This window comes from Variovorax humicola (assembly GCF_037889915.1).
GTDB lineage: Bacteria > Pseudomonadota > Gammaproteobacteria > Burkholderiales > Burkholderiaceae_C > Variovorax > Variovorax humicola.
This window is the reverse complement of record NZ_JBBKZV010000011.1, coordinates 1-113,448: the sequence shown is the minus strand read 5'-3', so window position 1 is coordinate 113,448 and position 113,448 is coordinate 1. Positions and strand designations below refer to the sequence as shown.

102 protein-coding genes and 1 riboswitch (1 of these 103 only partly in view) are annotated in these 113,448 nt (G+C 63.8%); of the genes, 57 read left to right on the top strand and 45 right to left on the bottom strand.

What is annotated here, in order from left to right:
- The 3 genes from WKW80_RS18805 to WKW80_RS18795 form a co-directional block, all read right to left on the bottom strand.
- On the bottom strand, positions 1-153 hold the beginning of the coding sequence (locus WKW80_RS18805; RefSeq protein WP_340365088.1) for a toll/interleukin-1 receptor domain-containing protein. Its footprint begins 675 nt before the window's first position; only the first 153 of its 828 coding nucleotides appear in the window; the start codon lies at positions 151-153; the stop codon falls past the left edge of the window.
- 181 nt (positions 154-334) lie between these two features.
- On the bottom strand, positions 335-1,495 hold the full coding sequence (locus tag WKW80_RS18800) for an acyl-CoA dehydrogenase family protein (protein WP_340365087.1): 1,161 nt from the start codon (positions 1,493-1,495) through the stop codon (positions 335-337).
- 102 nt (positions 1,496-1,597) lie between these two features.
- The gene (locus tag WKW80_RS18795; RefSeq protein ID WP_340365086.1) at positions 1,598-2,404 is read right to left on the bottom strand and encodes a CPBP family intramembrane glutamic endopeptidase; all 807 of its coding nucleotides are present in this window, start codon (positions 2,402-2,404) and stop codon (positions 1,598-1,600) included.
- A gap of 94 nt (positions 2,405-2,498) precedes the next feature.
- On the opposite strand from WKW80_RS18795, the gene WKW80_RS18790 reads away from it, so the two are divergent.
- Positions 2,499-4,016, top strand: a complete 1,518-nt coding sequence (locus WKW80_RS18790) for a CYTH and CHAD domain-containing protein (protein WP_340365085.1) — start codon at positions 2,499-2,501, stop codon at positions 4,014-4,016.
- Positions 4,017-4,018: 2 nt separating this feature from the next.
- Here WKW80_RS18790 and gntK read toward each other — a convergent pair whose 3' ends face one another.
- Positions 4,019-5,584 (bottom strand): gluconokinase, encoded by a 1,566-nt coding sequence (gene gntK, locus WKW80_RS18785; RefSeq protein ID WP_340365084.1) that lies wholly within the window; start codon positions 5,582-5,584, stop codon positions 4,019-4,021.
- 41 nt (positions 5,585-5,625) lie between these two features.
- Positions 5,626-6,978 (bottom strand): GntP family permease, encoded by a 1,353-nt coding sequence (locus WKW80_RS18780; RefSeq protein WP_340365083.1) that lies wholly within the window; start codon positions 6,976-6,978, stop codon positions 5,626-5,628.
- Positions 6,979-7,147: 169 nt separating this feature from the next.
- Here WKW80_RS18780 and gntR point away from each other — a divergent pair, with 169 nt between their 5' ends.
- Both gntR and WKW80_RS18770 read left to right on the top strand, forming a co-directional pair.
- Positions 7,148-8,179, top strand: a complete 1,032-nt coding sequence (gene gntR, locus WKW80_RS18775) for an HTH-type transcriptional regulator GntR (RefSeq protein ID WP_340365082.1) — start codon at positions 7,148-7,150, stop codon at positions 8,177-8,179.
- Positions 8,180-8,633: 454 nt separating this feature from the next.
- Complete coding sequence (locus WKW80_RS18770; protein ID WP_340365081.1) at positions 8,634-8,849, top strand: hypothetical protein; 216 nt, start codon at positions 8,634-8,636, stop codon at positions 8,847-8,849.
- Here the strand turns inward: WKW80_RS18770 and WKW80_RS18765 are convergent.
- Positions 8,818-9,522: a glutathione S-transferase N-terminal domain-containing protein gene (locus WKW80_RS18765; RefSeq protein ID WP_340365080.1), complete on the bottom strand. Its 705-nt coding sequence runs from the start codon at positions 9,520-9,522 to the stop codon at positions 8,818-8,820. The two genes, WKW80_RS18770 and WKW80_RS18765, sit on opposite strands and share 32 nt — an antisense overlap.
- A gap of 126 nt (positions 9,523-9,648) precedes the next feature.
- Between WKW80_RS18765 and WKW80_RS18760 the strand changes: the two genes are divergently transcribed.
- Positions 9,649-10,023, top strand: a complete 375-nt coding sequence (locus WKW80_RS18760) for a COG4315 family predicted lipoprotein (RefSeq protein WP_340365079.1) — start codon at positions 9,649-9,651, stop codon at positions 10,021-10,023.
- 24 nt (positions 10,024-10,047) lie between these two features.
- Entirely contained in the window at positions 10,048-10,707 is a 660-nt protein-coding gene (locus WKW80_RS18755; protein WP_340365078.1) for a cupredoxin domain-containing protein, read from the top strand.
- 96 nt (positions 10,708-10,803) lie between these two features.
- On the opposite strand, the gene WKW80_RS18750 is transcribed toward WKW80_RS18755, so the two are convergent.
- From WKW80_RS18750 to WKW80_RS18735, 4 genes are all read right to left on the bottom strand, one after another.
- Positions 10,804-11,508: an aspartate/glutamate racemase family protein gene (locus WKW80_RS18750; protein WP_340365077.1), complete on the bottom strand. Its 705-nt coding sequence runs from the start codon at positions 11,506-11,508 to the stop codon at positions 10,804-10,806.
- Between the two features lie 2 nt (positions 11,509-11,510).
- The gene (locus WKW80_RS18745) at positions 11,511-12,335 is read right to left on the bottom strand and encodes an ABC transporter permease (protein ID WP_340365076.1); all 825 of its coding nucleotides are present in this window, start codon (positions 12,333-12,335) and stop codon (positions 11,511-11,513) included.
- A gap of 276 nt (positions 12,336-12,611) precedes the next feature.
- On the bottom strand, positions 12,612-13,589 hold the full coding sequence (locus WKW80_RS18740; protein WP_340365075.1) for an ATP-binding cassette domain-containing protein: 978 nt from the start codon (positions 13,587-13,589) through the stop codon (positions 12,612-12,614).
- Complete coding sequence (locus WKW80_RS18735; RefSeq protein WP_340365074.1) at positions 13,589-14,479, bottom strand: LysR family transcriptional regulator; 891 nt, start codon at positions 14,477-14,479, stop codon at positions 13,589-13,591. The genes WKW80_RS18740 and WKW80_RS18735 overlap by 1 nt, the downstream gene beginning before the upstream one ends.
- A 110-nt stretch (positions 14,480-14,589) precedes the next feature.
- On the opposite strand from WKW80_RS18735, the gene WKW80_RS18730 reads away from it, so the two are divergent.
- The 4 genes from WKW80_RS18730 (at position 14,590) to WKW80_RS18715 (ending at position 17,835) form a co-directional block, all read left to right on the top strand.
- Complete coding sequence (locus WKW80_RS18730; protein ID WP_340365073.1) at positions 14,590-15,549, top strand: pyridoxamine 5'-phosphate oxidase family protein; 960 nt, start codon at positions 14,590-14,592, stop codon at positions 15,547-15,549.
- 97 nt (positions 15,550-15,646) lie between these two features.
- A complete protein-coding gene (locus tag WKW80_RS18725; RefSeq protein ID WP_340365072.1) occupies positions 15,647-16,018 on the top strand; it encodes a hypothetical protein in 372 nt (123 codons plus the stop codon).
- A 57-nt stretch (positions 16,019-16,075) separates the two neighbouring features.
- Entirely contained in the window at positions 16,076-17,341 is a 1,266-nt protein-coding gene (locus tag WKW80_RS18720; protein WP_340365071.1) for a D-amino acid dehydrogenase, read from the top strand.
- Positions 17,338-17,835 carry a hypothetical protein gene (locus tag WKW80_RS18715; RefSeq protein WP_340365070.1) on the top strand — a complete coding sequence of 166 codons (498 nt, stop codon included), beginning with the start codon at positions 17,338-17,340 and terminating at the stop codon, positions 17,833-17,835. Before WKW80_RS18720 ends, WKW80_RS18715 begins: the two co-directional genes overlap by 4 nt.
- Here WKW80_RS18715 and WKW80_RS18710 read toward each other — a convergent pair.
- Together WKW80_RS18710 and WKW80_RS18705 are read right to left on the bottom strand one after the other, a co-directional pair.
- Complete coding sequence (locus tag WKW80_RS18710) at positions 17,768-18,772, bottom strand: J domain-containing protein (protein ID WP_340365069.1); 1,005 nt, start codon at positions 18,770-18,772, stop codon at positions 17,768-17,770. The genes WKW80_RS18715 and WKW80_RS18710 overlap by 68 nt on opposite strands.
- A gap of 2 nt (positions 18,773-18,774) precedes the next feature.
- A complete protein-coding gene (locus tag WKW80_RS18705) occupies positions 18,775-20,487 on the bottom strand; it encodes an Hsp70 family protein (protein WP_340365068.1) in 1,713 nt (570 codons plus the stop codon).
- 233 nt (positions 20,488-20,720) lie between these two features.
- On the opposite strand from WKW80_RS18705, the gene WKW80_RS18700 reads away from it, so the two are divergent.
- Positions 20,721-21,443 (top strand): SIR2 family NAD-dependent protein deacylase, encoded by a 723-nt coding sequence (locus tag WKW80_RS18700; RefSeq protein ID WP_340365067.1) that lies wholly within the window; start codon positions 20,721-20,723, stop codon positions 21,441-21,443.
- Positions 21,440-23,419, top strand: coding sequence for a site-specific recombinase (locus WKW80_RS18695; protein WP_340365066.1), 1,980 nt, complete (start codon positions 21,440-21,442; stop codon positions 23,417-23,419). Before WKW80_RS18700 ends, WKW80_RS18695 begins: the two co-directional genes overlap by 4 nt.
- Before the next feature lie 13 nt (positions 23,420-23,432).
- Here WKW80_RS18695 and WKW80_RS18690 read toward each other — a convergent pair whose 3' ends face one another.
- Both WKW80_RS18690 and WKW80_RS18685 read right to left on the bottom strand, forming a co-directional pair.
- Positions 23,433-23,645: a DUF3820 family protein gene (locus tag WKW80_RS18690; RefSeq protein WP_340365065.1), complete on the bottom strand. Its 213-nt coding sequence runs from the start codon at positions 23,643-23,645 to the stop codon at positions 23,433-23,435.
- Between the two features lie 196 nt (positions 23,646-23,841).
- Positions 23,842-24,210, bottom strand: coding sequence for a translation initiation factor Sui1 (locus tag WKW80_RS18685; RefSeq protein WP_340365064.1), 369 nt, complete (start codon positions 24,208-24,210; stop codon positions 23,842-23,844).
- Between the two features lie 12 nt (positions 24,211-24,222).
- Here WKW80_RS18685 and WKW80_RS18680 point away from each other — a divergent pair, with 12 nt between their 5' ends.
- Both WKW80_RS18680 and WKW80_RS18675 read left to right on the top strand, forming a co-directional pair.
- Positions 24,223-25,497: a DEAD/DEAH box helicase gene (locus WKW80_RS18680; protein WP_340365063.1), complete on the top strand. Its 1,275-nt coding sequence runs from the start codon at positions 24,223-24,225 to the stop codon at positions 25,495-25,497.
- Positions 25,494-25,802 (top strand): hypothetical protein, encoded by a 309-nt coding sequence (locus WKW80_RS18675; protein WP_340365062.1) that lies wholly within the window; start codon positions 25,494-25,496, stop codon positions 25,800-25,802. Before WKW80_RS18680 ends, WKW80_RS18675 begins: the two co-directional genes overlap by 4 nt.
- Before the next feature lie 45 nt (positions 25,803-25,847).
- On the opposite strand, the gene WKW80_RS18670 is transcribed toward WKW80_RS18675, so the two are convergent.
- The 6 genes from WKW80_RS18670 to WKW80_RS18645 all read right to left on the bottom strand — a co-directional run bounded on the left by WKW80_RS18670 (position 25,848) and on the right by WKW80_RS18645 (position 33,148).
- Entirely contained in the window at positions 25,848-27,365 is a 1,518-nt protein-coding gene (locus tag WKW80_RS18670; protein ID WP_340365061.1) for an AMP nucleosidase, read from the bottom strand.
- 24 nt (positions 27,366-27,389) lie between these two features.
- Positions 27,390-27,803 (bottom strand): hypothetical protein, encoded by a 414-nt coding sequence (locus WKW80_RS18665; protein WP_340365060.1) that lies wholly within the window; start codon positions 27,801-27,803, stop codon positions 27,390-27,392.
- A 29-nt stretch (positions 27,804-27,832) separates the two neighbouring features.
- The gene (gorA, locus tag WKW80_RS18660; protein ID WP_340365059.1) at positions 27,833-29,203 is read right to left on the bottom strand and encodes a glutathione-disulfide reductase; all 1,371 of its coding nucleotides are present in this window, start codon (positions 29,201-29,203) and stop codon (positions 27,833-27,835) included.
- A gap of 54 nt (positions 29,204-29,257) precedes the next feature.
- Positions 29,258-31,354: a DUF6600 domain-containing protein gene (locus WKW80_RS18655; protein ID WP_340365058.1), complete on the bottom strand. Its 2,097-nt coding sequence runs from the start codon at positions 31,352-31,354 to the stop codon at positions 29,258-29,260.
- 213 nt (positions 31,355-31,567) lie between these two features.
- Positions 31,568-32,707, bottom strand: coding sequence for an extracellular catalytic domain type 1 short-chain-length polyhydroxyalkanoate depolymerase (locus WKW80_RS18650; RefSeq protein WP_340365057.1), 1,140 nt, complete (start codon positions 32,705-32,707; stop codon positions 31,568-31,570).
- Positions 32,708-32,719: 12 nt separating this feature from the next.
- The gene (locus WKW80_RS18645; protein ID WP_340365056.1) at positions 32,720-33,148 is read right to left on the bottom strand and encodes a CopG family transcriptional regulator; all 429 of its coding nucleotides are present in this window, start codon (positions 33,146-33,148) and stop codon (positions 32,720-32,722) included.
- Positions 33,149-33,246: 98 nt separating this feature from the next.
- Here WKW80_RS18645 and WKW80_RS18640 point away from each other — a divergent pair, with 98 nt between their 5' ends.
- Positions 33,247-33,699 carry a rhodanese-like domain-containing protein gene (locus tag WKW80_RS18640; protein ID WP_340365055.1) on the top strand — a complete coding sequence of 151 codons (453 nt, stop codon included), beginning with the start codon at positions 33,247-33,249 and terminating at the stop codon, positions 33,697-33,699.
- 111 nt (positions 33,700-33,810) lie between these two features.
- On the opposite strand, the gene WKW80_RS18635 is transcribed toward WKW80_RS18640, so the two are convergent.
- Entirely contained in the window at positions 33,811-34,788 is a 978-nt protein-coding gene (locus tag WKW80_RS18635; protein ID WP_340365054.1) for a zinc-binding dehydrogenase, read from the bottom strand.
- Between the two features lie 48 nt (positions 34,789-34,836).
- Here WKW80_RS18635 and WKW80_RS18630 point away from each other — a divergent pair, with 48 nt between their 5' ends.
- Positions 34,837-35,610 carry a type III pantothenate kinase gene (locus WKW80_RS18630; protein ID WP_340365053.1) on the top strand — a complete coding sequence of 258 codons (774 nt, stop codon included), beginning with the start codon at positions 34,837-34,839 and terminating at the stop codon, positions 35,608-35,610.
- Between the two features lie 195 nt (positions 35,611-35,805).
- On the opposite strand, the gene WKW80_RS18625 is transcribed toward WKW80_RS18630, so the two are convergent.
- The 3 genes from WKW80_RS18625 to argE form a co-directional block, all read right to left on the bottom strand.
- On the bottom strand, positions 35,806-36,153 hold the full coding sequence (locus WKW80_RS18625) for a hypothetical protein (protein ID WP_340365052.1): 348 nt from the start codon (positions 36,151-36,153) through the stop codon (positions 35,806-35,808).
- Positions 36,154-36,249: 96 nt separating this feature from the next.
- Positions 36,250-37,488, bottom strand: coding sequence for a DUF445 domain-containing protein (locus tag WKW80_RS18620; RefSeq protein WP_340365051.1), 1,239 nt, complete (start codon positions 37,486-37,488; stop codon positions 36,250-36,252).
- Entirely contained in the window at positions 37,489-38,700 is a 1,212-nt protein-coding gene (gene argE, locus WKW80_RS18615) for an acetylornithine deacetylase (RefSeq protein ID WP_340365050.1), read from the bottom strand. It lies immediately after the preceding gene.
- A 241-nt stretch (positions 38,701-38,941) separates the two neighbouring features.
- On the opposite strand from argE, the gene WKW80_RS18610 reads away from it, so the two are divergent.
- The 3 genes from WKW80_RS18610 to WKW80_RS18600 all read left to right on the top strand — a co-directional run bounded on the left by WKW80_RS18610 (position 38,942) and on the right by WKW80_RS18600 (position 42,491).
- Complete coding sequence (locus tag WKW80_RS18610) at positions 38,942-40,117, top strand: glycerophosphodiester phosphodiesterase (RefSeq protein WP_340365153.1); 1,176 nt, start codon at positions 38,942-38,944, stop codon at positions 40,115-40,117.
- 77 nt (positions 40,118-40,194) lie between these two features.
- On the top strand, positions 40,195-41,397 hold the full coding sequence (locus tag WKW80_RS18605; protein ID WP_340365049.1) for a M20 aminoacylase family protein: 1,203 nt from the start codon (positions 40,195-40,197) through the stop codon (positions 41,395-41,397).
- Entirely contained in the window at positions 41,394-42,491 is a 1,098-nt protein-coding gene (locus tag WKW80_RS18600; RefSeq protein WP_340365048.1) for a M14 family metallopeptidase, read from the top strand. The genes WKW80_RS18605 and WKW80_RS18600 overlap by 4 nt, the downstream gene beginning before the upstream one ends.
- A gap of 339 nt (positions 42,492-42,830) precedes the next feature.
- Here the strand turns inward: WKW80_RS18600 and WKW80_RS18595 are convergent, their stop codons facing one another.
- Positions 42,831-43,955 carry an ABC transporter substrate-binding protein gene (locus WKW80_RS18595; RefSeq protein WP_340365047.1) on the bottom strand — a complete coding sequence of 375 codons (1,125 nt, stop codon included), beginning with the start codon at positions 43,953-43,955 and terminating at the stop codon, positions 42,831-42,833.
- 52 nt (positions 43,956-44,007) lie between these two features.
- Here WKW80_RS18595 and WKW80_RS18590 point away from each other — a divergent pair, with 52 nt between their 5' ends.
- From WKW80_RS18590 to WKW80_RS18575, 4 genes are all read left to right on the top strand, one after another.
- Positions 44,008-46,083, top strand: a complete 2,076-nt coding sequence (locus WKW80_RS18590; RefSeq protein WP_340365046.1) for a molybdopterin-containing oxidoreductase family protein — start codon at positions 44,008-44,010, stop codon at positions 46,081-46,083.
- Entirely contained in the window at positions 46,080-47,192 is a 1,113-nt protein-coding gene (locus tag WKW80_RS18585; RefSeq protein WP_340365045.1) for an aminopeptidase, read from the top strand. The genes WKW80_RS18590 and WKW80_RS18585 overlap by 4 nt, the downstream gene beginning before the upstream one ends.
- Complete coding sequence (locus WKW80_RS18580; RefSeq protein ID WP_340365044.1) at positions 47,185-47,490, top strand: polyhydroxyalkanoic acid system family protein; 306 nt, start codon at positions 47,185-47,187, stop codon at positions 47,488-47,490. The genes WKW80_RS18585 and WKW80_RS18580 overlap by 8 nt, the downstream gene beginning before the upstream one ends.
- A 149-nt stretch (positions 47,491-47,639) precedes the next feature.
- The gene (locus WKW80_RS18575) at positions 47,640-48,884 is read left to right on the top strand and encodes a CaiB/BaiF CoA transferase family protein (RefSeq protein WP_340365043.1); all 1,245 of its coding nucleotides are present in this window, start codon (positions 47,640-47,642) and stop codon (positions 48,882-48,884) included.
- 19 nt (positions 48,885-48,903) lie between these two features.
- Here the strand turns inward: WKW80_RS18575 and WKW80_RS18570 are convergent, their stop codons facing one another.
- From WKW80_RS18570 to WKW80_RS18545, 6 genes are all read right to left on the bottom strand, one after another.
- Positions 48,904-49,158: an acyl-CoA-binding protein gene (locus WKW80_RS18570; protein WP_340365042.1), complete on the bottom strand. Its 255-nt coding sequence runs from the start codon at positions 49,156-49,158 to the stop codon at positions 48,904-48,906.
- Between the two features lie 47 nt (positions 49,159-49,205).
- Positions 49,206-49,982 carry a tetratricopeptide repeat protein gene (locus WKW80_RS18565; RefSeq protein WP_340365152.1) on the bottom strand — a complete coding sequence of 259 codons (777 nt, stop codon included), beginning with the start codon at positions 49,980-49,982 and terminating at the stop codon, positions 49,206-49,208.
- A gap of 53 nt (positions 49,983-50,035) precedes the next feature.
- Positions 50,036-50,713 (bottom strand): TetR/AcrR family transcriptional regulator, encoded by a 678-nt coding sequence (locus WKW80_RS18560; RefSeq protein ID WP_340365041.1) that lies wholly within the window; start codon positions 50,711-50,713, stop codon positions 50,036-50,038.
- Positions 50,714-50,822: 109 nt separating this feature from the next.
- Positions 50,823-51,290 carry a phasin family protein gene (locus WKW80_RS18555; protein ID WP_340365040.1) on the bottom strand — a complete coding sequence of 156 codons (468 nt, stop codon included), beginning with the start codon at positions 51,288-51,290 and terminating at the stop codon, positions 50,823-50,825.
- Positions 51,291-51,324: 34 nt separating this feature from the next.
- Positions 51,325-52,449 carry a GDP-mannose 4,6-dehydratase gene (gene gmd, locus WKW80_RS18550; protein WP_340365039.1) on the bottom strand — a complete coding sequence of 375 codons (1,125 nt, stop codon included), beginning with the start codon at positions 52,447-52,449 and terminating at the stop codon, positions 51,325-51,327.
- On the bottom strand, positions 52,446-53,888 hold the full coding sequence (locus tag WKW80_RS18545) for a mannose-1-phosphate guanylyltransferase/mannose-6-phosphate isomerase (protein WP_340365038.1): 1,443 nt from the start codon (positions 53,886-53,888) through the stop codon (positions 52,446-52,448). Before WKW80_RS18545 ends, gmd begins: the two co-directional genes overlap by 4 nt.
- Positions 53,889-54,194: 306 nt before the next feature.
- On the opposite strand from WKW80_RS18545, the gene rfbB reads away from it, so the two are divergent.
- The 8 genes from rfbB (at position 54,195) to WKW80_RS18505 (ending at position 65,350) form a co-directional block, all read left to right on the top strand.
- On the top strand, positions 54,195-55,274 hold the full coding sequence (rfbB, locus tag WKW80_RS18540) for a dTDP-glucose 4,6-dehydratase (RefSeq protein ID WP_340365037.1): 1,080 nt from the start codon (positions 54,195-54,197) through the stop codon (positions 55,272-55,274).
- Entirely contained in the window at positions 55,271-56,161 is an 891-nt protein-coding gene (rfbD, locus tag WKW80_RS18535) for a dTDP-4-dehydrorhamnose reductase (RefSeq protein ID WP_340365036.1), read from the top strand. The genes rfbB and rfbD overlap by 4 nt, the downstream gene beginning before the upstream one ends.
- An 18-nt stretch (positions 56,162-56,179) precedes the next feature.
- The gene (gene rfbA / locus WKW80_RS18530) at positions 56,180-57,067 is read left to right on the top strand and encodes a glucose-1-phosphate thymidylyltransferase RfbA (RefSeq protein ID WP_340365035.1); all 888 of its coding nucleotides are present in this window, start codon (positions 56,180-56,182) and stop codon (positions 57,065-57,067) included.
- Positions 57,064-57,612 (top strand): dTDP-4-dehydrorhamnose 3,5-epimerase, encoded by a 549-nt coding sequence (gene rfbC / locus WKW80_RS18525; RefSeq protein WP_340365034.1) that lies wholly within the window; start codon positions 57,064-57,066, stop codon positions 57,610-57,612. The genes rfbA and rfbC overlap by 4 nt, the downstream gene beginning before the upstream one ends.
- Before the next feature lie 363 nt (positions 57,613-57,975).
- Positions 57,976-61,671: a rhamnan synthesis F family protein gene (locus WKW80_RS18520; RefSeq protein WP_340365033.1), complete on the top strand. Its 3,696-nt coding sequence runs from the start codon at positions 57,976-57,978 to the stop codon at positions 61,669-61,671.
- Positions 61,668-62,600, top strand: a complete 933-nt coding sequence (locus WKW80_RS18515; protein WP_340365032.1) for an NAD-dependent epimerase/dehydratase family protein — start codon at positions 61,668-61,670, stop codon at positions 62,598-62,600. Before WKW80_RS18520 ends, WKW80_RS18515 begins: the two co-directional genes overlap by 4 nt.
- Positions 62,601-63,301: 701 nt before the next feature.
- Positions 63,302-63,940, top strand: a complete 639-nt coding sequence (locus tag WKW80_RS18510) for a hypothetical protein (RefSeq protein ID WP_340365031.1) — start codon at positions 63,302-63,304, stop codon at positions 63,938-63,940.
- A gap of 525 nt (positions 63,941-64,465) precedes the next feature.
- Positions 64,466-65,350, top strand: coding sequence for a class I SAM-dependent methyltransferase (locus WKW80_RS18505; RefSeq protein WP_340365030.1), 885 nt, complete (start codon positions 64,466-64,468; stop codon positions 65,348-65,350).
- A gap of 469 nt (positions 65,351-65,819) precedes the next feature.
- Here WKW80_RS18505 and WKW80_RS18500 read toward each other — a convergent pair whose 3' ends face one another.
- The 4 genes from WKW80_RS18500 to WKW80_RS18485 all read right to left on the bottom strand — a co-directional run bounded on the left by WKW80_RS18500 (position 65,820) and on the right by WKW80_RS18485 (position 72,948).
- Entirely contained in the window at positions 65,820-67,154 is a 1,335-nt protein-coding gene (locus WKW80_RS18500; protein WP_340365029.1) for a glycosyltransferase family 4 protein, read from the bottom strand.
- Positions 67,151-70,363 (bottom strand): methyltransferase domain-containing protein, encoded by a 3,213-nt coding sequence (locus tag WKW80_RS18495; RefSeq protein ID WP_340365028.1) that lies wholly within the window; start codon positions 70,361-70,363, stop codon positions 67,151-67,153. Before WKW80_RS18495 ends, WKW80_RS18500 begins: the two co-directional genes overlap by 4 nt.
- A 1,169-nt stretch (positions 70,364-71,532) precedes the next feature.
- Complete coding sequence (locus WKW80_RS18490) at positions 71,533-72,249, bottom strand: class I SAM-dependent methyltransferase (RefSeq protein WP_340365027.1); 717 nt, start codon at positions 72,247-72,249, stop codon at positions 71,533-71,535.
- 3 nt (positions 72,250-72,252) lie between these two features.
- On the bottom strand, positions 72,253-72,948 hold the full coding sequence (locus tag WKW80_RS18485; protein ID WP_340365026.1) for a TylF/MycF/NovP-related O-methyltransferase: 696 nt from the start codon (positions 72,946-72,948) through the stop codon (positions 72,253-72,255).
- A gap of 336 nt (positions 72,949-73,284) precedes the next feature.
- On the opposite strand from WKW80_RS18485, the gene WKW80_RS18480 reads away from it, so the two are divergent.
- From WKW80_RS18480 to WKW80_RS18470, 3 genes are read left to right on the top strand one after another with little or no spacing between them, the layout of a single operon-like run.
- On the top strand, positions 73,285-73,698 hold the full coding sequence (locus WKW80_RS18480; RefSeq protein ID WP_340365025.1) for an FAD-dependent monooxygenase family protein: 414 nt from the start codon (positions 73,285-73,287) through the stop codon (positions 73,696-73,698).
- 36 nt (positions 73,699-73,734) lie between these two features.
- Positions 73,735-74,718: a lysylphosphatidylglycerol synthase transmembrane domain-containing protein gene (locus tag WKW80_RS18475; protein WP_340365024.1), complete on the top strand. Its 984-nt coding sequence runs from the start codon at positions 73,735-73,737 to the stop codon at positions 74,716-74,718.
- A gap of 46 nt (positions 74,719-74,764) precedes the next feature.
- Positions 74,765-75,334: a hypothetical protein gene (locus WKW80_RS18470; protein ID WP_340365023.1), complete on the top strand. Its 570-nt coding sequence runs from the start codon at positions 74,765-74,767 to the stop codon at positions 75,332-75,334.
- Positions 75,335-75,582: 248 nt separating this feature from the next.
- Here the strand turns inward: WKW80_RS18470 and WKW80_RS18465 are convergent, their stop codons facing one another.
- Together WKW80_RS18465 and WKW80_RS18460 are read right to left on the bottom strand one after the other, a co-directional pair.
- Entirely contained in the window at positions 75,583-76,341 is a 759-nt protein-coding gene (locus tag WKW80_RS18465) for an ABC transporter ATP-binding protein (RefSeq protein ID WP_340365022.1), read from the bottom strand.
- A 6-nt stretch (positions 76,342-76,347) separates the two neighbouring features.
- Positions 76,348-77,151 carry an ABC transporter permease gene (locus WKW80_RS18460; RefSeq protein ID WP_340365021.1) on the bottom strand — a complete coding sequence of 268 codons (804 nt, stop codon included), beginning with the start codon at positions 77,149-77,151 and terminating at the stop codon, positions 76,348-76,350.
- Positions 77,152-77,367: 216 nt separating this feature from the next.
- Here WKW80_RS18460 and WKW80_RS18455 point away from each other — a divergent pair, with 216 nt between their 5' ends.
- From WKW80_RS18455 to WKW80_RS18445, 3 genes are read left to right on the top strand one after another with little or no spacing between them, the layout of a single operon-like run.
- Positions 77,368-79,377, top strand: coding sequence for an acyltransferase family protein (locus tag WKW80_RS18455; protein WP_340365020.1), 2,010 nt, complete (start codon positions 77,368-77,370; stop codon positions 79,375-79,377).
- 27 nt (positions 79,378-79,404) lie between these two features.
- Complete coding sequence (locus tag WKW80_RS18450; protein WP_340365019.1) at positions 79,405-81,270, top strand: glycosyltransferase family 2 protein; 1,866 nt, start codon at positions 79,405-79,407, stop codon at positions 81,268-81,270.
- Entirely contained in the window at positions 81,267-82,253 is a 987-nt protein-coding gene (locus WKW80_RS18445) for a glycosyltransferase family 2 protein (protein WP_340365018.1), read from the top strand. Before WKW80_RS18450 ends, WKW80_RS18445 begins: the two co-directional genes overlap by 4 nt.
- A 62-nt stretch (positions 82,254-82,315) precedes the next feature.
- Here the strand turns inward: WKW80_RS18445 and WKW80_RS18440 are convergent, their stop codons facing one another.
- Positions 82,316-83,068 (bottom strand): glycosyltransferase family 2 protein, encoded by a 753-nt coding sequence (locus WKW80_RS18440; RefSeq protein WP_340365017.1) that lies wholly within the window; start codon positions 83,066-83,068, stop codon positions 82,316-82,318.
- 44 nt (positions 83,069-83,112) lie between these two features.
- On the opposite strand from WKW80_RS18440, the gene WKW80_RS18435 reads away from it, so the two are divergent.
- The 5 genes from WKW80_RS18435 to WKW80_RS18415 all read left to right on the top strand — a co-directional run bounded on the left by WKW80_RS18435 (position 83,113) and on the right by WKW80_RS18415 (position 88,742).
- A complete protein-coding gene (locus tag WKW80_RS18435) occupies positions 83,113-84,207 on the top strand; it encodes a glycosyltransferase family 4 protein (RefSeq protein ID WP_340365016.1) in 1,095 nt (364 codons plus the stop codon).
- Between the two features lie 50 nt (positions 84,208-84,257).
- Positions 84,258-85,151: an acetylglutamate kinase gene (gene argB, locus WKW80_RS18430; RefSeq protein WP_340365015.1), complete on the top strand. Its 894-nt coding sequence runs from the start codon at positions 84,258-84,260 to the stop codon at positions 85,149-85,151.
- A gap of 166 nt (positions 85,152-85,317) precedes the next feature.
- Positions 85,318-85,962: a nucleoid occlusion factor SlmA gene (gene slmA / locus WKW80_RS18425; RefSeq protein WP_340365014.1), complete on the top strand. Its 645-nt coding sequence runs from the start codon at positions 85,318-85,320 to the stop codon at positions 85,960-85,962.
- A 197-nt stretch (positions 85,963-86,159) separates the two neighbouring features.
- Positions 86,160-87,230 carry a bifunctional nicotinamide-nucleotide adenylyltransferase/Nudix hydroxylase gene (locus tag WKW80_RS18420; protein ID WP_340365013.1) on the top strand — a complete coding sequence of 357 codons (1,071 nt, stop codon included), beginning with the start codon at positions 86,160-86,162 and terminating at the stop codon, positions 87,228-87,230.
- A gap of 63 nt (positions 87,231-87,293) precedes the next feature.
- Positions 87,294-88,742 (top strand): nicotinate phosphoribosyltransferase, encoded by a 1,449-nt coding sequence (locus tag WKW80_RS18415; protein ID WP_340365012.1) that lies wholly within the window; start codon positions 87,294-87,296, stop codon positions 88,740-88,742.
- Between the two features lie 91 nt (positions 88,743-88,833).
- Here the strand turns inward: WKW80_RS18415 and WKW80_RS18410 are convergent, their stop codons facing one another.
- The 4 genes from WKW80_RS18410 to WKW80_RS18395 all read right to left on the bottom strand — a co-directional run bounded on the left by WKW80_RS18410 (position 88,834) and on the right by WKW80_RS18395 (position 93,226).
- The gene (locus tag WKW80_RS18410; RefSeq protein ID WP_340365011.1) at positions 88,834-89,898 is read right to left on the bottom strand and encodes a malate/lactate/ureidoglycolate dehydrogenase; all 1,065 of its coding nucleotides are present in this window, start codon (positions 89,896-89,898) and stop codon (positions 88,834-88,836) included.
- A 6-nt stretch (positions 89,899-89,904) separates the two neighbouring features.
- Positions 89,905-90,834, bottom strand: a complete 930-nt coding sequence (locus tag WKW80_RS18405; protein WP_340365010.1) for an SMP-30/gluconolactonase/LRE family protein — start codon at positions 90,832-90,834, stop codon at positions 89,905-89,907.
- A gap of 68 nt (positions 90,835-90,902) precedes the next feature.
- On the bottom strand, positions 90,903-92,429 hold the full coding sequence (locus tag WKW80_RS18400) for a UxaA family hydrolase (protein WP_340365009.1): 1,527 nt from the start codon (positions 92,427-92,429) through the stop codon (positions 90,903-90,905).
- 86 nt (positions 92,430-92,515) lie between these two features.
- A complete protein-coding gene (locus tag WKW80_RS18395; protein ID WP_340365008.1) occupies positions 92,516-93,226 on the bottom strand; it encodes a FadR/GntR family transcriptional regulator in 711 nt (236 codons plus the stop codon).
- A gap of 151 nt (positions 93,227-93,377) precedes the next feature.
- Here WKW80_RS18395 and WKW80_RS18390 point away from each other — a divergent pair, with 151 nt between their 5' ends.
- Genes WKW80_RS18390 through WKW80_RS18380 form a run of 3 tightly spaced genes read left to right on the top strand, consistent with a single transcriptional unit; the run spans position 93,378 to position 95,744 of the window.
- Positions 93,378-94,112 carry an SDR family oxidoreductase gene (locus tag WKW80_RS18390; protein WP_340365007.1) on the top strand — a complete coding sequence of 245 codons (735 nt, stop codon included), beginning with the start codon at positions 93,378-93,380 and terminating at the stop codon, positions 94,110-94,112.
- A complete protein-coding gene (locus WKW80_RS18385; protein ID WP_340365006.1) occupies positions 94,109-94,864 on the top strand; it encodes an SDR family NAD(P)-dependent oxidoreductase in 756 nt (251 codons plus the stop codon). Before WKW80_RS18390 ends, WKW80_RS18385 begins: the two co-directional genes overlap by 4 nt.
- A 28-nt stretch (positions 94,865-94,892) precedes the next feature.
- Entirely contained in the window at positions 94,893-95,744 is an 852-nt protein-coding gene (locus tag WKW80_RS18380) for a fumarylacetoacetate hydrolase family protein (RefSeq protein WP_340365005.1), read from the top strand.
- 361 nt (positions 95,745-96,105) lie between these two features.
- Here the strand turns inward: WKW80_RS18380 and WKW80_RS18375 are convergent, their stop codons facing one another.
- Entirely contained in the window at positions 96,106-97,377 is a 1,272-nt protein-coding gene (locus tag WKW80_RS18375) for a D-amino acid dehydrogenase (RefSeq protein ID WP_340365004.1), read from the bottom strand.
- Positions 97,378-97,405: 28 nt separating this feature from the next.
- Positions 97,406-97,514, bottom strand: a riboswitch (glycine riboswitch).
- Positions 97,515-97,575: 61 nt separating this feature from the next.
- Between WKW80_RS18375 and WKW80_RS18370 the strand changes: the two genes are divergently transcribed.
- The 11 genes from WKW80_RS18370 to WKW80_RS18320 all read left to right on the top strand — a co-directional run bounded on the left by WKW80_RS18370 (position 97,576) and on the right by WKW80_RS18320 (position 108,781).
- Entirely contained in the window at positions 97,576-98,001 is a 426-nt protein-coding gene (locus WKW80_RS18370; protein WP_340365003.1) for a hypothetical protein, read from the top strand.
- 57 nt (positions 98,002-98,058) lie between these two features.
- A complete protein-coding gene (locus WKW80_RS18365) occupies positions 98,059-98,667 on the top strand; it encodes a M20/M25/M40 family metallo-hydrolase (RefSeq protein WP_422822922.1) in 609 nt (202 codons plus the stop codon).
- Positions 98,668-98,923: 256 nt separating this feature from the next.
- The gene (locus WKW80_RS18360; protein WP_340365002.1) at positions 98,924-99,619 is read left to right on the top strand and encodes a TetR/AcrR family transcriptional regulator; all 696 of its coding nucleotides are present in this window, start codon (positions 98,924-98,926) and stop codon (positions 99,617-99,619) included.
- Positions 99,620-99,670: 51 nt separating this feature from the next.
- Entirely contained in the window at positions 99,671-101,467 is a 1,797-nt protein-coding gene (locus WKW80_RS18355) for an acyl-CoA dehydrogenase C-terminal domain-containing protein (RefSeq protein ID WP_340365001.1), read from the top strand.
- Between the two features lie 24 nt (positions 101,468-101,491).
- Positions 101,492-101,926, top strand: coding sequence for a DUF2147 domain-containing protein (locus WKW80_RS18350; protein WP_340365000.1), 435 nt, complete (start codon positions 101,492-101,494; stop codon positions 101,924-101,926).
- A gap of 21 nt (positions 101,927-101,947) precedes the next feature.
- Entirely contained in the window at positions 101,948-104,371 is a 2,424-nt protein-coding gene (locus WKW80_RS18345) for a 3-hydroxyacyl-CoA dehydrogenase/enoyl-CoA hydratase family protein (RefSeq protein ID WP_340364999.1), read from the top strand.
- 85 nt (positions 104,372-104,456) lie between these two features.
- A complete protein-coding gene (locus tag WKW80_RS18340) occupies positions 104,457-105,653 on the top strand; it encodes an acetyl-CoA C-acyltransferase (RefSeq protein ID WP_340364998.1) in 1,197 nt (398 codons plus the stop codon).
- 119 nt (positions 105,654-105,772) lie between these two features.
- Positions 105,773-106,606 carry an acyl-CoA thioesterase gene (locus WKW80_RS18335; protein WP_340364997.1) on the top strand — a complete coding sequence of 278 codons (834 nt, stop codon included), beginning with the start codon at positions 105,773-105,775 and terminating at the stop codon, positions 106,604-106,606.
- A 2-nt stretch (positions 106,607-106,608) separates the two neighbouring features.
- Positions 106,609-107,349, top strand: coding sequence for an SDR family oxidoreductase (locus WKW80_RS18330; RefSeq protein WP_340364996.1), 741 nt, complete (start codon positions 106,609-106,611; stop codon positions 107,347-107,349).
- A 28-nt stretch (positions 107,350-107,377) separates the two neighbouring features.
- A complete protein-coding gene (locus WKW80_RS18325; RefSeq protein ID WP_340364995.1) occupies positions 107,378-107,971 on the top strand; it encodes a 2-hydroxychromene-2-carboxylate isomerase in 594 nt (197 codons plus the stop codon).
- 30 nt (positions 107,972-108,001) lie between these two features.
- Complete coding sequence (locus WKW80_RS18320) at positions 108,002-108,781, top strand: enoyl-CoA hydratase (protein ID WP_340364994.1); 780 nt, start codon at positions 108,002-108,004, stop codon at positions 108,779-108,781.
- A 241-nt stretch (positions 108,782-109,022) separates the two neighbouring features.
- Here WKW80_RS18320 and WKW80_RS18315 read toward each other — a convergent pair whose 3' ends face one another.
- Positions 109,023-109,448 (bottom strand): acyl-CoA thioesterase, encoded by a 426-nt coding sequence (locus WKW80_RS18315; protein WP_340364993.1) that lies wholly within the window; start codon positions 109,446-109,448, stop codon positions 109,023-109,025.
- Positions 109,449-109,488: 40 nt separating this feature from the next.
- Here WKW80_RS18315 and WKW80_RS18310 point away from each other — a divergent pair, with 40 nt between their 5' ends.
- On the top strand, positions 109,489-111,339 hold the full coding sequence (locus tag WKW80_RS18310; RefSeq protein WP_340364992.1) for an ABCB family ABC transporter ATP-binding protein/permease: 1,851 nt from the start codon (positions 109,489-109,491) through the stop codon (positions 111,337-111,339).
- A gap of 13 nt (positions 111,340-111,352) precedes the next feature.
- Positions 111,353-112,291, top strand: a complete 939-nt coding sequence (locus tag WKW80_RS18305) for a 2-hydroxyacid dehydrogenase (RefSeq protein ID WP_340364991.1) — start codon at positions 111,353-111,355, stop codon at positions 112,289-112,291.
- A 31-nt stretch (positions 112,292-112,322) separates the two neighbouring features.
- Here the strand turns inward: WKW80_RS18305 and dapB are convergent, their stop codons facing one another.
- Positions 112,323-113,126, bottom strand: coding sequence for a 4-hydroxy-tetrahydrodipicolinate reductase (dapB, locus tag WKW80_RS18300; RefSeq protein WP_340364990.1), 804 nt, complete (start codon positions 113,124-113,126; stop codon positions 112,323-112,325).
- Positions 113,127-113,448 lie beyond the last annotated feature (322 nt).

The following is a 113,448-nucleotide window of genomic DNA, read 5'->3' as shown; positions in this document are numbered from 1 at the left end:
GTCGAGTTCGCGCTCGATGGTCTTGTCGAATGAATCGCCGGCGCCGATCTTGCGGTCCCACCAGACCGACCAACCTCTGCTTTCGAGGGCCCGGGATATCGCCTCGGCAACCGGGCGGTCGAGGCGCGAATAGCTGAGGAATACGTCTGCCATCTGTCCTCCTCGTGTCGACTGGGTCCGGAAGACGCCTCTGGTGCCCGGCGGGCGGCTCGATCGCAAGAGTAGGCACGAAGCCAATCGAACGCAAGAACGCCGCACCCCAAAGGGGGGGAGGCAAACGCAGGTCGTGCGGCGGCGCACCCGGTGGCTGCGCAGCAGCGTGCGATGAGATCGGCTACTGCCGGGGCGGCCGCTTCGCGATCCCCATCGTCTTGGCCAGGATTCCGAGCATCACCTCGTCCGCGCCACCGCCGATCGACCCCAGGCGTCCATCCCGATACAAGCGCGACACCCGATTCTCCCAAGTGAATCCCATGCCGCCCCAGAACTGCAGGCAGGTGTCGGCCACCTGTCGCGTAAGGCGCCCGCACTTGAGCTTCGCCATCGACGCCAGCACGGTCACGTCCTGCCCCTGCACATGCAGGTCGCACGCGCGGTACGTCAGGGCGCGCAGTGCTTCCACTTCGGTCTTCAGTTCGGCCAGCTTGAACTGCACCCATTGCTGGTCGGCCAGCGTGCCGCCGAACATCTTGCGCTGCTGCGCCCATTCGATGGTGTCGCGAATGCAGTCCTCCATCGGTTCGAGCGAACTTGCCGCGGCCCACAACCGCTCTTCCTGGAACTGCTGCATCTGGTAGACGAAGCCCTGGCCTTCCTCGCCGATGCGGTAGCGCTGCGGCACGCGCACGTCATCGAAGTAGATGAGGCCGGTGTCGCTCGAGTGCATGCCGATCTTGCGGATCTTCCTGGCCTTCTCGATGCCCGGCAGATTCATCGGCACCATCACCAGCGACTTGTTGCGATGCGCCGATCCGTCGCCGGTGTTGACCAGCATGCACATCCAGTCGGCCTGGAAGCTGTTGGTGATCCACATCTTCTGGCCGGTGATGAGGTAGTCGTCGCCGTCCTTGCGCGCGTGGCTCTTGATGCCGGCCACGTCGCTGCCGGCGCCGGGCTCGCTGACGCCGATGCAGCCGACCATGTCGCCCGCGATGGCCGGCGCCAGGAACTCGCGGCGCAGTTCGTCGCTGCCGAAGCGCGCGAGGGCCGGCGTGCACATGTCGGTCTGCACGCCGATCGCCATGGGCACGGCGCCGCAATTGATGTGGCCCAGCGCTTCGGCCAACGCCATTGCATACGAGTAGTCGAGCCCGCCGCCGCCGAATTCTTCCGGCTTGTTCAGGCCCAGCAAGCCGAGATCGCCCATGCGCTTGAAGACCTGGTGCGCGGGAAAGGCCTCTGCCTCTTCCCATTCGTCGACGTGCGGGTTGATTTCCTCGTCGATGAAGCGGCGCATCGTCTTCTGGATCTCGAGGTGTTCGTGTGTGTATTGCATCGTGGCGATCACTCTAGGCGCGCGGGTGCGCCGGGGCTTGCGACAACTGGCTGGTTGGCGGGCTGGTGGGCTGGTGGGCTGGCGGGCTGGCGGGACGCCGGCCTATCGCGGCTGCCGCCGCGGCGACAGCATGCGTTGCAGCGCCAGCATGCCGCAAGCGGCGGCAGCCAGCGAGACGAGCCAGGCCGTTGCAAAGCCGGCCAGCGACACGTCGGCCGGCTGGTTTTTCATCAACAGACCCATGACGACCAGGCCGCTGTTGTAGGCCGTATGGATCGCAATGCAGGGAATCAGCGAGCGCGTGCGTTCGTAGAGCCAGCCGAGCACCACACCCATCGCGATGCCGACCACGAGTTGGTAGAGGTTCATGTGCGCCGCGCCGAAGAGAATCGCCGACCCGAAGATGGCCTGCCAGCGCGAATACTGCTTCAGGAAACTGCGCAGCACGATGCCGCGAAACAGCATCTCCTCGAGCACCGGCGCCAGGATGCACGCGGCGATCGTCGAAGCGATGCCGCCGTTGCCCATGCGCTGGCACAGCGCCTCCTCCCAGGCCGCCATGGGCGCGATGTGCACCAGCAATTCCAACGCGGCCGAGATCGTGAGCATCATCGCCGGCACCAGCAGCAGGGCCGGCGGCACGATCACGGCCAGCGTGGCCCGCCGGGACGCCGATGAGTGGTGGAAGAGGCTGCGGTAGGTGATGTTCTGGAAGTGCATCACCAACACGAACACGCAGCCGATGGCGAGCACCAATGTGAGCGCGCTGGCCTGATCGGGCGCCAGCCGCACGATGCCGCGCACGTCGCGCAACGCAGCGCCGACGAACAGCTCGCAAAGAAGCAGCGCGACATACAGCAGCACTGCCTGGAATGCCGTTGGAAATGCATCTCCCTCGTGTCGCTGCATGTCGGATTCGGAGTCTTGAGCGTGGCATCGGGATATTAGCGTGCGCAAAACCCCGGGGTCGTGCCAACATCCGTGGACCATCCGAAGAGCCTCCATGGAAATCGAATTCAAGTTCCAGGTGCCCCCGCAGCACCTCAGGGCGGTCGAGCAAGATATCCGCGCCGCAACGGCCACCCGCAAGCACATGCAGGCGCATTACTTCGACACGCTTGACGGCGCACTCGCCGCGCGCGGCGTGGCATTGCGCCTGCGAAAGGAAGGACGGCGCTGGGTGCAGACCGCCAAGGCGCTGGGCGACGGCCCGCTGCACCGGCTGGAGCACAACGTCGACCTGGCGAGCACCGGCGCAACCCGACCAGAACCGGATGCGGGGCGCCATGCGGGATCGCCGGTCGGCGACCTGCTCGACAAGCTGCTCGACCACGGCGCGACGCCGTTGGTCGAGACCTTCGGCACCGACATCTGGCGCCTGACGCGCAACGAACGCGAAGGCGACACCACCGTCGAACTGGCGCTCGATACCGGCAAGGTCATGACGCCACCCGGCGAGGGTCGCGGAGGGCGTGCCTCGCAGGTCTGCGAGCTTGAACTCGAACTGGTCGAGGGACGCGTACAGGACCTGGTCGCACTCGCGCAGCGCTGGTCGCAGCGGCATGGGCTCTGGTTCAGTACGGTCTCGAAGGCGGAGCGCGGGCAGCGGCTGCTGGCGGTGGAGGAGGGCGAACGCGCGGTCAAGGCGACGGCCCCCGTCTTCGATGCGAACGAGGCGGGCGCGCGGTCAGGCGAAGCCGTGCAACGCGCGGTGCTGGCCGCCTGCCTGGCCCAAATGCTCCCGAACGCCAGCGCGATTGCCGCGGGCAGTGAAGACGCCGAGGTGATCCATCAGTTGCGCATCGGAATTCGTCGAACGCGCACAGCGCTGCGCGAACTCGACGCGCTCGCGCCCGGCCGTTTCGACGCGGCATGGGAAGCGCCGCTCGTCGAGGTGTTCCGTGCGCTCGGGGCGCAGCGCGATCGCGAACTCCTGCTGTCGGCGATGCAACCCCGCCTCGACAAGGCCGGCGCGCCACCCATCGACATGCCGCCCGCCGACACGCGGCAGGCCGGCTCCGTGGGTGACGTTGTGCGCGCCCCGGCGTTCCAGGCGGCGCTGGTGTCGCTGATCGGTTTCACGGCGCCGCCTTCCGATGCCGCGCCGGCGCATGCCGACGATGCCGTCGACACGCGGCGGACCCTGCAAGTGCGGCTCGCAAAGCTCCACAGGCAGGTCGTTCGGGACGGCAAGCGCTTCGAGTCGCTCTCCGCTGAAGAGCAGCACCGCACGCGCAAGCGCATCAAGCGGCTGCGCTATCTCTCGGAATTCGTGGCGCCGCTGTTCGACAGGGCCGAGGCGAAGCGCTACATCGCCGGGCTGGTGCCGGCGCAGGATGCGCTCGGTGAATTCAACGATGCAGCCGTCGCCCTCGCCGCGTACCGCGAAGCCGCCGCGACCGATCCACGCGCCTGGTTTGCGGTGGGCTGGCTGGTGGCGCTCCAGCCGGCCGGAGCACGCGCCTGCCACAAGGCACTGCGCCAACTCGGCGAGGCGCGTCGATTCTGGAAGAAGGGCTGACCCTACGCCCCCGTGTGCGTGGCCGACGCCGAGGCCGCGTGCTGCTGGAATTCCACGATGGCGCGGTATTCCTCCGACAGCTTCTCGGGCAGGGCCGTGTAGATCGGCAGCAGCCGCTTGTACAGCGCCACGTTGCGCGGGTTGGGCGTGTGGCGGTGCATCGCGCCGACCATGCCGGCCACGACCTCGATCGAATCGACGTGGCCCAGCGCGTACAAGCCAAGCACCGCGGCGCCCAGGCATGAGCTTTCGAAGCTCTCTGGCACCACCACCGCGCGGTCGAATACGTCGGCCATCATCTGGCGCCACATGCCGGAGCGCGCGAAGCCGCCGGTGGCCTTGATCGTGGTGCTCGGTCCGATGATCGATTCGACCGCCGGCAGGATGCTGTAGAGGTTGAAGATCACGCCCTCCAGCACCGCTCGGATCATGTGCTCCTTGCGGTGATGCATGCCCAGGCCGAAGAACGAGCCGCGCAGGTTGGCGTTCCAGTACGGCGCGCGCTCGCCGGCCAGGTAGGGATGGAACAGCAGTCCTTCCGCGCCCGCCGAAACACGCTCCGCAATGCGCGTGAGCACCTCATAGGTGTCGATGCCCAGGCGCTTGGCAGTCTCGGCCTCGGCCGCGGCAAACTCGTCGCGCACCCAGCGCAGGATGATGCCGCCGTTGTTCACCGGTCCGCCGACCACCCAGTGCCGCTCCGTCAGCGCATAGCAAAAGGTGCGGCCGGAGGGGTCGGTCAACGGCTTGTCCACCACCGTGCGCATCGCGCCGCTGGTGCCGATGGTCACCGCCACCTCGCCGGGCGAGATTGCGTTCACGCCGAGGTTGGACAACACGCCGTCGTTGGCGCCGAGCACGAAGGGCGTGTCCGTCGCCAGGCCCAGTCGCGCGGCGGTCTGCGCGGTCAGTCCCGCGACGTGTTCGGTCGTCGGTACCGGATGCGACAACTGCTCCGGCTTCACGCCGGCCAGCGCTAGCGCCTCGGTGTCCCAGTCGAGCGTCGACAGGTTGAACAGGCCCGTGGCCGAGGCAATCGAATGGTCGACCAGCCAGCGCCGGAACAACCGGAAGAACACGTATTCCTTGATGCCGACGAAGCGATCCGCCTTGCCGAACAGCACCGCGCGTTCATGGCGCAGCCACACCAGCTTGGCGAGCGGCGACATCGGATGGATCGGCGTGCCGGTGCGTCGATAGATCGCGTCGCCGTTCCATTCGGCCTTGATGCGCTCGGCCCAGGCCACGGCGCGGTTGTCGGCCCAGGTGATGCTGTGGGTCAGCGGCTCGCCCGCGCGGTCCACCAGGATCAGGCTGTGCATCGCCGCGCTGAAAGACACGCAGATCACGTCGCCGGGCGCCGCGCCGCATTGTTCGACGCAGGAGGCGATCACCGAAAGCGTCGCCTGGTAGATCTGTTCCGGGTCTTGTTCGGCCGCGGCAGTCTCGGGCCGCAGCAGCGGGTAGTCCACCGAGTGGTGGGCCTGCACGCGGCCCTCCACGGTGAAGGCCACGGCCTTGGTGCTGGTGGTACCGATGTCGACACCGATGGCGATTCGAGTGGTCATGGCGTTCCGGGGAGTTTTTCGACATTACACGCTGGGCATGCCTAGACCACCATCCCGAGCAACATGATGAAGATGATGCCGACCACCGAGATCAGCGTTTCCATCGCCGTCCAGGTCTTGAAGGTCTCGGCCACGCTCATGTTGAAGTACTGCTTCACCAGCCAGAAGCCCGCATCGTTGACGTGCGAGAGGATCAGCGATCCGGCGCCCGTGGCAAGCACCAGCAGTTCGCGGTTGACGCCCGGCACCATGGTCGCGAGCGGTGCCACGATGCCGGCGCCGGTGATGGTGGCCACGGTGGCCGAGCCCGTCGCGATACGGATCAGGCCGGCGACCAGCCAGGCCAGCAGGATCGGCGAGAGGTGCGCCTGCAGCGCCATGTGGCCGATCGCATCGCCCACGCCGCTTGCGACCAGCATCTGCTTGAAGCCGCCGCCCGCGCCGATGATCAGGATGATGGCTGCCGTCGGCGCCAGGCTCTCGTCGACGAACTTCATGATCTGCTTCGAGGTGAAGCCGCGCGCCACGCCGAAGGTGTAGAGCGACAGCAGCAGCGCGGCGAGCAGCGCGGTGATCGGGTTGCCGATGAAGTCCAGCCATTGGCGAACGATGTTCTTCTCGTCGAGCACCACGTCGGCAAAGGCCTTCAGCAGCATCAGTGCGACCGGCAGCAGCACCGTGAGCAGCGTGACGCCGAAGCCCGGCAACTCGCGTGCCTCGGGCTCGTGCGCCAGTTGCTGCATCAGTTCCTCGGAAGGATTGCCCGGCACGAACTTCGAGATGAAGCTGCCGAAGATCGGGCCCGCGATCATCGCGGTCGGCAGGCCGACGATCAGGCCGTAGAAGATGGTCTTGCCGATGTCGGCGCCGAAGATGCCGATGGCGAGCAGCGGTCCCGGATGCGGCGGCACCAGTCCGTGCACCACCGACAGGCCGGCCAGCAGCGGGATGCCGATCTTGATCAGCGACACGCCGGTGCGCTTGGCCACGATGAAGACCAGCGGGATCAGCAGCACGAAACCGATCTCGAAGAACAGCGGAATGCCGACCAGGAAGGCGGCGAACATCATCGCCCAGTGCACGCGCTCCTTGCCGAAGGCGTCGACCAGCGTGCGCGCGATGCGGTCGGCACCGCCGGACTCCGCCATCATCTTGCCGAGCATGGTGCCCAGCCCGAGCACGATGCCGACGAAGCCGAGCACGCCGCCGAAACCGTCCTGGAAGGACTTCATGACCAGCGCCACCGGCATGCCCGAGGTGAGGCCCAGGAAGCCTGCCGCGAGGGTCAGCGCGATGAAGGGGTGGATGCGCCAGCGCGTGATCAGCAGGATCAATCCGATGATGGCGACGAGCGCGTCGACCATCAGAAATATCTCTTTGCTCAGCCCGAACATATGTGTCTCCTGCCGCGGCTTGTCCGCCGTCGATGGGGGTGAATTGCAATAGGCGCTTGGATAGCGCTATCCTTTGTCCCGGCGTACGAACGGTGTACGAAGGACCAACTGGGACAGCGCTATCCTAGGACAGCGCTGTCCAGACTTATATGGCGTAAACCCTAATACGATGAGCGAGCTTCCCATCCCCCGCCGCGGCCGGTCGTCCGGCCGCGTGACGCTCGACGACGTGGCGCGCGTCTCCGGCGTCAGTCCGATCACTGTGTCGCGCACGCTGCGCGGCGCGCGCAACGTCGCGCCCGAACTGAGTGCGCGCGTGCACGAGGCCGTCGCCAGGCTGGGCTATGTGCCCGATGTCGCCGCGCGCGCGCTGGCGTCATCGCGCAGCTCGCATGTCGCGGTGCTGGTGCCATCGCTGACCAACGCGCTCTTCGTGGAACTGCTGGAAGCGGTGCAGGGCACGCTGATGCCGATGGGTTTCCAGACGCTGATCGGTGTGACGCACTACCAGGCGGCGCAGGAAGAGGCATTGCTGCGCAGCTACCTTTCGCAGCGTCCGGCCGGCCTCATCGTCACGGGGTTCGACCGCAGCGACGCGGCGCGCCGGATGATCGAGGACAGCGGCGTGCCCTGCGTGCACGTCATGGAGACGACGCCCATCCCCGGCATCTACAGCGTGGGCCTGTCGCAGCACCAGGCCGCCCGCGCCATCACCCGGCACCTGCTTCAGCGTGGCCGCCAGCGCATTGCCTATGTGGCCGGCCAGCTCGACCCGCGCGTGATGCAGCGCCTGCAGGGCTACCGGCAGGCGCTCGCCGATGCGGGCCGTTACGACCCCGCGCTCGAGGTGCTGGACCCGTCGCCCACGTCGATCGCGCTGGGCGCCAGGCAGTTCGAGGCGCTGCTGGCGCGGCAGCCGGACGTCGACGCCATCTTCTTCTGCAACGACGACCTGGCGCAGGGAGGGCTGCTCGCCGCGCTGCGCCACAAGATCGAGGTGCCGCAACGCGTGGCCATCGCTGGATTCAACGACCTCGACGGCAGCGACCAGATGCTGCCGACGCTGACCACGGTGCGCACGCCTCGCGCAGAGATCGGCACGCGCGCCACCCTGATGCTGGCCGCCTTGATGCGTGGCGACGAGGTGACCGAGAACACGGTCGACCTGGGATTCGAACTCGTGGTGCGCGAGAGCACTTGAAATCAGACACCCTCGATGCGCCTGCGGCGCCTCCCCCTCAAGGGGGCGCACCCACCGGCCCGGCAAAGCCGGTTCCGCGGGTGCCCACGAACAGACCGGGACGAGCCCTCCCCCGAAGCGCCTGCGGCGCCTCCCTCTCGGGGGGCGCACCCACCGGCCCGGCAAAGCCGGTTCCGCGGGCGCCCGCGAACAGACCGGGATGAGCCCTCCACCGTAGCGCCTGCGGCGCCTCCCTCTCAAGACTCCTCAAGGGGGCGCACCCGGGGGCCCTGCGAAGCCGGTTCCCCGGGTGCCCACGAACGGGCTTCGCCGTGCTCGTCCTGGTTTCATGCGTTGCGGATAGCGCGACAGCGTGGTGGAAAACTGACTTGAACCGCGAGCTACAGTCACGGCCATGAGCGTCCAAGCCCTTCGATCCACCTTCGGTCCCAACTGCCACTGGTGCAAGCTGCCGATGGATTTCGACGAGCCGCATGGCCGGCCCGAGTCCGCGACCATCGAACATCTGAACGACTCGACGCTCGGCAGCGTGCGCAAGCAGCAGCACCGCCGGCTGGCGCACGCGGCCTGCAATCAGGCGCGCAACGAATTCAGGTTGCAGGCCGAGCGCGGTTTTGCGAAGTGGATCGCGGAAAGGGTCATCCGCGCGCAGGAATCCCCAGCCCCCTGATCACGGCCGGCCGCGCCACGAAAGCTGCCAGCGCGCGAGCCACGTTCGCAAAAACCTGGAAACCCACCAACTCGCCAGCCCCGTAGAAGCCGATCAGGTTGCGAATCCACGGAAAGCTCGCAATGTCGGCGATGGTGTACTGGTCGCCCATGATCCATTCGCGGCCTTCCAGGTGCTTGTCGAGCACGGCGAGCAGCCGTTTCGCCTCGGCCACGTAGCGGTCGCGCGGACGCTTGTCCTCGTAGTCCTTGCCGGCGAATTTGTGGAAGAAGCCGACCTGGCCGAACATCGGGCCGATGCCGCCCATCTGGAACATCAGCCACTGGAGCGTCTCGTAGCGGCCGGCGTCATCCTTCGGCATGAGTTGGCCGGTCTTGCTCGCCAGGTAGACCAGGATGGCGCCGGACTCGAACAGCGCCAGCGGCTTGCCGCCGGGCCCGTTCGGGTCGAGGATCGCCGGAATCTTGTTGTTCGGACTGATCGACAGGAACTCCGGCGTTGTCTGGTCATGCTTGCCGAAGTCGACCAGATGCACCTCGTAAGGCAGCCCGGTCTCCTCCAGCATGATCGAAACCTTGACGCCATTGGGGGTTGGCAGCGAATACAACTGGAGCCGACCGGGGTGCGCAGCCGGCCATTTGTTCGTGATGGGGAAAGAAGATAGATCGGTCATCACCCGATTCTGTCCGCGACGCGGTTTCGTCGCTGCCCGTGAAAAATTTGTGGACCACCCCCCCTCAAATGTATCTAAATGTGTACTCTGGCGCCCGTCATCAACACTCCAAATCGAGGAAGCTTCATGAAACTGGTTGTCAGCGTTGCCTTGAGTCTTGCCGTTCTCGCCGGTTGCGCGACGGCGCCGAACAAACTGCCGGTGAAGGCCGCGGGCGGGTTGCTCGTCAATGCCAAGGGCCTGACGCTCTACACTTTCGACAAGGACGTGGCGAATTCAGGCAAGTCGGCTTGCAACGGTGATTGCGCGGTGAAGTGGCCGCCTGTGATTGCCGCGGACGGGGCCCGGCCGGGCGGAGACTATTCGATCATCACCCGCGACGACGGCAAGAAGCAGTGGGCCTTTCGCGGCAAGCCGCTCTACACCTGGCCCGAGGACCAGGAGCCCGGCGACAAGTACGGCGACAACTACCTGAAGGTCTGGCACATCATCCCGGCCTGATCCGGCACTTCCTCCAGGCGCCCCATGAAGATCAGGACACGCGGCCTCGTCGCCGCGGCATTGCTCGCCGTTGCCGCCTGTTCGGCGGCCAACACCTCGCTGCAGGTCAGCGTGCTCGACAAGGAAGGCAAACCCGTCACCAATGCGGTCGTCGTCGTGGTCAGCGCGGGGCGCTCCACGACGTCCGCGGCGCTGCCAAAGGATGTGGTCATCAGCCAGCAGAACATGCGGTTCGTGCCGGTGGTCAGCGTCGTGGCGGTCGGCGCGAAAGCGCACTTCGTCAACAACGACCCCTGGGAACATCACGTACGTGCCTCCGCGGCCGGCGTCGCGCAGTTCAACGCCGATGTTCCCGGCGGCTTCGAGCTTCGCATCGACGGAAAGCAGGAGGGCAAGACCGCGAAATCCGCCGACGCCGTGTTCGACCAAACCGGCGCGGTGCTGCTCGGCTGCCACCTGCACAACTCGATGCGCGGCTATGTGTACGTGAGCGATTCGCCCTGGGCCTCGCTGACCAACGCGGAAGGCGTGGCCACGCTCGACGTGCCCGAGGGCGCTGCCATCATCAAGGTCTGGCATGCGGACCAGCTCATCGACATCACGCCCCAGCAGACCACGCTGACAGCGGCACCGGCCACGGCGACGATGCAGCTCAGCGTGGTGCCGCGCGGCCGGCGGCTCTAGGATCTGGCTCTGGCTCTGGCTCTGGCTCTGGCTCTGGCTCTGGCTCTGGCTCTGGCTCTAGGATCTGGCTCTAGGATCTGGCTCTGGGTGTGCCGGTCAGGAAGTCCCCACCGCCCGACGCAATGCCGCCCGTGCAAGCAGGCGCGTTGAATCGAGCGTGGGCAGAGCCGAGTTGCTGTCGTCGATGATCAGCGGGATCTCGGTGCAGCCGAGCACGACGGCATCGCACCCGTCGTCTTCCATCAATCGCCGGATCACCCGCTGGTAGCGCGCCACGGATGCTGGCTTGAACAAGCCGCGCACCAGCTCGTCCATGATGATGTGATTGCTGTCGTCGCGCTCCGTCGCGGTCGGGCGCACGTACTGCATTCCGCGCGCCGTCAGCTTCTCGGGATAGACGTTGCTGTCGACCAGCCAGCGCGTGCCGAGCAGGCCGAGCCGCTGGAATCCGCGGCGCTGCGCCTCTGCCGCGACGACTTCCGCGATGTGCAGCCACGGCAGCGGGGAAGTCGGCACGACCAGCGGGAGCGCCTGGTGGATGGTGTTGTCGGGGCAGACCAGGAAGTCGACGCCGGCCCGCGCCAGCTTGTGGGCCGAGGCCAGCATCAATCCGGCCACGCCCTGCATATCGCCGCGCTCAAGATACTTGACGTAGTCGGCGAGCGAGGCCGTGTTCATCGACACCTCGGGATGCGCATGCGGGCCGAGCAGCCAGGCGCCTTCCACGCAGATCGTCTTGTAGCAAAGGGCTGCGCCTTCGGCCGAGCAGCCGACGATGCCGATATGCAGGGGCGTGGCCATCGCTATGCCCTGAACCGCTTGCGCGTCAGCCCCAGCGCCAGCCAGAACGCGGCCAACGTATAGGCCACAAGCACCGTCGCGTGCAATGCCCAGTCGCTCGGCCACTGGTCCATGAACAACGGCCGCACCAGCAACACCGCGTTGGTCAGCGGCAGCCATGCCGCCACCGCGCGCACCACGCCGGGCAACTGCTCCAGCGGAAAGAACACGCCGCTCAGGAACATCATCGGCGTGAGGAACAGCGTGAAGTAGTAGGTGAAGAAGTCGTAGCCCTTGGCCAGCGCGTTGAAGATCAGCGCGATCGACGAGAAGGTAATGCCCGTCCCGACCAGTACCGCCCAGGCCAGGATGAGCTTCGGACTGTGGCTGATGCCGAGGCCCAGCATCACCAACAGGATGGCCGTCACGGTGAAGATCGACTTGAACGCGGCCCACAGCATCTCGGCCAGCACGATGTCGTCCAGGCCCACCGGCGCGTTCATGATGCCGTCCCAGGTCTTCTGCACGTGCATGCGCGAGAAGGCGGAATAGAGCGCCTCGAACGAGGCCGCGTTCATCGCGCTCATGCAGATCGACCCGCTGGCCAGGAACAGGATATAGGGCACTTTCGTGTCGCCCACGTTCACCTCGCCCACCAGCATGCCCATGCCGTAGCCGAAGGCCACGAGCCAGATCAGCGGCTCGGCGATGTTGCCGATCAGGCTGGGAATCGCGAGCTTGCGCCACACCAGCAGGTTGCGCAGAAACACCGGCCACCACCGCATCGACATCGCAGGCGCGCGCCAGATGGAGGGGCCACGTTCAATGGCCAACGTCGATGACGACATCACTTTCCCTTTCGTGGAACACCGCGGAACCGGCTTTGCCGGGCCGCTGGTGTTGCCCCCGGCAGGGGGTAGGAGGAGTGCACGAAGTGCGCATAGCCTGGGGGTGAGCAACAAGCCTTCCGGGCCGCTGGTGTTGCCCCCGGCAGGGGGTGGGAGGAGCGCACGAAGTGCGCGCAGCCTGGGGGCGAGCAACAAGCCTTCCGGGCCGCTGGTGTTGCCCCCGGCAGGGGGTAGGAGGAGCGCACGAAGTGCGCGCAGCCTGGGGGCGAGCAACAGTCAGCCGTCTTCACGAATCTGCCTTCCGGTCAATTTGAGGAACAAGTCTTCCAGATTGGCAGGTCGATGGAAAGTGCGCAAGCCCGCGTGCGCCGACAGCGCCTGCAGCAGCCCGCGCGCATCCTGGGTATAGAAAAACACAGTCTCGCCGCTGACCTCCACTCGCGCCGCCAGCGCCTTCAGTTCGGGCTGCCCGGCCAGCCCGAGTGCGCCGTTGCCGTAAACCTCGACCACGTCGGGCTCCAGGTGCTCGGCGATCAGGTCGCGCGGCTTGCCTTCCGCGATCTTGCGGCCATGGTCGAGCACGATCAGACGCGAACACAGGCGCTCGGCCTCGTCCATGAAGTGCGTCGTCAGCAGGATCGACTTGCCCTGCTGCAACAGCACCTGCAGTCGCTCCCACATCAGGTGCCGCGCCTGCGGGTCGAGACCGGTGGTGGGCTCGTCGAGCAACAACAGCTTGGGGTCGTTCACCAGCGCGCGCGCCAGCGAAAGCCGGCGCCGCATGCCGCCCGACAGTTCGCCGGGCTTGGCATCGGCCTTGTGCGACAGCGCCGCGAACTCCAGCAATTCCGGGATGCGCGGCACGATCTGCGCCTTCGAAAAACCGAAGTAGCGGCCGTAGACCACGAGGTTCTCGGCACAGCTGAAGTCGGGGTCGAGCGTGTCGAACTGCGTGACCACGCCAATCTGCGACTTGATGGCCAGCGCATCGCGCGGCATCTGCAGCGGTTCGTCGTGGCCGTTGCGATAGGCGATGTGGCCTGCGTCGGGCAGGGTCAGGCCGAGGCACATGCGGATCGTCGTGGTCTTGCCGGCGCCGTTCGGCCCGATCACGCCCAGGCATTCGCCCGGCGCGATGTCGAACGACAGGTCGCTGACCACGGTGGTGTCGCCGTAGCGCTTGCTGAGTTGCGACACATGAAACAGCGCGGGGGAAGTCACTGGCGAATTGTCGGCGAGGCCACGCGCCGCCATCACAGTGCGAACCCGCTGAACTCGCGCTTCATCCAGTCGACAAAGGCGCGCGTTCGCGCGGGCATCAGGCGTGCATGCGGATAGATCAGGCTTACCGGCCGCGCCGGCGGCTCGAAGTCCTGCAGCACGATCTGAAGGCGGTCCTGCGCCACATGCGGGAGCACCTGGTACGAGAAGAATGCGCCGAAGCCCATGCCGGCCGCGCAGGCCTCCACGGCCGGTGCGACGTGATTGAACTCGACTCGGCCCGTGGTCTGCACGCTGAATGGCTTGCCGCCCTCCCGGAACATCCAGCGATCGACCGGGGACGGCTGGACGCGCACGCATTCCGCGTCCCGCAGCGCACCCGGATGCGTCGGCACGCCATGCTGCTTCAGATATGCGGGGCTGGCGACGATCACGCGGCGGATCGAGCCCAGCGTCTGCGCGACCAGCGACGAATCTTCCAATTCGCTGATTCGGATGCCGACGTCGATGCCTTCCTCGAGCAGGTCGACCTGGCGGTCCCGCAGCAGCACGCTGCAGCGGATCTTCTCGTAGCGCTGCAGGAAGCGCAGGACCGCAGGCGACACATACATGTGGCCGAACATCACCGGCGCGGTCACGGTCAGATGGCCGGCCGGCTCGCCGGCTTCGCGCGCGAGTGCGTTGTCGGCCGCGTCGGCGGCGGCCAGCACCTCGCGTGCGCTTTGCAGGTAGTGCCGGCCTTCCTCGGTCAAGGCGTTGCGCCGCGTGGTGCGATGGAACAGGCGCACGCCAAGGTGCGCTTCGAGGGCGGCCAGCGAGCGAACCACCGCCGGCAATGAGCTGTCGAGCGCGCGGGCTGCGCCTGTCAGGCTGCCCTGTTCGGCGATCTGCACGAAAGTCTGCATGGCTTTGAGGCGGTCCATTCCTGCATTAAACCGATTAGTGGAGGAGTGCAGTGCAAGCAGAGGGATTCATTCTGCAATCGAAAGAAAGAACAATGGCCGCAAACCCACTTCAAGGCAAGGTGCCCACGATGACCACCACCGCTCTATCGCGCGCCGATCCCACCGCCCCGTTCCATGAAGGCGAGAAGGCATTGCAGGCGTACACCGGATCGCGCGCCAAGCTCGAGGAAGTCGGCTCGCGGGTGATCCGCCCGGCGATGCCCGAGCAGCACCGCAGCTTCTTCGCGCAGTTGCCATTCATGGTCATCGGGCTGGTCGATGCGCAGGGGCAGCCCTGGGCATCGGTGCTGGCCGCGCCACCGGGATTCGTGCAGTCGCCGGATGACAGGCACCTGGACATCGCGGCGCTGCCACTGCCCAACGACCCGGCTGCGGCTGCGCTCACCGCTGGCGCTTCGATCGGCCTGCTCGGCATCGAGCCGCACACGCGCCGCCGCAACCGGGTCAATGGCATGGTCGGCCGGGTGGGGCCTGATGGGTTCTCGGTAAACGTCCGGCAAAGCTTCGGCAATTGCCCCAAATACATCCGGACGCGCGAGGCGGTGTTTGTCGCGCCGCGGGGCCGGGCGGCGGAGGCCGAGCGCGGCGATCGGCTCGATGAAAATGCGATGCGCTTCATCGCGCAGGCCGATACCTTCTTCATCGCCACAGCGCATTCCGCTGCGCAATCGGGCGACGGCGCCAGCGCACATGGCGTCGACGTGTCGCATCGCGGCGGGCCGCGCGGCTTCGTGCAGGTTGTCGACGACCGTACGCTCGTCGCGCCGGACTATCTCGGCAACTTCTTCTTCAACACGCTTGGCAACCTGCTCGTGAATCCGCGCGCCGGCTTGCTCTTCATCGATTACGAAACGGGCGACCTGCTTCATGTGGCGGTGACGGTCGGCATCGTGCAGGACGGACCTGAAGTTGCTGCCCATGAAGGGGCGCAACGCCTGCTGTGGATGCAGGTTGCGCAAATGCAGCGCCTGCCGTCCGGACTTCCTCTGCGCTGGAGTGAACCCGTGTCCCTGCCGCTGGGTCGGTGAGCCAAACGACGCCAAATCGCGACATTGCGACAGGAGTCCGGTTTTCAATGTCGCAATTCCTGAATCGCGCCCCAATAATGGCGCGATTTTCGTTTCGATGTCGCAAAACACAACGCTCGCCGTCTATCAACTGAGGCGAATCGAACCGCTGCGGGACGTATTTGCCTGGGCATACCGCCCTTCGTGCGCGCGCTATTCGGCCGTGCGCCAATCCATCGGCGAGCCTGACCCTTTCCGACTGCGCTACCGTGACCTGCTCTCCGACACGGTGGCTGCGCTCGTGCGTGCGGCGATGAACAAGCAACAGGCCATCGCCCAAATTCATGAGCGGGCGGAGCGCGCGATGCCCGAAGCAGACCGTTCTCGCGTCATTGAACGGGCAGAAACGGAGGCCCTGAGTCTGCACGAAGGCAACATGGCCCGCTACCGCTTGCGGCCGAGCGATTTTGAGCGATGGCGCGCGGCCTGAAGATGATGGCCCCTACACTGCCCCCACCGCGCTCCGGCGCGCATCGGAGTCCGAAGCATGAAGGTTGTTGTTCTCGGCAGCGGCGTCATCGGCGTGACCGCGGCGTACCAACTCGCGGTCGCGGGGCACGAAGTGACGGTGGTCGACCGCCAGCCGGCGGCCGCGCTCGAGACCAGCTACGGCAATGCGGGCGAGGTTTCACCCGGCTATTCGGCGCCATGGGCCGGACCGGGCGTGCCGGTCAAGGCCATCAAGTGGTTGCTGATGCACCATCGACCACTGGTGGTGCGGCCGCACTTGGACTTGGGCATGGTGCGCTGGGGCATGTCGATGTTGCGCAATTGCACCGCCGCGCGCTATGAGGTCAACAAGGGGCGCATGGTGCGGCTCGCCGAATACAGCCGCAAATGCCTGGAGGAGTTGCGCGATCAGACCGGCATCCAGTACGACCAGCGCACCCAGGGCACGCTGCAACTCTTTCGCACGCAGGCGCAGCTCGACCACACCGGCGCCGACATCGCCGTGCTGAAGCGCTCGGGCGTTCAATTCGAATTGCTCGACCGCGATGGCTGCGTTCGCCAGGAGCCCGCGCTGGCCGGCGTGCGCGACAAGTTCGCGGGCGGCTTGCTGTTGCCGGGTGACGAAACCGGCGACTGCTTCAAGTTCACCCAGAACCTGGCAGCGATGGCGGTGATGCAGGGCGTGCAGTTCCGCTACGGCACGCGCATCCAGCGGCTCAGGTTCGCGGCGCAGCAGGTCGACGGCGTCGTGACCGATGTCGGCACCCTCAAGGCCGACGCGTACCTGGTGGCGCTGGGCAGCTATTCGCCGCTGCTGCTGGCGCCGCTGCGCATCCGCATTCCGGTGTACCCGGTCAAGGGCTATTCGATCACCGTGCCCATCACCGACGCCACCGGCGCACCCGAGTCCACCGTCATGGACGAAACACACAAGGTCGCCGTCACCCGATTGGGCGACCGCATCCGCGTGGGCGGCACGGCCGAGTTGGCCGGCTATACGCTCAAGCTGCACCAGGCGCGACGCGACACGCTGGAGCATGTCGTCACCGACCTGTTTCCTCGCGGCGGCGACGCGCGCCGCGCCGAATTCTGGTGCGGGCTGCGCCCCATGACCCCAGACGGCACGCCGGTCATCGGCGCCACGCGCCTGCCCAACCTGTACCTGGCCACAGGCCACGGCACGCTCGGCTGGACCATGGCCGCCGGCACTGGCCGCGTGATGGCCGACGTGATCTCCGGCCGCAAGCCGGCCATCGACATGAACGGACTCACCATCGACCGTTACGCGGGAGCCTATCGATGAGACGAAGTGATTTCCAGTTGACGCTCGCCATGTTGGCAGTGGCGGCCGCCGGCCTGCTCGGGGCCTGTGCCAGCGCGCCGCCGCAGATGACGCCGGAACTGGTGGCCCGGATCGGCTACCACTCGCTCGGCCCCGAAATGAAGATGAGCGACCAGATGCTGACGGTCTGGGTGCCGGCGCCCGCCAAGCCTGCCGACGGCACGCCCTCGATGTCGCCCGAAGCGACCGCCGCTCTGCTTGCCGCCTCTTCACCGATGGTGTCGGACCTGGCTCAAGTCATGGCGCGGGGGGCGGTCGAGCCCGTCAATCTCGCGGTGGGCGGACCCGACAGCGCACTGGCCGCACAAATCCTCCTGCGTGCATTCCGCGCCGTTCCGATGCCGGTGCCCTACCTCCGCATTGCCTTCGTCGGCCGGCCGGTCGACGTCAGCGAACTCGCAGCGACGGCACTGATGAAGCGTGCGGTGCTGCAGTTTGAACTGGCGCCGATATAGCGCCGGGCGAGGACGCGCCCGCGTGATGCGGCACCACCTCGGCCTCCGACAGCAGCGCCCAGCCGAGGACCGCCGCCACCAGCAGTACCAGCAACCACATCACGAAGACGCTCGCCGCTTTCCTGAACTTGTGGGCAGCGTCGGCGCGCGAGCGGCGCGATGCCGCGACGCCATCCTCATGCCACTGCGCCATGCTCGCAGTGTTCGTCACCACGTGAAGCCAGTTCGGGTAGCTCGCAATGACCTCCTGCATGAACTCGATGCTGTGGGTCGACTCGCCCCGCTTCGGAGGGCTGTCCCTGCGCAGGTCGCGGATCACGTCGCGCTGCTCCTCTCGCTGCGCGGCCGGTTGGGTCTGGTGAATCTCGAGTTCGCCGACGGCCTTGTCGATGATGGCGCCCGCGTGCCCGTAGGCCTTCAGGCGCGGCCGGTCGGTGTGCCATTCGAAGCAGAGGATGGACGGGCCGAACAAATGCTGGTGCCCCGGCCGCCATCCGTCCGCGAGCAGGTTGGCGATGCCGCCTTCGAAGGCGAAACGCGCGTCCACGTCCTGCAGGCGCGGATCGTCCAGCGCGGCCCGCAGCCGCAGCCGCGCATCTTCGGTGTCCCGGGGTGGCTGGCCGCTGATCGATTGCCTGAATTCGTCCAGCATGGCACGCGCGGTCGCCTGCGAGCCCGCACGCAGCGATTGCCGCATGCTCGCGGGCGTGGCCGGGTCATCGTTGCGGTCGGGCTGAATGTCTTCGGCGACCCAGTGCAACGCGAACTCGTAGGCCTCGCGCAACTCCTGAAATGCCTCGGGCTGCAAGGCAGGCTCGATTCGCTTGAGTTGCCGCGCATAGGCGCGCCGGATCTCGCGCGCGCTGGCATCGTTGTCCAAGCCCAGCACCTGGAGGAAGGAAGGGGTTTCGCCCTCGGGGCGTTGCTGTGCCGCCATGGTCAGTCGGTGTCCATGATGTACCCGTCGCGCTCGATGCGGTTCAGGTGGTCTTCGAGCTGCCGCTGCATCAATGCGATGGCGCGCTGCTGCTGGCCGGCCAGCGCATGCTCGAAGGTCGTGATCTGCACGCCCAGCCATTCGCGCACCTCGCCGCGAAGCTGCTGGTAGACGCGCTCGGCGCGTGCCATCAGCGTGCGGTTTTCAAGCGTGTCGCGCGGGTGGATCTTCAGTTCGCACAGCGCTCGAAGACGCTCGGCAATCTCCCGTTCGGTCAGCAGGCCGGGGTTGCCTTCGATCACCAGGCTCGATGTCTGCCGCGTCTTGCGCAGCGTGGCCTCGACCTGCAGCAGGCCGTTGACGTCGTAGGTAAAGCGCACCTCGACGCCGGCATCGTCCATTGCGCCGCGCGGCATTTCGACGCGCAGGCGACCCAGGTGAACGTTTTCCTTCACCATGCGCGCTTCGCCCTGGAAGATGTTCAGGTCGACAAACTGCTGGCCGCGGGTCGCCGGCAGGTAGGTCTTCACGCGGCTCACCGGCACCGGCGTGTTGCGCTCGATGATCGGGTCGAAGTGGCCGTGCACGGCAATGGTCCCGGACAGCCGCCGGCTGATCTCGACGCCCAGGGAATAAGGCGACACGTCGGTCATCACCACTTCCTTCAGCGCTGCGTCCCTTGCCTTCAGGCCGGCCTGGACCGCGGCGCCCAGCGCCACCACTTCGTCGGGATTGAAGTCGATGGCCGGCAAGCGGCCGAACATCGAGGCGACCAGCCGCCGGATCATCGGCATGCGCGTGGCGCCGCCCGCCAGCACCACGTTGTCGAGTTGGCCGCCGCGCAGGTTGGCATCCCGCAGGGCGCGCTCGACCGGCGTGCGCAGGCGCTTGAGCAGCGCCGCGCTGGCTTGCTCCAGCATGGGCTCGTCGAGTGCCAGCGTGAGCGTTTCCTCGTCCACCCGCACGGACATCGACGTCCTGGCCCGGCCGCTGAGCTCGCACTTGGCGGCTTCGGCCTGCCCGGCCATTCTCTGCATGAACAGCGCATCCTTGCGCAGCGACCCCGGCAGCGCCTTGCGCTCGAAGAACAGGTCGACCAGGCAGTTGACGAAGTCCTCGCCGCCGAGGAAGTTGTCGCCGGCCGAGGCGCGCACTTCCATCACGCCCTCGAACAGTTCGAGGATGGACACGTCGAAGGTGCCGCCGCCCAGGTCGAACACCAGGAAGCGCGTCTCGGTGCCCATCCGGTGCATGCCATAGGCCAGCGCCGCGGCGGTCGGCTCGTTCAGCAACCGATCGACGCGCAGGCCAGCGAGTTGGCCGGCGGCCCGCGTGGCCTTGCGTTGCGCATCGGAGAAGTAGGCCGGTACGGTGATGACCGCCTCGGTGACCGGCTCGCCCAGCACCGCCTCGGCATCGGCCTTGAGCGACTTGAGCACCAGCGCCGAAAGCTCCTCGGGGCGAAAGTCGTGCTGGCCCAGGCGCAGCGTCCTGTCGCTGCCCATGTAGCGCTTGAAGACGGCGGCCGTGCGCTCGGGATGGGTCTGCAGCCGTTCGCGGGCGGCGCGGCCGACCAGCACGGTGCCGTCCTCGTCGATGCTGATGCAGGACGGTGTCAGCACTTCGCCCAGGCTGTTCGGGATCAGGACGGACTGGCCATGGCGCCACGCAGCCACCAGGCTGTTGGTTGTACCGAGGTCGATGCCGACGATCATCCATCCGTCCCCAAATGCGTCATGCCATCGATCGTAGGGGAGAGCTGCGAATTCCGTACCTAGCCGAAAGTGTGGAAGCAAGCGAAAAACGTGGCATTCAGTCCCGCCCGGACGGTGGCCGCAAGGGGGCGATTCCGGGTCTCCGGCGGACACGGAACTTTATCTGCCGGTCGCTGGCGGGCGGTCCGAGTCTCCCGATATGCTCCCGTCCACCACAGGAAGCAAAGGAAATCATGGCCAGCCTCAACCCGCGCAAGATCGTCGTTTTCTCGGGCTCCGGGGTGAGCGCCGAGAGCGGCTTGCCGACTTTTCGCGACTCGGGGGGCCTCTGGCGGCAATACGCGTGGGAGGAGGTGGCCAGCCCCGAGGGCTGGCGCAAGCATCCCGAAGTGGTGCAGGCCTTCTACAACGAACGTCGCCACCTTGCCGCCGCGGCCCAGCCGAACGCGGCCCACCGCGCCATTGCGGCACTGCAACAGTTCTTCGAAGTGGTCGTCGTGACGCAGAACGTGGACGACCTGCATGAGCGCGCCGGCTCCGCGCGCGTGGTGCACGTGCATGGTGAACTGGCGTATGCCAGGGGCGAGCACAGCGGGCTGCGCCAACGCGTCGGCGCCGAGCCGATCCAGATGGGCCAACTCTGCGCAAAGGGCAGCCAGCTCCGGCCGGACATTGTCTGGTTCGGCGAGTCCGTCCAGCATTTCGAGGAATCGAAAGCGCACATTGCCGAAGCCGGGCGCCTGTTGGTGGTGGGCACGTCGCTGTCGGTCTTTCCGGCCGCTTCGCTGGTGCATGCCGCGGCGGCCTCGGCCGACAAGGTGGTCGTGGCATTCGAGCTCGACAGCCCGCCCGATGGCTTCGACTGGCTGCGCGGGAAAGCGACCGAATGCGTGCCGCAGGTGGTGGCCCGCTGGCTGGAAGAGGCCGCGCGTGCATCGCAGGGCCAGCCAGCATGACCGGGAGCGCATCTACCAACGACCTCGACACCCTCCTTCACCGGCTCGATCCGCAGGCCAGCCTGGCCCAGCGCCACATCTGGATGCTCGACGTTTTCAGCTGGATTCGCGGCGATGCCTCATCGCCGACGGCGGCCACGGAGCGCGTGGAACAGTTCCTCGACGCCGTGGAGGCGCGGCCGGAAATCTACGAGCGCTTGCGCGAATGGTGGCTCGTTTTCGGGCGCACGGTCGACCTGACCTCGCTGCTGGCCGAGCACGGAATCCCGACGCGCGGCGCATTCCTGAGCGAGCTGGTCGAGCGCCTGCGCCGCAAGCTGCTGCCGGGAACACCCGAGACCACCGATGCCTCCAGCCTCATGCGGCTGGCGTTGCCGGAGGAATCGGACGCCGCGTGGATCCAACAGCTTGACATCGGCCTGCTGGGCCGCATCGGCAAGTTGGCACCGCAAGACCTGATCGACGGTGCGCCGCGGTGGCAGCACCGCATCCTCGATGCCGTCACCTTCTGCGCCAGCCAGGTGGTCGCAACCGGCTTTTCAGCCGAGTTGCGGGCAGGCATGAGCGAGTCGGTGCGCGCGAGCGAGTCCTTCCACGCGCTGATGCCCGACCTGGACGCGCTGCGCGAGGAAGTCGTCCGCCAGCCACGCAATCCCGAGGCGCTGCAGGCGGCGTTCATCGCGTTGCGCAACCGGCTCGAGGCTTGCCGCGCCGCTGCCGGTTCCGTGTACGCGCACCTCGACGACAACGGCATCTCGGTCGGACTGGTGTTCAAGTTGCGCCAACTGCGCGCGCGCCTCGTGCGCATTCGCGACCTGCTCGACTGCCTGCTGTCGGACCAGCACCAACGCGCCATCGCGCATCTGCTGGCGCGCCTCGTCGCCGCCGGCGGCGAGCCCAGCAGCATCCGGAATCTGATCTCGAACAGCTCCTCGCTGCTGGCCGCCAAGGTCGCCGAGCGCAGTGCGGAAGTCGGCGAACACTACATCACACGCAACCGGCCCGAATACCGCGGCATGCTCCTGTCGGCCGCCGGCGGCGGCTTCATCACCGCCTTCACGGTGATGCTCAAGTTCGGGTGGCTTGCGCTGGCGCTGGCGCTGACGGCGTTCTGGACCGGCTTCGGCGTGGGCGTTCTCTATGCGCTGAGCTTCATCGTCATCCAGTTCGCGCATGCGACGCTGGCCACCAAGCAGCCGGCCATGACGGCGCCGGCCATGGCCGCCAGGCTCAAGGACCTGGACTCCGCGGGCGCCATCGATTCCTTCGTGGACGAGGTGGCGAATCTCGTGCGCTCGCAGGTCGCCGCCGTGGTGGGCAACGTGTTCCTGGTCGCGCCCACCGCGCTGCTGCTGCATGTGCTGCTGGCGCGGGTCTTCGGCGTGCAGGTGATCGACGAGCACCACGCGCACGAGATCCTGCATTCGCTGCGGATCTACGGCACGCTGGTGCCGATGGCTGCGGCCACCGGCGTGGTGTTGTTTGCGAGCAGCCTGGTGGCCGGATGGACGGAGAACTTCTTCGTGCTGCACCGCATCGACTCGGCCATTCGCTACAACCCGCGTATCACGGCCATGCTCGGCGTGGCGCGGGCGCAGCGCTGGGCCAGGTTCCTGCGCGCTCACATCTCGGGACTGGCCGCGAATATTTCGCTCGGGATGATGATGGGCCTGGTGCCGGTCACCATGGCCTTCTTCGGCGTGCCCCTCGAAACGCCGCATGTCACGCTTTCCACCGGCCAGATCGCCGTGGCCGCCGCGACCATCGGGCCGGAAGTGCTGAAGTCGTCGCTGTTGTGGTGGAGCGTGGCCGCGATTCCGGTGATCGGCCTGCTGAACGTCGGCGTCAGCTTCTTCTGCGCGTTCAGGCTGGCGCTGCGCGCCCACAACGTGAGTCGCGTAGACAGGGCGCGCATACGGGCCGCGATTGGCGCGCGGTTGCGGACGCGGCCGATGAGCTTCCTGCTGCCGGAATGAAGCTTGCGCAGGTCTATCGCCTGCGCAACGGCGCCAGCAAGCCCTTCAGCCCGTTGTGGTCGATCTCGTGCATCAACTGGAGAAGCCGGCCGATCTCGCCCTTGGGAAACCCTTCGCGCGCGAACCAGGTGAGGTAGTTGCCGGGCAGGTCGGCGATGACGACGCCCTTGTGCTTGCCGAAAGGCATTGGCATCGAGACGAGTTTCTCCAAGTCCTCGGGGGCCATGTCAGTTTTTCCCCCGTTGCGGGTTGTTGGTGTCCGGGGCGCCTATGTCCGAGGCGCTTTCGTCCGGGGCGCGTGCGGAGGAAATCGGGCCGGCGTGATCGCGCCCTGACCCTGAATCACGCACAGGCTGGTGTGGCGCCCGACAGGGGTGGGAGGAGCGACACGGAGCGGCGCGGAGCCTGGAGGCGAGCTTCATCTATCCGCCTGCGCGCTTGACCGTCATGCCCTGCTTCTGCAGCGCCGCGATCACGGCGTCGCGATGGTCGCCCTGGATTTCGATCACGCCGTCCTTGGTCGTGCCGCCCGATCCGCATGCCGCCTTGAGTTGCTTGCCGAGCAGTGCGAGCGCCGCCGTGTCGAGCGCCACGCCCTTGACCACGGTCACGCCCTTGCCCTTGCGGCCCTTGGTGTCGAGCGACACACGCACAATGCCGTCAGTGACGGGAATTGCCGTCTTCAGTTTGCACGTGCAGGCCGCGACCGGCTGGCCGCACCCGGGGCAGACCCGGCCGGTCTCGGTGGAGTACACCAGGCGGCTCCCGCTGCCCGATTTGTTCATCGTCATTCATAGCCCTTCATGCCATTTCCATCACTCGGCCTTGCGCCCGCTCTCTCGCATGCTGCCACCGACGCGGGCTACCTCGCACCGACGCAGATCCAGGGCACCGCCATCCCGGCCATCCTGCGCGGGCAGGACGTGCTGGGCCTGGCGCAAACCGGCTCCGGCAAGACGGCCGCATTTTCGCTGCCCTTGCTGCAGCGCTGGGCCGAGGCGCCGCGGCACCGGTCACGCCGCACCGTCCACACCCTGGTGCTGGTGCCCACCCGCGAACTCGCGGCGCAGGTAGGCGAAACGTTGCGCATCCTCGGCCAGCACCTGCATGAGCGCCCGAAGATCGCCGTCGTGTTCGGCGGCGTCTCCGTCAACCCGCAGATGATGGCGCTGCGCGGCGGCGCCGACATCGTGGTTGCCACGCCCGGCCGCCTGATCGACCTGCTCGACCACAATGCGCTGAAGATCACCAACGTGTCGGCTCTGGTCCTCGATGAGGCCGACCGCCTGCTCGACCTGGGCTTTGCCGAAGAACTCGGGCGCATCCTCGCGCTGTTGCCCGTTCAACGACAGAACCTGTTCTTCTCGGCCACCTTCGTGCCCGCGGTCGAAGCGCTCGCGGCCCGGTTGCTGCACGACCCCTTGCGCATCGAAGTCGAGGCCACCGAAACGACGGTGCCCGACATCGCCCAGCGCGCCATCGAAGTCGACACCGGCCGCCGCACGCAACTGCTGCGCCATCTCGTGCAGGAACAGAAGTGGACCCGCGTCCTCGCATTCGTCGCGACCAAGCATGCCGCCGAAATCGTCGCCGACAAGCTGCGCAAGGCCGGCATCGAAGCCGAGCCTTTCCACGGCATGCTGAGCCAGGGCAAGCGCACGCAAGTCGTCGCCGACTTCAAGGCCAGCCGCGTGCAGGTCGTCGTGGCGACCGACCTCGCGGCACGCGGTATCGACATTGCCCAGTTGCCGGTGGTGGTGAACTTCGACCTGCCGCGTTCGGCCACCGACTACGTGCACCGCATCGGCCGCACCGGCCGCGCGGGTGAAAGCGGCCTGGCGGTCAGTTTCATCCCGGCAGGCAGCGAGGCGCACTTCCGTCTCATCGAAAAGCGCCAGGGCTTGAGCGTGCCGCGCGAGCGCGTCGTGGGCTTCGAGCCTGTCGAGGTCGCTGCAGCCGCAACGACCATGACCGCACCCGGTGCGCAGTCGCCGAACGGCGGCATCAAGGGCAAGCGGCCGAGCAGGAAAGACAAGTTGCGAGAAGCCGCGGCACGCGCGGCGGCCGGCAAGTCATGAGCTTGCGATGGCTTGACTTCGACTACAGCGAAGGTTCGGACGAGACCGGTGTGTTCGATGCAATGGCGTCGGTCGAACTCAAGAACGCGACCGAGGTGGAGGCCGAGATCGCCAGCGTCCTGGCCTGGGCCGAGGCGACGTTTCCAGGCCAGCGCGGGCCGGTGGAAGAAGGCAGCGAATGGGACTGCGACGTCAGCGTCACGGACGAGCAAGGCGGGGTGCCTCGCCGCTGCTTCAGCTTATCGATCAGCGGAACGGCGATGTTCTGCGACGCGTTCCGCGAGCGTTTCGAACCAACGACTTGATGACGTTGGCGAAGCAAAGCCTGCCGCCAGCGCCTCGACGAAAAGCTACTGGAACGCCACCTCCGCGAAGCTGCGCAGCTTCCGGCTGTGCAGCCGGCTCGTCCCTTCGCGCCGCAAGATCTCGATGGCAGCCATGCCGATGCGCAAGTGCTGTTCCACCCGCTCGCGATAGAAATGGTTCGCCATGCCGGGCAACTTGATCTCACCATGCAGCGGCTTGTCGCTGACGCACAGCAGCGTGCCGTAGGGCACCCGGAATCGAAACCCGTTCGCCGCGATGGTTGCGCTCTCCATGTCGAGCGCCACCGCACGGCTCTGGCTGAAGCGCCGTTGCGGCCGGTTGTCCGGCAGCAGTTCCCAGTTGCGGTTGTCCGTACTGGCGACGGTGCCCGTGCGCATGATCGTCTTGAGCTCGGGCCCGTGGAAGCCTGTCACTTCGGCCACCGCTCTTTCCAGCGCGAGCTGAATCTCCGACAACGCCGGTATCGGCACCCACAACGGCAGTTCCTCGTCCAGCACATGGTCCTCGCGCACATAGGCGTGCGCCAGCACATAGTCGCCGAGTTGCTGCGCATTGCGCAGGCCCGCGCAGTGACCCAGCATCATCCACGCGTGGGGGCGCAGCACCGCGATGTGGTCGGTGATCGTCTTCGCATTGGCCGGCCCCACGCCGATGTTCACCATCGAGATGCCGCTGTGGTCCTCCCGCACCAGGTGGTACGCCGGCATCTGCGGCAGACGCGGTGGCGGCGTGCCCTGGGTGCCGTCGAGCAATTCGCTGTATGCACCCGCGGCGCCGGCAGGCAGTCCGCGCCGCCGTGTCACCACATTGCCCGGCTCGATGAACGCGATGTATTCGCTGTTCTCGTCCATCATCGCCTCGTGCCCCAGCCGCACGAACTCGTCGATGTAGAACTGGTAGTTGGTGAACAGCACGAAATTCTGGAACCACTCCGGCGCCGTGCCCGTGTAGTGGCGCAGACGGTGCAGCGAATAGTCCACCCGCGCGCCGGTAAACAGCGCCAGCGGTTGCGGCTCGCCGCCGCGCGCTTCGTGCGTGCCGTTGGCAATGCCGTCGTCCATCGCGCCCAGGTCGGGCAGGTCGAACACGTCGCGCATCAGGGCGCGGCGCTCCGCGCTCATCGTGCCTTCGATATGGTCGTTTTCCACGAACGAGAAATGGATCGGTATCGGCTGGCTGCTGGTGCCGATTTCAAGCTCGACCTGATGGTTCTCCAGCAGCAGCCGGAACTGCTCCGCGTAGTACCGAGCGAACAGATCGGGCCGCGTCAGCGTCGTTTCATAACGGCCGGGACCGGCCACGAAGCCATAGCTCAGGCCCGCGTTCTCGGCCAGCGTATGGCGCGACACCGTGTGCGTGTGCACCCGCACGAACGGATAGCATGCGCGCATCCGCCCCGGCAGCGATGCGCCGGCGACGAAGCGCTGCATTGCATCGCGCAGATGTTCCAGGCCCTCGTCGTAGATGGCGCGCACCCGGGCCAGTGCCTCGGCTGCATCGTTGAAGCGGGCGGGCGGGGTAAAGGGGGGCATGTAGGGCATGGTTGATTGTGCAATGCAGGTGTGTCAGGCAATCCAGCGCTTGATTTGCCGCAGCGGCGCGGTAATCCGCCAACTGGTCCGCCAACTGGTCCGCCAACTGGTCCGCCAACTGGTGCCGGCACGAATCGCGGCAATCGTCGCGTCGATCTCGCGCCTTGCAAGTTCCATGCTTTCCCGCAGCCGCGGTTTGTCGCGTTCGAGTTGCGCCAGCCGAGCGGTTTCCTGCTCGCGCTCGTGTTCACGCTGGTGCACCGCCTCGTCTGCCTTGCGCCTTGCTTCGACCACCTCGCGCTGCGCTTGATCACGTTGCGCGATCGTGGACTCGATTGGCCTGCAACAGGTAGCTCGTTCAGGGCCCCGTAGTCGCCGACGAGGAGGGTGTAGACACAGGTTTCTCTTTTCGATCGTCATGAAGGATGCAAACTGGCTTTTGTTCATAGTTTGCACCGACATTGCCGGAAGCGACTTCACCCCGGCGATGGTTGCCGCATCGTCACGAATTCTTCCGCCGCCGTGGGATGGATCCCGATGGTGCTGTCGAAGCAGGCCTTGGTCGCGCCGGCGCGCATCGCCACCGCAAAGCCCTGCACGATCTCGCCGGCGTCGGCGCCGACCATGTGGATGCCCACCACGCGATCGGTTTTCTTATCGACGATGAGCTTCATGAACGTGCGCTCGGAACTGCCCGAGAGCGTGTGCCGCAGCGCCTTGAATTCGCTGGAGTAGATCGTCACCTCGCCGAACTTCTGCCGCGCACCGGCTTCGGTGTAGCCGCAGGTACCGACGTTGGGATGGGTGAACACGGCGGTCGGCGTGAATTCGTAGTCGACCTTGCGGCGCGATCGGGCCTGCTTCGGATCGGGGAACAGCGCGTCGACGACCACCATTGCCTCGGCCAGCGCCACAGGCGTGAGCTGCATGGGCGTCGAGACATCGCCCAGCGCGAAGATCGACGGCACCGAACTGCGGTACTGCGCATCGACCACGACGGCGCCCTTGTCGTCCAGCGCCACGCCGGCGTTCTCCAGCCCGAGGCCCTGCGTGTTGGCCACGCGGCCGGTGGCGCTGAGCACCACGTCGGCCTGCAACTGCGTGCCGCGTTCCAGCATTACGTCGAGCCCGTCGGCGCCGCGGCGGATCGCACTGATCTGTGCGTTGAAGCGGATGTCGATGCCGGCCTTCTTCATCTCGGCCGCGAGAAACTGCCGCACGTCTTCGTCGAACTCGCTGAGGATGTGCGTCTTGCGCTGCAGCAGCGTGACCTGCGCGCCGAGGCCGTTGAAGATCGAAGCGAACTCGCAGGCGATGTAGCCGCCGCCGACGACCAGCAAGCGCTTGGGAAATGGCTCGAGGTCGAACATCGCGTCCGACACCACCACGTGTTCGCGGCCGACGAAATGCGGCACGAAGGGCATGCCACCGGTCGCGACGATCAGGTACTTTGCGGTGTAGCGCTTGCCATCGACCTCGACCGTGTGCGCGTCGACCAGCGTGGCCCAGCCCTGAAGCAGGGTGACACCGGGGCCTTCGAGCAACGCGCGGTAGGTGTTGTTGAGGCGCGTGATCTCGGCGGCGCGGCGCGTCTTGAGCACCTGCCAATCGAAGCCCGGCTCGCCGGCGTTCCAGCCGTAGCCCGCAGCCTCGTGGAACGATTCGGCATAGCCGGCCGCGTAGCTGTAGAGCTTCTTGGGAATGCAGCCGACGTTGACGCAGGTGCCGCCCAGTTCGGCCACCTCGGCCAGTGCGACCCGCGCGCCGCGGGCGGCTGCGATGCGGCCAGCGCGGACACCGCCGCTGCCCCCGCCGATCACGAAGAGATCGAAGTCAAAAGTGCGCATCGGGAACCTCCGCCGCCGACTTTAGCCGGCAGCGGCATTCGCCGTTGCGCGCCTTCAGGGGCCGTCGCCGCCGGACTGGCCCGGCGGGAAGCGGTGCTGCCGCGGACCGTCTCGGATTTCGCCCGGGATGCCCTGGGGCGATCGATGTTGCTGCTGCTGCTGCTGCTGCGCGGCTTGCTGTTGGGCCTGCTGTTGCTGCAGCATTTGCTGGGCGCGCTGTTGCATCGCCTGCTGCTGTTGCTGCAGGGCTTGCGCCTGCTGGGCCATCGCCGCCTGATGTGCAAGTGCCTGTTGCTGCGCCTGTGCCTGGAGGGCGCGCTGCTGCATTTCCTGCTGCTGCCGCAGCGCTTGTTGCTGCTGTGCCTGTTGCATCTGCTGCAGTTGCGCGTTGCGCTGCTGCGCTTCTTGTTGCTGGCGCAGCGCCTGTTGTTGCTGCAATTGGATCTGTTGCTGTTGCTGTTGCTGTTGCGCGGCCTGGTTCTGGTTTGCGCGCAGTTGCATTTCATTCTGTTGCCGCACCGCTTGCTGTTGCTGCAGCGCTTGCTGGTACTGCTGCAATTGCAGTTGTTGAACGGCCTGCTGCTGTTGCTGTTGCTGTTGCTGTTGCTGTTGTTGTTGTTGTTGTTGTTGTTGTTGTTGTTGTTGTTGTTGTTGTTGTGGTGTCGTGCCCGCAAAGCCGCGTTGTGGCCGTTGCCCTTGCTGCTGCCGCTGGAGCTCCTGCTGCTGGCGCCATTCCTGCTGTTGCCGGTAGGCGGAGGCGGCCTGTTGCGGATTCCGCTGCTGCCACTGCGGCGGCGGAATGGCCGTAGCCGGTTGGCCCATGAAGCCCGAGGGCGCAGTGCCGATGCCCGGTGCGAAGTGCGTCGCCACTGGCGGCGAATTGGCCACCGGCACGCCAACGAAGGCGGCGTCGGGCATGCGGATGCGGTCGCGCCGCCCGATCGGGCCGCGGCCGAACACGTCCGCCGGCACCACGGTCACGCCTTGCTGTCGCTGGTTGGCATAGATGCCATTGCGTTGCTGCGCCTGGCTGTAAAGCGCCATGCGATTGGCCTGCTCCACATAGCGCTGGCTGGCGCGGTAACCGGGCCGCCAGGCCTCGCCGGGCGCCAGCGGAAACCAGCCGATGCCGTTGCGTCCGCCGCCGATGGGCACCTGCGCCGTTCCGCCCCGTCCGCCGCCGACGAAGCCGACCAGCGCCGGCGAATACACCGGCCGCGCCTGTTGCCGCCCCGGCACCCAGCACCAGCGCGAACCCACCTGTGCCCAGCGCCCGTAGTGAAACGGCGCGAAGCCCCACGGGGCGTTGTCGACCCAGGTCCAGCCCCAAGGCGCGACGTTGACCCAGTTGCCATCGCTGTAGGGTGCCCAATCGGCGGCGACGTTGCGCGGATACCAGACCGGGCCGTACTCGCTGTCGCTCTGCCAGTCGCCAAAGCTGTCCAGTTGCTGGTAGCCGACGGTCTCGCGCGACACATAGCGGGCTGACACCGATGCGTCTTCAGCGCGGTTGCGTTCGGCCACCCAGCGCTCGAATCCTTCGTTCAGCGGCATCGGCGCGCTGCCGGCATTGGCCAGGTTGCGGCCGGTCACCATGATCTGCTGGCGAGCCGGAACGGGCATCGACTCGCCGTTCTCGCCGTAGGCCACGCCGGCGCCACTGGCCACCATGATTTGCGTGACGTCGCCCTGAGGATCGGCCTGCACGCGATAGTCGCCGGGCTGCTGGACCACGAAGGCGAGGTTGCCGGTATCGAGTTCGACCCGTTGTCCGCTCACGTCGTCGCGCACCCGAAGCTGCGCGCTGCCCTGCTGGACAGTAATGCGGATGGCCTCGTCGTTGACCTCGGTGAACTCGATGGCCGTATTGCCGTCGAGTCGCAGCGCGGCCGACCCGACGAAGAGTTCGGCGCGGGCGTTGCGGTCGGCCCAGAGCCGGTCGCCGGTGGTCAACGGCCGGTTCGGGATGGCGTCATACCAACTGTCGTCGCCAGCAGGCGAGAAGCTCACGGTGCCCTGCTGGGCATTGAGGCGTGCCACGCGTCCCGGCGGGTCGTCCTGCGCCAAGGCTTGCAGGCCGACGCAGGCCAGCGCTAGCGCGACGAGCCAGCGTGCGATGCGGGATGAGAAAGAAGTGTGAGAAAGAGTCATTGGAGGGGCGCAAGTCAGCGGGGCGTCATGCATCAACGCGCCAGCATCGCATTCGGCTGGCAGGCAGCGCGCAAAGAAGTGTCAACCTGTACCGGATTGGGTCACAGGATGTAGGGCGGTTGTGCTGCGCTGCGCTGCGCTGAGCTGCGCTGAGCTGAGCTGAGCTGAGCTGAGCCGGGCTCAGCCGAGCTGGGCTGGGGCTGGCGCTGGCGCTCAGTCTCGCGGATGTGCCAGGAAGAAGCGCAGCATTTCGGCGCTGGCATCGACGCCGTCGGGGTCGGCAAAGCTCCCGCTGCGGCTGCCGCCGGCCCACGCGTGGCCGGCACCGTGGAGCAGCCAGTGCTCGACAGCGGCTTGGCCGTTGGAAGAGGGGTAGACGGTCCGGGTGAAGCGCTGGCCGCTGGCGGAATGGCCTTCGGTCACCTGTGGCGCATGGAGGGCGCCGTCCAGCCCGGCGCGCGCCGCGTTGACGACGGCCGCGCCGTTGCTTGAATGCACCGTGGCATCGGCGTCGCCATGAAACACGATCACGGGCGGCATCTTGCCTTCATGAGGCGGCGTCGTTGCGGCGCTCCCGCGCATTGCGGCCAATGCCGTCATCAGGTCGCTGGCCGCCCCGGTCGGCAGGCCCGAATGCACGCCGACCGCCGCAAAGATTTCAGGATAGCGGCGCGCGAGGATGTCGGCCATCGCGCCACCGGCCGACAACCCCGCGACGTAGACCCGCGCCGGATTGATCGCGTGGTCGGACATCACGGATTGCGTCAGGGCGGCAAGCAACGCGGGCTCGCCCCGGCCGCGCTGCTGGTGTTGCGGCTTGAACCAGTTCCAGCAACCCTGCGCGTTGGCCTGGTGAGTCTGCGCCGGGTAAAGCACGGCAAGACCTTGCGCGCGCGCCAGGTTGTTCATGCGCGTGCCGGCGGCGAAATCAGCCGGGTTCTGGGTGCAGCCATGGAGCATCAGGACGAGCGGTATCGGCGCGGCCGAACCGGCCACGCGTGGCGGCAGGTACAGCTTGTAGGCCAGCGTGCGCCCGCCGTGGGCGAATCGGCCGTCGGTCCATTGCTCGGGCTCGGGCTCATCGACGATCACCGGCTCGAGAACCTCCGCGGGCTCGACGAAGGTGAACTCGGCCCACGGGGGCGGGTCGATGATCACGCGGACTTCGGCCTCGATGACGTCGCCCTCGGGCGCTGCAGCCGGCGGCGTTTGCGCTGCCATCGGATCGGCATCGGCGTTACGCGTCTTGCCCAGATGGAGCGCGCGCTGAATCGCCGCAGTCGCCGCCTTGAGGTTGCCGCTGCGCGTCAGCCGGGTAGCTTCGTTCATCAGGCGCTGGAAGATGGGGTTCATGGGGATCCTTGTTCAGTGAATTCGGCTGGCCAATGCGGCCTTCACGGCAGGACTGGCCTGCAGCGCACCAAGCACGGTGATCGATTGAATGGTGGCCAGCGCCAGTTCGACTGAGACATCGGACGCGATGCTCGCCAGCCCCAGCACGCGGATGTCCAGTTTCTGGCCGGCCGCTCGTGCCGCCTCGAGTTCCGCCACGCCGAAGCTTTGCAGTCCGAGCACCAGCGTCTTGCGCGCCACCACCTGCTTCACCGCATCGCCATGCGTGGCGAGCTGATTGCGGATGGCGGTCCGGATGAAATCGGTGCGATTCGAATAGAAGCCCTCGGACACCAGCAGGTCGACCTGGCCAAGGTCGATATAGCCAAGGTTGATCGTGATTTTTTCGGACTCGCCGGGCTGCTTGGCGCGCGCCTGCGTGGAAAGGCTGGAGGAGGGCATGAGGACATCATACGCCATCCGTGTAGATGGTGCATGGATGGCGTATGGATGTAACCCATGTCACTCACGCTTCATTTCGGGAGTGGCAGAATTTGGCCATGACCAGCCCCGCTTCCACCTTTCCCGCAACTTCCGCGCCCGCCGATGCGGTCCAGCCCGCCTCGGGCTACGCGGGCGATATCAGCCCGATGCTGGCCGCCCGATGGGTGGCGAGCGGGCAGGCGGTGCTTGTCGACGTTCGCAGCGACGCGGAGCGCGAATGGGTTGGCTTTGTGCCCGGCAGCGTGGGACTGGCCTGGAAGCAATGGCCGGGCATGGTGGCCAACGCCGACTTCGATGAAGGCCTGCGCGCGGCGGTGCCGCAGGGACGCAAGGCCGTCATGCTGTGCCGTAGCGGCGTGCGCTCCATCTCGGCTGCGAAACGCGCGACCGAGTTGGGCTTCGAGGCTTACAACATCCTCGAAGGATTCGAAGGCAACCCCGATGAGCACGGCCAGCGCGGGCACACTGGCGGCTGGCGCTTTCGCGGGCTGCCGTGGAAGCAGAACTAGGACCGGGGCACGAAACTCCCCTGAGGCGCCTGCGACGCCTCCCCCTTTAGTCCTTCAAGGGGGCGCACCCGCAAGACGCTCCAGCGTCATGGAGCAATGAATGGCGCCGGCTCAGGCCGTCAGCACGATCTTCCCGGCGCGGCCCGGCACGTCGCTCGCAGCGGCGGCTTCGGCTGCGCGGGCAATGTCGAATGCGGCTTCCACGGGGAGCTTCAGCGCGCCGGTCGCCACCGCCTTCATCAATTCGCCGATCAGCCGCCCCAGTTCGGCCGGCGAGGTGCTTTCGCTGCGCTTCGCGCCCCAGAAGCCCTTGACCGTGGCCTGCTTGAAGATCAGGTTGTCGGCCCCGATGACCAGCGGCTTGCCCGACATCGCGCCGAACGACACCAGCGTGCCGCCGACCGCCATCACATTGGCGATCTGGTTGGCCGCGTCGCCGCCAATCGAGTCGATCGCGCGCACGACCGGCGCGCCGCCGGTGAGGGACTTCACGCGCTCTTCCCAACCCGGCTTCTCCGTGGAGACGGCGTTGGCAATGCCGAGCGCCTCCAGTTCAGCCACGCCCGCATCGCGTCGCACCAGATTCACCACGTGGATACCGCGCGCCGTCGCGAGCCCGGCCAGGGTCTTGCCGACGGCGCCGTTGGCGGTGTTCTGCACCATCCAATCGCCGGCCTTCATTTGCAAGTCTTCGAGCAGCATCGCGGCGCTCAGCGGCATCGCGATGAGCTGGCAGGCCGCCTCGTCGGGCAGTGCATCGGGCACGGCGATGAGCTTGGCCGCGGGTGCGAGGAAGAACTCGGCCCAGGTGGCGCTGGCGCCGGCCATCATCACGCGCTGCCCCTTGGAGGGCGAGACGACGCCGTCGCCGAGCGCGTCGACGATGCCGACGGCCTCGGTGCCCGGCACGGCCGGCAGCGGCGGCTTGTAGCCATAGACGCCCCGCACGATCGCCAGGTCGTGGTTGTGGATCGGCGACATGGTCATGCGCACGCGCACCTGGCCGGGGCCGGGCTCGGGCAGGGGACGTTCGCCGAGTCTCAGCACCTCTTCTGGAGGGCCGAATTCTTCAATGATGACGCTGCGCATGGAGGCTTGCCCCTGTGTGAATCAAGACGCGTCAGCATAATGCCGCGCATGACCTTTCTCGCCATCGACATCGGCAACACGCGCCTCAAGTGGGCCATGTACGATGCGCCGCGTCCCGGCGCCAACCTGCTGGGGCACGGGGCCGAATTCCTCGACCACATCGAAAGCCTCGCGGAAGGGGCATGGTCCGAGTTGCCCGAGCCTGGCTCGATGCTGGGCTGCGTGGTGGCCGGCGACCAGCTTCGGCGACGCGCCGAGGAGCAGATCCACGAACGCTTCGATTGCGCCGCCCGGTGGGTGGTATCGAGTTCGGCAGAGGCCGGGATCATCAATGGCTACGACCATCCGACGCGCCTCGGCGCCGACCGCTGGGTGGCGATGATCGGCGCGAGGCATCGCATGCTGAGCGACGGGCCTGCGCGGCCGATGGTAGTGGTGCTGATCGGCACGGCCGTGACGGTCGAGGCGATCGATTCCAACGGCAGGTTCCTGGGCGGGCTGATCCTGCCGGGGCACGGGATCATGCTGAAGGCGCTGGAGTCGGGCACCGCGGGCTTGCATGTGCCCACGGGCGAAGTCACCGCCTTTCCGACCAACACGAGCGACGCGCTCACAAGCGGTGGCACGTACGCGATTGCCGGTGCGGTGGAGCGCATGGTCGAACATGTGCGCAAGCATTGCGGCGCTGAGCCGGTGCGCTACATGGCAGGCGGGGCTGGCTGGAAGATGGCGCCCTCGATGGTGTCGCCGTTCGAACTGGTCGAGAGCCTGATCATGGACGGGCTGCTGGTGATTGCACAGGAGCGGATGCTCACGAATTGAGTCTGCCGCGGAACCGTCTCAACGTTGCGGCCTGCGCCTCATTTTCACCAGGCGGTCACGCGACCCGCAACGCATGAAACCATGGAGCAAGGCGAAGTCTGTTTCGTGGGGCACCCGCGGAACCGGCTTCGCCGGGCCGCTGGGTGCGCCCCCTTGAGGGGGAAGCGCCGCAGGCGCGCTTCGGGGGTGTCTATATCAATTCGCCAGCGAACCGTTGGCGGTATCGATATCCACAGCGCGAGAGTTGTTCACGTGCTGCGAAGCCTGGCGCAGGCTCATCACCCAGAGCCGGGCGTGGCGCTGCTCACGGCTTTCGAAGAGCTCCGCAAATCGCCGGATCGCGGGTTTTTCGATGGCGGCCATCGTCATCCAGTCGGTGCTTCTGAACGCCTCCGACGCCGTGCTCCGGCCAACCAGGGCGGGGCGCAAGGTCACGACCCATTCGGTGGGAATGCGCGGGTCGCCGTCCAGCATTCGCAGGGCGATCTTGGCGGCTCGGGGCGTGAGCGCGTCGATCTTCTGAACATGAAAATCCAGGTCCATGGCACCAGCCTTTCTCGGATACATGAAGATACACATGTATCTTAGTGTGTGCAAGCTGTCCGAAAGTATGCTTTTTCCCACCGGGCGCCGGCGAGCTCAGCCGCGTACCCAGTGCGTCACGGCATGGATGACCAACCCGACGAGCCCGCCAACGAGCGTGCCGTTGACGCGGATGAATTGCAGGTCGCGGCCGATGTGGCGTTCCAGTTCGTTGGTCATCTCGTTCGCGTTCCATTGTCCGACGCGTTCGATGATGTAGAGGCGGATGTCCTCCCTGTAGCGCTCGATGGCGAGCGGCGCGGCGGCTTCGATCTGCTCGTTGATCCAGCGGCGAAACTCGGCGTCGGCCTGCAGGCGCGTGCCTAGCGCGGCCGTCAGCCGGGCGATGCGGCGCCCGATGCTGGAGTCGGGGTGGCTGAGGTCGTCGTGCAGCCAGGCGAGCAATTCGTCCCATAGGCCGTGCAGGTAGTCGCCGAGTGCTGGGTGCGACATCAGCTCGGCACGGATCTCCTCGCCGCGTTGCCGGAATGCCGGATCGAGTTGCAGGCGCGCGATGAATCCCGCCATGGCGCTGTCGAATCGGGCGCGCAGCGGGTGGTCCGGTTCGGCGGCGATCTCGGCCAGGCTGGTGGCGACGGCAGACACCACTTTCTTCGTGCCGAGCCGCGCGGCCACCTGGTCGAGGCCGACGTAGCGCAGCGTCTTCACCTCGCGCGCGATCGCCTCGGTGATCTGCGCCTGCGCGGTCTCACCCTCGAGCAGTTCGGCAATCTGGGCCAGCGCATCGTTCAGCAATACCTGATGGCGGCCGCCCGCGGTCAATGCTTCAAGGGCCTGGCCGGCGGCGCGCGCGATGTCGATCTGGGCCAGCCCTGCCGTGGCCATGCGGCCGAGGAATTCGCGTACGCGGGCGTCGTCGAACGCAGTCAGCCCATAGCGCGTGGCCAGCACACCCCATTCGCCGAGCTTGTCGGCGCTTTCGGGCCGGGCCATCCACTCGGCCAGCCGGCCGGCCGCGTCGAACTCGCGCAGTTTGGCCAGCACCTGTTCCGTGCCGAGGAAGTTGTTGCAGATGAAGCCGGCCAGCTTGGCGCCGATGCGGTCCTTGTTGCTGGGAATGATGGCCGTGTGCGGTATCGGCAGTCCGAGCGGATGGCGAAACAGCGCGACCACCGCGAACCAGTCGGCAATGGCACCGACCATCGCCGCTTCGGCGAAGGCCGCGACGTAGCCCCACGCGCCCCATCCCGCATCGGGGTAGCGCGCGCCCATCGCACTGGACAGCGCATAGAGCAGCGCAGCGCCACACAACAAGGCCAGCGCGACGCGCTTCATCTATCCGATCGTCTTGGTGCTTGCCAGGCCCTGAAGGAACAGTTCGCAGCGGGCCAATTGGTCCAACGTCACGAACTCGTCGGGCTGGTGCGCCTGATGGATGCTGCCGGGCCCGCACACGACGGTCGGGATGCCGGCGTTCTTGAAGATACCGGCCTCGCTGCCGAACGCGATCTGCGTCACGCGCGATTCGCCCGACAGGCGTTGCGCCAGGCGCGTGACCGCGTCGTTGGCCGAACCCAGGAAGCTCGGAACTTCGCAAATCGTCTCGAAGGTGAAGCCGGCCTCGGGCGCGACCTTCTTCATCGACATCTCGGTCTTCGCGGCAAAGGCCAGCACCTCTTTCTGCATTTCTTGCGCGTCCGCCGTCGGCAGGTTGCGAAACTCGTAGCGAAACTCGGCATCGCGCGGCACCACGTTATCGGCCATGCCGCCATGGAACTGGCCCACGCTGGCCGTGCTGTAGGGCACATCGAAGCCTTCGTAGCGCGCTTCGTGCAGCTCGAAGCCTTCCGCCATGTCGCGCAGCTTGCCGATCACGCGGGCGCCCATCTCGATGGCATTGACCGAGTTCGGCGTCAACGACGAATGCGCCTCCTTGCCGCGCACGCAGCATTTGTAGCGGTATACGCCCTTGTGCGCGATGGCCGGCACCATGCCGGTCGGCTCGCCGACGATGCAGGCCAGCGGCTTGATGCCGGCGTCCTTCATGTCGGCGATCAATTCCTTCACGCCGAAGCAGCCGACCTCCTCGTCGTAGCTGAACGCAAAGTGCACTGCGAAGGGTGAAGCGCTTTCCACGAAGCGCTCGGCATTCGCAAGCGCGATGGCAATGAAGCTCTTCATGTCGGCCGAGCCGCGGCCATAGAGGCGCGGCACCGCGTGTTCGACTTCGCCATCGGCGGCCTCGCCGTCGGGCCAGGCTTGCACGATGGCCGAGAGCGGGTCGACGCTCCAGTTCTGACCGTCCCAAGGCACCGTATCGGTGTGACCCGAAATGATCACGCCCGCCGGCTTGCCCGCGCCCAGCGTGGCAAACAGGTTGGCCTTGTTGCGGTCGGCATTGCGCGTGATTCGGCTGCGCACGCCGATGCCGGCCAGGTGGTCGCGAATGAAGTCGATCAGTTCGAGATTGCTTTTGCTGCTGACCGTGTTCATCCGAACCAGGGCTTGCGCGATGTTCAGGCTTCGACTGGAGAGAACGTGTGACATGGGTTTATTCTCCCGGAAGCGCGTGCGGCGCGTCGAAGGAGGCAGTCAATGTCATCCCAAACCTGGAGGAGGCGTGCCACGAAAGAATCTGGCATGGGCAGATCGGTGGTCGCACATGGGCCGGCATGTTGTACGGGTGCTGACACATCGGGCGGTTAGGCTGGCGGTTTTCAACGGAGAGAGAAGGAACGAAACCATGCGCGCATTCCCATCCGGTCTTGTCGTCTCGCGCCCGGTGTCGATGGTCCTGTCAGCCGCAGCGCTGGCCGCACTCGGCGCCTGCACCATGCCCAGCACAGGCCCCAAGCCCCTGCTCACGCTCGACGGCCGTGCGCCACTGGTGGTGGCGCACCGCGGTGCCTCCGGCTACATCCCCGAGGAAACCATCGAGGCGTACACCCGCGCCATCGAACTCGGCGCGGACGTCATCGAGATGGACCTCGTCATGACGAAGGACGGCGTGCTCATCACGCGGCACGATCCAAACCTGGCCATCAACACCAACGTCGCCAGCAAGCCCGAGTTCGCCTCGCGCAGGAAGACGATGCAGGTCGACGGCGAAACCCAGACCGGCTGGTTCAGCCAGGACTTCACGCTGGCCGAGATCAAGACGCTCGGCGCGATCTCGACCGACCCCGAGCGCCCGCAGCAGTTCAACGGCCGCTACAAGATCCCGACCTTCCAGGAGATCATCGACCTGGCCGCCGCGAAGCAGAAGGAAACCGGCCGCCCCATCGCGATCTATCCGGAAACCAAGAACCCGACCTGGTTCCGCGACCTCGGCCTGCCGATGGAAGACAAGCTCATCGCCATGCTCGACAAGGCCGGCCTCAACAGCAAGGCGGCACCGGTGTTCGTGCAGTCCTTCGAGCCGGGCAGCCTCAAGTACATGAAGAGCAAGGGACTGAAGACGAAGCTGATCCAGCTCATCGATGGCGACGGCATCGACCCGAAGACCGGCGCCGTGACTTTCGCGGTGCCGTCCGACCGCCCCTACGAATGGACCAAGGCCGGCGACAAGCGCAACTTCGATGCGATGGTGACGCCGGCCGGCCTGGCCGAGATCGCGACCTACGCCGACGGCATCGGCCCGTGGAAGCGCTTCATCATCAGCACGAAGGGCACCATCGGCGCCGACGGCAAGCAGGTCGACATCAACGGCGACGGCAAGCTCAACGATGCCGATTCCACTTCGATCGCGCCCACGACGCTGGTGGCCGATGCGCACAAGGCCGGCTTGTTCGTCCATCCCTTCACTTTCCGCAACGAGAGCCGTCGCCTCGCCAGCGACTACAAGGGCGACCCGAAGAATGAATACCTCGCTTACTACCGGCTCGGCGTGGACGGCGTATTCACCGACTTCACCGACACGGCGCTGGCGGCTCGCGCGGCCTGGCTGAAGGAAACCGGCCGCTGAACGCGCGGCGAGGCGTCGCCGCGTAAATGGAGCAAGGCTTTGCGGGCATTCACCGCAAAGCCTAGACTGCATCCATCATGAAACTCATCGATTCCCTCGTCACCCAGGCGGCCGGCATCGCCGCGGTTCGACGCGACCTGCATGCCCATCCCGAACTCTGCTTTCATGAAGTGCGCACGGCCGACGTGGTCGCGGCCAAGCTCACCGAATGGGGCATTCCGATTCATCGTGGCCTCGGCACCACCGGCGTCGTCGGAATCGTGAAGAACGGCACCAGCGAGCGTGCCGTTGGCCTGCGCGCCGACATGGACGCGCTGCCCGTGACCGAACTCAACACCTTCGCGCACGCCAGCCAGCACCACGGCAAGATGCACGCGTGCGGCCACGACGGCCACACCGCGATGCTGCTTGCAGCGGCGCAACACCTCGCGAAAAACCGTAACTTCGACGGCACCGTGTACCTGATCTTCCAGCCGGCGGAAGAGGGTGGTGGCGGCGCGCGCGAGATGATCAAGGAAGGACTGTTCCAGCAGTTTCCGATGGAGGCCGTGTTCGGAATGCACAACTGGCCCGGCATGGAAGCCGGCCAGTTCGCGGTCAGCCCCGGCCCTGTCATGGCATCGAGCAACGAGTTCCGCATCGTCATCCGCGGCAAGGGCGGCCATGCAGCCTTGCCGCACACCGGCATCGACCCGGTGCCGATCGGCTGCGAGATGGTGCAAGCCTTCCAGACCATCCTCACGCGCAACAAGAAGCCGACCGACGCGGGCGTGATTTCGGTATCGATGTTCCATGCCGGCGAGGCGGTCAACGTGATCCCGAACACGGCCGAGTTGCGCGGCACCGTGCGCACCTTCACGCTGGAAGTCCTCGACCTCATCGAGTCGCGCATGAAGCAGATCGCCGAAGGCCTGTGCGCGGCGCACAACGCGGAATGCGACTTCGAGTTCATCCGCAACTACCCGCCCACCATCAACACGCCTGACGAAGCCAACTTCGCCCGTCGCGTGATGGCCGGGATCGTCGGCGAGGACAACGTGCTCCTTCAAGACCCGGCGATGACCGCCGAAGACTTCTCCTTCATGTTGCAAGCCAGGCCCGGCGCCTATGCCTTCATCGGCAACGGTGACGGTTCGCACCGTGCCGTGCACCATGGCGGCGGACCGTGCACGCTGCACAACGCAAGCTATGACTTCAACGATGAACTGATCCCGCTCGGGGCGACGTGCTGGGTGAGCCTGGCGGAGCAGTTCCTGAAGCCGGGTGGTGTCTCGGCATGATCGGGGTCGCCGAAGCCTTTTCCCCGACATACGCCGAAGCGCGCCAGAAGTTCCTGCAGGGCTGCGTTGCCGCGGGCCTCAAGGTCGATGCGCATCCGCATCCGCTCAAGGGCCGCAACGGCGAAGACTTGTCGATGGACGTCGCGCTCGATGGTTCGCCCGAGGCGACGCATTTGCTGATCGTCAGCAGCGCCTGCCACGGCATCGAAGGCCATTGCGGCAGCGGCGTGCAGACCTTCGCATTGAACGACACCGAGTGGCGCGAGAAGGCCGGCAAGGCCGGTGTCGCGGTGCTTTACGTGCATGCGCTCAATCCTCACGGTTTCTCGCACGGTCGGCGGGTGACGCAGGAGAACGTGGACCTGAACCGAAACTTCGTCGACTTCACGCGGCCGTTGCCGAAGAACGAGGGCTATGCGAAGTTGCATGCGCTGCTGTTGCCCGAAGCGTGGCCGCCATCGCCAAGGATCGAGGCCGGCATCGGCGCGTGGATCGAGAAGAACGGCCTTCCGGCCTACCAACTCGCGATCAGTGGCGGCCAGTACCAGTTCGACGACGGCTTGTTCTTCGGCGGCAAGGCCCCGACCTGGAGCAACAGCACCTTCCGCCAGGTGCTGCGCTCACAGGCGCAGAAGGCCCGAAAGCTCGCATGGATCGACCTGCACACGGGCCTGGGCCCGAACGGAATCGGCGAGCGCATCTTCGCCTGCCGGGACGACAAGGCCGCCTACGCCCGCGCCAATGCCTGGTGGGGCACGGAGAAGGCTCCGGTCACTTCGATCTATGACGGATCCTCGACCTCGGCCTTCCTCACCGGCCTGATGATGGAGGCGGTCTACGAGGAGTGTCCGCAAGCCGAGTTCACGTCGATCGCGCTGGAGTATGGCACCGTGCCGTTGCTCGATGTGATGGGCGCGCTGCGTGCGGATCACTGGCTGCATGCCCATCCCGACGCCGCGCCGGATTTGGCCGACGCGATCCACGCACGGATGATGGAAGCCTTCTATACCGACACCGACGCCTGGAAGGGCCAGGTCATCAGCCAGGCGCGGCAGGCGATGTTCCAGGCTGTGGATGGATTGACTTCTGGTTGAGGACCGGTCGTCATATCAGCTTTCCACCACGCAATCGCGTGACCTGGACGCATGAGACCAGGACGAGCACGGCGAAGCCTGTTCGTGGGCACCCGCGGAACCGGCTTTGCCGGGCCGCTGGGTGCGCCCCTCGAGGGGACTGGAGGCGGAGGCGCCGCAGGCGCATCGGGGGTGTTTCATTTCAGCTTTCCACCACGCAATTGCGTGACCTGGACGCAGGAGACCAGGACGAGCACGGCGAAGTCTGTTCGTGGGCGCCCGCGGAACCGGCTTTGCCGGGCCGCTGGGTGCGCCCCCTTGAGGGGGAGGCGCCGCAGGCGCTTCGGGGGTGTTTAATTCCTAGGTCCGGATCCGACCATCCCCGGTAATCATCGACAGTTCCACAAACTTCGAAGCGACGTGGTTCTTTGCCGAGAACGACACATCGAAACCCTCGAATTGCTGGCGCTCGATGCTCTCCAGGCCGGCGATCAGTCCTTCGCGCGTCGGCTTGCCGCTGGTGCGCTTCAAGCCCTCCGTCAGCACCTTGGCCGCCAGGTAGCCTTCCATGCTCGAGAAGTTGGCCTTGGTGTTGCCACCGCTCTTTCGCACCGCCTCGGTGAACTCGCGCGTGATTCCGTTGGCCGGGTTGTAGGGGGAGGGTACGACCTGCGACACCGCGACGCCCGCGCCTTCCTTTCCCAGTTCGTCCGCCAACGCCTGCGTCCCCACGAACGACACGTTGAAAAACGTGCCGCCATAGCCTGCCTTGCGCGCCTGCCGAATGAATGCCGCGCAGGCCTTGTAGGCGCCGATCTGCACGATCGCGTCCGGCTTTGCAGCGACGATCGTCTTCACGGCCGCCGCCACCTCCACCGAATTGCGTTCCACCGTTCCCAGCGCCAGCGGCTTCAACTCCTGATGCCCCAGCGCCAGCGACACGCCGTCGAGCCCGGCCTTGCCGTACGCGTCGTTCTGATAGAAAACCGCGATCTTCTTCAGGCCTAGGTACGTCAGCTGCCGCACGATCAGCGCCGTCTCGTCGTTGTACGACGCGCGCAGGTGGAACACGTTTTTCTGGAACGGTTCGCGCAAGGCCATGGCGCCCGTGAATGGCGCGACGAACGGTACCTTGTCCTTCACCGCCATCGGCAACGCAGCCAGGCTGGTCGGCGTGCCGATGTAGCCGAACAGCGCGAACACGTCGTCGTCGATCAGCTTGCGTGTGTTGAGCATCGTGCGGTCGGGCTCGTAGCCGTCGTCCAGGAAGCGCAACTCCACGTCGCGGCCGGGCTGGGCGTTGAAGATGTCCAGGTACAACTTGGCGCCCTGGTAGAACTGGATGCCCAACTGGGCCGCCGGACCCGTGAAAGGGGCCGACTGGCCCAGCACCACCGGCGTCTCGCTCTGGGCACGCGCGATCTGGAAGTTGCCGAGCGCCGCCGCGCCGGCTGCCGCAATTGAAAACTGTCTGCGATTCAACATCCGGGAACCCCTTTGCCCGCAAGGTGCGTGCACAACTAACTAGACTTGCCCGATGCTTGCTGCCCCGGTGCCTACTCAAAAACCCCTCGTCGCCACCGCCGTCGTGCGAGGCGCTTGCCCGCACGACTGCCCCGACACCTGCGCGCTCGTCACCACCGTGCAGGAAGGCGTCGCCGTCAAGCTGCAGGGCAACCCGGATCACCGCCACACCGCCGGCGTCCTGTGCACCAAGGTCTCGCGCTATATCGAACGCAACGACCATCCCGAGCGCCTCACGACCCCGCTGCGCCGAACCGGACCCAAAGGCTCCGGCCAGTTCCTGCCGGTCTCCTGGGATGAGGCGCTCGACGCGATCTCCGAGCGGCTGAAACAGGTGAAACAATTAGAAACTATTTTGCCTTATAGCTACGCCGGAACAATGGGGTTGGTGCAGGGCGAATCGATGGACCGTCGTTTTTTCAACAAGCTCGGCGCATCGTTTCTGGACCGCACCATCTGCTCGACCGCAGGGGGAGAGGCATTAAGTTTTACTTTGGGCGGCAAGGTCGGAATGCGGGTCGAATTCTTTGCGGAATCGAAGCTGATCCTGATCTGGGGTAGCAACTCGATCGGCAGCAACCTGCACTTCTGGCGGCATGCGCAAGCGGCCAAGCGCAACGGCGCGCGGCTCATCTGCATCGACCCGCGCAGGACCGAGACCGCGGACAAATGCGACGAGCACATCGCCTTGCTGCCGGGAACCGATGCCGCCCTCGCGCTTGCGCTGATGCACGAACTGATCGTGCACGACTGGCTCGACCTCGACTACATCGCCAACCACACGCTGGGCTGGGCGCAACTGCGCAAACGCGCGCTGCAGTGGCCGCCGTCGCGGGCCGCTGCGGTGTGTGGCGTGCCCGAGGCGCAGATCGTCGCGCTGGCGCAGGCCTATGGCACCACCACGCCGGCCGCCATCCGCATGAACTACGGCATGCAGCGTGTGCGCGGAGGCGGCAATGCGGCGCGCGCCATCGCCTGCCTGCCGGCGCTGACGGGCGCCTGGCGCCATCGCGCCGGTGGCGTGCTGCTGAGCGCGTCGGGTTTCTTCCCGGTCGATCGGGCCGCGCTGCAGCGGCCCGACCTGCTTGCGGGCCGCACGCCCCGCACCATCAACATGACCACGATCGGCGACGCCTTGCTCGACACCGTCAACCCGGTCGACGTGGTCGTGGTCTACAACAGCAACCCTCTCGCCATTGCACCCGACTCGAGCAAGGTGGCCGCCGGCTTCGCGCGTGAAGACCTGTTCACCGTGGTGCTCGAGCAGTTCCAGACCGACACCGCCGACTACGCCGACTATGTGCTGCCCGCCACCACGCAACTCGAGCACTGGGACATCCACACCAGCTACGGCCACACCGATGTGCTGCTCAACCGTCCGGCCGTGGCGCCGCGCGGCGAGGCGCGCAGCAACGCCTGGGTTTTCCGGGAGCTGGCGCGCCGCATGGGTTTCACCGAACCCTGCTTTGCCGATGACGATGAAACGCTGTGCAGGCAAGCCTTCGCGCCCGGGGTGATCGACTTCGACGAGCTGGAGACACAAGGTTTCACCAGCCTGAAACTGCCCGAGGCGCCGTTCGCGAACGGCGGCTTTCCGACACCATCGGGCCGGTGCGAATTCTTCAGCGAGCGGCTCGCCGCGACGGGGCAGGACGGCCTGCCCGACCATGTGCCCAACTACGAGCCCGCCGGCAGCTCGCGCGAGTTTCCGTTGGCGATGATCTCGCCGCCGGCGCGCAACTTCCTCAATTCGAGCTTCGTCAACGTGCGCAGCCTGCGCGCGATCGAAGGCGAGCCGCTGCTCGAGATTCACGCCGACGACGCGGCCGTGCGCGGCATCGAGGACGGTGCGACGGTGCGCGTCTTCAACTCGCGCGGCGAGTACCGCTGCCGCGCCGAGGTCTCGCGCCGCGCGCGGGCCGGCGTGGTGCATGGCCTTGGCATCTGGTGGCGCAAGCTCGGCCTGGACGGCACCAACGTGAACCAGCTCACCAGCCAGCGCCTCACCGACATCGGCCGCGGCCCGACCTTCTACGATTGCCTGGTGCAGGTCGAGCTCGACGGCAGCAGGAGCACCGCCGCATCATGACGCCCCGCCACAAGGCCGCATGGCTGCTGCTGGCCGTGACGTCCGGCACTTTGCTGTCGCTCTCGGGTTGCAGCAATCTGGGTTACTACTGGCAGTCGGCCAGTGGCCACCTCAACCTGATGCGTGCCGCCAGGCCGGTGCCGCAGTTGCTCGCCGACCCGGCCACGCCGGCCGCACTGCGCGACAAGCTGGCCCTCACCCAGCGCATGCGCCGTTTTGCCGTGACGGAACTCGGCCTGCCCGACAACGCGAGCTACACCGAATACGCCGACCTGCATCGGCCCACTGCCGTGTGGAACGTGGTGGCCGCGCCGCCGTACTCGCTCAAGCTCAAGACCTGGTGCTTCCCGGTGGCGGGCTGCGTCGGCTACCGGGGCTACTACAGCGACGCCGATGCGATCGCGGAGGCCGAAGCCCAGCGTGCGGAAGGCTTCGAGACCGGGGTGTATCCGGTGCCGGCCTACTCGACGCTGGGCTGGCTCAACTGGGCCGGCGGCGACCCGCTGCTGTCCACCTTCATCGGCTACCCCGAGGGTGAACTGGCCCGCCTCATATTCCACGAACTGGCCCACCAGGTGCTCTACGTGCCTGGCGACACCGCCTTCAACGAGTCCTATGCCACGGCGGTGGAACGCATCGGCGGCGCACTCTGGCTTGCCACCCAGGCCAGCGAGGCAGCGCGCCTCGAATACGCGCAGTTCGACCAGCGCCGCCGGCAGTTTCGCCAACTCACGCTGGACACGCGCCGGCAACTGGAGGAACTCTATGACTCCAGCGAAGCCGAGGCCCACGACTGGCAGGCGGTGGGCGCGGAGAAGAAGGTCGTGATGGACAATTTCCGCGCGCAATACGCTGCGTTGCGAGCCGGCTGGAGCGGTCCTCAGCAAGGTGCCTACGATCGCTGGGTTGCGCGCGCCAATAATGCGATATTCGGCGCGCAAGCGGTTTACGATGACCTTGTACCGGCATTCGAGGCGCTGTACGAACGCGAGGGCCGCGACTGGCGGCGCTTCCATGCGGCAGCCGCGAAACTTGCCGCCCTGCCAAAAGTCCAGCGGGAAGCGGCCTTGAAAAACATGACTCACGAGAACGGAAAGCCTGGTGTCTGATATCCACATAGAACGCAATCACACCCTGGGCATCGAGCGTGCCCGCGAGGTTGCGCGAGGTTGGCTCGAGTTGGTCGAGAGCGAATACGGCATGGACTGCAAGTATTCCGAAGGCTGGGTCAGCGACCTCGCCAAGTTCTCGCGCCCAGGCGCGGAAGGCACGCTGCGCGTGACCGAGGACAACTTCACGCTGCGCATGACGCTGGGCTTCCTGATGGAGTCTTACGCGAAGCAGATCAAGGAACACGTCACGCGCAACCTCGACGACCTGCTGGGCAAGGCCGACAAGTCGGGCTGAAAGTCGCGCCGCGATGTAGCCGTCGTCGAGCCTTTTTCTCGTTTGCAGCATGCCGGTGCCCTCCCTCGGTGGCCTCTGCATGCCAGCGCGTTGTTCCGGCAAGTGCGGGGACGATCGCCGGCCTCCCGCACATTCCGCACACTCGACCCATGCAAAGCACTGACTCATCGTCCATCGACGCGCCGGCCGCCGGCCCCCTGGCGGGGCTGCGCGTGGTCGAGTTGGGCCAACTCATCGCCGGGCCGTTCGCCGCCCGCACGCTGGCCGATTTCGGCGCCGAAGTCGTCAAGATCGAACCGCCCGGTACCGGCGACCCTCTGCGCCAATGGCGCATGCTGAAGGACGGTACCTCCGTCTGGTGGCAGGCGCAATCGCGCAACAAGCGCTCGCTGGCGCTGGACCTGCGCGAGCCGGAGGCGCAAGCCATCGTGCGGCAGCTCGCGACCGAGGCCGACGTGCTGGTCGAGAACTTCAGGCCCGGCGCGATGGAGGGCTGGGGCCTCGGCCCGGAGGTGCTGCATGCGCTGAATCCGTCCCTGGTCATGCTGCGCATCAGCGGCTATGGACAGACCGGTCCATACCGCGATCGACCCGGCTTCGGCGTGGTGGCCGAAGCCATGGGCGGCCTGCGCCACCTGACGGGTGAGCCGGGCCGGGTGCCGGTTCGCGTGGGCGTGTCGATCGGCGACACGCTGGCCTCGTTGCACGGCGTGATCGGCGTGCTGCTGGCATTGCAGCATCGCCACGCCACGACCAGCGCCGAGGTTCCGAAGGGCCGAGGCCAGGTCATCGACGTGGCGCTCTACGAGGCCGTATTCAACTGCATGGAAAGCCTGCTGCCCGAATACAGCGCGTTCGGCGCGGTGCGAGAGGCGGCCGGAAGCGCGTTGCCCGGCATCGCACCCACCAATGCCTACCGCTGCAGCGACGGCTATGCCATCGTGGCCGGCAACGGAGACAGCATCTTCCGCCGCCTGATGCAGTGCATCGGCCGCGCCGACCTCGCCGCCGATCCGGCGCTTGCGAGCAACGCGGGTCGCGTGGCACAGGTGGAGAAGATCGACGCGGCGATCGGCGACTGGGCCGCTTCGCGAACCGTGTCCGCGGTGCTGGCTTCACTCGAGGCAGCACAGGTGCCGGCCGGCCGCATCTACACGGTGGCCGACATTGCAGCCGATCCGCACTACGCCGCGCGCGGCATGCTGCAGCCGGCACGGCAGGCCGATGGCAGCACGCTCATGCTGCCGGGCTTCGTGCCGAAGCTGTCGCTGACGCCGGCCAGCCATCGCCGCGCTGCGCCGGCGTTGGGCGAAGACTCCGACGCAGTGCTGCGTGAGATGGGACTGAACGACGACCAGATCGCGACCTTGCGGTCACGCGGCATCGTCGGTTGACGGCGGATCGGCCGCTTGCTCAGCGCAGCGACTCGATCAGGTCGATGTAGCCCTGCCTCGCGTCGTCCGCGCTCATGCCTTTCCTGGCAGTCCATGCGTCCCACTTGGCGCGGGCCACGAAGTCGCTGAAAGCGGGCTTCTTCTCCGTGTTGTCGCCGACGGTGGCCTGCTTGAACAAGCCGTAGATTTTCAGCAGGGTCGGATTGTCGGGGCGTTCGGCGAGAAGTTTGGAATTGGCCTGGGCGGCTTCGAAGCGGGTCTGGAGGTCGGTCATGCAGCGCATTGTCTCAGCGTGCCGCACCGTTCTGCAGCGCGGTGCCGTCAGTCGCCAAGACCTGCGCGGGCCAACTCCACTTCCAGCCGCTCGCGCGCATCGATCGGCCGGATCGCCGCGGCCTTCTCATAGAGCCGGGTGGCCTCGGACAGTTGGCTGTCGCCTTCCAGCATGAGCAGTCCGCGGGCGTATTCCATCAGCGCCATGGCCGATTCGGGATGCAGTTCCAGGCCGCGCTCGAACAGCTGGAGGGCGGCATCGGCGCGCACGCCGTACGTCATGCGCGCGACGAGCGGCCCGACCTTGTCGATGACTTCCGCGTGAAAGACGCCCAGCGAGATGTGCGCGTCCGCGTGCTCGGGTTGCAGTTCGATCACGCGCTCCAGCATGTGCTTGATCTTGCTGCCCAAGCCCTGGGCCAGCGCCCGCGCGACGCTGATGCCCTGGCTGTAGCGGCCCAGCGCGTAAGCCTGCCAATAGAGCGCCTGGCAGTTGTCGGGCTCGTGCGCCAACTGGATCGCGGCACGATCGGCGACTTCGCGGAACAAGGCCAGCCGGATGCCTTCGCGCGGCTCCACGTAGTTGGCATAGATGGCCATGGCCTGGTTCGCCAACGTATGGCCCTCCTGCCCGTGCGCCAGGCCCAGGGCGGTTGCACGCTCGAAATCACCGCTGTGGTACAGCGCCCAGCCCTCGGCCAGCGGTCCCGGCACGGGCGGTTGCAAACCCTGGCCAGCATGCAGCCGCGCCCAGTGCAGGTGCAGGTTGCCGGCATCGAAGCGCGCGACATCGCTGTACGGCAACGGCGTCCATGGCCGCGCCATGGGCCCTGCGGGCGTCAGCAGCGGTTGCGCCCGGGTGTTGGCGGAGGGAGTGGTCAAGCTGTTACGGCCTCATCTTCGTCGGTGGCATAGGCATCGCTCAAAGTCAGAAGGTAGTTTCGCTGCACAGGGACCAGGTAGGGCGCCAGCAAGTGCAGCGTGTGCTGGCCGCCGCGCAACAATGCCGCCTGGGCATGGGTCGGCTCGAGTGCCTCGCGCGGATTGCGCACGTATTCGTAGCTGAGCCAGTACGTCAGCACCACGACCATGCTCCGCGACAGCGCCTCGACCTCGCGCAGGTCGATCTCCAGGTGGCCTGCACGCGCCATTCCGGCCAGCAGCGCGCGAATGGCACGCGCCTTGTTTTCGAGCACGAGCTGGAAGCGCGTCTCGAGCAGCCGGTTCTTGCTCAACAGGTCGTTCAGGTCCCGGTACAGGAAGCGATAGCGCCAGATCAATTCAAACAGGCTGTGCATGAAGAACCAGGCGTCCTCCACATCGTTCACGCCTTCACTGGCATGCAGCAACTCGTTCAGTTCGACTTCGTAGTCCTCGTACAGCCGGTTGATCAGCGCGTCCTTGGCCGGGTAGTGGTAGTACAGGTTGCCGGGGCTGATGTTGAGTTCGGCCGCGACGAGCGTTGTCGATACGTTCGGCTCGCCGAAACGGTTGAACAGGTCGAGCGATGCCTCGAGGATGCGTTGCGCGGTGCGGCGTGGCGCCTTCTTGGCCATGAACGTAGCCCCGGTATTAGTCTCTGGCGGACTCTAGCGCAAACCGCGGCACATGCGCCGCGGGCAACGTGTTGAAACGCGGGCGCGCACGCCGGGCTTCAGCTGGCGTTCAGCGTTCGGCGGCACCACCCCGGCCGACGCGCCGGCGCACGACTTTTTTCCCAGCCGCGGGTGGCGCCTTGCGGCTGGCCAACTCGGCCTCCAGTGCTTCCACGCGCGCCTTGAGCGCAGTCAGTTCGGTGGCGGAGGGCATGCCGAGCTTTTCGAGCGCGCGCGCAACGCGGTCTTCGAAGATGTTCTCGAGCTTGCCCCACTGGCCAACCGCCTTGGCACCGAATTCGCTGGCAAATCCGGCCATGCGGCTTTGCGCCTGTGCCAGAGTTTCCTCGGCGGCCTGCTGGGTTTTCTTCTGCAGGCCCGAGCCGTCCTTCACAAGCGCCTCGAACGCCTTGGCGCCCTCCTGTTGGGCCTTGGCGAAGGCGCCGAGGCCGGCCAGCCAGATTTGCTGGGCAGAGTCCTTGATGCTGTCGGCGCCCTTGGCACCGTCGTCGTCACCTTGCATGCCTCGCTTTGCCATCGTGCAACTCCTTGGTTCAAAAAATGTCGCCGACTCAACTCTCCTTGCCGACAGACACCGCATAGCCATGCTTCCTGAGCAGGGCATGCTGACGCGCCGTCGCCAGATCGGCGGCGACCATCGATTTGACCATCTCGTGCAACGAAATTTCAGGAATCCAGCCGAGATCCTCCTTCGCCATCGTGGCATCGCCGAGCAGGGTTTCGACCTCGGCTGGCCGGAAATATGCGGGATCGATCGAAACGAGCACATCGCCTTGCTTCAGGGCCGGTGCCGCGTCGCCGCAGATTTCGCGCACCACGGCCTTCTCCTCGACGCCGTTGCCGACGAAGTCGAGCGTGATTCCCAATTCGGAAGCAGCGATGCGAATGAAATCGCGCACGCTGTATTGCACGCCGGTGGCGATGACGTAGTCCTTGGCTGCGGCCTGCTGCAGCATCATCCATTGCATGCGGACATAGTCCTTCGCATGCCCCCAGTCGCGCAGCGCGCTGAGGTTGCCCATGAAGAGCTGGCCTTCAAGGCCTTGCGCGATGTTGCAGAGGCCGCGCGTGATCTTCCGGGTCACGAAGGTCTCGCCGCGTCGCTCGCTCTCATGGTTGAAAAGAATCCCGTTGCATGCGTACATGCCGTACGCCTCCCGGTAGTTCTTGGTGATCCAGTAGGCATACAGCTTGGCTACACCGTAGGGGCTGCGCGGATAGAACGGCGTCGATTCGCGCTGCGGAATCTCCTGGACCAGGCCGTACAACTCGCTGGTGCTGGCCTGGTAGAAGCGGGTCTTGTCCTGCAGCCCGAGCAACCGGATGGCCTCGAGCAAGCGCAGCGTGCCGATCGCGTCCACGTCGGCCGTGTATTCGGGGGCCTCGAAACTCACGGCCACGTGGCTTTGCGCACCAAGGTTGTAGATCTCGTCCGGCTGCACCTGTTGCACGATCCGCGTCAGGTTGCTGGTATCCGTCAGGTCGCCGTAATGCAGATGGAGCGTGCGATCGGCCGCGTGCGGGTCCTGGTACAGGTGGTCGATGCGTTGCGTGTTGAACGACGAGGCTCTGCGTTTGAGGCCGTGTACTTCGTACCCCTTTTCGAGCAGGAATTCTGCGAGATATGAACCGTCTTGCCCGGTGATGCCCGTAATGAGCGCCTTCTTGACTGTCATGTAGCGCTGACTTTCTTCATTTGCGTGACGCGGCCGTAGGTGTCGTCGAAGCGGACGATGTCGTCTTCTCCAAGGTAGCTGCCGGACTGGACTTCGATCACTTCCAGCATGGTCTTGCCGGGATTCTCGAGTCGGTGGACCACGCCCAGCGGGATGTAGACCGACTCGTTTTCGCGCAGCAGCGTGGTTTCGTCATCACGCGTGACGAGTGCGGTGCCCTTGACGACGACCCAGTGTTCGGCGCGGTGATAGTGCATTTGCAAGGACAGCTTGGCGCCCGGCTTCACGGTCAGGCGCTTGACCTGGAAGCGTTCGCCCGAATCGATGCTGTCAAAGGCGCCCCATGGCCGGGCCACGCGGCGGTGCTCGGTGGCCTCGGCATGGCCGGACCTCGTCAGCAGTCCGACAACTTCCTTGACTTGCTCGAGAGAATCGACGTGCGCGACCAACACCGCGTCCTGCGTGTCGACGATGACCAGGTCTTCAGTCCCGAGCGCAACGACCGGCCGCAGGGGCGCATGCACGAAGGTATTGCGCGCGTCGAGTACCGTCGCCTTGCCGCTGAGCCGGTTGCCGTCCTTGTCGGATTCGTGCATGGCGGCGACGGCGCCCCAGCTTCCCACGTCGCTCCATGCGCCGGAGAACGGAACCACGGCTGTCTTGCTGTGTTTCTCGAGCACGGCGTAGTCGATGCTCTCGCTGCGGCAGGATTCGAAGGCTGCACGGTCAATCCGCAGGAAGCTGCCATCGAGCTTGCAATCGGCCGTGGCCCGGCGGCAAGTGGCCAAAATGTCGGGGGCCCAGGTTTCGAGCGCATCGATGAGCGCCTGGGCCTGGGCCAGCAGGATCCCCGAATTCCAGAGCATGCCGCCTTGCAGGAGCATGCGTTGGGCTTCGATCAGATTCGGCTTCTCGTGAAAGTGGGCGACCAGGTGGCCCGACGCAATTCCGGCCTTGTCCGCCAGGCTCTCCCCCGGTTCGATGTAGCCATAGCCGGTGCTTGGAAAGGTTGGCGTGACGCCGAAGGTGACGAGGTACCCGGCAGCCGCTGCGTCAAGGCCTTGTGCGACCGTCCGGCCAAAGAGTTCGGTGTCGGGAATGTGATGGTCGGCCGGCGCCAGCAGCAGGATATCGTCGGGCGCCGCAAGTAGCGCCGCCACCGCGACCGCTGCTGCGGTACCCCGCGCCAGCGGCTCCAGGATCTGGCGGCCCGGGATGCCAATCGATTCCATGGATTCCTGCAGAAGGAAGCGATGGTCTTCGGCACCGATGCAGGTCACCGGCGTGCCCCACTGGGAAAGGCGGGCCAGGCTCAACTGGAGCAGGCTCTTGCCGTCGACCAGCGGCGCAAACTGCTTGGGCAAGGCCTTCCGGGACAGCGGCCACAGGCGGGTGCCGCTGCCCCCGCACAGGACCACGGGGTGTATCGATGCGGTCATGGTGATATGCGCCCGGTTGGGACGGCGGGCTTCAAAACGCTCATCGGATCCTCACTGACGCGGCGGCGTCACAATTAGACACAAAGCAAACAGGTACGAATGTAAGGCGAGGGAATTCCCCGCAGTTTCATGCGTGCTACTCGGCTGCCAAGTTTGCCGCATAGTCTCCAGGAATCCGTCATCACCGAGCCGGCTATGAAGCCGTACTACCTTGGAGGTAGATGCTGCACTATGGTGCATCAATGCGATTGGCATAATTACCAGCTTTGCCACGTCCGGTGGCGATTTCAAGGCAGCGGGGACCCCATGATCCTGGTTACAGGCGGCGCCGGCTTTATCGGCGCCAATTTCGTTCTTGACTGGCTCGCGCGAAGCGATGAAGCAGTCATCAACCTCGACAAACTCACTTACGCCGGCAACCTCGAAACACTGGCTTCGCTCAACGGCAACGCCGGCCACGTTTTCATCCAGGGCGATATCGGCGACAGTGCGCTCGTCGATCGATTGCTCGCTGAGAACAAGCCTCGTGCCGTAGTCAACTTCGCGGCCGAGTCGCATGTCGATCGGTCGATCCACGGCCCCGAGGACTTCGTGCAGACCAACGTGCTGGGCACGTTCCGCCTGCTCGAATCGGTCCGTGGCTACTGGGGCGCGTTGCCGGCCAGCGAGAAGCAGCAATTTCGATTCCTGCACGTGTCGACCGACGAGGTCTACGGATCCTTGTCTGCGACCGATCCGGCATTCACCGAAGACAACAAGTACGAGCCGAACAGCCCGTATTCGGCCAGCAAGGCCGCCAGCGACCACCTGGTGCGGGCCTGGCATCACACCTACGGCCTGCCGGTGGTCACGACCAATTGCTCGAATAACTACGGGCCGTTTCATTTCCCGGAAAAGCTGATCCCGCTGATGATCGTCAACGCGCTTGCCGGCAAGCCACTGCCGGTCTATGGCGACGGCATGCAGGTGCGCGACTGGCTCTACGTGAAGGACCACTGCAGTGCGATCCGCCGCGTGCTCGAGGCGGGCCGGCTCGGCGAGACCTACAACGTCGGCGGCTGGAACGAGAAACCCAACATCGAGATCGTCAACACCGTGTGTGCCTTGCTGGACGAACTCCAGCCGCGGGCCGATGGCAAGAAGTACAGCGAGCAGATCACCTACGTGACCGATCGTCCGGGGCACGATCGGCGCTACGCGATCGATGCGCGCAAACTGGAGCGCGAATTGGGGTGGAAGCCCGCGGAAACCTTCGACACCGGGATCCGCAAGACGGTCGAGTGGTACCTGGCCCATGGGGATTGGGTGCGCAACGTGCAAAGCGGTGCGTACCGCGAATGGGTCGAAAAGCAATACGACGCAGCGCAGGCGAAGGTTCCGGCATGAAGTTGCTTCTGTTGGGCAGGGGAGGGCAGGTCGGCTGGGAATTGCAGCGCAGCCTGGCACCCCTGGGCGAGGTGGTGGCGCTCGACCCCGACAGTACCGATTTCAAGGCTGACTTCAGCCGGCCGGAGGAATTGGCTGAGACCGTCTTCAAGGTGCGGCCAGACGTCATCGTCAATTCTGCTGCGCACACCGCGGTCGACAAGGCAGAAAGCGAACCCGACTTTGCGCGCAAGCTGAACGCAACGTCGCCTGGCGTGATCGCCAAGGCTGCACAAGAGATTGGTGCGCTGATGGTGCATTACTCCACCGACTACGTCTTCGATGGCAGTGGCAGCAAGGCCTGGTGCGAAGACGACCCGACCGGCCCGCTGAGCGTGTACGGGAAAACCAAGCTCGAAGGCGAACAGCTGGTGGCAGAGCATTGCGCGCGGCACCTGATCTTTCGCACCAGCTGGGTCTACGCGGCGCGGGGCGGCAACTTTGCCAAGACCATGCTGCGCCTCGCGAAGGAACGCGAGCGCCTCACGGTGATCGACGACCAGTTCGGCGCGCCGACCGGCGCAGAACTGCTCGCCGACGTGACGGCCCATGCCATCCGAGCCACACTGCGCGAGCCCTCGAAGGCGGGTCTCTATCACCTGGTTGCGGGTGGCGAAACCACGTGGCATGGCTATGCGCGCTTCGTGCTGGAGCAGGCCCGTGCCGCCGGCGTCGAACTCAAGGCCGGCCCTGAAGCGGTCGACCCGGTGCCGACCAGTGCATTTCCGACACCGGCGACCCGTCCAAACAACTCACGACTGAACACGAGCAAGTTGCAGGCGGCCTTTGGCCTGGCCTTGCCGCACTGGCAGGCCGGCGTGGCCCGCATGTTGCGTGAAACCCTCTGATCGACAACTACAAAAGACATGACCAATCGCAAAGGCATCATCCTCGCAGGCGGCTCGGGCACGCGCCTGCATCCCGCCACGCTCGCGCTCAGCAAGCAACTGCTGCCGGTGTACGACAAGCCGATGATCTATTACCCGCTCAGCACGCTGATGCTCGGCGGCATGCGGGACATCCTGATCATCAGCACGCCGCAGGACACGCCGCGCTTCCAGCAGCTGCTCGGCGATGGCAGCCAGTGGGGCATCAACCTGCAATACGCGGTGCAGCCGAGTCCGGATGGCTTGGCGCAGGCCTTCATCATTGGCGACAAATTCGTCGGCAACTCGACGAGCGCGCTCGTGCTCGGCGACAACATCTTCTACGGCCATGACTTCGAGAACCTGCTGACCAGCGCAGACGAGCAGACGAATGGCGCGACCGTTTTCGCGTATCACGTGCACGACCCGGAGCGTTACGGCGTCGTGGCATTCGATGACGCCGGTAAGGCCAGCAGCATCGAGGAAAAGCCTCTCAAGCCCAAGAGCAGCTATGCCGTGACGGGCTTGTACTTCTACGACAAGCAAGTCGTGGACATTGCCAAGGCGGTCAAGCCGAGTGCGCGCGGCGAGCTCGAGATCACGGCTGTGAACCAAGCCTACCTGGATATGGGCAGCCTGAACGTGCAGATCATGCAGCGCGGCTACGCATGGCTCGACACAGGAACGCATGAGAGCCTGCTGGAGGCTGCGCAATTCATCCAGACGTTGGAGCATCGGCAGGGGCTGAAGATCGCTTGCCCCGAGGAAATCGCGTGGCGACGGGGCTTCATCGATCGGGAGCAACTTGCCAAATTGGCTGCGCCGCTGCAGAAGAATGGATACGGAAAGTATCTGAATCATCTGCTGGCAGAGGGGGTGCGCGCGTGAAGGCAACGCCTACTGAGATCCCGGATGTGATGGTCATTGAGCCAAAGGTATTCGGCGATGCGCGGGGCTTCTTCTTTGAGAGTTTCAATCAGAAGCTGTTCGACGAGGCCATCGGAAAGCATGTCGAGTTTGTTCAGGACAACCACTCTCGGTCCGCCAAAGGCGTACTACGCGGGTTGCACTATCAGATTCAACAGCCACAAGGAAAGCTGGTACGCGTGACGCGTGGAGCCGTATTTGATGTTGCCGTGGACATACGCAAGTCATCACCAACCTTTGGGCGTTGGGTGGGCGTCGAACTCTCCGCCGAAAATAACAAGCAGCTTTGGATGCCAATTGGATTCGCGCATGGGTTCCTGGTATTGAGTGAATCTGCTGATTTTCTGTACAAGACTACGGATTACTACGCGCCAGCGCACGAGCGGTCGATCATCTGGAACGACGCACATATTGCAATAAAGTGGCCAAGCCTCTCGGAGCCTCCGACACTCTCCGTCAAGGATCAAGGTGGGTCGGGGCTGAATCAATCTCAAGTATTTGATTGAATTGGTTTCGGTGAGTTAGGTAATTAGATTTTGCCAGAATTCGATAACGCTGCATCCATCTGTGGATCGCGTCCGGAATTTGAATTAAATCGAAGTCTCGATCTCATTTGTATCAGTTTGAGCCCACGATTTTCCGATCTCGCCTTTGCGAGAGCAGCTATTTTGTTCGGGCACGAAGATGACGGCGAGCCCGGGCGTGTTGAAAATTGGACAAAAATTCGAAGTTCGGTGCGAAAAGGCGTGCTCCGGTCGATTTGATCCGCTGTCTCGACTTGCGATCAAAGATTGGGCCAGTACACGCGCCCATTTGGCTTTTCTCATTTAATTGACGGTAGTCGGAAATTTTATTCCGCTTGGAAGACCATGAATCAGCTTCAAGGCAGTTTGATTGCATCTGCCTCATTTAGCCCAATTTCAGTTCAGGCCCCAAACGCTTGGGTTGGTCATTTGCCTTTTGCGGCTTGGCTGATCAGGCAGGTTGCGCCAGAGATATTCGTTGAACTGGGTACTCACAGCGGAAACTCCTACTTTACGTTTTGTCAATCGGTAGCGACTTCTGACATCTCGACGAAATGCTTTGCTGTGGATACGTGGCAAGGCGATGAGCATTCGGGGCACTATGACGACAGCGTTTTTGCGCGGCTTGCTGCGCATCATAAATGTCAAAATTATGAAGTATTTTCTCGTTTGCTTCGAATGACATTTGATGAGGCCGCAAATTATTTTGCAGCCGAGTCGATAGGGCTATTGCATATCGACGGGTTGCATACCTACGAAGCAGTGCGACATGATTTCGAAAATTGGTTGCCTAAATTGGCTCCTGGCGCGGTCGTGGTGTTTCACGATACAAATGTCCGAGAGCGAAACTTCGGCGTGTGGAAATTGTGGCGAGAGCTGCAAAGTAGATATCCCCACAACCTGGAGTTCGTGCATTCCAATGGACTTGGAGTGCTCCAGATAGACGGGGCGAATGAGCGCAGCAAACTTGCATGGCTTCACGCACCCGACAATGAAAAGCAAGCGCTGGTGAATTTTTTTGCCGCATTGGGTACCAGACAGCTTGAGCGGTTTGAGTTGAAAGAAATTCAAGCTAAACATAAAAACATGGCACGTGAAATCGATGCATGCCACGCGAATATCGTCAATCTAAACCAGGCGGCAGTTGATCGAGATCGCAGCATTCATGCACTCAATCAGACTGTCATTGAGGGTCAACAACACTGCACGGAACTTGAGCAGACATTGCTAAAGCGCGATGAGCGCATTAGTCAGGTTGATCAAGCCCTCCATCAATGCAATCAAGATTTAAGGCAGCGCGTGGAAAGTATTAACGATCTGAATCAAGAATTGACGCGTCGCGCGCAATCCATCGAGCAGTTAAATCGAGATCTGATGCAAAAGACTGCGCAAATAACGCGTCTCAGTGAGGTTGTGGAGAATCAAAATATTCATATCGCCGCACTCGAAGGTAGCAAATCTTTTCGCATCACTCGTCCCCTGCGAGTTTTGCGACGGAAGTTGGCTTCTCCGTCGGAGGGGGTAATCCGTCATAGTTCACCAATTCGATCCACACCGCAGGTGGATCAATCTCTACCGTTGAGCAGCAGGATTAAATCTTCGCTCCGAGGAGCGCTGACGAGATATTCGCTCGGATTCTTTCGAACTGCAGGTGGATTTCTAAATGTTGATTTTCTAGGAAAAGTACAGCTTCCGGTTGAATTCGATCCAAAAATTTACCTTGAACTGAACCCAGATGTGGCCAGAGCTGGGAGTGATCCGACTGGTCACTATTTGTTTCACGGTCGCCGCGAAGGCCGGCCCTATTTCATTCCGGAAATTCCGGAAAAACAAGGTTTCAAGGAGGATCGTCAGACGATCCTTGTAGTCAGTCACGAAGCGTCAAGAACAGGCGCTCCGATCCTCAGTCTCAATATCGCGCAGCGACTGGTTGAGAAATATAACGTTGTGGCGTTGCTGTTGGGCGGAGGGGCGCTAGCCGATTCTTTTCGGCTGCCCGGCAGTGTTGTCATGACCGCGCAGCATATGAGAGGAAATGCGGGCCTCGCGAGCGCGGTGGTGAACAGGCTGTGTTCTCAATTCGATTTCAAATTTGCGATAGTTAACAGTATTGAGTCCCGTGTTGTCCTCCAGCCGCTAAGCACGTGTTCCGTGCCGACAGTCACATTGATACACGAATTCGCGTCCTACACTCGTCCTCACGGCGCTTTTAGAGAGGCTTTTCTCTGGTCGAGTGAGATTGTTTTTTCGGCAAATGCGACGTATCAGAACGCAATTGCGGAGTATTCAGATCTGACTAGTCGATCGACCCATATTCTTCCGCAGGGACGTTGCCTTTTGCCTCTGGAGAAGATGGACGAAGGCGTTATGGAGATGGAGAGTCGGCGTATACGGAATTTGATTCGACCAAAGAGGGATGGCGAAGATTGGGTTGTAGTTCTCGGAGCAGGCTCTGTCCAGTATCGAAAGGGAATCGATCTTTTCATCGAATGTGCCGCACGTGTAAGTAATTCTGGTGCCGGTGAAAACTGTCGCTTTGTCTGGATTGGAAAGGGATTCGATCCCGAAAATGATACTGCCTACTCTGTCTATTTGATGGATCAAATTCGACGCTCCGGCCTGGAGGATCGGATGTTATTCATTGATGAAACATTTGCAATAGAAGCTGCGTACGAAGAAGCGGATGTGTTGCTGCTCTCATCGCGTTTAGATCCTTTGCCAAACGTTGCGATTGATTGCATGGCGCATGGGGTGCCTGTGCTTTGTTTCGATCAAGCATCGGGGATCGCCGACTTCCTCATTGACGTGGGCCTGAAGGACGATTGCGTCGCCGGTTATCTCGATTCCGTAGATATGGCAGAAAAAGTTTTGGCTTTCGCTCGTTCCAAGAATTTGCGGGAGACGGTATCAGAGAAATGTAGCACTGCATTTGACTCGTACTTTGCGATGGATAAGTACGTGGCCCGTCTTGAGCATTTGAGTGACAGCGCGCGTGAGCAATTGCGGCAAGAAAGAGGCGATGTTCAAACCATTATTGACTCCAATCAATTCAGGCGCGATTTTTCCGTGCCGGTGGGAAATGAGCAAACGATCCAATTCGAGGTACAAAAATATGTTCGCGCGTGGGCGAGTGGCATTGGGCGTCGAAAGCCGCTGCCAGGCTTTCACCCCGGGGTTTATCTTGAATCTCACGGACTCGGAATGGCGGGAGCCGACCCGTTTGCGGACTACCTACGGGCAGGTTGCCCGACTGGACCGTGGAACAACCAAGTCATCGTCCTAGGCAATCCAGATCCAGGAGTCCCGTTGCCAAGTACTCGCGTGGCGCTGCATGTGCATGCCTACTACTCGGATCTCATGCCAGATGTGCTAGCGCGCCTCGCCAATAACAAAATCGTTCCAGATTTGTTTGTGAGTGTCAAAGATGAAAAGACACGCGCGCAAATTACGCGTGCACTTGAAAATTACGCGGGAAAAGTTGTTTCGGTCAGTGTTGTTCCAAATCGAGGGCGCGATATAGGTCCCCTTCTAACGGAGTTCGGCAAACGATTGTTAGCGGATTATGATTTCATTGGGCACATTCATACGAAAAAGACCGTTGACGTAAAAGACGCGGCTGTGGGACAGTTGTGGTATCAGTTCTTGCTGGATAATCTTTTGGGAGGAGATGCGGCGCCCAGTTCTGCCGATCGCATTTTGTTCGAAATGGAAAGTGATGCTTCGATTGGAATGATATTTCCCGACGAACCCAATGTTGTTGGATGGGGGGCAAACAAGGACGTGGCAAAAATAATTGGGGAACGCATTGGGATCGCTGAATTGCCGGAAAATTTTGTTTTTCCGGTGGGATCAATGTTCTGGGCGCGGAGCTCCGCCTTGCTGCCGCTGATGGACCTGAATCTTGATTGGGACGACTACCCCGAAGAACCACTCCCGTACGATGGGTCCGCGCTACATGCAATCGAGAGGTTCTTCTCTTTGTGCGTATCGCTGAAAGGGATGCGTATTGCGACTACTAATATCAACGGTGTGACACGATGAAGATAACAATTTTTGGGGGCGGTGGATTTATTGGATCTTGGATTGTTGATCGATTACTGGAAGATGGACATAGTCTTCGAATCTTTGAGCGCCCGCGTGTCCCTCCATTTCGGCAATTTTCCCGGGACGAGAGTGTGGAGTGGATTGCGGGAGATATGACAAGCGCTCATGACGTAGGGAGCGCGATTGACGGTGCGGACGTGGTTTTGCATCTGGTTTCGACCACTCTACCCAAAGGCTCAAATGACGATCCCATCTACGACGTTCAAAGCAATTTAGTTGGCACTTTGCAGTTGCTCAACGTGATGGTCGCCAAGAGCATTAAGAGGATTGTGTTTATTTCGTCTGGTGGTACCGTGTATGGAACTCCAGTTTATCTTCCCGTTGATGAAAAACATCCGACCGAGCCCCGTGTTTCCTATGGCATAACGAAGTTGGCCATAGAAAAATATCTGTTGTTGTATCAGCACCTATACGGAATGAAGGTCACTATCCTTCGAGTTGCGAATCCGTTTGGCGTGCGACAACGCGTCGAGACAGCGCAAGGAGTTGTTGGTGTATTTCTTAGCAATGCGCTTCAGAAAAGAGCCGTGGAAATTTGGGGAGACGGGAGTATTACGCGCGACTATTTGTACGTGACCGACGTTGCCGACGCTTTCGCTCGAGCTCTTGTTTACGAAGGTCCTGAGTCTGTATTCAATATCAGTTCGGGTGTCGGAACTAGCATTAATGAGATTGTGGCAATTCTCGAGCGGGTTCTCGATCGACCGGTTGTTCGGAGTTATCTTCCAGGCCGTCCTTTTGATGTGCCAACTAGTGTTTTGGATAATTCGCTGGCTCGACGAGAGTTGCAATGGCACCCGCGTGTTGGGCTTGAGGAAGGAATTATTGAGACCGCGAATTGGATGCGTAAGATGTTGAACGCTTGATTTCTTGAAAAATAGTTGGCGGATCCTGTCTCGCTACCCCCCGTTGCTGCCAACATCCTAGACATCGCCTAGGTGCATCTTTTCGTGAAAAGAGTTTCGCAATCTGTTCTTTGTCGCTTGACGTTCAGTATTTACTCACTTGTCAGAGAGCATTTCTACTGCACTTTTTGAGAAATTGAAGAATGGGCTTTTATCCGCTTCAAAATGGGGCAGAAATTCGTGATCTAGATCGACGCAGTGGACAACGCTTGCTGAGAGACAGGCGAAGGTTGCGATTGATTTGCTTGTCCGAGCGTGCTTGGGATGATCATCATGACGTGATCGCAATAAAAAATGCAGGCTGGTGAACAGTTGGCGCGCCAAATCCTTCTACGCCTTTGCGGAAGATTGATTTGATGAGCGTTTCGCGCGCGCCGAATCCGTCGGGAAAGCATTGATCCTAGAATTGATTACTGAGAAATTTCGTCGATCCTTGAGGCCTGCGACACGTCGAATTTTCTTGCTCTCGCGACTGCTCGAGATGATCGACTCTTCTTCACACATTGGCGTTGCTCGTCACGCGCCCGCCGTGTGCCCCGGATTACATCCTAAGCGGGCCGTTCGGTTATGCCGGCCTGCTGTCGCGCTGAATCTATGAATTGATAGTTGCAGGCGACGCCTGGTTTGCGGCCCGAGTTGCAATACTATGTCTGATCACAACCATGACCACGAATATGACACATGATAGTCATCAAATTTCAGATTCCGACGCGGACCTGCTTCGGGCTTCTCCTTTTTTTGACGCGGCGTTTTATTTGAACCACAACACTGACGTCGCCGCAAGTTCGTTAGATCCGATTGCTCACTACTTGCGTTTCGGAGCGCGGGAAGGGCGAGACCCCGGATCGGAGTTCTCAACTGTTGGCTACTTGCTTCAGTATCCGGATGTCGCAGAAGCAAAGGTGAATCCTTTGGTTCATTTTTTGAGGCATGGTATCAATGAAGGACGTGATCCCGGCACAAAAAAAACAAAACCTTCGATTGAACTCTTGCACCGCGAAACTGACGCAAAATTTGATGAAATTACTGATCGCGACCTTTTGCGACAAAGCTCATTGTTCGATGTCGACTATTATTTGAAGCGTTACCCGGATGTGGTGGCCTCTGGGATGGACCCAATTGATCACTTTCTATCTTTCGGGGCGAAAGAAAATCGCGATCCTAGTTGCGAATTTTCGACGCTCGGCTATTTGCACCTCCATGAAGACGTGGCAGCAAGCGGGATGAATTCGCTCGTTCACTATCTGCGTCATGGGATCAGCGAGGGTCGCGCGACTCTTAAATCAGATTCTCAGTTTTAGTGAAATAAATCAGGAATTTGCCTAGATGGTCAAATCTCACAAAAATCCCCCTACCCGCCTGACATTTAATATTGTCACCGATAGTACTGATTCGACCGTTTTGCTCGACCGGTTGGCACAGCACTGGGGCTCTGCGCTTGGGTATCGCAGTATGCTGACCGAAGGTACTCAAAAAGATCTATCCTCTCACAACTTTAAAGAGGACAATGCGTGCGACATTGAACCCCCACTTTCCGTTTGTAGTGGATTCTTTTGCTCGAGGTAGAGTGCATATTATGCTCTAATGGAGGCGAACACGGTGAGGCGTGCTTTCCGACCGGAGCAGGAAGTGGGTGGTCTTGCGGGAGAACACTCCAACGCAATAATGCGGAGTTCCGCTCTCGTATGCTCATGGTCCGTTGGAACCGCCGCTCAGCGCGTGAAGGATCCGCGACATATAGGCAGCCAAAACCGAGCAAGGTCGATTAGTTGCCAAAAATCCCGGTCGCAATGCAATCTCACTCCCATTTTGAGAAAGGAATCGTAGTGTCTGAAAACTCTGTTGCTGATTATTGGGACCGGTTTGTCGGAACTCATTTAAATAGCCCAGATCATTGGGAGGCGAACCAAGTAGTACAGCAGGCGCAATGGAAATCTTCTACCGGCGACGCGTTCAAAAATCCAGTGGATTGGTTTATGGAGCGGTTCGGTCCATTCGAGAAAATGGCTAGTATCTGCTCGGGAAGCGGAATTCTGGAGCAGCATATAGCTTCGAACTACCTGCAGGGTGGGACAGGACAAATTGAAGGCTACGATCTATCTCCGGGATCCATTAGCCTCGCTAAAGAGAAAACGGCAGGACTCCGAGGAGTTCAGTTTCATATATCCGATGCAAACTCGCAGTTGTGGGATTTATCCTATCTGGACGCGGTATTCGCTCATGGGGCGCTTCACCATATTGAAAATCTCGATCACTGCCTTGGTCAACTTCGACGCGCCTTAAAGCAGAGTGGTTACCTATACGTAAATGACTATATCGGGCCGCGGCGTTTTCAATGGACTGATGTGCAGCTTCGGCTCGCCCAAGAACTTTTAGAAATTTTGCCCCCTAATTTTCGACGGAAACACCAGGTTAGCCGTTGCGACCCTGTCGCTCTAAAAAATCTGGATCCGTCCGAAGCAGTTCGATCCGACCACATCATCGACCATATAAACGCTCATTTTGAAATTATTGTTCGATGTGAACGAGGAGGTACGTTGCTTGCTCCAATATTCGGATCTGGATGTGTCTCCCCCGCCGTGTTCGAAACAGAGGAGGGGATGAGGATCATTGAATCATTATGCTCTAGAGAAAAATATCTGATCGATAGAGGAGTGATCCCGTCTGACCACGTTCTGATCGTTGCAAAGCCAAGGCCGGAACAATTCTAAATGAACGGCCGTGATGCATTCAAAACGCATCGCGGGAAGCTCAGGTGACATTGGTTGGCAGTCGCAGCCCCAGGATGAACTTCGGACGTCACATTCCTGTTCGGTGCAGCGCTTGGCTTGGCAAGTGCCTTGTGCAGTTGATGCGTTCTTGACGTCGCGCTGACGCCTTGAATGCGAGGGAAATGTCCTTGATGTACATTTAATCGCGCATGACCGAGTTACGCCAAAGGAAATTGTATTCCCTTTCTACCGAAAAAAATCGGCCGGTCCACCCTTTGCCAATCCCACTTTTCCCCCGCTTTGAAAGCTCCCGAGCCAGACCACGGGTCGCCTTTCGAAAAACGCGGTAACGCATCATTGCTCGGCCGACCAAATATGACGACGCGGTCACCGTCATTCAAAACTAAGTCCGTTAGATGAGAGTCAACAGACCTCCTGACACCGAGTAAGAGCCTTTATTCACGTCGTTTTACGCACCGTACATCGCAAAAGTATCATGAGCCATCATTTCTGTAGTCCGAGGGTAGTGTGTTGTCTGCGACAGCGCTTCAAGGGCGCCTTCTCGCGCCACGACCTGCTTTAGACGTTCATAGAGAGAATCGCTACTGCCGCGCTCAAACGCGAAACCGTTTACTTCTTGCTCAACAAACTCGGTCATGCCGAGGACGTCGGCAACCAACACAGGCGTGTGTGTGGCCAAGGCGTTTAAAAGGACGAGCGGGCTGTTTTCATACCACCGCGAGGGAATCACAAGCAAATCCATTGAGTCGAAAACTCTCGCCGTACTCGCCTTTTCGAATGTCCCCCTGAAGACCACGTCGAGCCCGGCCGCCAAGGCTGTAACTTTGCGCACGAAACTCGAATGTTGCTCCATCGGTCCCCAAACATGCAAAACGGCTGACCCTCGCGGCAACCTTCCAAATGCTTCGATGAGAATATCGAGGCCCTTGTGCGGCGCCATTTGGCCGATGTACCCGATTACCGGAACATGGCGGATTGTGCGAGCTGACTTCTTGCGGCGATCAATGTCAATCCCAAATGGGACGGAACGCATCGGTACAGTAATGCCGTTCTGCGCGTAAGCTCCCAAGAGAAAACGCGTCGGTGCAATAGCGGCCCTGTAAGTGCGGTTGTATCGGGACACTAAAATATCGGGTCGGTCACAAATATCTCCAGTCAAACTGTCCCATGGGCCACCCATCATTGGTGCAAACTGGCGGGCATGTACAAGCGAAGAGCCGACTTTCATTGCGACGGCTGGGTCCGAAGAGCGCTGCGCCCAACGGGGTGCATTCGGATCCGCTGAGAATGCTTTCACGTGGCAGGCTACACAATTGTTTCGCGTGGGCGATGGACCCGCACATAATCCGCCATCTGCCGCCTCTAGTTTGTTGTTCAAACAAAACCCAAAGAAATCTGTAAACGTGGCATACGTTGGAATACCGAGCTTATTGGCTACATCAAGAAGGGTGGCGGTGTGGTTTAAGAGATGATTGATGTGCACCAAGTCGGGCGCAGTTTCCCTCAGGATAGCTTCAAGATTTTCGTGCAACTCAGGTTGAAAATAAGTTTCCTTTATGCGGGAGTGCGGCCGCTTATTTCTGTCGATGCAGACAATTGGAATGCCATCGTACGTATAGTGAAATATTTCGGTCTCAGAACTTTGCTCGCCCTGAAAGACTGCTGACAGCACCGTGACGTGGTGCCCCATCGCCTTGTAGCTTTTCGCCAACTCAAGGGTGTACGCTTCGGTGCCGTAAAAATGATCCGGGAAGAAACAATGCACCGCCAGAAGAATATTCACTCGTCGATCCCTTCGAGGGTTGCATTGTAGATACTGGCATAAGCTTCAATCATGGCTTTCTGCGAGAAAAGAGTTTGCGCACGCCGGTGCATTTTTGATCCCAATTTTTCGCGCAAGGGCAAATCGTCCAGCAGTTTGCATATAATTCGGGCAAGCTTGTCAGAGTCCCCAGCCGGAGCGACAAGATCTGGCTCATCGATGATTTCCGCAATGGCACCTACGTCAAAGCCGCAAACCGGGATGTGCATATTCATTGCAAAAGCTGCAACCTGACCAAAACTTTCCTTCCAAACGGGTGCGACAAAAAGAGACATGCGGCGGTAATAATCTGGCAATTTGTCATATGCGACGTAGTTCGTGAATTCGAAATTCTGGAATACTCCTGCCTCTTTCGTCGCGGTCACGAAAGAACTGAGCAAACTTCCGCCCCCGACAATAAGCACTCGAGTCTGGGGGCGAATCTTTACCGTTTCGATAAAGGGAGCGATCGCATTTTCATTCAATTTGTCTCGCTCTAATCTATAAACCATCCCAATGCAGTCGTCAGGCATGGCGGAGTTTTTCAGCCTGGCAAATTTGCCAAAATCGGAGCCGGGAAAAATGGTCGTGTGATTGGGGCCAATTTTGCCAAATCGCTGCTGGACGTATTTGCTGACATAGATATACTGGGAAATTCCGTCAGAAAAGTAAGGATCGACTGGCGTGTTAACATTCTCAATAATCGGAATATTCAATTGCTCCGCGGCAGCAATTGCCCTTGAATACCAAATCTCGTCGCAATCACCCCAGTAATGGACATGCACCAAATCTGGGTCATAGGTGACGAAGTGACTGACGAATTGAGACACCTCCGGTATGCCGGCGTACTCCGTGATCTGCAAGCCAGTGTAATCGGGCGGATTGGGAATGTAGCTGGTGACGACCGAGTGATCGAATTCAGAACCCAAGCATTCGATGAGGTCTACGACCAATCGTGACGATCCGCCGAGGCAAAAATTGGCAATAACGTGTACCACGCGCCATCTCTGAGGCTTATTTTGCAAGGGAAGGCGAACCGAATACGCAGCCCGCACAACAGCGGATTCGAGGGCAGGAGTGCCAGGGGGCGACGCGGCGTCGACTTTCTCGCCTTGGTCGGATTCGCGCTTCGCGATGTCCGCACGGCGTTCCTTTTTAACGGGATCAACTTTCCGGCGCACGATCTGAATCGAAGGTCCGAAGCGCCGGCGCGCCCAATTCGGTGACGACATGGCTCCAACAAGATAAGCAGCCTTAATGAGATTGCGCAGGGTTATCGGCCGGGCCTTGATAGCGTCATGCAGGCGCTGCCACTTAGAAGCTTTGATGCGCAAGAGGTCCTGCAGCGCCACACTTTGTTCCGCAACTTGCTGACGAAGTCGACCAATATTCTCGCCTTGTCGCGCTAATGCATTATTCTTACCGGCTAGCATCTGCTCCCGCGCCAGGATTGCCCGGGTGTGCTGTTGATTTGTGGCCTCGATGCGTTGGTGCAACTTCGCCATCATGCCTGCATTTGCAGCCGCCGCCGCCTGCATCTCACTCAATGTAGCATCCGCTTCCGTTAGCTTGCTGCCCAGACTCTCAATGAGCTGGCTCTGGACGGTTAAGGCGTCGTCCCTTTCTTTCAACGAAGCGTCCCGAGTCGCGATTGCAGTTCCCAAACGCTCGATGTTCCGGCTTTGCGCTGCAATGGCGTCATCCATTGTCGCAATAACGGCGGCTTGTTCGCGCAACACGCCGGCCAGTGAAGAAACGTCAGTTGTCAAAAGCGCTTGAGTTATTTGCAGGGCACTGCTGACCTGCTTTACTGTATTGTTGGTGTTTTGAAGCTGTTCCCGAAGCGTGTAAACGGCCATCTTTGCGAGGTTTGCGCGTTTTTCCGCTTGTAAAGTTTCGAATATGGAGTCGCTCTCCTCATCAAAAAAAACTGTCGAAGACGGTGTATTCGTTTCAAACCTGGAACACAAAGCGATAAATGCGGCCGGCGCCGCACTAGCGGTCGAATTCTCGGCGGCGCGCGCTAGGAAGCTCGATCGAGAAGAGTTGGGACTTTCGAATGTGACGCTATTTAAGATGCGCTGCTCCAGTATCTCAATGTGATTGAAATGGGCGCCAAGCAATTCTTGGAATTGCGGTAAGGTCATCTCGCGCAGATGATACGGATTCTCTCCGTACATTTGCGTCACATCCGGGTTTGGCGTCGATATAATTAATACGCCGTCTGCCTTTAAAAGCCGAGCGATGCTGGCGATGGTCGCTTTCTGGGTGGCGTAATCAACGTGTTCAATCATCTCAAAGCACGTTACAACATCGAATAACGCGTCTGCCAGATTCGCACCGAGATCGGAGCAACGGTGAAATGTCAAGCGGTCAGAGTGATGGGTATCGCGTGCCCATGCCAAAGCTGCAGAATCAATGTCTAGGCCAACTACGCTGTAGGCGCTTTTCGCAAGGATTGCCGAGCCGTAGCCAGTCCCGCAACCGAAATCGAGGACAGCTTTGCCGCGCGTATACCGCTCCGACAAGGCATAACGCGGCATATGCTCATACTCCGCAATTTTGGACCAAGTACCAGGTACGTAACGCTCCTGCATAAACGAGGTGAAATCGCTACCTGCAGCTCGTACCCAGTACCGCGAAATGACCGGGTCGTGCTTTCCTTGAACTTTGGTCTCCCAGCTACGGTCACAATGGTTCTGCGCAGATGTAATTGTTCCCAAGGCCTCGATGTCGCGGAAATGGAGCTTAGCTAAAAACGCCTTTCGATCCCAGCCATTTTTCTCTGCACCGTGCTCAATGCCTGAGACGAGGCGAGTCGAAGGCGTCACCGCACCGAGTGAGAAAAGTTTGAACATGAGCGCTGCGGCGGCGCGCTCATCGTTTGGTAGTTTGGCAATGAAGATTAAATCGAAGGCGTGTGGAATAAGGTCTTCGACACGGCGGACAATAAATGCGGCAGTTGCGTGATCCTGCGTCAAAAAGTTTTCATGGATGTCCGGATCTACACCGAAACACTTCCATTGCAGCGCGTTGGCGAGCTCTAAGCGAGAAAGACACCCTGGACCGATGTCAAGAATCGAGAGGTTGGACTTACCGTTGAAATCTGACAGGGCGTCCCGTAGTGCGTCAACAGCGGTTTCGGGGCAATTTTTGGAATCGGGTGCGGTAGTTAAGACGGGCAGACTCACGTTGATCCTTGTTTCACAGTCCCGGGTCGCTCAAACGCATGCCGGAATTGACGAGTTGCAGAATAAGCACTTGACGTGTAAATTTGCGCACTTCATTTTATCGAAATCTCGCGATTTCTGGAGTTGCCTAAAAATGTAACCCCGGAGCATGCCTGCACGCAGGTTCCCAAGGTGATGCGCGTCATCTTACCGTTGGTCGCCTTGAGGTTCGGATGCCCACACAAACGTCGGACGTGCCTAAATCTGTGCAGGTTTCATGGAGGAGTGGATAGGCTGCCCTCATCGGCGAGCGTCGGCGCCGAGGCAAATCTGGAGTCATGCGAATATCGAGCGCCCGGGACGAAGGCTGACCTCTTGGAGGGCCGACTGTGGACAAGTGTAGTGGCCGTCTTGGTTGTTCGATCTCCTCGACGCTGTGTCAATCGCGCGGCGGAAGGGGCGGATCACTCCTCAGCGACACCAGGGCACCCTGTTCAACCCAGGGCTTCATGAACTGGAGCGGGAGGAAACTGATCCCATGTCCGCATGTACGAGCGCGACGATGGCCATGAGGCCATTGCAGCCGTCGTGCGATGTATCGTGCTGCCCTGATCCGAGGACATGTCTCGCTAGCCCGGGTAAACCCGGAACCCTCCGTCATGGTTATCACCGGATGCTGCTCAAGGTCTGGCTTTCGCAGTAACTTCCTGGCAGAAATGCGGGAAGGCGACGGCACCCACGTGAACTCCACTCGAGCTACGACATTCCGTGACTTGTCGAACTGAACCTTTATGTTCGTGTTTAACAAAGGGCCCATTGGATCCGAGCGCCGCCACGCGCTGACGGTCGTAGCTGGCGCCTCGCAGTAGTGACCAAGTGCTTTGCAGGTTCACGAGTGCATCTGACAACTCGTCGACCGTGTTCTGAAGTCTCCGCCGTGAGTGGGGTCTGATCGCGTCGCGGCACCCGGGATGATTCGGGTGCCGGTTCACCTCGTCTACGGCTGGTGGCGCCGCTGGGGCTTAGGCGTGATCATGTAGATGCCGCGGGCGTAATTCGCCCACTGGCGCGGGCTCTACGCGCAGACTGCTCACCGAGTGGATAAATGCAGCGCCTCAAGGCGCTGGAGGCGGCAGCTGCCCTGAGAGTCCCGGCGCTCTCGCACGTGGCGCGCGCCCTACCGGCTGAGCTCATTTTTTCCAAATCAGCGTGTAGTCTGATTGTTGCGGCCACGATTGAAAAGGCTTAACTTCCGCGATCTTTTCCGCCACAAACATCAGGTAGGTACTTCGCCCTGTGCGACCTATTTCGATTCTTTCACCTTTTGCTTGCGGATCGGCGGCCAGGCTGAGCGTTGGCAAATTGTCTAGCGCAACTAAAAATGTTGCAAGCATCTTGAAGCCATTTATCTCAGAAAAGACCCGAAACATTAGTTCTGGGCTAAATTGATATAGGCCGTGACCAAGGAAATCGTTCGCTCCGTTGATTGATAGTACCCGCCCACCGATTCGCGTGAGTTGCATCAGGTTTGCCAATGCCACTGGAGCATTGAAAATATGCTCTATTGAGCCGCCGTCGAAAACAGTGTCAAACCCGCCTCGCCATTCTTCCGGTACCGGATTATTAAAATCGTGGACTAAATGCGCCCCTTCGTAAGGTGAAACGTCGCAAGAGATGACGTCGGTCGCACCAAGCGCTTTGAACAGTGTTTCCGCATAAGGCTCTGATCCGCCTACAGATCTGAAGTTCTCGCCAATCCCATGCTCGCGCACGATTGCATCTGCGATTGGAAGATGCCGCTGATCGAGGTATATTCCTTGTCTTCCTATCTGGAAAGTGCGGTTGAAAGGACCGAAGTGCTGGCGGCAATGAGTCAAAAATTTAAGAACATATACGTCGACGCCCATTGCTCAGTTCCCCACAATCCTTACACCAACACGTCCCGTTACATCAGTGTAGCTCAACATGGGCCGCGGGCGATTTGCGAAATATTCTTCTACAGCGCGTCGGGCGCCATCCCACCAGCCATAATCGTCGAGGATTAATACACCGCCGATGCTTAGGCGCGGATATAGCGCCTCCAGTTCAACTTTTGTGCTTGCGTACCAATCAGTATCAAGGCGAAGCACTGCGATCTGATCGGGAAGGTTTTCTGTTTTTAATAAGGTTTCCGACACATCGCCCTCAACGAGGTGAATCAGATCTGGGGGGTAGCCGGTATCTTGTAAGTTTCTAGCTACATCACCTTTCGATGCGTAGCACCATTCGTTATGCGTATCGGTTTGATGTTTATCCCACTCTGTTATCGCGGGTTGACCCTCTCTGGAATCGATATCGTCCGGCTTGGTCATGCCCGCGAATGTATCGAAAACAAACAATTCGCGGGCCTGATCCTCCAGAAGGAACTGCAGTGCAGCCGCCATGCTACTCCCGCCCCTCCATGCGCCGCATTCGACAAAGGCACCTGGCACGCGGGCGCGAGCTACATGCTGGGCTGCTTGCATTGTCGCCCAGACTCTTTCGGCCGACGTCATCGTATATGGCTTGACCCTTTGCAGAATAGCTACTTGCTCTTTCGAAGCTTCGACGGGAGAAAATTCGGTCAATGCGTTGCTCCTTTATATATTGCTTGCACTATGAATGGCCTCGAAAAGAAACTTGATCGTTCGAAAATAATCAACGGCAGATGACTTGAGTCTTATCAGATGTTTTTCGCGACCTGAACCATCACCCCTTTCAGCTGGCGGCTGACGCTGGCGGTCCCTGCGGGTCGACGATGAGTGGCAAGATGCCGAGATTCTGATTGCTGGGGCCTGATGGTCGCGAATTATCATCGTCAACTGGCACGCAGTTGCCACGCGAAATAGTTGTGCGGGCGGGGATCTGCCACCGAACTTCAGGGATCATCTTGGCGTGCACCTTCGCGAGCGCGTCGCACCTCGATGGAAACAGTGAAGAAGTACGCCTACATCATTCTCGATGGGGGCCCGACCGGGCTCATGCTTGCACATTCGCTGATTGACGGCGGCATCGACCAAGGCAGCATCCTCGTCGTCGAGAAAGAAAGTGTGGCGGCCGGTCCGTGCCGGTCTGAACATGTCGATGGCGCGCCCCTCGACGTGCTCCATGGTTTCAAGGTATGGTCCAGGAGCGCGTTTGCGCGGATGAAAGTGCTGCATCATGGCCTCTCGATCGATATCGATATGGTCGTCCGCGCCTACAAGCTGCGCATTGCGCGGGCCGAGTTCCCCACTTCGGAAGCCAGCCGCCCCCATGGGACGACGCACTTCAAGATCTGGCCGACCGGTAGGCGCTTGCTGAAGTATCTGAAGTTCGAATGGTCCAGGCTTGACTAGCGACATGCGCTCGCACCACGGAATGCGCTACGTCTGATGAGAGTCTTTCGATCAGCCTGGTTTCGGATTTCATTGGCCCTGCTCGTGATTGCAGGGCTCGTGCAATTCAATAGGATCAACCTCGCCACCTTTGCCGCGCTGGGCGATCGATGGCCGTGGGTGGTGGCCGCCTTCGCGGTGATGCTGCCGAGCTACGCAATCGTCTCTATTCGCTTCTGGATCGTGTTGCGCAATCAGGGCATGAACGTGCCGTTTAAGCTGGCGCTGCGCTGGACGATGATCGGCGCGTTCTTCGACCTGGCCATGCCGAGCAACTCGGGTGGGGACATCATCAAGGGCGCCTACGTTGTCCGGCACGCGGGCGTTGGCATGCGCACGCGCGGAATCATGGCGGTGGCGTTCGATCGCGTCCTGGGCCTGATTGGGCTGTTCCTGCTGGCCAGCATCGCCATCGTGGCTGGCTGGCACTACGTGCGACAGATTCCCGGCGGCAACAAGCTGTTGATCTTGCTGCCGCTGGCTACGGCGGGGGCGCTGATGTTCTTCCGCGTGCTGGGCGCGCGGCGACTCTACAACAACCGGCGCTTCGAGGAAGCAGTCATGCGCATGCCGGGCGGTGCGCGCCTCCATGGCGTGATCGGCAGCTTCAACTCATTGCGCGAACGCCCCGCGGAGTTCTTCGCCGTGCTGGCGCTGTCGGTTCTCAACCATGTCTGCTGGTGTGTCGCGTTGCTCTGCATCACGCGTGCGTTCGGCCTGTCGGTTGGCGTGGTGCAAGGTTTTGCGGTTTTTCCACTGGCGATCTTCGGCAATACATTCGGCTTCGCGGGCGGGTTTGGCATTGGCACCGCGGCATTCGACCTGGTGTTTTCGAGCTTGCTGCATGTGTCGGTTGGCGCGGCGGTCGGGCTCACATTCCAGGTATTGGGGGCCATGTCGCGACTGGCGGGCTTGCCGTTCTACATTCATCATCCCCGCCAATCAACCGAAGCCGAGCCATTGACCCGATCGCAGACATGAAATTCAGGAGCAGCATGCGCGGCAACATGCAGCGATGGGGGCCGAAGTGGCCAGCACATTCGAGGCGCGCTGGTGGGGGTTTTTCCTTGCCGCCTTGATACTTGCTGCCGCCGGTGCCGAGTTTGTCTACGTCCAGTTCGACTTGCCGCAGCGCTATTCGGAATTGATCGTCGGCGCCATTGCATGGAACTATGGCAACAAGTTCCATGACTATGCCGTGGTGCATGGCCCGATCGCATCGTCCATGGTCGCTCTTGTATTCATTGGCAGCCTTGCGGCGCGACTGAAGCGTGACTTCGGCACAGAAGGCGTAGACAAGCTGCACGACTTCGTTTTCCTCCTGCTCCGCGTACCCGCCGGGGGGTGGTTGGCCGGGGTGCTCAGCTCGAAGAGCGAGGCGCTCGCCTTGCTGCATGTCGCGCAGTTGCTGATCCTGAGCGGATTGCTGATTGGCTGGTGCCTCTCGGCGGGGGGCGCCGTTTTGGGCACGGCGGGCCGAGTTGCTGTTCCGCGTGTTGCAGACGTGGATGCTGTTTGTGGTGATGGCCGCGCTGGCGGTGTCGGCGAATCCGGTTCGATGTCGAGACGTACGCCTGCAAGAAGTTTTCGATCCTGAACGTCATGCTTCAGCGCCGGGCGGCCACGCGGGCGCACTGATGACGCATATCCATGTGCGAGGCTGATCTGCTCTCCGTTCGAATACTGCGAAGTCCGGGACGATCCAGTCCGAGATTGCATTCACGGGAACGCGGCGGAAGCTGCAGCGGTCCACCTGGTGGCGCAGGCTCTTCGCATCGCGCGACACCGCGCTTTGACTCGTTCCCCGAACTTCGCCGACTTTCGCGGCGCAGTTCGAGGGACGAGTCACACCTCCGATGTCGCCCCAGCCCGAGCCTTCGCCAGCGCCTCTACCTGCGCTTCCGTCGGTTCGACAATCCGACCGTGCTCCAGGTAGATCACGCGATTGCATTCCTTCGCGATCAGGTCCAGCGAGTGCGAAGCCAGCACCAGGATGCCGGACTTGGCCACGACGTCCTTCATGCGTGTTTCCGCCTTTCCGGTGAACTCTGCATCGCCCACGGACAACCACTCGTCCATCAGCAGGATGTCGGCCTCGACGCTGGTCGAAATCGAGAACGCGAGTCGCATCAACATGCCGGTGGAGTACGTGCGTACAGGCATGTTGACGTAGTCGCCAAGGCCGCTGAATTCGCAGATCGTCGGCGTGAGGTTGTCCAGTTGCCGCTTGCTCATGCCCATGACCAGGCCACGCAGCATGATGTTCTCGACGCCGGTGGCGTCGGGCTCGATGCCCAATGCGGGGTCGATCAGGCTGGCGACCGAGCCGCTTCGCACGAAGTCTCCCGAGGATGGCTCGTAGACGCCGGCAAGCACGCGTAGCAGCGTCGACTTGCCGGCGCCGTTGTGGCCTATCAAGCCGAGGCGATCGCCGCTCTTCAGGTCCAGCGTGATATTGCTGAGCGCCTGGACGACGCGGACGCCCGTGTCCTGGCCGAACCGGCCGCCCGTGACAGAAGACGCCAGCGTCTTCTTCAGCGAAGCGGAGCCCGCGCCATAGATCGGGAAATTGATGGACGCGTCCTTGAGGGAGATGGATGCCATGGATCTTTACAGCCAGTAAACCACGCGGCGGCGGTACTTCGAAAACAACAGGCCGGATGCAATCACGCTCAGTGTCGTCCATGCCAGGATGCCCCACCAGTTGTGCGCATCGGCGACGCCACCCATCAGGGGCATGCGCAGCAGTTCGAGCATTTGCGCGAACGGGTTGTAGAGCACGTACTTGGCACGTGCGGGCAGGCTCTCCGGTAGCCAGAACACCGGCGTCAGGAACATCAGCATCTGCATGACGCTGGTGATGATCTGCGACACATCCCGGAACCGTGTGCAGACCAGGCCGAGCGCGAGGCCGAGCGCCTGGGCATTCACCAGCAGGATCAGGAAGGCGGGGATCACCAGCAGCGCCGACCATGAAAGGCTGATGCCGGCCCAGATCGCCACCGGGACGTAGAGCACGATCTGGTGCGCGAATTGGATCAGGTTGCGCGCCATGCCGCGCCAGACGAAGAGGCTGATTGGAAAATAGCCCTGCTTCAGGTAGTGCGCAGACCCGATGAAGGTGTTGCACGCGTCCGTCACCATGCTGGAGAAGAAGCTCCAGAAGATGATGCCAAGTGCCAGGTGAGGGAAGAACTTGCTCAGTTCCGTGCCGAACAGCGAGCTGTACAGCGGCCCCATGCCGCCGATCATTGCGCCCATGCTCAGCGTCAGCCACAGCGGGCCGAGCATGGAGCGGCGGTAGCGCAGCACGATGTCGAACCACGCGAGCGTCCACCAGATGTCGGTTCGGCGCGTGCCTTCCCACCAGTCGGCCCATGCGCTGCGATGTAGATTGGAATGTGCTTGACTCATGCTCTTGTTGGGTCGCTCGCGCACTGGATGAGGACCTTCCGGCTTGTCGGCGACCCGTCGATGGGTGAGGGGCGATCTTACTTGAGGGGAGAGGGCGTGGCGGGTGGCGCCCTGGCCTCGATGGGGAGGGTTCGAGACCGCCCCATTGCGAAGATAATCACACGCCGCCCCGCAACACCGCGGCGCCCACGGGGTCCAGCCCTGACTTTTGCCAGCATGCCGCCACACAAAGAAGCGCCCCACCTCCTTCATCCCAAGTACCGCCCCGACATCGACGGCCTGCGGGCCGTTGCCGTGGTCTCGGTGGTGGGTTTCCACGCATTCCCATCCGTCGTGCGCGGCGGGTTCATTGGCGTCGACATCTTCTTCGTGATCTCGGGCTTCCTGATCTCCACGATCATCTTCGGCAGCCTCGGCGGCGAGGGCTTCAGCTATCGCGAGTTCTACGAGCGTCGCATCCGGCGCATCTTCCCGGCGCTGCTGCCCGTCTTGGCGGCAACCTTCGCGTTCGGGTGGTACGTGCTGCTGTCCGACGAGTTCCAGCAGGTCGGCAAGCACCTCATGGCGAGCGCAGGGTTCGTCCAGAACCTCGTGCTGTGGGGGGAGGCCGGCTACTTCGATACGGCCGCCGAAGCCAAGCCCTTGCTGCACCTGTGGTCCCTGGCCGTGGAGGAGCAGTTCTACATTTTCTGGCCGCTGCTGCTGGGGCTGGTCTGGCGCTGGAAGGGGCCGCGCGGGCTGATGTTCTGGATGAGCATTGCCGCGGCCCTGTCGTTCGTGTTGAACGTGGCCGGCGTGCACCGGCATGCCGATGCGACGTTCTACTCACCGCTGCCGCGCGTCTGGGAGTTGGCCGCCGGCGCACTGCTCGCGCATGCGGGCCTGCAGCGGCTCCCTGGAACCCGGGTGAGTGGCGCCGGCTTGCGCAGCCTCGCCGGGCTGGTGTTGATCGGGCTGGGCCTGGCCATGATCCAGAAGGGCAAGGCCTTTCCCGGCTGGTGGGCGCTGCTGCCGATCCTGGGGGCCTGCCTCTGCATCTCGGCGGGCATGGGCGCGTGGCTCAACCGCATGCTGCTGGGTTCGCGGCCATTCGTCTGGATCGGCCTCATCAGCTATCCGCTGTACCTGTGGCACTGGCCGTTGCTGGCGTTCGCGCGCATCGTCGAGGGCGGCACGCCGCCGCTCACCGTGCGCATCGTGGCCGTGGCGGCGTCCGTGGCGCTCGCCTGGCTGACCTATCGCTTCGTCGAGCAGCCCATTCGCAAGAGCCAGGGCACGGCTGCCGTGCGCTGGCTGGTGATCGGCATGCTGGCGGTGGCCGCGGTGGGCGCGATCGCGTACTCGCGCATCCTGCCGCCGCGCAACAGCGACCCGGCCTTGCAGGCCATCATCTCGGCCGGCAGCGACTGGGGCTACCCCGGCAACATGAAAGAGATCGCGGTCGATGGCCAGCCGGTCTACCGCATCGGCGAGGGCAAGGGGAATGTGCTGCTGCTAGGGGACAGCCACGTGGAGCAATACGGTCCGCGCGCCATCGAGATCGCACGCACCGATCCGGGCCGTTTGCAGAGCCTGTACTTCGCTACCCGCGGCGCATGCCCGCCGATCCCGAACCTCGTCGAAGACCGCGATCCGGGCTGCCCCGAGCGCGTGCAGACCATGATGCGTTTCGCGCTGAGCCCGCAGATCGACACGGTGGTGCTCGGCGCCTGCTGGGCCTGCTATTTCGACGTGGGTCCGCAACCCCCGCCGCCCGATGTTCCCGCGCCAGACCACTACTACCTGCGCGAAGGCGGCATGCGCCACATGCTGCGCGGCGGCGATGGCGTGGACCGTTCGTTCGAGGCCCTGGCTGCCACCATCAAGACGTTGAAGGCCGCCGGCAAGAAGGTGTACCTGGTGCTCAACGTTCCGGTCGACGGCGACTTCGAACCCAAGACGCTGATCAGCGGCAGCCGCCTCAAGACCATGTCGGCCGCGCGCAAGTCCCCGACCGCGCCGGTCACCGCGTCGCAGCAGGCCATCCACGACCGGCTGAAGCAGGTGGCCGAGCAGAGTGGCGCCACGGTCATCGACCCGATGGCGACGCTTTGCACGCCGCAGGGCCAGTGCATGCGCACCGACGCCGAAGGCGTGCCGATCTACAAGGACGCGTCGCACCTGCGCGCGTCCTACGTCAAGCAGTTCGCCACGTTCTTCGACCCCGCTATCACGCAGGCGAAATAGTCGCGCACAACAGGGAGAACGATGGCGATGAAACGTCTAGCTCAAGTGTTCCGCATCGCAGGCAAGGCCGTGCAGCATGGGCCTCGCCTGGTAGGGCGCATGCCGCAGGCGTGGCGCGTTTATCGCAAGGCCGGCCGGTTGGGGGTGATGTGGGAACTGCGCCGCCGCACGCGGCCGGCCAACAACTACGCGGCCTGGGTGCAGGCCCACGATGTGCTGACAACGGACCAGCGTGCCGCCATCGTCGCGCGCGTGGCCGCGATGCAGGCGACGCCGCTCATCTCGGTGCTGATGCCGACCTACAACCCCGACCCGGTGTGGTTGCGCGCGGCAATTGAATCGGTGCGCTCGCAGCTCTATCCGCATTGGGAGCTTTGCATCGCCGACGATGCCTCGCCGTCGCAGGAGGTGCGCGATGTGCTGCGCCAGTACAGCGAGAACGATGCGCGCATCAAGGTCGTCTTCCGACCAAAGAACGGCCACATCTCGGCTGCGTCCAACAGTGCGCTCGAAGTGGTCGGCGGCCCGTGGATCGCGCTCATGGACCACGACGACCTGCTGGCCGAGCATGCGCTGTTCTGGGTTGCGGACTGCATCGCGAAGAATCCTGACGTGCGCCTGATCTATTCCGATGAAGACAAGATCGACGAGAAGGACCAGCGGTCCGATCCCTACTTCAAGCCGGACTGGAACCCGGACCTGTTCCGCTCGCAGAATGTGTTCAGCCATCTGGGCGTGCTGTCCACGGAACTGGTACGCGAGGTGGGCGGTTTCCGGCAGGGCATGGAAGGGTCGCAGGACTGGGACCTGGTGCTGCGCTGCATGGAGCGCATCGGCCCGCAGCAGGTTCAGCATGTGCCGCGCGTGCTCTACCACTGGCGTATTCATTCGGAAAGCACCGCCCGCTCGATGAATGCCAAGCCCTATGCGGCAGTCGCCGGCGAGCGGGCGCTGGACGAGCATTTCGAGCGCACGGGCGTGCGTGCCAAGGCCGAGTACGTCGGCTTCGGCTATCGCGCCCGCTACGCCTTGCCTGAGGTGCCGCCGCTCGTGACGCTGATCATTCCCACGCGCAACGGGCTGGCGCTGATGCGGCAGTGCATCGACTCGATCGTGCGCAAGACCACGTATCCGAACTATGAGATCGTCATCGTCGACAACGGCTCCGACGATCCGGCTGCGCTGGCGTACTTCTCGGAACTGGCCGCCCGGCCCAACATCCGCGTGTTGCGGGACGACAGCGAGTTCAACTATTCGGCGCTGAACAACATGGCCGTGGCGCATGCGCGCGGCGAGGTGGTGGCGCTGGTCAACAACGACATCGAGGTCATCACGCCCGACTGGTTGTCGGAGATGGTGAGCCTGGCCCTGCAGCCCGGCGTCGGCGCGGTGGGCGCGCGGCTGTGGTATCCGGACATGACGCTGCAGCATGGCGGCGTCTTGCTGGGCCTCGGCGGTGGCGTCGCGACCCATGCCAACAAGGGTCTGCCGGCCGGGTTGAACGGCTATGCCGGCCGTGCCGCGCTGATCCAGTCGTTCTTGGCGGTGACGGCCGCCTGCCTGGTGGTGCGCAAGGCCGTCTATGAGCAAGTGGGTGGGCTCGACGAGGAGCGCCTGAAGGTCGCCTTCAACGACATCGACTTCTGCCTGCGCCTGCGCGAGGCGGGATACCGCAATGTGTGGACGCCATATGCCGAACTGTTCCACCACGAATCCGCCACTCGGGGTGAAGACGCCGCGCCTGAAAAGCGAGAGCGCTTCCTGAGCGAAGAGAACTACATGAAGTCGCGCTGGGCCGACCTGCTTCGGCACGACCCGGCCTACAACCCCAACCTCTCGGCCGTCAGCGAAGACTTCAGCTACGCGTGGCCACCCCGCGTCGAGGCGCCATGAGCGCACCGTCGGTGTCGGTGGCGCTTTGCACGCGCAACGGTGCGCGCTACCTCGTCGCACAGGTCCAAAGCATCTGCGCGCAGGTCCCGCCGCCCGACGAGATCGTGGTGTCCGATGACGAATCGAGCGATGGCAGCGTGGCCATCGTGCGCGCCACGCTCGCTCAGCATGGCGCAGCGAATACTCCCGCGCTGACCGTGCTGGAAAACAGGCCTGCGCTCGGGGTGACGCGCAACTTCGAGCAGGCCGTGCGCGCCTGCCGCTCGGACTTGATCGCGCTGTGCGACCAGGACGATGCCTGGCATGCCGGCCGGCTGGCGCGCATGGTGGACGCGTTCCGTTCACGCCCGGAGTTGCTGTTGCTGCATTCCGATGCGCGGCTGGTCGATGGCGATCTGGCGCCGCTGGGCTCGACTTTGTTCGAGGCGCTGGAGGTCAAGCCCTCGGAACTCGCCGGCATCGCCGCAGGGCAGGCGTTCTTCGTGCTGCAACGGCGCAACCTTGTCACCGGCGCGACCACGGTGTTCCGCCGGAGCTTGCTGACCGCGGCGCTGCCGTTCCCGCCCGAGTGGGTGCATGACGAATGGCTCGCCGCCATCGCTGCCGCGACGGGGTGCATGGACGTGGTGCCCGAGCCGTTGATCGACTACCGCCAGCATGCCAGCAACCAGATCGGCGCGCGCCGGCCGACCGTGCGTGAAAAGCTCGCCAAGGCCGTGGCGCCGCGTGGCCGCAAGCATGCCGAGCGCCTGCGCCGCGCGGAGGTGCTGCTCGAGCGCCTCGAATCGCTTGGACCGCAAGTGCCCTCGGCCTGCCTGCAGGCGCAACGCGACAAGGTGGCGCACCAGCGCTTCAGGACGGGGCTGCCGCCATCGCGGCTCTTGCGCTGGATGCCCGTGTTGCTGGCCGCAGCGCGCGGCCGCTACGAGCGCTTCGACCGCGGATGGCAGTCGGTGGCGCAGGATCTTCTGGAATCGGGGTGACGGACTGACCGACTTGCGGACTGACGGGGGGAGTGACGGGGTGTCGTGACCGAAGTCGAGCGCTATGCCGGCGGCAGCGCGCGGTAGCGCCAGAACGCCGACGACAGCCAGACCCGCAGCAAGCTGCTGACATGCCAGCTCAGATGCCGGCGGCTGGCATGGCTGGCCCGCTGGGCTTCGTGGCGCGCCCTCAGGTTCTCCCCGACCTGCAGCTTCCAGCCCGCGAGCCGTACGCGCGCGCAGATGTCGAAGTCCTCGCCATACATGAAGAAGCGCTCGTCGAAGCCCTTGACCTGCGCGTAGGCCTTGCTGCGCAACAGCATGAAGAGGCCCGGGACCCAGGCCGGTACGTCGGGGATTCGATAGCCTGCTCGCTTGCGCGTGAGGATCTCCAACGGCGTGATGATGGCCCGGTGTTGCTCGGGCGCGGTCTTGCCGGGTTCGAGGATGCGCGGCGTCAGCAGGCCTGCGTCGGGCGCCGCCTGCGCGACGAGCGGCGACAGCACGTCGTTGTCGAAGCGCATGTCGGGGTTCAGCACCAGGAACCAGTCGCTGCTGCAGCGCGCGAAGGCCTGGTTGTGGTTGGCGCCAAAACCTTTCGGCGCAGGGTTGTCGATGCGCTCGACCGGAAACTGCCATTGCCTGCCCGCGATCAGGTCCGGTTCGGGAATGTTGATGGTGAGCACCACCTTCTCGACCATGGCCGTGCTGAACCGGTCCAGTTGCTCGAGCAGTGGGAGGATCAATGCCAGTTGCCCATGGCTCACGATCGACACGGTGATGGGTTTGGCGGGGCTGGAAGACGGCGTTGGCATGGTCTAATTTCGATCGGGAATTCTAGGTTCCTGCCCCACTTCAAATGATTGCCCTGATCGTCATCAGTTTTCTTGCCTCAGCGATTGCCGTGCTGGTATTCATGCGCAGCGCGCGTCGTCATGCGCGGCGCTATGGTGCAGACATGCCGCAGCGCTTTCACAAAGGCCATGTGCCGCGTCTCGGCGGAGCCGGCATCTTCATCGGCACCGGCTTCGCATGGCTGGCGGCCGGGTGGCCGGGCGATCCGTTCAACGTGTATTGGCCGCTGGTGGGTTCCGGCCTCGTCTTGCTGTGCATCGCGCCGGCGGTGCTCGGCGGGATCATGGAGGACGTGACGCAGAGGGTGAAGATCCGGTATCGGCTGGGGCTCACGATCGGGTCGGCGCTGCTGCTGTGCTGGTTGCTCGACCTGGGCGTCTATCGCACCGGCTTTTCGACGATCGACGGCTGGATGCGCGCCGTGCCCTACGCGGCCATGCTGCTGGCAGCGCTGGCCATCGGCGGATTGCCGCACGCGTTCAACATCATCGATGGATACAACGGCCTGGCCGGCACCGTGGCGGTGCTCGTGTGCCTTGCCATTTCCCATGTGTCGCTGCAGGTCGGGGACCGCCAGTTGGCCGGCATGGTGATCTGCCTGGTCGGCTCCACGCTGGGCTTCCTGATGTGGAACTACCCACGCGGAAAGATCTTCGCGGGCGATGGCGGCGCCTACGTCTGGGGCATCGTGATCGCGGTGGCTTGCGTCTCGCTGGTCAAGCGGCATCCCAATGTCTCGCCCTGGTTCCCGATGCTGCTGCTCATCTACCCGGTATGGGAGACGCTGTTCTCGATCTACCGCAAGCTGGCGCGCGGGCAGTCACCCGGTACGGCGGACGCGCTGCACTTCCACCAGCTGATCTTCCGCCGCATCGTGCGCGTGGCCTTTGCCGACGACGAGGCCCGCCAGCTGTTGGCCCGCAACAATCGCACTTCTCCTTATCTGTGGATGTTCGCCGCGCTGTCGGTGGTGCCGGCGGTGCTGTTCTGGAACAGGACGATCGTGCTGATGCTGTTCTGCCTGTTGTTCGTCACGACGTACGTGATCGCCTACCTGATGATCGTGCGCTTCAAGGTGCCGCGTTGGCTGCGCCCCTGACCCTGGGCATTTGGTTGCAAAATCCGCCCACTTTGTTTTGAGCGACTCCCATGACCGATCACGTCCTGAACATCCCACCCCGCGACAAGGCCGAGATCCTGGCCCAGGCGCTTCCCTATATCCGCAAGTTCCACGGCAAGACCATCGTCATCAAGTACGGCGGCAATGCCATGACCGATCCCGCCCTGCAGGCCGACTTTGCCGAGGACGTGGTGCTGCTCAAGCTGGTCGGCATGAACCCGGTGGTGGTGCACGGCGGCGGCCCGCAAATCGAAGCTGCCCTCAACAAGCTCGGCAAGAAGGGCCACTTCATCCAGGGCATGCGCGTGACCGATTCCGAAACCATGGAAGTGGTCGAATGGGTGTTGGCCGGCGAGGTGCAGCAGGACATCGTGGGGCTCATCAACCAGGCCGGCGGCAAGGCGGTTGGCCTGACGGGACGCGACGGCGGGTTGATCCGGGCGCAAAAACTCAAGATGCCGGACCGCGATGACCCCGACCTGCACCACGACGTGGGACAGGTCGGCGAGATCGTTGCCATCGACCCCAGCGTGGTGAAGGCGCTGCAGGACGACGCGTTCATCCCGGTGGTCAGCCCGCTCGGCTTCGGCGCGGACAACGAGAGCTACAACATCAACGCCGACGTGGTCGCCGGCAAGCTGGCGACCGTGCTCAAGGCCGAGAAGCTGATGTTGCTGACCAATACGCCCGGCGTGCTCGACAAGGCCGGCAATCTGCTGACCAACCTGAGCGCCCGCGAGATCGACGACCTGTTCGCCGACGGCACGATTTCGGGGGGCATGCTGCCCAAGATCGAGGGCGCGCTCGATGCGGCCAAGAGCGGCGTCAACGCGGTTCACATCATCGACGGGCGGGTGCCGCACGCGATGCTGCTGGAAATCCTGACCGACCAGGCCTACGGCACGATGATTCGCGCTCGCTGAAGCGTTGGATCAGTGCGCGCGTCGCGCGGCCGAATGCGCTCTGTGCCGGGAATGTGCGTAGATTGTGTGCAAATGTTGCTGATTCGGTACGCTATGGGTAGTTTTGGGTAGGCGCGTACTAACTACCCTATGCGAGAATCATTTCATTACATCTTTGACGGCACACATGCAGCACGAAGAGACTGGCGCGCCCGCCGACGCAGTTCCGGCAGAAGTCATTTCGGCAGGCCCGCGCAAGCGCCCCAAGCCGGGTGAACGTCGCGTGCAGATTCTGCAGGCGCTGGCCTCCATGCTCGAACAGCCGGGTGCCGATCGCGTCACCACTGCCGCGCTGGCCGCCAAGCTCGATGTGAGCGAGGCGGCCCTTTACCGTCACTTTGCCAGCAAGGCCCAGATGTTCGAGGGTCTCATCGACTTCATCGAGCAAAGCGTATTCACCCTTGTCAACCAGGTCACCGAGCGCGACGGGACCGGGCAGGAACAGGCTGCCCGCATCATCTCGCTGCTGGTCCAGTTCGCCGAAAAGAACCCTGGCATGACGCGCGTGATGGTCGGCGACGCGCTTGTCTACGAGAACGAACGCCTGCAAAGCCGCATGAACCAGTTCTTCGACAAGATCGAATCCACGTTGCGGCTGGCCTTGCGCGGTGCAGCCTCGGCCGAAGGGTCGGCCACGCCCACCGTCGATGCGCAAGTGCGCGCGGCGGCGCTCACGGCGTTCCTGGTCGGGCGACTGCAGCGATTCGCGCGCTCGGGTTTCCGGCGCATGCCATCGGAACACCTGGACGCCAGCGTCGGACTGATGCTCTGATCCTGGCGGATTGGCGGTTCACCCTCGACGGCATGGGCTCGCGCTGGCCGGGCGGCTGCGCATGAGGCGCGCCTGATTTGATGCGCCTGGCACACACGATGCCGTGAAATTCGGCGGCGCGTGTTGGAGGATCCGGACGCCGGTGCTATCGTGATTGCAAGCGCGAGTTGATCGCGCCAATTTTGGGGGATTCCCAAGTGAGCACACGCAAGTACCCGTACGCGGTCGTCATCGGCCGTTTCCAGCCCGTCCATTTCGGTCATCAACGACTCATCGAGGAAGCTGCACGCGCAGCCGATCGCGTCATCGTTGTGGTCGGCTCCGATCGCAAGCCGCGCAGCGCAAAGAACCCCTTCACTTTCGACGAACGGGAGCGCATGGTGCGCGCCTGCCTGCGCAGCAACGACCAGATGCGAGTGAGCGTTACCGGCGTGGGCGACTCGCCGTACAACGACCAACTCTGGATCGCATCGATCCAGTCCGCCGTGGACAAGCTCATCGTGCAGGACGGCAGCAAGCCGGCGAAGGTGAAGGTCGCGCTGGTTGGCCACCTCAAGGATGCGTCGAGCTACTACCTCAAGCTGTTTCCATCGTGGGAGTTCGTCGGCTTGCACGCCGTCGAAAGCATCCACGCGACGGATGTGCGCAATCTCTACCTCGACCCGGAAGTGCGGGGGCAGCTCTCGCCGTCGGACTTGCCCGACGGCACCGCGGCTTTCCTCGAGCGATTTGCGCAGACGGACGACTACAAGGCGCTTTGCGAGGAGCGCGCCTTCCTCATCGACTACCGCGACAAGTACCGCTATGCGGGCAGCGAGTTTCCGCCGATCTACACGACGGTCGATGCAGTGGTGGTCGAGGCGGGGCACATCCTGCTGGTGCAACGCAAGTTCCATCCCGGCAAGGGCACATGGGCGTTGCCCGGCGGCTTCGTGGGACAGCGCGAACGGCTGCAGGACGCGGCGATCCGGGAGCTCAAGGAAGAGACGCGGCTCAAGGTCCCGGTCCCCGTGCTCCACGGCAGCATGAAGGGCAGCCATGTGTTCGACGCGCCGGACCGTTCGCAGCGGGGACGCACCATCACGCACGGCTTTTTCTTCGAGCTGTCGCACAACCAGTGGACGGGGCTTTCAGACGTGCGGGCCGATGACGACGCGGCCGCCGTGCGCTGGGTGCCGATCGCCGAATTCCTCGACATGCAGGAAAGCATGTACGAGGACCACTTCTTCATTGCCAACCATTTCCTGGGCGGCTTGGGCAAGAACTGAAGCCTGGCCATTTTGCAGAAACGGCGACCGGTTGACGGCCGCCAGCGTGAAAGGAGCTTTCACATGTCTCGTCGCGATGCTTATCGTTCGTCCCTCGGCAGCAATCTGCTGCTGCGCACCGATTCCTACAAGGCGTCGCACTGGATGCAGTACCCGCCCGGTACGCAGACCGTGTTCAGCTACATCGAGTCGCGCGGGGGCGTCTTCAGCCATTCGGTGTTCTTCGGGTTGCAGGCTTACCTGCGCGAATACCTTTCGACGCCGGTGACGCTCGACGATGTCGATGAGGCCACGGCCCTCTTGGCGGCGCATGGCGAGCCTTTCAATCGAGAAGGTTGGCTGCGTCTCGTCGAGAAGCATGGCGGCTGCATGCCGGTGCGCATCCGGGCGGTGCCCGAAGGCAGCGTGGTGCCGGTGCACAACGTGCTTGCCACCATCGAGAACACCGATCCGGAGTTCTTCTGGCTCACGAGTTACCTGGAGACCGAATTGCTGCGCGCCGTCTGGTATCCGACCACCGTGGCCACGCTGTCCGCCGCGGCCAAGGCGACGCTGCTGCGCTACCTCGACGCGACCTGCGACGACCCACAAGGCCAGATTCCATTCAAGCTGCATGACTTCGGCGCTCGCGGCGTGTCGAGCCTGGAATCGGCGGCGTTGGGCGGCATGGCGCACCTGGTGAACTTCATGGGCACCGACACCCTCAGCGCGTTGGTCGCGGCGCGTCGCTACTACGACTGCGACATGGCCGGCTTCTCGATTCCCGCGGCCGAGCACAGCACCATCACCGGCTGGGGCCGCGACCGCGAAGCGGACGCCTACCGCAACATGGTCACGCAGTTCGGCAAGCCGGGCGCGCTGTTCGCGGTGGTGAGCGACAGCTATGACATCTTCAATGCCTGCGACCGCATCTGGGGCACCGAGCTGAAGGAACTGATCGTGCAATCCGGCGCCACGCTCGTCGTGCGGCCGGACAGCGGCGACCCCGTCGAGACGGTGCTCAAGGTCGCGGACATCCTGGCCGCGCGCTTCGGCACCACGACCAATGGCAAGGGCTACCGTGTGCTGAACAACGTGCGCATCATCCAGGGCGATGGCGTGAACCTCGACTCGCTGCGGCTGTGCCTTTCGAACCTGTATCACAACGGCTATTCGGCCGAGAACATCGCGTTCGGCATGGGCGGCGGCCTGCTTCAGCAAGTCAATCGCGACACGATGCAGTGGGCGATGAAGTGTTCGGCAATGCAGGTGAAGGGCGCCTGGCGCGACGTTTACAAGTCACCTGTCGGCGACCTCGGCAAGGCGTCGAAGAAGGGGCGTCTTGCGCTCACGAACGATGCGAACGGCGGCGTGCAGACGCTGCGCATCGACGAGCTTGTCGATGGGCAGCCGGACATGCTGGAGACCGTGTTCGAGGATGGCGAGATCGTGCGGCAAACCACTTTCGATGAAGTGCGACGGCGCGCGGCGTCCGGGGTTGGGCAGGTGGTGCCGTCGCGGGCGCCGTTGTAGGGGCTGAGAGGGTGCCCTCACCCCAACCCTCACCCGGAGGCAGAGGGAGAGGCGAGGGAGAAGGGGTGGGAGAGGGAACTGATGCAGGGTGCTATGCGGCTTTGACCGTCACGCCCACCTTTGCGCCCGACGCGACGATTTCGCCCCAGGTTGCGTCATCGAGCCAGATGCCGTCGCGTTCGCGCGCCACGCGCGCCGCGCGCTCGGGCTCGCCGGCGATCAGCACGTGGTCGACGCCGGCAGCCGGTGGACTCTGGCGCAGCCAGTCGACGAAGGCATTGGCTTCCTGCGCGAAGGCGGCTTGCGTGCCCAGCTTGGCCGGGTCGATCAGCACCGTCAGCATGCCGTTGAGCACGGTGCGCGCGGCATCGGCCGGTCGGTGCCAGGTGCCGCCGCCGGTGAGCGCGCCGCCGAGCAGTTCGCAGGCCACCGCCATGCCGTAGCCCTTGTGCTCGCCGAAGGTCATCAGCGCGCCGAACAGGCCCTTCCCTTGCGGGACGACCACCACGCCGGGATCGTTGGTCGGCATGCCGCGCTCGTCGATGAGGTAGCCGTCGGGCACGCGTTCGCCCTTGTTGTGGGCCACGCGCATCTTGCCCTGCGCCACGCGGCTTGTTGCGAAGTCGAGCAGGAAGGGCTCGGCACCCGCCAGCGGAATGCCGATGCAGCACGGGTTGGTGCCGAAGCGCCCGTCGCCGCCGCCCCACGGCGCCACGTTCGGCCGCGACAGCACGTTCACGAAGTGCATCGACACCAGGCCCTGCGCCGTCGCCATTTCGGCAAAGTGCCCGATTCGTCCCAGGTGGTGCGCGCTCGCCAGCGTGAAGATGCAACTGCCGTGCTGTTTGGCGCGCGCGATGCCGAGTTCCATCGCCTGCACGCCGACGATCTGGCCGAAGCCATGCTGTCCGTCGATGGCGAGCATCGTCCCGATGTCGACATTCACCTGAATGCCGGCGTTGGGCGTGAGGCCGCCTTCGGCGATGGCGTCGACGTAGCGCGGCAGCATGCCGACGCCATGCGAGTCGTGGCCGCTGAGGTTGGCCAGCACGAGGTTGTCGGCGACCTGTTGCGCTTCCGCGGGCGCACTTCCGGCCGCGACCAGGATGCTGGCGCACTGCGCGCGCAGGAGGGGGGCTGCGAGGGTTTGGGGCATGAAGAATCAAAGTCCTCTGGCGTTCAGGTAGATGGAATACAGCGAGGTCGTCGCGGTGATGAAAAGTCGGTTGCGGCTGACCCCGCCGAAGCAGACGTTCGACACGGGTTCCGGCACGAGGATCTTGCCGATCAGCGTGCCGTCGGGGTCGTAGGCATGCACGCCGTCCCCGGCGCTGGTCCAGATGCGGCCCAGCGTGTCGATGCGAAATCCGTCGAACAGGCCGTTGGTGCATTCGGCGAACAAGGTGTTGGCGCCGAGGCTGCGGCCGTCGCTGTTGACCTTGAAGCGGCGGATGTGCTTTGGCGCGGCGGGGTCGTGGCTGGCGCCCGTGTCGGCGATGTAGAGCATCGATCCATCGGGCGAGAACGCGAGGCCGTTTGGCTTCACGAAGTCGTCGGCCACCACCTCGATCGCGCCGCTGGAGGGATCGACGCGGTACACGTTGCAGCCGACTTCGCTTTCGGCGCGCAGGCCTTCGTAGTCCGACAGGATGCCGTAGCTCGGGTCGGTGAACCAGATGCCGCCGTCGGAATGCACGACCACGTCGTTCGGGGAATTCAGCCGCTTGCCTTGCCAGTGCGAGGCCAGCACCGTCTGCGTGCCGTCATGCTCGTTGCGCACCACGCGCCGGCCCAGGTGCTCGCAACTGACGAGCCGGCCCTGAGGGTCGACCGTGTTGCCGTTGGTGTTGTTCGACGGCTGGCGCCACAGGCCCACGGTGCCATTGAGTTCGTCGTACCGCATCATGCGGTTGTTGGGAATGTCCGACCACACCAGCGTTCGGTGCGCGGCGAACCACGCCGGGCCCTCGCACCAGCGGCCGCCGGTCCACAGGCGCACGACGCGCTCGGGGCCAGGGAGGCAGGTGCTGAAACGCGGGTCCAGACGTTCGAAGCCGGTACCGTCCAGGAAGCCGAAGGGTGTGGTGGTCATTCAATGTCTCCTTGTTGTTGATCTTGAGGACCGCGCGATGAATGCGCCCGCGCGCTACATCCGCTTCGCTACATCACTGCGCCGACCTGCCAGGGCACGAACTCGTTCTGGCCATAGCCGTGCGTTTCGCTCTTGCTGTGTTCGCCCGATGCGGTGGCCAGCACCAGGTTGAAGATGCGCTGGCCCATCTCCTGGATCGAGGCGGTGCCGTCGACGATCTCGCCGCAGTTGATGTCCATGTCTTCTTCCTGCCGCCTCCACAGGACCGAGTTGGTCGCGAGCTTGAGCGAAGGCGAGGGCGCGCAGCCGTAGGCGGAGCCGCGGCCGGTGGTGAAGCAGATCATGTTGGCGCCGCCCGCGACCTGGCCCGTGGCGCTGACCGGGTCGTAGCCGGGCGTGTCCATGTAGACGAAGCCGTGCGCCGTCACCGGCTCTGCGTATTCGTAGACCGCCTCGAGGTTGCTGGTGCCGCCCTTGGCCACGGCGCCCAGCGATTTCTCGAGGATGGTGGTGAGCCCGCCGGCCTTGTTGCCGGGCGAAGGGTTGTTGTTCATCTCGCCTTCGTTGATGGCGGTGTAGTGCTCCCACCAGGCGATGCGGTCGACCAGCTTCTGGCCGACTTCGCGCCGCACCGCACGGCGCGTCAGCAGATGTTCTGCGCCATACACCTCGGGTGTCTCGCTGAGGATGGCCGTGCCGCCGTGGGCCACCAGCAGATCGACCGCATGGCCGAGGGCAGGGTTGGCGCTGATGCCCGAGTAGCCGTCCGATCCACCGCACTGCAGCCCGATCGTGATATGCGACGCGCTGCACGGCTCGCGCTTCACCGCGTTGGCGCGCGGCAGCATCTCGTTGATGAGCGCGATGCCTTTCTCGACCGTCTTGCGCGTGCCGCCGGTGTCCTGGATGTTGAAGGTGCGGAAGTTCTCGCCCTCCGACAGCGAGCCCGTCGCCAGCCATGCATTGATCTGGTTCGCCTCGCAGCCCAGACCGACCACCAGCACGCCGGCAAAGTTGGCATGCGTCGCATAGCCCGTAAGCGTGCGTTCGAGGATCTGCATGCCAAGGCCCTGCGTGTCCATGCCGCAACCGGTGCCGTGCGTGAGCGCCACGATGCCGTCGACGTTCGGATAGGGCGCCAGCGCCGCAGGGTTGGTCTTGCGCGAGAAGTGGTCGGCGATGGCGCGCGCCGCGGTGGCCGAGCAATTGACGCTGGTCAGCACGCCGATGTAGTTGCGCGTGGCCACGCGGCCGTCGGCGCGCTTGATGCCCAGGAACGTGGCTTCGCGCCGTGGCGGCACGGGCTTCACGTCGGCGCCGAAGGCATAGTCGCGCTCGAAGTGGCCCTTGTCGGGACCCATGTCGAGGTTGTGCGTGTGCACGTGGTCGCCCGGCGCGATCGGCTTGCTGGCAAAGCCGATGATCTGGTTGTACCGGCGCACCGGTTCGCCAACTGCGATCGCACGCATCGCCACCTTGTGGCCGGCCGGGATGAGGCCGCGCACCGCAACGTCTTCGACGGTGGTGCCGCCGACCAGTTGCGCACGCGCGATGACCACGTCATCGGCGGGATGGAGGCGGATAAAGGGGTTCATCGTGGGTCTCTTGTTTCGGGGGAGGAGCCGTATTCTTGGGCAGCCGCATTACCAACGACGCAACGCAGGTCATGGCGGCAGTCATCTCAAGCCGTCCGGGCACGGCGCCAGCTTGCGCTGTAGCGTTGGTGGGACTTGTCCATGTGCGCATGCATGGCCGCGCGTGCGGCAGTGGGGTCGCGCGAGACGATGCCTGCGACGATGGCGTCGTGTTCTGCAATGGCCTGGCGCCACGAGGCGGGCGTTTCGAAATAGCCGCCGAGCCGGGTGAACAGCGGGCCGTAGCGCGAGTCCCAGAAGCCCTGCACCGTCTCCACCAGCACCGCGTTGCCGCTGGCCTCGACGATGGCGACATGGAAGGCGCGGTCGCCGTCGAGCGGCATCACGCTCTGGTCGGCTTGCTCGCGCATGGCGTCGACCGCGCGCCGCATGGCGTCGAAGTCGCGGCGCTTGCCGTGGATCGCAGCCAGTGCCGCCGTCTCGCCCTCCACCACGCGGCGTGCGCGGATCAATTCGAGCGGACCCCACTCGGTGATCTCAACAGAAGATGTTGTCGAACGCTTCGACCGGTCGAGCACGTACACGCCGGAGCCGGTGCGCACCTCGACCCACCCCTCGACTTCCAGCGCAATCAGTGCCTCGCGTACGGACGGCCGGCTCACCCCCAACTGGCGCGCCAGATCGCGCTCGGCGGGCAGTCGTGCGCCGGTGACGAACTCGCCCTTGCCGATCAGTGCGCGCAACTGGTCGGCAATCTGGCGGTACAGGCGCTTGGGTTCGATGGATTGCAAGGGCACGGCGTTTCGCGCACATTTCGCGGATTGTTAAGGGTTGTCCAGAAGTGGACAAGTGGTAAGGCCAATTCAGAATAGGAGTTGCGCCGCGCCGCAACCATCGGGCGAAACCCTCAACGGGACCTCGCCGCCTCATTCCACCCCAGGAGACTTCATGCGACTCAAAGGAAAGACCGCCCTCATCACCGCGGCCGGGCAGGGCATCGGCCGCGCGACCGCGCTGGCCATGGCGTCCGAGGGCGCGCAGGTCTGGGCCACCGACGTCAACCCGAAGTTGCTGGAGAGCTATACCGGCACCGCCAACGTGCAGACCGCCGTGCTCGACGTGCTCGACAAGAGCGCCATCAACGCCCTGGTCGCGCGCATGCCGGCCGTCGACGTGCTGTTCAACTGCGCGGGCGTGGTGCACAACGGGCCGGTGATCGGCGCCACGGACGCCGAACTGGACTTCGCCTTCAACTTGAACGTGCGCGCGCAGTTCTGGACCATCCAGGCGGTGCTGCCGCGCATGCTGGCGGCGGGCGCCGGCAGCATCATCAACATGGCCAGCGTGTGCTCCAGCATGAAGGGCTTGCCGAACCGATTCGTCTACGGCACCACCAAGGCCGCGGTGCTGGGCCTGACCAAGAGCGTGGCGGCCGACTACGTCCAGCAGGGCATCCGCTGCAATGCGGTGTGCCCCGGCACGGTCGACACGCCGTCGCTCGGTGAGCGCATCAATGCCAACGAAGATCCGGAAGCGGCGCGCAAGGCCTTCATTGCGCGGCAACCGATGGGCCGGCTGGCGCAGGCGCATGAGATCGCGCCGGTGATCGTGTTCCTCGCCAGCGACGAGGCGATATTCGCCACCGGCCAGGCATTCACGGTCGACGGCGGCATCACGATATGAACCAACTCGACTTCCGGGGCCGCCATGCGGTGATCACCGGTGGCGCCACCGGATTGGGCTTTGCAATTGCCCAGCGCTTGCTGGCATCCGGCGGCAGCGTCACGCTGTGGGACCGCGACCAGGCTGCCGTCGACGCAGCGGCGCAGCGATTGGGCGCCGACGCGTCCGCCGTGGCGGTCGACGTATCGGACGCCGCCGGCGTGGCCAAGGCCGTGCAAGCCACGCTGGCGCAACGCGAGCCCGGCGCCACGGTCGATGCGCTGATCAATTCCGCGGGCATCACCGGACCCAACACCAAAGTCGCCGACTACCCCGTCGACGCCTGGCGCCAGGTCATCGACGTCAACCTCACCGGCACTTTCATCTGCTGTCGTGAATGGGTGCCGCATCTGCGCGAGCGCCCGTGGGCGCGCATCGTCAACATCGCTTCGGTGGCCGGCAAGGAGGGCAACCCGAACGCCAGCGCCTACAGCGCCAGCAAGGCCGGCGTGATCGCGCTGACCAAGTCGCTTGGCAAGGAATTGGCCGACACGGGCGTGCGAGTGAACTGCGTCACGCCCGCTGCTGTTAAAACCGCGATCTTCGACCAGATGACGCCGCAACACATTGCGTTCATGTTGTCGAAGATTCCGATGGGGCGCTTCGGCACTCCGGAGGAAATTGCGGCGATGGTGGCCTGGCTCTGCACCGAGGATTGCGCGTTCTCCACCGGAGCGACGTTCGACCTCTCCGGCGGCCGCGCCACCTACTGATTCTTTTTCTCCCAGAAAGGACTTCCTGATGAAACTCGTTCGCTATGGCAACCCCGGCAAGGAAAAGCCCGGCTTGATCGACGACAACGGCCAGCTGCGCGATCTCAGCGCCGTGGTCGGCGATTTCGGCGGCAGCCAGCTCGGCGATGCCGCGCTCGCCAAGCTGCGCAAGCTCAAGACCGACAAGCTGCCGCTGGTCAAGGGAAAGCCGCGCTACGGTTGCCCTGTTGCGAACGTCAGCAAGTTCATCGCCATCGGGCTCAACTATGCGGACCACGCCGCCGAGTCCGGCATGCCCATTCCGAAGGAGCCGGTGGTGTTCACCAAGGCCGTCAGCTGCATCCAGGGCCCGAACGACCCGGTGATGCTGCCCAAGGGTTCGGTCAAGGGCGACTGGGAGGTCGAGCTCGGCGTGGTCATCGGCACGCGCGCGCGCTGCGTCTCGCAGAAGGACGCGCTCAACTACGTGGCCGGCTACTGCCTGATCAATGACGTGAGCGAGCGCGAATGGCAGCTCGAGCACGGCCTGACCTGGGACAAGGGCAAGGGCTTCGACACTTTCGGCCCGATCGGTCCGTGGCTCGTCACGCGCGACGAAGTGCCCAACCCGCAGAAGCTCGGCATGTGGCTCGACGTCAACGGCAAGCGCATGCAGACCGGCAACACCAAGACCATGATCTTCAACGTCGCCAAGCTCGTGAGCTACGTGAGTGCGCTGAACACGCTGGAACCCGGCGACATCATCACCACCGGCACGCCACCCGGCGTCGGCATGGGCATCAAGCCGACGCCCGTGTTTCTCAAGAAGGGCGATGTGATGACGCTGGGTATCGATGGGCTTGGCGAGCAGCGGCAGGAAGTCGTTCCATTCAAGATTTAGCTCGCCCCCAGGCTGCGCGCACTTCGTGCGCTCCTCCTTCCCCCTGCCGGGGGCAACACCAGCGGCCCGGAAGGCTTGTTGCTCGCCCCCAGGCTGCGCGCACTTCGTGCGCTCCTCCCACCCCCTACCGGGGGCAACACCAGCGGGCCGGCAAAGCCGGTTCCGCGGTGTTTCTGGAATTGAGCTGCGCCTGATTTGACGTCTGGGCGCACATCGGTTTTCCACCACGCTATCGCGTGACCCGCGACGCATGAGACCGATGCGGCAGGGCGAGGGCAGTTCGTGGGCACCCGCGGAGCCGGCTTCGCCGGGCCGCCGGGTGCGCCCCCTCGGGGGGAGGCGCCGCAGGCGCTTCGGGGGGTTACCGTTGAAACGCGAAATCGACTTCCGGTGCGAGCCCGCTCACGATGTGCGCGATCGACTTGCCCGAGCCGCACGCATGCGTCCAGCCCAGTGTGCCGTGGCCGGTGTTCAGGAAGAAGTTGGGCAGGCGCGTCTTGCCGATCATTGGCACGTTGCTGGGCGTTGCGGGGCGCAGGCCGGTCCAGAACTGGGCGCGCGTTGTGTCGCCGGCGCCCGGGAAGAGTTGTTCCACGCGCCGCACGATCGCCTCGCAACGGACGCGGTTCAGGTCGCGGTCGTAGCCGTTGAGCTCGGCCGTGCCGGCAATGCGCATGCGGTCGCCGCGGCCGTCTTCCGAGGTGTAGCGCGAGAACACGAGCTTGAACTCGTCATCGGTCAGCGAGACCTGGTACGCCTTCGACGCATCCTTTACCGGCAGCGTCACCGAATAGCCCTTGGCCGGATAGATCGGCAAGTCGATGCCCAGCGGCTTGGCATAGATGGGGCTCAACGAGCCCATCGCCATCACATACGCGTCCGCCTGCAGGCGCTGGAAGCGGCCCTCGATGTCAGTGGCTTCGACGTGCTCGATGTTGCCGCCGGCTTCGCGGATCGCGGTCACGGTGTGGCTCATCAGGAATTTCACGCCGCCCACTTCGCAGAGCTTGACCAGTTCGCGCGCAAATCGGTTGGCGTCGCCCGATTCGTCTTCGGCCGTGTAGGTGGCGCCGGCGAGTTGCGGACGGATGTGTGCCAATGCCGGCTCGAGCTTTACCGCTTCGTCGGCGGATATGACGACACGTTCGCAGCCCAATGCGCGCATTTGCTCGGCCGGCTTCAAGGCGCCATCGAACTCTTTTTGCGTCGTGTAGAAATGCAGGATGCCCTGCGTGCGCTGGTCGTAGCCGAGGCCGGTTTCGCGACGCAGTTCCTGCAGCATGCTGCGGCTGTAGGTGCCAAGGCGCACGATCTGCTCGATGTTGTGCCGGGTGCGCGCCGGCGTGCATTCGCGCAGGAACTGCAAGCCCCACATCCACTGCCGCATGTCGGCACGGATGCGAAACAGGAGGGGCGCGTCTTCCTTGCCCAGCCATTGCAACACCTTGATCGGCGCGCTTGGGTTGGCCCACGGCTCGGCGTGGCTGACGGAGATCTGGCCGCCGTTGGCAAAGCTGGTTTCAGCGGCCGGTGTGGCCTGGCGGTCGACCACGGTGACTTCGTGGCCGAGCTTCTGGAGGTAATAGGCCGAGGTGACGCCGAGCAAGCCGGCGCCCAATACGATCACGCGCATGAGAGGTCCTTTGAAAGTGATTTCAAAAGCCGCTCCCCCTGTCCTTGGTACCTGAGAGTTTCGACCTTGGCGCCCGCCAGGGTGTTGCTCCTTCGGTGCATCAGGCGTGGGCCTGATGGCTCTCCAGACGGCGATATCGATGGATGCAGTACATGGCCACGGGGCCGACCTGAGCGTTCATGGGAGTTTGCGCCTTCGGTGGAGCGACCGCGGTCGCTCGCTCTCCTGCAATCGGCGATTCTAGTTTCGGACGTGCCAAGGCGGCAACTGGAAGCAATTGAAGCCTGCCACTTTGACCTTGATCTGTCCCTGCGCTACCACGCGAAGCTCAGTGCGGGCCCAGGTCTGGCGCGATCGGCGAGTCAATGCCGGCAATTGTTCAACGTGAAGGTCGGCTGCGACTTGTGCGAAAGACTTGGAGACACCGGCGCGGCGAGCGCATTGTGGGTGTTGGGCCTGACGAGTCTGGCCGCCTGGGAAACCGGTGCCAATGCACTGGTGATCAACACACGGCGCAACGATGGCGCGACCGTCCTGGCGCTGCAACCCATGACCGCAGCCTATCGTGCCCTATTCAAGAAGCGTCCCTGTGAAGCCATCTGCCGCGCTTTGCCGGCGACGTGATCCAGCCTTCAAAGGGTCGCTCCATGGTTAGAGCTTGGTGAAAGAGCAGCGCTCACTATCTGCAGGGTCCAGAAGCAAAGGATCCCCAGCGCCGCGCTACCGCATCAGGGCGTGGATCCGATGCAGTGCGCGGCGAGCATCGTGCTGGGCCTGCAGAGCCTCGTTTCACGCGAAATCAGCGCACACCAGGCCGCCGTCGTCACCGTGGGGGCGATGCAGGCGGGCGAGGTCTACAACATCGTGCCCGAACAGGCCGTGCTCAAGATCGGCGTGCGTGCGCTCGACCCCGCGGTGCGCGCGCAGATCGAACGGCGGCTGCAGGCGTTCGTGCACGCGCAGGCCGACAGCTATGGCCTGAAGTGCGAGGTCGACTACCGCCAGCAGTATCCGGTGCTGGTCAGCCATGCGGACGAGACCGCGTTCGCTCGGGGGGTGGCGGTGGACCTGCTGGGTGCCGACAAGGTCCGCGAACGGATGCCCACCATGGGCAGCGAAGACTTCGCCTACATGCTGCAGGCAGTTCCCGGCGCCTACATGGTGCTGGGCAACGGGACCGGCGAGGATGGAGGCTGCCTGTTCCACACCCCGCGCTTCGACTTCAACGACCGAGCCTTGCCGCTGGGGGCGGCCTATTGGGTCCGACTGGCGCAGACTTTCTTGATCTGATCCACTTACTTCGGTGAAAAGGATCTCGACGAGCAAGGCCCGAGCAGCCTTGCCGGAGCGATCGCGGCTCACCCGGTGCAACGCCTTGCTGCCGATGAAATCGGCGCCTTTGCTTGTGGCCATTGGTGATGCGAAACGACGCCAGAAATTCGCCTTCGACGCCCAATAGCCCGGTAATCTAGTGGGTCTTTGCGCTTCTCTTCGAAACGAATCCACTACAAAATAGCACGACCGTTCGTATTATTAATTGCCGCCCATGCCCATCTCCGCCGCCTCGGCCAAGTCCTCGCGCTCCGCCCTGAAGGGCCAGCAAACCAAGGCTGCCATCGTCGACGCCGCGCTGAACCTGGCCGCGCAGATCGGGCTCGAGGGCTTGTCGATCGGCGCCGTGGCCGAACTCACGCAGATGAGCAAATCGGGCGTGTTCGCCCACTTCGGTTCGCGCGAAGAGTTGCAGATCTCCGTGGTCCGCGAGTATCACTCGCGCTTCGAGCAGGAAGTGTTCTATGCCGCGATGTCGGCGCCGCGCGGACTGCCCCGTCTGCGCGCGATGTTCGACAACTGGATGAAGCGCACCTCGGTCGAGATCGACTCGGGCTGCATCTACATCAGCGGCGCCACCGAATTCGACGACCGCCCGGGCCCGGTGCGCGATGCGCTGGTCGAATCGGTCAGCAAGTGGCAGGGGGCCGTCTTCCGCGCGGTGCAGCAGGCCACGGCAGAGGGCCACTTCCGCGAGGATGCCGACGAGCGCCAGATTGCCTTCGAGGTCCACGGCCTCATCCTCGCCCTCCATTACGAAGCGCGCTTTCTGCATGCGCCTGGCTCCCTCGATCGCGCCAGGATCGGCTTCGAAAACATCATCCAGCGCTGCGCGTCGCCGTCCGCGCCACGCCCCTCGCCGTCATCCTCGTCAACGATCAGATCCACGCGGCCGTCGCCGGCGCGCTGAGGCTGATCTCCTCTTTTTCAATCAAGACCACCCGCCCAGGAGCTTTCGTCCATGCCTTCCTACACCCCGCCGCTGCGTGACATGCAATTCGTGCTGCATGAAGTGTTTCATGTCGCCGATGAATTCAAGGCGATGCCCACCCACGCAGATACCGACGTCGACACGATCAACGCCGTGATCGAGGAAGCCGGCAAGTTCGCTTCCGAAATCACCTTCCCGCTGAACATTTCCGGCGACGAAGAGGGCTGCGTGCTCGACAAGTCGACGCACGAGGTGAAAGCACCGAAGGGCTTCAAGGAAGCCTATGCCCAGTTCATCGAAAGCGGCTGGCCCGCGCTGTCGTGCAGCCCCGAGTTCGGCGGCCAGGGCCTGCCCTATGTGCTGAACCAGTGCCTCTACGAAATGCTCAATGCGGCGAACCAGGCCTGGACCATGTACCCGGGCCTCTCGCACGGCGCCTACGAAGCCCTGCAGGCGCATGGCACCGACGCGCAGAAGAAGACCTACCTGCCCAAGCTGACCACCGGCGAATGGACCGGCACGATGTGCCTGACCGAGGCGCACTGCGGCACCGACCTCGGCATGCTGCGCACCAAGGCCGAGCCGCAGGCTGACGGCACCTACAAGATCACCGGCAACAAGATCTTCATCTCGGCCGGCGAGCACGACATGGTCGAGAACATCATCCACCTGGTGCTCGCGCGCCTGCCGGATGCACCGAAGGGGAGCAAGGGCATCAGCCTGTTCGCCGTGCCCAAGTTCAACGTGAACGCCGACGGCTCGCTGGGCAGCCGCAACCCGATCTACTGCGGCGGCCTCGAGCACAAGATGGGCATCCACGGCAACGCCACCGCGCAGATCGTCATCGACGGCGCCATCGGCACGATGGTCGGCGAGCCCAACAAGGGCCTGGCCGCGATGTTCGTGATGATGAACGCCGCTCGCCTGGGCGTGGGCAACCAGTCGCTGGGCCTCACCGAAGTCGCGTACCAGAACGCGCTCGCCTATGCCAAGGACCGCGTCCAGATGCGTTCGCTGACCGGCGTGAAGGCCAAGGAAAAGGAAGCCGACCCGATCATCGTCCACCCCGACGTGCGCAAGATGCTGCTGACCGCCAAGGCCTATGCGGAAGGCGGCCGCGCACTGCAGGTGTTCTGCACGCTGCTGCTCGACAAGGAACACCACCATCCGGATGAAAAGGTGCGCAAGGACTCGGGCGAACTCGTCGCACTGCTGACGCCGATCGTCAAGGCCTTCATCACCGACAACGGCTACATCGCCACCAACGCCTGCATGCAGGTCTTCGGCGGCCACGGCTTCATCAAGGAATGGGGCATGGAGCAGTTCGTGCGCGACAACCGCATCAACATGATCTATGAAGGCACCAACACCATCCAGTCGCTGGACCTGCTGGGCCGCAAGGTGCTGGGCAACAACGGCGCGACGCTGAAGAAGTTCGGCAAGCTGGTCGGCGCGCTGGTGGCCGAGGAAGGCGTCAACGAGAAGATGAGCGAGTTCATCACGCCCATCGCCATGCTCGGCGACCAGCTCACCAAGTTCACGACCGAAGTCGGCTTCAAGGGCTTCCAGAACCCCGACGAGGTGGGCGCCGCGGCTGTCGACTACCTGCGCGTTGCCGGGCACTTCGTGTTCGGCTACCTGTTCGCCCGCATGGCGCAGGTGGCGCTGCGCGAGATCGCCGCCGGCAACGCCGACCCGTTCTACGTCGGCAAGCTGCAGACCGCGCGCTTCTACTTTGCCAAGCTGTTCCCCGAGACTGCCACGCTGATGCGTACCGCGCGCGCCGGCAGCAAGGTCCTGATGGACACCGACGCGGCACTCGCCTGAATTCCATCCACGGAGAGGACGACCATGAAACTTGCACTGTCAGCGATTCTTCTTGCCTCCACTGTCACCACTGCGTTCGCGCAGATGACGCCGGTGGGCGCCTGGCACACCATCGACGACAAGACCAGCGAGGTCAAGTCGCAGATCCGCATCACCGAATCCGGCGGCGTGGTGAGTGGCCGCATCGAGAAGCTGTTGCGCAAGGATGCCAAGCAGGACGCGGTGTGCGACGAGTGCACCGACGACCGCAAGGGCAAGCCCATGGTCGGCCTGGAGATCATCCGCGGCGCGAAGAAGGCCGAAGGCAAGGACGTCTGGGAAGACGGAAAGATCCTCGACCCCGAAAACGGCAAGACCTACACGCTTCGCCTGACCCCGATCGAGGGCGGCAAGAAGCTCGAAGTGCGCGGCTCGGTGCTCGGCATCGGCCGGACTCAAACCTGGACCCGCGTCCAGTAAGAAACATCAGACGGAAAGTACATGTCCCGATTTCAAGTGAAGAAAGTCGCCGTGCTCGGCGCCGGCGTGATGGGCGCGCAGATCGCTGCGCACCTGGTCAACGTCCGTGTGCCGGTGGTGCTGTTCGACCTGGCGGCCAAGGATGCGACCGGCGCGGTCGCCCAGGGTGCGGCCAAGAACGGCATCGTCACGCGCGCCATCGACAACCTCAAGAAGCTCAAGCCCGCGCCGCTGGGCGACGTCGCCGATGCCGCGTTGATCGAAGTGGCCAACTACGAGGACGACCTGGCCAGGCTCGGCGAATGCGACCTCGTGATCGAGGCCATCGCGGAACGCATGGACTGGAAGCTCGACCTCTACCGGAAGATCGCGCCGCACGTGTCGAAGACCGCGATCCTGGCCTCGAACACCTCGGGCCTGTCGATCACCAAGCTCAGCGAAGCGCTGCCTGAAGCGTTGAAGCCGCGCTTCTGCGGCATCCACTTCTTCAACCCGCCGCGCTACATGTTCCTGGTCGAGCTGATCAACACGCCGACCACCGAGGCCGTGGTGCTCGACCAGCTCGAAGCCTTCGTCACCAGCACGCTCGGCAAGGGCGTGGTGCGCGCGCGCGACACGCCCAACTTCATCGCCAACCGCGTCGGCATCGCCGGCATGCTGGCGACGCTGAAGGAAGTCGAGAAGTTCGGCCTGACGCCGGACGTGGTCGACGACCTCACCGGCAAGAAGCTCGGCCGCGCGAGTTCGGGCACCTTCCGCACTGCCGACGTGGTGGGCCTGGACACGCTGGCCCACGTGGTCAAGACGCTGCAGGACAACCTCGACGAGAAGAGCGATCCGTTCTATCCGAACTTCGCCACGCCGCCGGTGCTGGCCAAGCTGATCGAGATGGGCAATCTCGGCCAGAAGGCCAAGGCGGGCTTCTTCAAGAAGGCCGGCCGCGACATCCTGCGCTTCGACCTGGCCAAGGGCGACTACGTGCCTTCCGGCGAGAAGGCCGACGAGGTCTATGGCCGCATGCTCAAGAAGCCGGCTGGCGAGCGCCTGAAGCTGCTGCGAGAGAGCGAAGGCCCGCAGGGCCAGTTCCTCTGGGCCATCCTGCGCGACAGCTTTCACTACGCGGCCATCCACCTCGCGACCATCGCCGAAAGCGCACGCGACATCGACTTCGCGATGCGCTGGGGCTTCGGCATGAAGCAGGGCCCGTTCGAGTTGTGGCAGGAAGCCGGCTGGTCGCAGGTGGCGAAGTGGATCCAGGAAGACATCGACGCCGGCAAGGCCCTGACCAGCGCGCCGTTGCCGAAATGGGTGTTCGAAGGCCCGGTCGCGGAAGCGGGCGGCGTGCACACGGCCGCGGGTTCGTGGAGCGCCTCGGCCAACGCCTTCGTGCCGCAGCGCAGGCTGCCGGTGCATGCGCGCCAGCTGTTCCCTGAAACCGTGCTCGGCGCCAATGCGCCCGATGCCAGCACCGCCGGCACCACGATCAGCGACGAAGGCGACGTGCGCGTGTGGACGCTCGATGGCGAAGTGCTCATCGCGAGCATCCATTCGAAGATGCACGCGATCAGCCCCGACGTGGCCGAGGCGCTCGCCGCGGCGGTCGACCTGGCCGAAGCCGAATACAAGGGCCTGGTGATCTGGTCGCCCGACGAGATGTTCTCGGTCGGCGCCGACCTGCAAGCCATGCTGCCGGCCCTGGTGGTCGCCGGCATCGGTGCCGTCGAAGGCGCCGTCGGCGAATTGCAGCGGGTGATGCTCAGGCTGCGCTACAGCAGCGTGCCCGTCGTGTCGGCCGTGCGCGGCATGGCGCTCGGCGGCGGTTGCGAAATGGCCGTGTACTCGTCGAAGCGTGTCGCGGCCATGGAAAGCTACATGGGCCTGGTCGAGGTCGGCGTGGGCCTGGTCCCGGGCGCTGGCGGCCTGACCTACATTGCACGCCGCGCGGCCGAAAACGCAGCCGCATCGACCGGCAGCGACCTGCTGCCCTTCCTGACCGAAGGCTTCACGGCCGCCGCGATGGCGAAGGTCGGCACCGGCGCACTTGATTCGAAAAAGCTCGGCTTCCTGCTCGACAGCGACGTGATCGTGCCGAACAAGGACGAGCTGCTCTACGTCGCGCTGGAGCAGGCGAAGGCCATGGCCGATGCCGGCTATCGGCCACCCCTGCGCCGCACTTTCCGCGTCGCGGGCCGCAGCGGCGCCGCGACGATCAAGGGCCAGTTGGTGAACATGCGCGACGGCGGCTTCATCAGCGCGCACGACTTCCACATCGCCAGCCTGATCGCGGGCGTCGTCACCGGTGGCGACATCGACGCCGGCGCGCTCGTGACCGAGGAATACCTGATGGCGCTCGAGCGCAAGGCGTTCTGCTCGCTGCTGGTCCACCCCAAGACGCAAGAGCGAATCATGGGGATGCTGTCGACCGGCAAGCCCGTGCGCAACTGATCCAGTGGCTCCGTGAGCAACGACAACGCATCCAGTCCCGTCTCCCGCTCGCGGGAGAGGGCGCCAGACAACAGGACATGACGACATGAAACAAGTTCAAGACGCCTACATCGTCTCCGCCACCCGCACGCCGATCGGCAAGTCGCATCGCGGCTACTTTCGCAACTACCGGCCCGACGACCTGCTGGCGACCACGCTGAAAGCGGCGCTGGCGGCCGTGCCGAACCTCGATCCGAAGGCCATCGAGGACATCATCTGCGGCTGCGCGATTCCGGAAGCGCAGCAGGGCCTCAACGTCGCGCGCATCGGCGCGGTGCTGGCCGGTTTGCCCAACAGCATCGGCGGCATCACGGTCAACCGCTTCTGCGCGTCAGGCCTGTCGGCGGTGCAGATGGCCGCGGACCGCATCCGCGTCGGCGAGGCCGACGTGATGATCGCGGCCGGCGTCGAAAGCATGAGCATGGTGCCGATGATGGGCAACGCGCCCTCGATGTCGCCCTCGATCTTCGAGCGCGCGGACGACATCGGCATCGCCTACGGCATGGGCCTCACGGCCGAGAAGGTGGCGCAGCAGTGGAAGGTGAGCCGCGAGGCGCAGGATGCCTTTGCGCTGGCGTCCCACCAGAAGGCGCTGGCCGCGCAGGCCGCCGGCGAGTTCGCCGACGAGATCACGCCGATCGAAGTGACCGACCGCGCGCCCAACCTCGCCACCGGCGACTCGGTCGCGAAGACCCGCACCGTCAGCCTCGATGAAGGCGCGCGCCCCGACACCACCATCGAAGGCCTGGCCAGGCTGCGCGCCGTGTTCGCCGCGCGCGGCACGGTCACGGCGGGCAACAGCTCGCAGACCTCCGACGGCGCCGGCGCGCTGATCCTGGCGAGCGAGAAGGCGGTCAAGCAGTTCGGCCTGACGCCGCTCGCGCGCTTCGTGAGCTTCGCCAGCAAGGGCGTGCCGCCGCACATCATGGGCATTGGCCCGATCGAGGCGATCCCGGCGGCGCTGCGCTACGCCGGCCTGAAGCACGAGGACATCGACTGGTTCGAGCTGAACGAAGCCTTCGCGGCGCAGTCGCTGGCGGTGATGAACACGCTGGGCCTCGACCCGAGCAAGGTCAACCCGATGGGCGGCGCGATCGCCCTGGGCCATCCGCTCGGCGCGACCGGCGCGATCCGTTCGGCGACCGTGGTGCATGCGCTGCGCCGCAAGAATCTCAAGTACGGCATGGTGACCATGTGCGTCGGCATGGGGCAGGGCGCAGCCGGTATCTTCGAAAGGGTGTAGCGGCCACTGCGCGGGCGATCCGCGGCGTCGCGGGGCCGGTCGGAAAACCCTCGCGACCTCGAAAGGCCAGCGTCGCCTCCATGACCGCCTGAGGACGTCTTCCCATGCAAACTGCCGACATGACAGCCACACACACTTTCGACAAGGCGCTCGCGCTGAAGCCCGGTCCCGTTCGCCCCGGCCACTACTTCGGCGTGACCAGCCCCGACTACTGGAACATGGTCGGCCCGTTCGGCGGCACCACGGCGGCCATCGTGCTGCAGTCGGTGTTGTCGCATCCGGACCTGCTCGGCGCGCCGATCGCGATCACCGTCAACTATGCATCGGCGGTCGAGGCCGGCCCGTTCGAGGTGCAGGCCACGCCGGTGCGCACCAACCGCTCGACCCAGCACTGGACCATCCATCTCACGCAGGCCGACGCCAATGGCGAACAACAGGTCAATACCACCGCAACGGTGGTCACGGCCGCGCGCCGCGAGACGTGGCGTGCAAGCGATATCCCCGTGCCCCAGGTGCCGCCGCCGGCCGAGGTCGCGCGCATGAACATCGGCCCGGCCGGGGTGGCCTGGCTGGCCCAGTACGAGCTGCGGCCGATCAGCGGGCACGTCCCGATCCGGTGGGACGGCAGCGGCGATCACAGCGAAACCCGCATCTGGCTGCGCGACGCCGAGCCGCGCGCGCTGGACTTCGCGTCGCTCGCGTCGATGAGCGACATGTTCTATCCGCGAATCTGGCTGCGCCGCGCCAGGCATGTCCCCGCGGGCACGGTCTCGATCACCACCTACTTTCACGCGGGCAAGACCGAGCTGGAGGCCGTCGGCACGGGCTACCTGCTCGGCCGTGCCACGGGGCAACGCTTCCACAATGGCTTCTTCGACCAGGCTGCGCAGTTGTGGAGCGAGGCCGGTGAGTTGTTGGCCACGTCAAACCAGATCGTCTACTTCAAGGAATAACGATGCAGAAAGCCGCACTGATCGTCGGCGCCGGCGATGCCACCGGCGGCGCCATCGCCCGCCGCTTTGCACGCGAGGGCTACGTCGCCTGCGTCACGCGCCGCAGCCTCGACAAGTTGCAGCCGCTGGTCGTACAGATCGAGGCCGATGGCGGCACGGCGCGGGCCTTTGCTTGCGACGCACGCAAGGAAGAGGAAGTGGTCAAGCTGGTCGAAGAGATCGAATCGACCATCGGCCCGATCGAGGTCATGGTGTTCAACATCGGCGCCAATGTGCCGGAGAGCATCCTGAACGAGACCGCGCGCAAGTACTTCAAGGTGTGGGAGATGGCCTGCTTCTCGGGCTTCCTCAACGGGCGCGAAGTGGCGAGGAAGATGGTTGCACGCAACGTGCCCGAAGGCGCGCACCGCGGCACGATCATCTTCACCGGCGCCACCGCTTCGTTGCGTGGCGCCGCGAACTTCGGTGCGTTCTCCGGCGCAAAGATGGCCTTGCGCGCGTTGGCGCAGGCGATGGCGCGCGAACTGGGCCCGCAGGGCATCCATGTCGCGCACGTAGTGGTCGACGGCGCCATCGACACCGAGTTCATCCGCAGCAACTTCCCCGACCGCTACGCCATGAAGGCGCAGGACGGCATCCTGAACCCTGACCACATCGCCGACATGTACTGGATGCTGCACGCGCAACCGCGCGACGCGTGGACGCACGAACTCGACCTGCGCCCCTGGTCGGAAAAATTCTGAACCGATCGACGACGACAAAGGAGACGACGTGACGAAATCAGTGGACTTCTATTTCGACTTCGGAAGCCCGGCCGCCTACCTGGCTGCGACGCAACTGCCGAAGATCGCCGCGGACGCCGGCGCCGCGCTGGTCTGGAAGCCGATGCTGCTCGGTGGCGTGTTCCAGGCCACCGGCAACCACTCGCCGACCGAGATCAAGCCGAAGGGCCCGTACATGACGGCGGACCTCCAGCGCTATGCCCGGCGTTACGGCGTGCCCTTTGCGCACAACCCGCACTTCCCGATCAACACGTTGCTGCTGATGCGCGCAGCCAGCGGCATCCAGGCGCAACAGCCGGAACGCTTTGCGGAATTCGTCGATGCGATCTTCAAGGCGATGTGGATCGACGGCCGCAACATGAACGACCCCGCCGTCGTCGGCGAGGTGCTGCAGGCTGCGGGTTTCGATGCGGCCGCCGTGCTCGCGCTGGCGAACGCGCAGGAAACCAAGGACAAACTCAAGGCGACCACCCAGGAGGCCGTCGAGCGCGGCGTGTTCGGCGCACCGACGATGTTTGTCGGCAAGGACATGTTCTGGGGCCAGGATCGCCTGGACTTCGTCCGCGAATACCTGGCCGCCTGAGCCATTCAGTTCATTCTCGAAAGGACCACCATGAGCGAAATCCTCGTCCACACCGAAGCCGGCGTGATGACCCTGACCTTCAACCGCGTCGACCGCAAGAACTCGATCAACGTCGCGATGTATGACGCGATGACCGATGCGCTCACGCAAGCGGCACCCGATGCCGCCGTGCGCGCCGTGCTGATCCAGGGCGACCCGACCGTGTTCAGCGCCGGCAACGACATCGGCGACTTCATGGCCGCCGCCGCCAAGCCGCCAGAGGCGACCGAGGCCGAATCGCCGGCGATCCGCTTCCTGCGCGCCATCGCGGCCTTCCCCAAGCCGATCGTCGCCAGCGTCTGCGGACCGGCCGTGGGCATCGGCACCACGCTGCTGTTCCATTGCGATCTGGTGATCGCGGGCGACAACGCCGCTTTCTCGATGCCCTTCGTCAACCTCGGCCTGGTGCCCGAGGCGGCGTCGAGCATGCTGGCGCCGCAGATGTTCGGCTACCACCGCGCCGCTGAAGCGCTGCTGCTTGGCGAGCCCTTCATGGCCGAGGCTGCGCTCGAGGTTGGCCTGGTGAACCGTGTGGTGCCGCCGACCGAAGCCAACAGCATTGCGCAGGCGCAAGCGCGCAAGCTCGCTGCCAAGCCGCTGTCGGCGCTGGTCGCAACCAAGCGCCTGCTCAAGATGTCGCAGCAGGCGGCAGTACAGGAGCGCATCGGCGTGGAAGCCGAGAGCTTTGCGCATTCGATGCGCGCGCCGGCCGCGAAGGAAGCGTTCAGTGCATTCATGGAGAAGCGCAAGCCGGACTTCTCGAAGGTGTGAGTGAGGACCCCCCCGATGCGCCTGCGGCGCCTCCCCCCAAGGGGGCGCACCCAGCGGCCCGGCAAAGCCGGTTCCGCGGGGGAAATGAAATACCCCCGAAGCGCCTGCGGCGCCTCCCCCCCAAGGGGGCGCACCCAGCGGCCCGGCAAAGCCGGTTCCGCGGGTGCCCGCGAACAGACTTCGCGGTGCTCGTCCTGGTTTCATGCGTCGCGAAAGACGCTCCAGCGCCTGAGCCGGGCGCTCAGCCCTGCTGCTCGATCGGTCGCGGCCGGCCCTGCATGTCGATGGCGACGTAGGTGAAGGTCGCCTGGGTCACCTTGATGTACTCACCCTGGGTGTGAAAGCGTTCGGCAAACACCTCCACCGTGACCGTCACCGAGGTGCGCCCGATGCGCACCAGCTTGGAATAGAACGACAGGATGTCGCCCAGGCGCACCGGCTGCTTGAAGATGAACTCGTTGACGGCCACCGTGGCCATGCGCCCCTTGGCATGGCGCGCCGGAATCACGGAGCCGGCCAAGTCGCACTGCGCCATGACCCAGCCGCCGAAGATGTCGCCGTTGGCATTGCAGTCGGCGGGCATCGGTATGACCTTGAGTACCAGTTCCATGTCGAGCGGGAGACTCTTGATGGGGGCGGCCTTGTTGGTGCTTGGAGAATGGGACATGGGCACAATCTGGTGAGAACAACAGCCTGGATTGTCTTTCATGCGCCGCAGCGGCGAAACACTTTCGCACCCCTCCCACGAAGGCGCCCACGCGCCGGCACGCAACGATCGCTCCGATTGGGCGACGCTGCGCCGTTTGTTTCCCTACCTCTGGCAATACAAGTGGCGCGTGCTCGCGGCGCTGAGCTTCATGGTGGGCGCCAAGGTCGCCAACGTCGGCGTTCCGGTGCTCCTGAAAAACCTGGTCGACACGATGACGCCCAAGCCCGACATCGCGCAGGCGCTGCTGGTCGTGCCGATTGCCTTGCTCGTGGCTTACGGGCTGCTGCGTTTTTCGACTTCGCTGTTCGGTGAGTTGCGCGAGCTGGTGTTCGCCAAGGCGACCGAGGGCGCCGCGCGCAGCATCTCGCTCGAGGTGTTCCGTCATCTGCATTCGCTGAGCCTGCGCTTTCACCTGGAGCGCCAGACCGGTGGCATGACGCGCGACATCGAGCGCGGCACGCGGGGCGTGCATTCGCTGATCTCGATGTCGCTCTACAGCATCGTGCCGACGATCATCGAGCTGACCCTGGTGCTGACCATCCTGGGCGTGAAGTTCGATTCGCTGTTCGTCTGGATCACGGCGGTGGCGCTGGTGCTCTACATCACCTTCACCGTGACGGTGACCGAGTGGCGCACAAAGTTTCGCAAGACCATGAACGAACTCGACTCGGTCGCGCAGAGCCGCGCGGTCGATTCGCTCCTGAACTACGAAACCGTCAAGTACTTCAACAACGAGGAGTTCGAGGCGCAGCGCTATGACGCGAGCCTCGACCGCTACCGCAAGGCAGCCATCAAGAGCCAGCGCACGCTGAGCATGCTCAACACCGGCCAGCAGATGCTGATTGCCGTGAGCCTCGTGCTGATGCTGTGGCGCGCCACGTCGGGCGTGGTCGAGGGGCGCATGACGCTGGGTGACCTGGTGATGGTGAATGCCTTCATGATCCAGCTCTACATCCCGCTGAACTTCCTGGGCGTGATCTACCGCGAGATCAAGCAGAGCCTGACCGACCTCGACAAGATGTTCGTGCTCATGGAAAAGGAACGCGAAGTCCGCGACGCGCCCGATGCAAGGCCGCTGCACCTGCGCCCTGTCCAGCCAGCGGATGCCACCGTCCGCTTCGAAGACGTGAGCTTCGCCTATGAACCCTCGCGCCCGATCCTCCGGCACGTCAGTTTCGAAATCCCGGCCGGCAAGACGGTAGCGGTCGTTGGTCCCTCGGGTTCCGGCAAGTCCACGCTGGCGAGGCTCATGTACCGCTTCTATGACGTTCAGCAAGGGCGCATCACCATCGGCGGGCAGGACATCCGCAAGGTCACTCAGGCCAGCGTGCGCCAGGCCATCGGCATCGTTCCGCAAGACACCGTGCTCTTCAACGACACCGTCGAATACAACATCGCCTACGGGCAGCCGGGCTCGACGCACGAGGAGGTCGAAGCCGCGGCCAAGGCCGCGCGCATCCACGACTTCATCGCCGCCACGCCCAGGGGCTACGCCACACCGGTCGGCGAGCGCGGGCTCAAGCTCTCCGGCGGCGAGAAGCAGCGCGTGGCCATTGCACGCACGCTGCTGAAGAACCCGCCGATCCTCATCTTCGACGAGGCGACGTCGGCACTCGATTCCGCCAATGAACGCGCCATTCAATCCGAGCTGCAGAGCGCCGCGCAGAACAAGACCACGCTGGTCATCGCGCACCGGCTGTCGACGGTTGTCGATGCCCATGAAATCCTCGTGCTCGAAGGCGGCGTCATCGTCGAGCGCGGCACGCATGGCGGGTTGCTCGCGCAGGACGGCCGCTACGCGCAGATGTGGGCCATGCAGCAGGTCGAAGCCGCCCCCGTGGTTCTCTAGGAGCTGATGCCGAATGTCCGACAAGATACCCCTGCTGGTCGTCCACACGCTGTCCAGCGAGCATCAGGCCCGTCTCGCCGAGCTGTATGACATGACCTATGCACCGACGCCAGCGGATCGCGTTGCGGCCATCGCGGCACGCGGCGCGGAGTTGCGCGCGGTGCTGACCATCGGCGTGCTCGGCGTCACGGCCGGCGAGATGGCTGCCATGCCAAAGCTCGAACTGATCTGCTGCATGGGCGCCGGCTACGAACTGGTCGACCTCGACGCCGCCCGCGCACGCGGCATCGTGGTCGCGAACGGCCAGGGCACCAACGACGACTGCGTGGCGGACCATGCCTTCGGCCTCGTCGTTTCCGCGGTGCGCAACTTCCGCAAGCTCGACCAGTTGTGCCGCGAAGGCGTGTGGCGGCTTGCCATTGCGCAGCCGCCCAACGTATCTGGCAAGCGCCTCGGCATCCTCGGCATGGGCGCCATCGGCCAGAAAATCGCCAGGCGCGCGGCTGGTTTCGACATGACGATCGGCTATCACAACCGCAATCCCAGGGAGGGCTTGCCGCACCAGTACTTCGGCAGCCTGAAGGCGCTGGCCGAATGGGCCGACGTGCTGGTGTGCGCCACGCCCGGTGGTCCGGCCACGAAGCACATCGTCAACGCCGAAATTCTCGATGCACTGGGACCACAGGGCTTCCTCGTCAACGTCGGCCGCGGCAGCGTGGTCGACACCGAAGCGCTCGCCGCGGCCCTGCGCGACAACCGCATCGCCGGCGCCGGCCTCGACGTCTACGAGAGCGAACCGAAGCGTCCCGAGCAACTCATCGGCTTCGACAACCTGATCATCACGCCGCACCTGGCCGGCTGGTCGCCCGAGGCGACAGAGACGTCATTCCTGCGCTTCCTGGCGAATGCCGAAGGGCACTTCGCGGGGCGAGGCGTGGTGACGCCGGTCTGACATTGAGCGATGCGGCCGGTCGACAAATGCCCTACAGGTCGAGCACCTTGTCCAGGCCCCGGTGCAGGCCGACCAGCCCTGAAACCTTTCGGATCGCCAGCAAGCCGCCGTCGACATAGGGCCGCGCCGTCGAGCCCGCGTTGTGGCGCAGCACGAGCGTCTGGTCGGGCATGCCGAACACGACGTCGACGCCGAGCACATGGCCGGGCAGGCGCACCGAGTGCACCTGAATGCCCTCCATCGTCGCGCCGCGCGCTTCGCCGGGGCCGTTGGCCTTGTCCGGCGCGATGGTCACATCGGGTTTGCGCACCTTCGACATGCGCGTGACGAGCTCACGCACCGTGCCGCTGGGCACATCGGCCTTGGTGGCGCTGCCGTAGTCGATGATTTCCCAGTTGGGCAAATGTTTGGCGGCAGCCTCGGCAAAGCGCTGCAGCAGCACGGCCGTCAACGCGAAGTTGCCGCAAGCCAGCACGCCGCGCTGCTTCTGGCGCGCGATTTCGTCGATTTCCGCATAGTCCTCCGTCGTGAGGCCCGACGTGGCGACCACGACGTGCGCCCCGTGCGCCAACGCTGTCAGGATGTTGGCCTTGGCGGACACGGGCTTGGTGTATTCGACGAACACGTCGCATGGCTCCGCGGCCATCGCATCGGCAGCGCTGGCATGCACGCTGCCGGCGAGCCGGGCATCCCCCAGCACATCGCCGAGCACGCGGCCCGCGTTCTTTCGCGAAACCGCGGCCACGAGTTGGAGGTCGGCGCAGGCCGCAATCCCCCTGGCCAATTCCGAGCCGGCCCAGCCGGTAGCGCCTGCGAGGCAGATCCTGAGGGTCATCGCATCTCCCATGAAAACCCGTGAGGTTGAAACGAACCACCGGCGCGCAGAATGGGTGCAATCGAGGATGCGAGGCGGTGACGGATGCTGCTAGACATGATGGTCGCTCTCTAGGCGAAGGAAGGCCCGTCTCCGGTATCGTGGATTGCGCACTCTACGAGTGCGCCGAGCCACATGCGGCGGGTTTCCCCAGCCGCAAACCGTATGGAGACGAGCCATGGACGAGAGTATCAATTTCTTCGTTGGTTTGGATGCCCACAAGGACAGCATTTCGGTTGCCGTGTGTGAAGCTGGGCGAGAGCCCAGCCGTTTCGTCGGCACC

What these genes read in the sequence shown, in the direction of transcription:
- WKW80_RS18620 (WP_340365051.1), bottom strand. Translation starts at nt 37,488, where the DNA reads ATGAAGCGCGTCGCGCTGGCCTTGTTGTGTGGCGCTGCGCTGCTCTAT.
- WKW80_RS18355 (WP_340365001.1), top strand. Translation starts at nt 99,671, where the DNA reads ATGCCTTCCTACACCCCGCCGCTGCGTGACATGCAATTCGTGCTGCAT.
- WKW80_RS18570 (WP_340365042.1), bottom strand. Translation starts at nt 49,158, where the DNA reads ATGACCGACCTCCAGACCCGCTTCGAAGCCGCCCAGGCCAATTCCAAA.
- WKW80_RS18625 (WP_340365052.1), bottom strand. Translation starts at nt 36,153, where the DNA reads ATGGACCTGGATTTTCATGTTCAGAAGATCGACGCGCTCACGCCCCGA.
- WKW80_RS18310 (WP_340364992.1), top strand. Translation starts at nt 109,489, where the DNA reads ATGCGCCGCAGCGGCGAAACACTTTCGCACCCCTCCCACGAAGGCGCC.
- WKW80_RS18705 (WP_340365068.1), bottom strand. Translation starts at nt 20,487, where the DNA reads ATGATCGTCGGCATCGACCTCGGTACAACCAACAGCCTGGTGGCTGCG.
- WKW80_RS18670 (WP_340365061.1), bottom strand. Translation starts at nt 27,365, where the DNA reads ATGCCCTACATGCCCCCCTTTACCCCGCCCGCCCGCTTCAACGATGCA.
- WKW80_RS18335 (WP_340364997.1), top strand. Translation starts at nt 105,773, where the DNA reads ATGACAGCCACACACACTTTCGACAAGGCGCTCGCGCTGAAGCCCGGT.
- WKW80_RS18305 (WP_340364991.1), top strand. Translation starts at nt 111,353, where the DNA reads ATGTCCGACAAGATACCCCTGCTGGTCGTCCACACGCTGTCCAGCGAG.
- WKW80_RS18655 (WP_340365058.1), bottom strand. Translation starts at nt 31,354, where the DNA reads ATGACTCTTTCTCACACTTCTTTCTCATCCCGCATCGCACGCTGGCTC.
- slmA (WP_340365014.1), top strand. Translation starts at nt 85,318, where the DNA reads ATGCAGCACGAAGAGACTGGCGCGCCCGCCGACGCAGTTCCGGCAGAA.
- WKW80_RS18735 (WP_340365074.1), bottom strand. Translation starts at nt 14,479, where the DNA reads ATGGACCGCCTCAAAGCCATGCAGACTTTCGTGCAGATCGCCGAACAG.
- WKW80_RS18440 (WP_340365017.1), bottom strand. Translation starts at nt 83,068, where the DNA reads ATGCCAACGCCGTCTTCCAGCCCCGCCAAACCCATCACCGTGTCGATC.
- WKW80_RS18680 (WP_340365063.1), top strand. Translation starts at nt 24,223, where the DNA reads ATGCCATTTCCATCACTCGGCCTTGCGCCCGCTCTCTCGCATGCTGCC.
- WKW80_RS18350 (WP_340365000.1), top strand. Translation starts at nt 101,492, where the DNA reads ATGAAACTTGCACTGTCAGCGATTCTTCTTGCCTCCACTGTCACCACT.
- WKW80_RS18800 (WP_340365087.1), bottom strand. Translation starts at nt 1,495, where the DNA reads ATGCAATACACACACGAACACCTCGAGATCCAGAAGACGATGCGCCGC.
- WKW80_RS18375 (WP_340365004.1), bottom strand. Translation starts at nt 97,377, where the DNA reads ATGCGCGTGATCGTATTGGGCGCCGGCTTGCTCGGCGTCACCTCGGCC.
- WKW80_RS18790 (WP_340365085.1), top strand. Translation starts at nt 2,499, where the DNA reads ATGGAAATCGAATTCAAGTTCCAGGTGCCCCCGCAGCACCTCAGGGCG.
- WKW80_RS18755 (WP_340365078.1), top strand. Translation starts at nt 10,048, where the DNA reads ATGAAGATCAGGACACGCGGCCTCGTCGCCGCGGCATTGCTCGCCGTT.
- WKW80_RS18565 (WP_340365152.1), bottom strand. Translation starts at nt 49,982, where the DNA reads ATGGCGCGGCCATGGACGCCGTTGCCGTACAGCGATGTCGCGCGCTTC.
- WKW80_RS18415 (WP_340365012.1), top strand. Translation starts at nt 87,294, where the DNA reads ATGTCTCGTCGCGATGCTTATCGTTCGTCCCTCGGCAGCAATCTGCTG.
- WKW80_RS18455 (WP_340365020.1), top strand. Translation starts at nt 77,368, where the DNA reads ATGCCGCCACACAAAGAAGCGCCCCACCTCCTTCATCCCAAGTACCGC.
- WKW80_RS18760 (WP_340365079.1), top strand. Translation starts at nt 9,649, where the DNA reads ATGAAACTGGTTGTCAGCGTTGCCTTGAGTCTTGCCGTTCTCGCCGGT.
- WKW80_RS18590 (WP_340365046.1), top strand. Translation starts at nt 44,008, where the DNA reads ATGCTTGCTGCCCCGGTGCCTACTCAAAAACCCCTCGTCGCCACCGCC.
- WKW80_RS18585 (WP_340365045.1), top strand. Translation starts at nt 46,080, where the DNA reads ATGACGCCCCGCCACAAGGCCGCATGGCTGCTGCTGGCCGTGACGTCC.
- gntR (WP_340365082.1), top strand. Translation starts at nt 7,148, where the DNA reads ATGAGCGAGCTTCCCATCCCCCGCCGCGGCCGGTCGTCCGGCCGCGTG.
- WKW80_RS18545 (WP_340365038.1), bottom strand. Translation starts at nt 53,888, where the DNA reads ATGACCGCATCGATACACCCCGTGGTCCTGTGCGGGGGCAGCGGCACC.
- WKW80_RS18510 (WP_340365031.1), top strand. Translation starts at nt 63,302, where the DNA reads ATGACCACGAATATGACACATGATAGTCATCAAATTTCAGATTCCGAC.
- WKW80_RS18380 (WP_340365005.1), top strand. Translation starts at nt 94,893, where the DNA reads ATGAAACTCGTTCGCTATGGCAACCCCGGCAAGGAAAAGCCCGGCTTG.
- WKW80_RS18315 (WP_340364993.1), bottom strand. Translation starts at nt 109,448, where the DNA reads ATGTCCCATTCTCCAAGCACCAACAAGGCCGCCCCCATCAAGAGTCTC.
- WKW80_RS18405 (WP_340365010.1), bottom strand. Translation starts at nt 90,834, where the DNA reads ATGACCACCACACCCTTCGGCTTCCTGGACGGTACCGGCTTCGAACGT.
- WKW80_RS18595 (WP_340365047.1), bottom strand. Translation starts at nt 43,955, where the DNA reads ATGTTGAATCGCAGACAGTTTTCAATTGCGGCAGCCGGCGCGGCGGCG.
- gmd (WP_340365039.1), bottom strand. Translation starts at nt 52,449, where the DNA reads ATGACAGTCAAGAAGGCGCTCATTACGGGCATCACCGGGCAAGACGGT.
- WKW80_RS18740 (WP_340365075.1), bottom strand. Translation starts at nt 13,589, where the DNA reads ATGGCGGCGCGTGGCCTCGCCGACAATTCGCCAGTGACTTCCCCCGCG.
- dapB (WP_340364990.1), bottom strand. Translation starts at nt 113,126, where the DNA reads ATGACCCTCAGGATCTGCCTCGCAGGCGCTACCGGCTGGGCCGGCTCG.
- gntK (WP_340365084.1), bottom strand. Translation starts at nt 5,584, where the DNA reads ATGACCACTCGAATCGCCATCGGTGTCGACATCGGTACCACCAGCACC.
- rfbA (WP_340365035.1), top strand. Translation starts at nt 56,180, where the DNA reads ATGACCAATCGCAAAGGCATCATCCTCGCAGGCGGCTCGGGCACGCGC.
- WKW80_RS18730 (WP_340365073.1), top strand. Translation starts at nt 14,590, where the DNA reads ATGACCACCACCGCTCTATCGCGCGCCGATCCCACCGCCCCGTTCCAT.
- WKW80_RS18725 (WP_340365072.1), top strand. Translation starts at nt 15,647, where the DNA reads ATGTCGCAAAACACAACGCTCGCCGTCTATCAACTGAGGCGAATCGAA.
- WKW80_RS18745 (WP_340365076.1), bottom strand. Translation starts at nt 12,335, where the DNA reads ATGTCGTCATCGACGTTGGCCATTGAACGTGGCCCCTCCATCTGGCGC.
- WKW80_RS18575 (WP_340365043.1), top strand. Translation starts at nt 47,640, where the DNA reads ATGCAAAGCACTGACTCATCGTCCATCGACGCGCCGGCCGCCGGCCCC.
- WKW80_RS18780 (WP_340365083.1), bottom strand. Translation starts at nt 6,978, where the DNA reads ATGTTCGGGCTGAGCAAAGAGATATTTCTGATGGTCGACGCGCTCGTC.
- WKW80_RS18320 (WP_340364994.1), top strand. Translation starts at nt 108,002, where the DNA reads ATGAGCGAAATCCTCGTCCACACCGAAGCCGGCGTGATGACCCTGACC.
- WKW80_RS18560 (WP_340365041.1), bottom strand. Translation starts at nt 50,713, where the DNA reads ATGGCCAAGAAGGCGCCACGCCGCACCGCGCAACGCATCCTCGAGGCA.
- WKW80_RS18695 (WP_340365066.1), top strand. Translation starts at nt 21,440, where the DNA reads ATGACCGGGAGCGCATCTACCAACGACCTCGACACCCTCCTTCACCGG.
- WKW80_RS18515 (WP_340365032.1), top strand. Translation starts at nt 61,668, where the DNA reads ATGAAGATAACAATTTTTGGGGGCGGTGGATTTATTGGATCTTGGATT.
- WKW80_RS18450 (WP_340365019.1), top strand. Translation starts at nt 79,405, where the DNA reads ATGAAACGTCTAGCTCAAGTGTTCCGCATCGCAGGCAAGGCCGTGCAG.
- WKW80_RS18685 (WP_340365064.1), bottom strand. Translation starts at nt 24,210, where the DNA reads ATGACGATGAACAAATCGGGCAGCGGGAGCCGCCTGGTGTACTCCACC.
- argE (WP_340365050.1), bottom strand. Translation starts at nt 38,700, where the DNA reads ATGTCACACGTTCTCTCCAGTCGAAGCCTGAACATCGCGCAAGCCCTG.
- WKW80_RS18385 (WP_340365006.1), top strand. Translation starts at nt 94,109, where the DNA reads ATGAACCAACTCGACTTCCGGGGCCGCCATGCGGTGATCACCGGTGGC.
- WKW80_RS18340 (WP_340364998.1), top strand. Translation starts at nt 104,457, where the DNA reads ATGAAACAAGTTCAAGACGCCTACATCGTCTCCGCCACCCGCACGCCG.
- WKW80_RS18600 (WP_340365048.1), top strand. Translation starts at nt 41,394, where the DNA reads ATGATCGGGGTCGCCGAAGCCTTTTCCCCGACATACGCCGAAGCGCGC.
- WKW80_RS18475 (WP_340365024.1), top strand. Translation starts at nt 73,735, where the DNA reads ATGAGAGTCTTTCGATCAGCCTGGTTTCGGATTTCATTGGCCCTGCTC.
- WKW80_RS18650 (WP_340365057.1), bottom strand. Translation starts at nt 32,707, where the DNA reads ATGAACCCCATCTTCCAGCGCCTGATGAACGAAGCTACCCGGCTGACG.
- WKW80_RS18410 (WP_340365011.1), bottom strand. Translation starts at nt 89,898, where the DNA reads ATGCCCCAAACCCTCGCAGCCCCCCTCCTGCGCGCGCAGTGCGCCAGC.
- WKW80_RS18465 (WP_340365022.1), bottom strand. Translation starts at nt 76,341, where the DNA reads ATGGCATCCATCTCCCTCAAGGACGCGTCCATCAATTTCCCGATCTAT.
- WKW80_RS18345 (WP_340364999.1), top strand. Translation starts at nt 101,948, where the DNA reads ATGTCCCGATTTCAAGTGAAGAAAGTCGCCGTGCTCGGCGCCGGCGTG.
- WKW80_RS18645 (WP_340365056.1), bottom strand. Translation starts at nt 33,148, where the DNA reads ATGCCCTCCTCCAGCCTTTCCACGCAGGCGCGCGCCAAGCAGCCCGGC.
- WKW80_RS18665 (WP_340365060.1), bottom strand. Translation starts at nt 27,803, where the DNA reads ATGAACAAAAGCCAGTTTGCATCCTTCATGACGATCGAAAAGAGAAAC.
- WKW80_RS18480 (WP_340365025.1), top strand. Translation starts at nt 73,285, where the DNA reads ATGGAAACAGTGAAGAAGTACGCCTACATCATTCTCGATGGGGGCCCG.
- WKW80_RS18640 (WP_340365055.1), top strand. Translation starts at nt 33,247, where the DNA reads ATGACCAGCCCCGCTTCCACCTTTCCCGCAACTTCCGCGCCCGCCGAT.
- WKW80_RS18635 (WP_340365054.1), bottom strand. Translation starts at nt 34,788, where the DNA reads ATGCGCAGCGTCATCATTGAAGAATTCGGCCCTCCAGAAGAGGTGCTG.
- WKW80_RS18720 (WP_340365071.1), top strand. Translation starts at nt 16,076, where the DNA reads ATGAAGGTTGTTGTTCTCGGCAGCGGCGTCATCGGCGTGACCGCGGCG.
- WKW80_RS18520 (WP_340365033.1), top strand. Translation starts at nt 57,976, where the DNA reads ATGAATCAGCTTCAAGGCAGTTTGATTGCATCTGCCTCATTTAGCCCA.
- WKW80_RS18700 (WP_340365067.1), top strand. Translation starts at nt 20,721, where the DNA reads ATGGCCAGCCTCAACCCGCGCAAGATCGTCGTTTTCTCGGGCTCCGGG.
- WKW80_RS18490 (WP_340365027.1), bottom strand. Translation starts at nt 72,249, where the DNA reads ATGGGCGTCGACGTATATGTTCTTAAATTTTTGACTCATTGCCGCCAG.
- WKW80_RS18765 (WP_340365080.1), bottom strand. Translation starts at nt 9,522, where the DNA reads ATGACCGATCTATCTTCTTTCCCCATCACGAACAAATGGCCGGCTGCG.
- WKW80_RS18435 (WP_340365016.1), top strand. Translation starts at nt 83,113, where the DNA reads ATGATTGCCCTGATCGTCATCAGTTTTCTTGCCTCAGCGATTGCCGTG.
- WKW80_RS18330 (WP_340364996.1), top strand. Translation starts at nt 106,609, where the DNA reads ATGCAGAAAGCCGCACTGATCGTCGGCGCCGGCGATGCCACCGGCGGC.
- WKW80_RS18445 (WP_340365018.1), top strand. Translation starts at nt 81,267, where the DNA reads ATGAGCGCACCGTCGGTGTCGGTGGCGCTTTGCACGCGCAACGGTGCG.
- WKW80_RS18460 (WP_340365021.1), bottom strand. Translation starts at nt 77,151, where the DNA reads ATGAGTCAAGCACATTCCAATCTACATCGCAGCGCATGGGCCGACTGG.
- WKW80_RS18770 (WP_340365081.1), top strand. Translation starts at nt 8,634, where the DNA reads ATGGATTTCGACGAGCCGCATGGCCGGCCCGAGTCCGCGACCATCGAA.
- rfbB (WP_340365037.1), top strand. Translation starts at nt 54,195, where the DNA reads ATGATCCTGGTTACAGGCGGCGCCGGCTTTATCGGCGCCAATTTCGTT.
- WKW80_RS18710 (WP_340365069.1), bottom strand. Translation starts at nt 18,772, where the DNA reads ATGGCGGCACAGCAACGCCCCGAGGGCGAAACCCCTTCCTTCCTCCAG.
- WKW80_RS18795 (WP_340365086.1), bottom strand. Translation starts at nt 2,404, where the DNA reads ATGCAGCGACACGAGGGAGATGCATTTCCAACGGCATTCCAGGCAGTG.
- WKW80_RS18750 (WP_340365077.1), bottom strand. Translation starts at nt 11,508, where the DNA reads ATGGCCACGCCCCTGCATATCGGCATCGTCGGCTGCTCGGCCGAAGGC.
- WKW80_RS18555 (WP_340365040.1), bottom strand. Translation starts at nt 51,290, where the DNA reads ATGGCAAAGCGAGGCATGCAAGGTGACGACGACGGTGCCAAGGGCGCC.
- gorA (WP_340365059.1), bottom strand. Translation starts at nt 29,203, where the DNA reads ATGCGCACTTTTGACTTCGATCTCTTCGTGATCGGCGGGGGCAGCGGC.
- WKW80_RS18605 (WP_340365049.1), top strand. Translation starts at nt 40,195, where the DNA reads ATGAAACTCATCGATTCCCTCGTCACCCAGGCGGCCGGCATCGCCGCG.
- WKW80_RS18360 (WP_340365002.1), top strand. Translation starts at nt 98,924, where the DNA reads ATGCCCATCTCCGCCGCCTCGGCCAAGTCCTCGCGCTCCGCCCTGAAG.
- WKW80_RS18630 (WP_340365053.1), top strand. Translation starts at nt 34,837, where the DNA reads ATGACCTTTCTCGCCATCGACATCGGCAACACGCGCCTCAAGTGGGCC.
- WKW80_RS18675 (WP_340365062.1), top strand. Translation starts at nt 25,494, where the DNA reads ATGAGCTTGCGATGGCTTGACTTCGACTACAGCGAAGGTTCGGACGAG.
- rfbD (WP_340365036.1), top strand. Translation starts at nt 55,271, where the DNA reads ATGAAGTTGCTTCTGTTGGGCAGGGGAGGGCAGGTCGGCTGGGAATTG.
- WKW80_RS18390 (WP_340365007.1), top strand. Translation starts at nt 93,378, where the DNA reads ATGCGACTCAAAGGAAAGACCGCCCTCATCACCGCGGCCGGGCAGGGC.
- WKW80_RS18610 (WP_340365153.1), top strand. Translation starts at nt 38,942, where the DNA reads ATGGTCCTGTCAGCCGCAGCGCTGGCCGCACTCGGCGCCTGCACCATG.
- WKW80_RS18400 (WP_340365009.1), bottom strand. Translation starts at nt 92,429, where the DNA reads ATGAACCCCTTTATCCGCCTCCATCCCGCCGATGACGTGGTCATCGCG.
- argB (WP_340365015.1), top strand. Translation starts at nt 84,258, where the DNA reads ATGACCGATCACGTCCTGAACATCCCACCCCGCGACAAGGCCGAGATC.
- WKW80_RS18690 (WP_340365065.1), bottom strand. Translation starts at nt 23,645, where the DNA reads ATGGCCCCCGAGGACTTGGAGAAACTCGTCTCGATGCCAATGCCTTTC.
- WKW80_RS18715 (WP_340365070.1), top strand. Translation starts at nt 17,338, where the DNA reads ATGAGACGAAGTGATTTCCAGTTGACGCTCGCCATGTTGGCAGTGGCG.